The organism is Marinicella sediminis (genome assembly GCF_002000055.1).
Lineage (GTDB): Bacteria > Pseudomonadota > Gammaproteobacteria > Xanthomonadales > Marinicellaceae > Marinicella > Marinicella sediminis.
Genome location: NZ_MVBD01000013.1, coordinates 1 through 102,012, shown reverse-complemented (window position 1 = coordinate 102,012; position 102,012 = coordinate 1). Strand labels below are relative to the sequence as shown.

The window sequence follows — 102,012 nt, the reverse complement described above, 5'->3', positions numbered from 1 at the left end:
GGCGAATGCAATTTGTTCTTCTGTAAACTTCGATTTCTTCATGACAAAACCTCTTTTCTTTGGTTAATTTTGCCAGATTTTTCTAATTTATAGTGGTACTGTTTTTAGGGGAAAGGTCAGAATCCCACGAGAAAGTGGTTGAATTGCTGTCTCAAAATGATATGGCCTATTTGGCGGTGGCAGTTGAGGTCCATCGAAGCGTAACCAAGAGAATTGATTCTTCTGAGGGCAGGCAAGATCTGAGCCTAGATGAAGCCTTAATGATTGCAGGTTTACATGAGCGTGCGCCAACCGCAACCCATTATGTATTTGAGGTCAAAGAAGTGTTGCAAGGAAATGTGCGAGATTCTGTGATCGTCAGTATTGAGGAGAGGGAGTTATCATTTCCTTGCAGTAGAGATAATGATTTTGATGGTCATGCTGAATCTGATTTTTGGATTGAAAGTGAAGGCAGGGCGATCATGCAAGGGCATCATGAATCTCATGGCATTACCACATGTTTCGAATTGGGAAAATCATATCTGCTGCTCAATGAACGTCTCTTTGGGACCCAGTCTTACGAGTTGATCGAATCAACGGATGATTTGTGGTACCAGCTGATTAAGCAACAATCCAGTCATGATTAAAACCACATTCACAGATCCATGGACTGACATCAACAACTACCCCGACAGTATGCGACAATACATTCACAAGCAATTGGCAATTGAACTGCACCCTGATCATGAGTTGTACGGGAAACCATTGAAGGTGATTGCCAGAAGAGAAGGTCGTGATGATGTTTTGATGGCTGACCTCAGTTCTGATGAGGTTTATCTGGTTCACCTGACTTATGCAACAAGTCAGCAAACAGGCGCTTTTCCGATCTCCAAACGACTCAATGATGTCCAAACATTTCTGAACCAAGCGAATGATGACTGGTCACTTTAAGGAGCTGGCTCAGCTAAGAAACCTCGGCCTGAACAACCAGTGGGTAATGGCGCCCAGTCCGGCAAACAGGATGCTCAAAAACAGCAGCCAGCCAACGTAGGGCAGCATAAACAACAGCACCACGGTGATGGCGCCAGTGGCAGCGGCGATGGCTCGGGTTTTGAAGCTGTTGGGTTCCGGACGATTTACCAACAACAGCACGCCAACCCCAATCGCATAGGTCCCGACCACATAACCGGTTAGCACAGCGATGAACCAGATCGCCAGATTGATGGGTATCAGCTGCATGCCATATCCGGTGATCATCAGGATGATGGTGGAACCGATGATGACTGACATGGCCAGCACACCCAACAGTATAGACCAGAACGGGCGCTGTAGAATGTGGCGTCGCAAGTCAGCCAGTTTGCGTGGCACAATGGCGGCAAACCAGGCGGCGAAGGCGGTGATGATCAGCACGGCAATGAAAAACTTCAGCAAAGCATTGCGCCAGTCCCAAAAGGTCACATCACCCGTGGCTGCTTCCCACTCTGAGACATCTCGTCTGGTGATTCGCTCTTCTTCGATGACGTTCGTCGGCACTTCAGCAGCGCCCATCACTGATTCAAAAATGGTCAGCTGACCCTCAATCTGGGCGCCTTTGCCAAACGCCAGCTCTTCCGCTTTGATGCTCACATCACCGGTAACTTGTCCATTGACATTGACTTCATCACCGGCCAGCAGGGCATAGCCCCATACGTTTCCGGTTAGGTCGACAATACGGCCTGATGCACGCAGGTCACCGTGTACATCGCCAACGTTTACTTTGATGCCGCTGACGGTGAGGTCACCATTCACTGTGCCTGATTGTGTGACCTGGTAGCCTGACAGATAGGCATCCTGACCGACCGCGCCTTCAGACCGGACCATGCGGCCGAAGACATGCAGTGATCCTGAGATGTCCTGGGTGCTGTGCACCGTGTCGCCAAACATAAACAAGTCATCCACACCGGTGGCGTCCTGAATGGCATGGGTGCCAGAGACAAACCGGTCATTGTTAAAGTCAAGGATGGAGCGGTTGTCATTGGCATATGCTGGCCAGGTGACAAAGAACAGGACAACGACCATTGCGTGCAGATTTGACATGATCAGTACCAATTTCAGTGAGAATTATCATCAGTGTACAAAGAATGATGAGTTTTTATGTTGATTTTTGTCAAGATCCAACGGTGCAATGGGGACATCTGTGACGTATATTAAGTGATCTTCCGATATCACATTCACCCCGCTTGAATCGGACGCTCTGAACAAACCAGCTAATGATGATCTGACTTTGGTCAACTAATTTTATTTCACCTGGACAAATGAGCTAGAATAATTGTTTTGCATGGGATGCTTATTCTGATTGATGACTGAATCATTACCTGTACATTTGCCTTCGCTCCAAGTGCCTGTTGCGTCAGATGATGCCAATTCTGAAGCTGGGATCGCACAGTTGTTGAATGACTGGTCGGTTTGGCTCAGACAGATGGATCCGCATGACTTGCCATTGGTGCAACAGGTCACCGATGCTTTACTGGAATTGGGAATGACTGAACAGCAGGCTTTCTGGGCATTGGATGAAGGTTTGAAACTGCCTTTGGAGCAGCACCTTTCATCTGGATTGACGGCTGATTCAGTGCATGATTTGTTGCAGGAGTTGCAGCAATACATTCGTTCAATCACACCACCCAAAAATAAACGACCTTCACTGATCGAACAATTGAAATTGCTGTTTTCATCGCATCTGTCTCCATGGGATTTGTGGCTGGAACACTTCAGTGATCAACAACAGGACATCAAGGCATTGAGCGCCAGGCTGGAACGTGGGTTGGGTACCCTCAATGGCGAGAACCAGGTCATGGCCAGTCATCAGATGATCATCAGGCAGCACATCAGCCAATTACAAAAAGTTTATGATCTGGCTGTTGCGCTGGGCAAGGGTTTTGGTGAATTGTTGACAGCACTGTCCGCAGATACAGCCGCAGTTTGTAGCCAGATTGAACAGGAGTTTTTACCGGTTATTCAAAAGAGAGTGATTGAATTACAACAGCAATTGTTGATGGCCCGACAAGCAGATTTGACCTTTGATATGCTGATCAAACAAAATCAACACCTCAGTCGCGACATCACTGTGGCCATGAACAACAGCCAGCAGATTTTGGAGGTCACTGCGGGGCTGGTGGTGGCGCGTCGTAGAAACCACCATGGCAAACAACAATCAATGAACCAGCATAGCATACAGTTGGCTGACATCAGAAAAGCCCAGTTGCAAGAGGCTCAAGAGCAAATAAAACGCGCCCTGGAGGACATCGAACAGGTCAAAGAGGACGCCAGACAAAGTCATCAATATTTACTCAAGGAACAATCAATAAGCACCGAAAATCAAGTCTAGGGCGTATATGATACATAGGAAACAAATTTGAGTTGCTGAACAGAGGGACCGCCGACTTGGTTGGTGAGCGATGAGCGAATCATAAAGTCGTGCGCTTGATTAAATGTCATGATCGCCGTGGCCGCATTCACTTTTGTCTTTAACACAAGTGAATGAAGTCCCAAGATCATTCAAATGTGACCTGAGGCGCATGACATATTATGTCAATCTGACATATTATGTCATAACAGCATGGGGCTGTAGAGGAGATCATAACAACATGAACACCAGGGATTTAGCCAGTTATTTGTCACACCACAGAACGCCTGAAGGATACACCTTCGAGTGTCAGCACATTGATGGAGAAGTCCAGGTGTTGCAGGTTGAAATGAATGGCTTTGAAGGTTTTCCGGTTTTTGTCACCAGCACGGCACACCAGATATTGTGTGTTATCTATTTGTGGACTGAAGCGGAGATCATTCCGGAGTTGCGTAAAGACATGCTGGACATGATGCTGGACACCAGCATAGCCATTCCATTGTCTTCATATGCCAGGGTCGGTGATCGTTATGTGTTGTTTGGAGCTTTGTCCGTGGCATCTGATTTTGATCGACTGGTTGAAGAGTTGGTGACGTTGAATGAAAACGCTTTGGATGTGCTGTTTGCCATGGATGATTTTCTGCGATGAACAGGTGACACATGACCAGTAAAAAACAACAATTAGAACAACTGATGACAACATTTTGTGATGAAATTCGTATATCTGTTAAAGGCGATGCCATCATCAATCAACCCATTGTCAGTGATGAGCGGCTGGCAGACATCAGGTCGGTGTTGGTTGAGGCCAGTCAATTGACTTCGCCAACTGGTGATGTTGGGCAAGAAATCAGTGACCTGAAAAAGTTGATGGAACGTACCAAACGTTGTCTGAAAACCGTAGAACGGCAGCAGTTGATGACTGAAGCCACTCAAAACATCCAAAAGGTCACGGCGGTGATCAAAGACAATTATGGCAAGGATGCCAATCGGGTGATGTCTGCCAGGCTGGCGTTTGAGCACAGCAAGCAGCTGCCGACCACAGATTTATCATCACTAGACCAGGATCCGCCAGGCGATGAGTGACAAAAAACGCAACCTGCCTGCCAAATGGGAAGCAGAGAAAAAAGCGGTCAGAGCGACTCAGGTGGCTTTTGATGTCGGCGAACAAATACAGTATGTGATCCGCAAGGAGGCGCTGGATAAAAATGTCAATCCATCGGACCGGATCAGACAGATTCTGGGATTGAAGGTGACCCGGAAGCCAAAAAGATTGCGGTTGTCAGTGTCATTGAGTGATGAGGATCTGACTTTTCTGGCTGAACAATATCAGCTGGAGAAATATGACACCATTGAAGTCAAAAGGCGGGCTGCTGAACAGTTGGTGGCCCACGTCAGAAATATTATTGAGCAGGAGTGATCATGGAATTATTTTTAACCAACATCATCAGTTTTCCAGTGGCGGTTTATACCTTGCTGATGATCATTGTGATGTTTTATTGGTTGCTGGCCCTGATTGGTGCAGTTGACATCGAGCTGTTTGATATAGACATTGATTTTGATATGGATGTGGAAACTGAATTGGATGCACCTGGTCTGGGTGGCGTTGCAGGCATCATGTCAAAACTGGGATTAACAGGCGTTCCGGTGACCGTGGTGATTTCCATTTTGGTGGCTTTTTCATGGCTGATTTGTTACCTGTTGACTTCTTTGGTATTGCCATTGATTCCCTGGAATTGGGCCAGCACTGTGTTGGGTATTGTGGCTCTGGTCGGTAGTTTTTTACTGGCTATTCCCGCCACAGCATTATTGGTAAACCCCATGAAAGGCATGTTTGTGAATCATGATGCGGTGCAAAAATCATCCTTGATTGGTCGGGAGTGCCTGGTGAGAACCGGCAAAGTGACCAGCACATTCGGACAGGCTGAACTGGAAGATGGTGGTGCCGGGATGTTGTTTGATGTCCGGGCTGACGAGGCATATGGCATCCAAAAGGGGGATGTGGTTATTTTGGTCTCATACAACATTGAAGATGACAGTTACCAGGTGACCAAAGCAGGACAAGCATAAGTGACTGGCGGGTATGAAAACATGGCCTGGCCAAACAAATTATTAAAAACAGACAACTCAGGTTGTATTAACGAAAACACTCAATTAAGGAGAGCAAACCTATGAACAGTGATATTTTGATTGCCTTTGCCAGTACAGCGGGGCTGGTGGTCCTTGCCCTGTTTGGCATTGGACTGATTTGGATGAAATTCTACCAGAAGGTAGAGCAAGGCCAGGCAATGATCGTCAATACCATGAAAGACGTGCCTGAAGTAACATTCACGGGGCGGACGGTGCTGCCAATCGTTCATAAAAAAGAATTTATGATCATTTCTTTGAAGACCATTGAAATTGACCGGCGAGGGCATGATGGTTTGATCTGTAAGGATAACATCAGAGCAGACATCAAAGTGACCTTCTTTGTGCGGGTCAACAAGACCAAGGAAGACGTGCTGAAAGTGGCTCAGGCCATCGGATGTGAACGGGCTTCCAAGCAGGCCACCATTGATGAGTTGTTCAGTGCCAAGTTTTCCGAAGCATTGAAAACCGTGGGCAAAAAGCTGGAATTTGAGGAGTTGTATGAAGAGCGGGATCGTTTTCGTGATGCCATCATTGAAGTCATCGGTAAAGACCTGAATGGATACGTGCTGGAAGATGCAGCGATTGATTACCTGGAGCAAACCCCAATTACTTCGCTGGATGCCAATAATATTTTGGATGCACAAGGCATCAGAAAAATCACTGAGTTAACAGCCAAGCAACACATTCTGACCAATGAGTTTGAACGTGAAGAAGAGACCAAGATCAAGAAGCGTGATGTGGAAGCCAGAGAACGGATTCTGGAACTGGAGCGCATTGAGGCTGATGCTGAGGCTCGCCAGCAGCGTGAAATTGCATCGGTCAAAGCCCGTGAGATGGCTGAAAAAGAAAAGATTGAGAATGAAGAGCGATTGAAGTCCGAAGCAGCAAGGATTGCTGCTGATCAGGAGATCATGGTGATGGAAGAAAACAAAAACCGTGAGATCGAAGTGGCTGCCAATAACCGCATGCGGGCAGTGGCCATTGAAGAAGAAAAAGTCACCAAAGTCAGACAACTGGAAGTGGTTGGGCGTGAACGCGAAGTGGCTTTGCAGGAGATTAACAAAGAAAAAGACCTGGAAGTTGAGAAGAAGAACATCGCTGATGTGATTCGTGAACGCATTGCCGTTGAGAAAACGGTGGCTGAGCAAGAGGAACAGATCAACGAATTGCGTGTGGTTGAAGAGGCCAGGCGTAATAAGTCAGCTCAGGTCATTGCGGCTGAAGCTCTGGCAGAAGAATCGCTGATTAAACAGGTCAAAGAAGCCGAAGCTCAGGAAACCAGCGCCAAACACCGGGCCAGTGAGCGCATCACCATGGCCGAGGCAGAACGTGAAGCGGCTTCCAAAGAAGCCGACGCCAAAATCAGGTTGGCCGAGGGTGTTCGTGAAGAGGTTGCTGCCACAGGTCTGGCAGAGGCCAAAGTCATTGAGGCCAAAGCCGCAGCCGAACAGAAGCAAGGTGAAGCAGAAGCTGAGGTCATGGCACAGAAGTTCCGAGCTGAAGCAGTTGGTGCTGAGGAAATTGGTATGGCCAATGTGCGGGTCAAAGAAGCCGATGCCAAAGGTGAAGAACAACAAGCCATGGTGGCAGTGAAAATCAAAGTCGCTGAAGCTCAGGCCATCGAAGAACGATATGCCGCAGAAGCCCGTGGTTTGAAAGACAAGTTTGCTGCTTTGGCGACCATGGATGACAAGGTCCGAGAGCACGAAGAATTCCGCATGGGTCTGGACATGTCTCACCTGGAAAACATGAAAGCCATCGAAGGCAACATCGGTATCGCTGAAACCCAGGCCAAAGTGCTGGCAGAAGCCTTGAAAGAAGCCAACATCGACATCGTTGGTGGCAACGGCGACTTCCTGGAGAAATTCATGAGCTCGCTTGCAGTGGGTAAAGCCGTAGATGGTGCGATTGGTAAAAGCGACATCCTGCAGGCGGCGGTCAGCAAAGTGATGAGCCTGGGATCAGGCACTTCCTTTGACAAGGAAACCGTGACCAAACTGATCAAAAAACTGTCCCGGGATGATGCCGGTGACACCGACAACAGCTGATCGCTGCTGTCCTTATCCGGGCCTGAATGGTTCAGGCCCGGCTTGATCAGAAAACAAGTAAACACCAGGGAGACTCATGGCTGAAGACAACCAAACCATCAATCAGGCAGTGGCCAGCGGCGGTTCCTATGAAGTGATCCGCAAACGTCTGGAAGAGCAGAACAAACAACTGGAAAACCAGATCATTCAACTCAACCAGATGCGCGAGGAGGCGTTTGGTAAAACCATACTGGAAGTGGTTGACCGGGTGCGGGTGCGCACGGAAAACAACTGCACCCCCAGGGACATTGTGCGCATCAATGGCCACCTGTTGTTTGGCTACAATGTGTTCATCGGACTGAAAAAAGAGACCAAAGTGTCCGATGTCTTTGCCTTATATAGCTTGCAGGAAGACGATGGCCAGTTTGAGGTCAAAGAGGAGCCCCTCAAAGGCACCTTCCTGGACGATCCCTTGTTTGTTAAACAGTTTCTGGAGCTGTACAGTTACTACAAAAAAGCCGAGCTGATTCAGCTGCGGGTGGTCAACCAGAAGTTGATGGCGGCTTTTCAGATTGGTGAAAAGATCGGTGATATCCGGGTGTTTCGCTGGGGCATAGACAGCCAGGGACAGGTCAGCTACATCGATGATCGAGGTGAACGGGACATCGAATTACCACCGCCTTTTGACTTCGAATGGCACAAAGCCAGCAGGGAACACTTTGTTCAGGGCAGGCATCCACATGTGTCTATTCTGGATGAAGTGTTTGTCGAAACTGTGGGTGGTGATCTGACGATCAAAATCGAAGACAACACCGAGGATGGTGAAGGCATCTACCGGGAGGCCGTGGATGAGCCCAATCAATCATTGGAAGACGCTGATATTTACTATGCCAAAGTGGAAGCCCTGATATTGCTGAAAATCTTGCCATACAAGGAAGAAGTTTGGCGGTATTTTGTGTTCAATACCCGCACCCACGAGGTGCTGAGGGTGGATGAAATCGGCCATGCCTGTGTGCAACTACCGAATGACCACGGCATCATCTTTCCCGGTGGTTATTACCTGCATACCGGAGAATCCAAGGTGTTTGCTGAGGATGTCGAAGGGCTGCGTTTCAAACGCCGCTGGAATTCGCCCAATGGTGAAGATGTCTTGTATGTGTTTTATGAACGGCATGAAGGTCGCTTCGCATTGTACTCATACAATATGATCCGCAAGGAATTACAAAGCCCTATTTTTGGTCATGGGTATTCTTTGTTTGAAGATGGCAGGATGATCATTTTTCGTTCCGAATCCACTGAGCCAACCCGCATCCATCCCATGCAAATCTGGCAAACGCCATACACCAGCGAGGAATACAGTGCGGCTCAACCAGCCGATGAATCGGAGCTGGCTACCATCGGTAATGCCGAGTTGGTACAGGGCATATCAGAGCTGTACAGCATCTCTAAACTGATCAGTGATCAACAACCCAGTGTGGTGGTTTATGAAGAGTTGATCAAAAACATTCAACGGGTACAGGATGGTTATTACTGGTTGGAAAACGAATCATTGGGCGGTTTCTCAACCCGGTTAAAGCAAATTGGTGAGACCTCTGAACTGGTGCTGGATGAGTTTGAAAAGGTCAAATCAATCAATCAGCAGTCGGCCAAAGCACTGAAGCAGGCGGGTGAAGAACTGAAGGGACTGCTTCGCGGGATTCAGATTTCCAACTGGGATACGCCCGAACCATTTGTGGATGGTTTGTTGCAACTTAAGCGGCACAAAGGACATTTGTTGTCATTGAGGGAATACCGTTATATTGACCTGGCCGCGCTGGATCGAATGGGACAGCAGGTTGATGAAGAAATTGTGACTCTGGGTCAAAAAACCACGCAATTCCTGTCTGAACAATCAGCCATGGGTCACTATGAGCAGGTGGTTGAAAGCGTGCATGACAAGATTGGCTTGTTGAAAACCGCCAAAGACCTCAAGCCACTGTTGGAAGAACTGGACGAAATGAGTCTGGGGCTGGATGCCCTGTCCGAAGTGATCAATGGCCTGGACATTGATGACACCTTACAAAAAACCGCCATCCTGGAAGCGGTGTCAAGGATATACAGCCGCATCAACCAAACCAAGGCCCACGCCAAACTGACGCTGAAAGAACTGTCTGCGACCGAGTCGGTGGCTGAATTCGCGGCGCAACTGGCGGTGCTGTCACAAAGCATCACCAGTGGGGTGGCCCTGGCCGAAACCCCTGATGGTTGTGATGAACAACTGGCCCGCCTGATGGTGCAGCTGGAAGAACTGGAAAGCAACTTCAGTGACAACGACGAATTTCTCGATGAAATCCTCAACAAACGTGAAGAACTGCACGAAACCTTTGAGAACAAAAAACAAAGCCTGATCGATCAACGCCAGCGTAAAGCACAAAATGTCCAGTCAGCCGCCAGTCGGGTGTTGCAAAGCATTGAGCGCCGGTCACTGAAATTCACCGAGACCGATCAGCTGAACACCTACTTTTCATCCGATCCGATGATTCACAAAGTGGCTGAACTGGTCATTGAATTGCGCGATCTGGATGACAACGTCAAAGCCGATGATGTCGAATCAAGACTGAAAGCGGTCAAAGAACAGGCCATCCGCTCACTGCGCGATAAAAAAGACATCTTTGAAGACGGTGGCCAGGCGATCAAACTGGGTAAACACCGGTTTTCGGTCAACACCCAACCCCTGGACCTGACCATCATCCCCAAGGATGACCGATTGGTGTTTCACCTGTCGGGCACCGATTATTATGAAGCCGCTGAACACGATGAATTGAACCGTTATCAGGATTACTGGCAACAGGCCATCAGTTCTGAGAATCACCAGGTCTATCGTGCCGAGTACCTGGCTTATGTGCTGTTTCAGGAAGGGCTGCAGGGCAAAAATGGCCACAGCCTGAATGCCATGCAGGACTTGTCAACCGCAGAATTGGAACAACTGGTCAGGGAGTATGCCAGCCCGCGTTATCAGGAGGGCTATGAGAAAGGTGTACATGATCACGATGCCAGCCGCATCCTGCGACAATTACTCGAAGCCCATGCCAAAGCACCGCTGATGATGTATGGGCCCACAGCACGAGCGCTGGCTTCCTGGTACTGGTTGCAACTGACTGATGAAGCACAGAAACAGCATTTCACCGAACAAGCCATGACCGCGGCCAAGATCGCGGCGGCCTTTGGCAGCCGGGACATGTGTGTGGATTTGTATGAGCTGTTCCAGGTTGAGATGCAGACCTATTATGAAACCCAAGGCATGACATTCACCGCAGCTCAATTGCTGTTGGCTGCTGAATTTTTGCTGGAATACCTGATCCACAGTGAGGCCAGTGAACGTCTGCAAATCTCGGTGCAGGCCAAAAAGCTGGTTGATCAACTGAATAACCAGCTGGAGTCTTTGGGCGAGCATAAAAACTTCCGCGCCCGGCTGAAAAAGCTCAAAGGTCAGACCAAAGCCCAATGGCAGTTAACGGCTTATTGGCTCAAGGGTCTGATTGCTCAAAATAATGAGTCAGCCATGTCACGTTGTGTGGATGAAGCCATTGTTTATCTGTTGATCGATGATGCCAAACGCTATGATCCATCAGCGGTGTCTCTGCATTGTGAAGCCGCTGGGTTGCTCGGTGATCATGGCAACATCGATGACCGCACTTTGCGGTTTGAATTTGATGAATTCATGGAGCGGCTGAGTCATTTTGCCGAAGCCGTCAAACCCGAATTTCATGCCTTCAGAACCATCAAGCAACAACTGATGGAACGTCAGCGGGCGGGCATGGCACTGGAATCATTCAAAGCCAGACCTTTGTCTTCCTTTGTGCGTAATAAACTGATCAATGAATCCTACCTGCCGATCATTGGAAATAACCTGGCCAAACAAATGGGCACCCTGGGGGCCAACAAGCGCAGTGACCTGATGGGCTTGCTGTTGCTGATTTCGCCACCGGGTTACGGTAAAACCACCCTGATGGAATACACCGCCAACCGCCTGGGCCTGAACTTCATGAAGATCAACTGTCCTTCACTTGGGCATGATGTGAAGTCGCTGGATCCGGCCAATGCGCCCAATGCCACGGCCCGACAGGAGTTGGATAAACTCAACCTGGCTCTGGAGATGGGCAACAATGTGATGTTGTATCTGGATGACATCCAACACACCCACCCGGAGTTTCTGCAAAAGTTCATCTCTTTGTGTGACGGCACCCGGAAAATCGAAGGGGTGTTCAAGGGCACCAGTAAAACCTATGACCTGAGGGGCAAGAAGTTTTGTGTGATCATGGCCGGTAACCCCTACACCGAATCCGGTGAAGTTTTTAAGATTCCGGACATGTTAGCCAACCGGGCTGATGTGTATAACCTGGGAGACGTACTCAGTGGTCAGGACGATGTATTTGCCATGAGCTACATTGAAAACTCGCTGACTTCTAACCCGGTGCTGGCACCCCTGGCATTGCGTGATCTGAATGACCTGTATTTACTGATGGACATGGCTCATGGTAAGGATGTGGCGCAGGCCGATTTGAGCCATACTTATGCGGCCAGTGAAATCAACGAAATCACCACGGTACTAAAAAGCTTGTTCAGGATTCAGGATGTGATTCTCAAGGTCAATCAGGAATACATCCGTTCTGCAGCCATGGATGACCGTTACCGGGAAGAGCCGCCATTTAAATTACAAGGCAGTTACCGCAACATGAACAAACTGGCGGAGAAGGTGGTGGCCATCATGGACGAAAATGAGCTGGAACAGTTGTTGGATGATCATTACGCCGGCGAGGCTCAGTTATTGACCACTGGTGCCGAAGAAAACCTATTGAAACTCAAAGAGCTGCGAGGGGTATTGACCTCTGAGGAAGCGGAGCGTTGGGAGGACATCAGAAAAGAATTCCGGATCAGAAACGCACTGGCTGGCGATGATGCCGATGGCGCCACTAAGATTGCCAGCCAGATCGCTGGCCTGAAACAATCAATGGGTGATTGGGGGGCAGTCATGCAATCGGGTCTTGATGAACAACGTGCAGCAGAACAACGAAGTCTGTTGGCCATGACTGAACAATTGACGACAGCCATTGGCCAATTAAACCTCCAGGTCAGCGTCACCAATGAGCCCTTGCCAGGCCTTGATGACGCCCTGGCTTCATTGTCCGAAACCATGGAAACATCATTCATTCCGGTGATCATGACAATGAACAAGAAGTTGGGCATCAACTCAGAGGTGTTGGAGAAAGTCACCGAGCTCAGTGAAAAGATACAACGCCTGAGTCAGCGTAAGTCATCCAGAACAGTCACACAAAGCAGTGCCGGTGGTACAACATCAACCCAAAAGACATCCGCCAAAAAAGTCAGCAAAAAGAAAGTGACGAAAAAGAAATCCCCGGGTTCAGATTGATGCAGTTTGAAGGCTCTTCAGAATGACCACCTGAAGCCACTGTAATATGCCCGGCCTTCACCGCTGTAAAAAAAATTGCCATCGGTACCACCGGCATCGGGAATGGGCAAAGTGGTGGTGATGTAGGACCGGTCAGCAAGGTTCTTGGCATCGATGAAAAATTCAAAACCACCTGGGGTGGTGTATGCAATGCTGAGGCCGGTCAACAGGTAACGGTCAGCGCGGAAGCTGTTGGCCAAATCCACATACCATGCAGTCGGTACCCATTCGATGTGAGGAGTGATGGTCCAGCCGGTGGGATGCTGATAGACCAATTGGCTCAGCAGGTAATGCTCTGGTATACCGGGAATGCGGTTGTTGCCGAATGTCGGGTCATCATTCAGCCTGAAACGGTTGTACAGGTATAGGGTTTTCAGACTGAGTTGGTCACTGTTTGCCAACAAGTCTTCTGTGAGTTGCCAATTCAGATAAGCTTCTAAACCCCAATGAACCGAATCATCTGCATTGGTGGTCCGGGTGGCTCCATCGGGAAAACGGAAGCGGATGAATTCATCCTGTAACTGACTGTAATAGACACTCAGATCCCAGTTGAAGCGACCTGAGAAACCCCGGCTGCCCAGTTCAAACGTGTCAGCGGTCTGTGCCTTGACGGGGATGTTGACGCCCGGTTGGTTGCCATTGTTGAGTTCGGCAAAACTGGGTGGTTCAAAACTGCGGCTGAGGTTGGTATACCATTGGATGTTGGCGGTCGGTTGGAACAGCAATCCAAAGCGAGGATTGAATTGATGATAATTGCGGTCAATGCCGATGCTTTCAGGAAATCGTTCATCAATGTTTCTGCTGGCATAGCTGCCCTGAAGCCCCAGCTGTAAGGTCAGTTCTGGTCTGAGCCATGTCGTTGAATACTGGTAAAACAAAGTGTGGGTCTGCGCCTGTTGTTCACGATACAAGCGTTCTGCGCCTGGTAATCCGCCTTCGTTTTCACGTCGCCGCTCATCCTGATTGCCCCATTGGCTGAACAAGCTCAGTTGGTGGTTATTGTGCTGCCAGTCGAAACGAATTCCAGCGTCATCTGAATCCCTGTTGATGTAAGTGAATACCGGATTATCCAGTCGTCTGGCAGAGAAATAAACCATGGCGTTCAATTGGGTTTCATTGTGCCATTGGCGTTCATGTTGCCAGGCCAGGCGGGTCAATGTCAGGTCGCGATGAAAATTGCCATTGATGTTGAAGCCTCTGGATTGTCTGGGATCCTCAAACAACAAGGCTTTGGATAAACTGCTGGGCAAGGCCGCATGGCTGTTCAGATGGAACAGGCTGAACCGGTGTTGGGCATCGGTTTCGGTGTTGTGCAGATACTGCAAATCCAGGCGATTGGAACGTTGTTCATTTTGTTCCCTGAAACCAGTCTGGTTGAAGTGGCTCAGACGCAGACGGAAGGCGTCATCCAAGGATTCACTGAAGATATCGCTCATGCTCAGCATCAGCTGTCTGGTTGAGTAAGCGCCATAACTCAGTTGCAGTTCTGTGGGATCGGTGGGGTTGGGCAGGGTGGTGCCAAAGTTAATCACGCCACCCAGGGTGCTGCCTCCAAGGGCCATGCCGTTGGCACCCCGGAAACTGGTCACAAAATCAGTCAGCAAGGGGTCAATGGCCTGAAAATCAAAAGAGCCATCGGCGGTATTCAGTGGTACTCCGTCTTGCAAAAGCAGTAAGCCCCCGCCCTGAAACTGACGACCCAATCCGGAACCCCTGATGGATAACCGGGCCGATTCTGCGCCATTTCTTTGTTGGACATATACACCCGGAACCTCATCCAGCAAGTCTTTGACGTTGATTGCCCGTTGTTGCAGCCACTCAGAATCTGTGGTCATGTGACTGCTGCCAGACCACCGTCGCACTTCGGCAGCCTTTTGTTGTAATGGTTCAGGGATGAGGTCCTGATCTTCACTCACCACCATGATGGGTTGTTCGTCGGTGGTTTGATCCTCATCGGTGTCTTCAGGTTGGGCATGGCCCACTGTGCTGATCATTGCGATGATCAGCACGGCAGTGTTATGTGTCATTGTTTACTCTTTGGGGGAGATTTTCAGAATGGTTCCGTTGTCGCTGTCAGTGGCCACGTAAATGTGTCCGTCAGGACCTTGTTCGATGGCGCGTATCCGGGCTTTTTGGTCCAGCAACAGACGTTCTTCACTGATCACCCTGAGGTTGTCATCCAGTTCAATCCGGTTCAGGTGCATCAGTTTTAATGCGCCAGTGAAGACATGACCCTGCCACTCAGGGAAGGCTTTGCCTGAGTAAATCAACATGCCTGAAGTGGCAATTGAAGGGTCCCAGTAATGCACGGGTTGCTCCATACCTGGCATGGCTGTTTTATCGGTAATAGGTGTGCCATTGTAGTTGATGCCATAGGTGATCACCGGCCAGCCATAATTATTACCGGGCTTAATGAGGTTGATTTCGTCACCGCCTTTGGGGCCATGCTCATTGGCCCACAATTCGCCGGTTTCCGGATGCAGGAAAGCACCCTGAACATTGCGGTGTCCGTAACTGTAAATGTCGGGCAGGGCGCCAACTTTATTGATGTATGGGTTGTCTTTGGCTGGCTTGCCATTGGTGTCTATGCGCACAATCTTGCCAAAATGGGTGTCCAGGTCCTGAACCCACTCTTTGGCGTAGTTTCTGTCGCCGGTGGTAACAAACAAATGTCCGGTGCGGTCAAACACCAGCCTCGAACCGAAATGATAGCCACCTCGCGCAGCTTGTCTTTGTTCCCAGATGGTGGTGGCATCAGTGAAAGCATGATCAACCAGCCTGGCTTTGCCCACAGCTGTTTTGGCCTGATCTTCACCGGCATCTTTGGCGAATGAAAAATACACCCATTGGTTCTGGCTGAACGCCGGATCCAATACCACATCAAGCAATCCTCCCTGACCCGCATGCTTGACCGGCAGGTCTAACTTAATGGGATCAGACACTTCACCTTGCAGTCCGACCAGACGCAGGGTGCCGGCTTTTTCAGTGACCAACAAGCGCCCATCCGGTAAAAAGGTCATTCCCCAGGGTTTGTGTAAGCCTTCGGCATATGTGGTGACTTGAATGGTTGTGGTGAGATCACCATGGTGTTTGGCACTGGCTGAGCTGATGAGCCCACATGTCAAAGTGATCAGCAAGAGAATAATAGGCATTGTCTGTTTCCGGCTACAAAATCTTTATTGTAATTTAATCCTGTGGAATTGGCGTGTAAATCCGCTTGATACATGACAATTCGGTCATTGGTTTTGTTAAAAGATCATAAGCTGACAAACTGTTGTGGTGGATAATGCTTCAAAAATTACTGAATTTGTTGATATTCTGAAATAAAAATGATTATATATCGTTCACATTTCATACCCATTTAACACAAAAAGAGGAGTTCTGTCTCAATGCTTAAATTTATCCCCATCACATTCATCCTGACGTTGGTCAGTTTTGCGGTCGCTGCTGACGACGGCAGGGTCAACTATGTTGTCAAGTTTCATGACGACGGTTTGTTGTCCTATCAGGGTGGTATCAATAACCTGGCAGCCACGGCGCCGGCCAAACTGAAAGCCAGTGCCAGCGGTGGTTTTGCTGCACGTTCAGCTCCTGTGCTGGCCTACGGTGACTATTTGAAACAAGTCAAGGCAGAGCGCATGACTGAGATCAATCAGGCTTTGAGCCGATCCACCAAACCGATCTACCATTACAAGGCCCTTTATCATGGTGTCATGCTTTCATTAAGTACAGCTGAAGCCAGCCAATTGCGTGCTTTACCCAATGTCAAAAGCGTGACTGCTGAACCCGTTTATGAACTGGATACAGAGCGAGGTCCCCGTTGGATCAATGCCGATGATGTGTGGTCCGGTACTTCTGTACCTCATACCAATCTGCCTCATAAAGGTGAGGGCATTGTGGTTGGTGTCATTGATACGGGTGTGAATTCAGATCATCCTTCTTTTGCTGCTGTTGGTCCTGTGGATGGTTATGTACATACCAATCCATACGGTGACGGTAACTATGTTGGCCACTGTGTGGGTGGTGACAATGACGGTATTGCCCCTCCGTTTGGTGAAATTACCTGTAACAGCAAACTGATTGGTGCCTGGGGATTTGAGAACGATGGCACGGCTCCTGAAGATGGAGGCGGGCACGGTTCACATACTGCCAGTACCGCAGTTGGTAATGTTTGGGACGGTCCCTTTTTCGATCCAGGTACAGGCCAGAACATTGCTTTGGATCAGATCTCAGGTGTTGCACCGCATGCCAATCTGATTGCATATGATGTTTGTGGTGCTACCAATTGTGCAACTGTTTCTGCCGGTATTGACCGTGCCATTCAGGACGGTGTTGATGTGATCAACTACTCTATTTCTGGTGGTAACAACCCTTGGTTTGATGCCGACCGTATGTTTTTGGATGCTGTTGACGCAGGTATCTTTGTTGCCGCCAGTGCCGGTAATACCAGAGCCAATAACACCAACCCCATCGCTGATGTGAGTCACATCGGCCCATGGGTAACCACTGTCGCGGCCAGTACACATGACCGCGATGGTACCCGGCAATTAACCAATTTCACTGGTGGTGACACCGCGATCACTCCAACATTAGTGGGTCAAAGTAACACCTCTGGATACGGTCCTGCACCGATTGTTTATGCCGGTGACTTTTCTAATGGTGATCCTGATCCGGAACAATGTCTGAATCCGTTCCCTGCAGGCACCTGGACCAATGGTGAGATTGTGGTCTGTGATCGTGGCGCCATTGCCCGGGTACAGAAAGGTGCGAATGTGGCAGCTGGTGGAGCGGCTGGATTTGTATTGGCCAACGTCGATCCTGCGGCGAACACGCTGGTGGCAGACTTTCACGTGATTCCTGCGGTTCAATTGAGAATTGTCAATGGCAACAAAGTGAAAACCTGGTTGAGTACCGGTTCCAATCACATGGCCAGTATCGTCAACAACACCAATGGTGGCAATCCTGCGGTTGGTGACGTCCTTGCTGGATTCAGTCTGCGTGGTCCAAATTTGTCATTTGATGTGACCAAACCCAGCATCACTGCCCCAGGCGTCAGTGTGGTGGCTGCTGTGAATGACGACGTTTCAACCCCTGGTGGGGTTGGCGAAGTGGGTTTCCTCAGTGGTACTTCAATGTCAGGCCCTCACGTGGCCGGTGCCGGAGCCTTGATGAAGGATGTTCACCCAAGCTGGACCGTACCTGAAATTAAATCTGCCATGATGATGACTGCAGACCTGACTGGTCGTAAGGAAGACAATTCCACTGACGTAGATCATGATGACGTTGGAACCGGTCGTGTCGATATGGCTTTGGCGCCATTGGCAGGTATGGTGATGAACGAAACATTTGCCAACTTCCTGGCAGCTGACCCGAATTCAGGTGGTGACCCCAAAACCTTGAATCTGCCAAGTGCGAGAAACTCAACCTGTGGTGCTTCTTGTTCCTGGACCCGTACCCTGACGCCCAAACTGGCTGCTGATACCACTTGGACTGTAACCACTGAAACCGATGATCCTGCCTGGAACATCACGGTCACACCAAGTAACTTCAGTACCCTCAATGCGGATTTGATTTTCGTCAATGATCTGGATGGCGGAACCTTTGTACCAGCCACTGATCAAGTGATCACCATTGAAGCCAATGGCACCATTCCGACCACTGCCGATGGCATGTCGTTTGGTCGGGTGATCATCAGTGATGACAATAACCTGTCGCCAGATTTGGTCATCACGGTATCTGTTAACCAGTCATTGCCGTATGGTGGTACTCCACCTTCTGACTGATCAGAGTGTTTTAATCAGATCAAAGCCCGAATCCATTGATTCGGGCTTTTTTTTTGCCGGTCTTTTGCTGTGCGCGTGGATAAAAACGGTTAAAATTGATGGTTGGCTCATCACACTCACAAAGGATTTAAATTATGAACAACCAATACCGTAAAAACCTACCTGGTACTGATCTTGAGTACTTTGATGCCCAGGCTGCTGTTGAAGCCATTCAGGAAGGTGCCTATGCTGAATTGCCATATACTTCCAAAGTCCTGGCTGAAAACCTGGTGCGACGCTGTCCGCCTGAACAGCTGGAAGACTCATTGCGACAAATCATCGAACGACGCAAGGACCTGGATTTTCCCTGGTTTCCGGCGCGGGTGGTGTGTCATGACATTTTGGGCCAAACCGCTTTTGTAGACCTGGCAGGGTTGCGGGATGCGATTGCTGAAAAAGGAGGTGATCCTTCACAAATCAACCCAGTGGTGCCCACTCAGTTAATTGTTGATCACTCACTGGCTGTGGAACATGCCGGCTTTGAAAAAGACGCCTTTGAAAAGAACCGGGCCATTGAAGACCGCCGTAACAAAGACCGTTTTCGTTTTATCAACTGGTGTAAAAATGCGTTTAAAAACGTCAATGTCGTGCCCCCTGGAAATGGCATCATGCATCAGATCAATCTGGAACGTATGTCACCAGTGGTACAAATACAAGATGGTGTGGCCTTTCCGGATACCCTGGTTGGCACCGACAGTCACACCCCAATGGTAGATGCCCTGGGAGTGATTTCAGTTGGTGTTGGTGGCCTGGAAGCAGAGAGTGTGATGCTGGGACGCGCATCATATATGCGCCTGCCTGACATCATAGGTGTGGAATTGACAGGCAAGGCCGGACCGGGCATCACCAGTACTGACATAGTACTGGCTTTGACAGAATTTTTACGAAACGAAAAAGTGGTGTCCAGTTACCTGGAATTCTATGGCACGGGTGCCGATGCCATGACCCTGGGTGAGCGGGCCACTATTTCTAACATGACACCTGAATTTGGTGCCACTGCAGCCATGTTCTACATTGATCTGCAAACCACTGATTACCTGCGCCTGACCGGTCGCGATGATGAGCAGGTTAAGCTGGTTGAGCAGTATGCCAGACACACCGGGTTATGGGCGGATCAAATGACCTGTGCCAAATATGAGCGGGTGTTGACATTTGATATGTCGCAAGTTGAGCGAAACATCGCCGGCCCATCTAATCCGCATGCCCGGGTGGCAGTAAAGGAACTCGCAGCCAAAGGTATATCAGGCGATTATCACAGTGAAAATGGGCTGATGCCCGATGGGGCCTGTATCATTGCGGCAATCACCAGCTGCACCAACACCTCTAACCCAAGAAACATGATTGCAGCTGGCTTACTGGCACGTAATGCCAATCGCCTGGGCCTGACCCGAAAGCCATGGGTTAAAACCTCGCTGGCTCCTGGCTCTAAGGCGGTGACCCTGTACCTTGAGGAAGCTGAATTGTTGCCTGAATTGGAAGACCTGGGTTTTGGTGTGGTTGGTTATGCATGTACCTCGTGTAATGGCATGTCTGGCGCCCTGAAACCGGAGATCAAACAAGAGCTCATTGAACGTAAGTTGTATGCCACTGCAGTGCTTTCTGGCAACCGTAATTTCGACGGCCGGATCCATCCATATGCCAGTGAAGCGTTCCTGGCATCGCCACCCCTGGTGGTGGCATACGCGATAGCCGGTTCCATCCGTTTTGATATTGAAAAAGACGTTTTGGGCATCGATCAGGATGGGAATGAAGTAAGACTCAAAGACATCTGGCCCAGCGATGAAGAGGTTAACCAGGTCATTGCTGACAGCGTTAAACCGGAGCATTTCACCCAGGTCTATGAGCCAATGTTCAATATCCAGGACATCATCAGCAAACACACCCCCCCTTTGTACGACTGGGACACCAGGTCCACTTACATCCAGCGACCACCTTACTGGGAAGGTGCATTGGCCAAGGAGCGAACCATGCGGGGAATGCGGCCTCTGGCCGTGTTGGGTGATAACATCACCACCGATCACCTGTCACCTTCCAATGCCATCCAGGCATCCAGTGCAGCAGGTGAGTACCTCGCCAAAATGGGTTTGCCCGAAGAAGATTTCAATTCATATGCCACTCACCGGGGTGATCACCTGACGGCTCAGCGAGCCACTTTTGCCAACCCGAAACTGCTCAATGAAATGGTGTTGGATGAACAAGGCAACATCATACAGGGGTCGCTTGCCAGGCTGGAACCGGAAGGTGAGGTGATGCGCATGTGGGAAACCATCGAAGCATATATGGAGCGCAGCCAACCGTTGATCATCATCGCTGGTGCAGATTATGGACAAGGTTCATCGCGAGATTGGGCAGCCAAAGGCGTGCGCCTGGCCGGTGTGGAAGTCATCGTCGCCGAAGGTTTTGAGCGCATCCATCGAACCAATTTGATCGGTATGGGGGTTTTGCCACTGGAATTCACCAATGATGAAACCCGAAAATCATATGCCATTGACGGGAGCGAAACTTTTGATGTACAGGGAGACATTTCACCGGGAGCTATGATGTCTGTGGTGATGACACGGGGCAATGGTGAACAACTGACCATAGCGGTTAAATCACGCCTTGATACGGCAGAAGAAGTGTCCATTTATGAAGCTGGAGGAGTTTTACAGCGATTTGCCAATGATTTTCTCAGTGCCAATGGCTGATCTGATTGACTTGAAACCTCGCTCCTGGCGGGGTATCAGGGCATCATGAATGAACTCAATATAAAAACAACAATAAAAACAGCTATAAGAGGTGGGATGAATGAATAAGTGGATGATCAGTTGTTTGCTGATGTGGATGGCGGTATACAGCCATGCTGACCCGACAGACCGGTGGCTGATTAAAGTCAAATATCAGGACCAGCATCAACTGAAACAATTGGCTGAGGCATTTGACCATTTCCAGCTTGAACACAAGGACCAGGTGGTCAAACTGGAAGTCAGCGGCACCGAACTGAGCTGGTTGAAAAACCAGCAATTTGAAGTGCAAACTGATGTCGCTGGAAGTGCCCGTCTGCAACGTGCACTGACGACCAATCAGCGCCAGCAGAATAGTCCGTCAGGTGGGGGGATTGCTGGCTTTGCTTGTTACCGGACAGTGGAAGAAACATTTGCCACAGCCACTTCGTTGGTCAATGAGCATCCGGATTTGGCCAGTTGGATTGACGTGGGGGATTCGTGGGTGAAGACACAGGATGTGGCCTTGGGCTATGATCTTCAGATATTGCGCATCAGTAACCAGCACATCACCGGTACCAAACCTCCGTTACTGGTCACCAGTGGTGTCCATGCCCGCGAGTATGCCAATGCAGAGTTGGTAACCCGATTTGCTGAATGGTTGCTGGGTGAATACGGTCAGGATGCGGATGCCACCTGGTTGGTGGATCACCATGACATACACCTGTTGTTACAGGCCAATCCAGATGGTCGAAAAATGGCTGAAACCGGGCTTTCCTGGCGTAAAAATGCCAACAATAACTTTTGTCCTAACAGCAACAGCCGGGGCATTGATCTGAACCGAAATTTTTCTTTTCAGTGGGGGTGTTGTGGTGGTTCAACCACCAATGCCTGTGATCAGACATTTCGGGGGCCAGCTGCAGCATCTGAGCCGGAAACCATCGGCATGCAGAACTACATGGATCAGCTGTTCATTGATTACCGGGACGATGACCTGACTGATTTGGCGCCAACAGACACCACAGGTGTGTTTTTGGATATTCACAGTTTTGGTGAAGTGATTCTTTCTTCCTGGGGATTTACAAATACGCCTCCTCCCAATGGTGATGGCATCTTGTCACTGGCCCGTAAAATGGCTTTTCACAATGGTTATCGCCCTCAGTTGGGGAGCCTGGGAACTGTGGATGGCGCCACCAAAGATTATGCATACGGGCGGTTTGGTGTTCCGGGGTACACCTTGGAACTGGGCACGGCATTTTTTGAGGATTGTGGATTTTTTGAACAGTCCATCGTGCCACAAAATCTACCGGCATTGATTTATGCTGCCAAAGCTTCCCGTCAGCCTTACCGCATTGCATTGGGCCCTGATGTGACCAATTTGTCGCCGTTTATGACCCCATTTACCGCTGGTGATTTGGTTCAGTTGCATGCCATCGCTGATGATCAGCGATACCTGACTGGTGGTGGTACAGAACCGTCACAGAACGTCAGTGAAGCGCAGTATTCAGTGGCCACACCGCCCTGGGATAACAGTGCTTCAGTGGTTGCCATGGCGCCCGCAGATGGCGCATTTGACGCTCCTCAGGAACCCATTGAAGGCAGTGTTGACACCCAAGGCTTTGCTGCAGGTCAGCACTTAATCTACGTGCGCGCCAAAGATGCTGATGGTCATTGGGGAGCGGTCAGCGCTGTGTTCCTGGATGTCATTGATCCCTTGACAGCACCCCTGATTAACGGAACGGTGACTGACCGTTCAACCGGAGCACCACTGGCTGGTGTAACGGTTTATTTGAATGACTATCAGGTCATCACCGACCCATTGGGTGAGTACCAGTTGCAATTGCCACCAGGGACGTATGATCTGATGGTTGATATACCAGGGTATTTACCCGTACAAATCAGTGCTGTGGAGGTGGCCAATGGTGATTCCAGCCAGCAGGATTTCAGCTTGATTCCATTGGTCTCAGTGTATGCGTTTGATGGAGAGTCGGGTATACAGGACTGGCAGCCTGGCGGTCAATGGGTGTTGTCAACCGAAGCCGCTCACAGCCCAACGCATGCCTGGACTGACAGTGAAAGTGGCGATTATGACAACAGCACAGATCAATCATTGACTTCAGCTGCCATCGACTTTTCACAAGTCAGCAATGCCAGCTTGTCATTCAGGCATCAGTATGATTTTGAAAGTAATTTTGATTATGGACGGGTGGAAATTTCCATTGATAATCAAAGCTGGACTCAATTGCAGGCTTTCAGTGGAGCCAGTCCTGCGGGTGTTTGGTCTGAAGCCATTTTTGACCTGCAAGATTACTCATCTGCAGCAACTGTTTATATCCGCTTCCGGGTAACCAGTGACAGCAGTGTCACGCGTGATGGCTGGCACATCGATGATGTGAATATATCCGCACCTTTAACTATACTGCCTGATTTAATATTTGCTGATTCTTTTGACAGCCCCTGATAATGACACCAAAACAACAACCATGACAATACATCAACCACAAATACAGGTGCCAGCCACCTACATGCGGGGAGGCACTTCAAAAGGGGTGTTTTTTAACCTCAATGATCTGCCTGAGGCTGCTCAGAAGCCAGGTCCGGTGCGTGACCAATTATTACTCAGGGTGATCGGCAGTCCTGACCCCTATGGCAAACAGACTGATGGAATGGGAGGCGCCACCTCCAGCACTTCCAAAACAGTCATATTGTCAAAAAGTAATCATGCAGATCATGATGTGGATTACCTGTTTGGCCAGGTCGCGATTGACAAGGCCTTTGTTGACTGGAGTGGCAACTGTGGCAACCTGACGGCAGCTGTGGGCGCATTTGCTATTCGCAGTGGTCTGGTAGACGAATCCAGAATACCTGAGGACGGGGTAGCTGTGGTTAGAATCTGGCAGGTTAACATTGAAAAAACCATCGTGGCTCATGTGCCCATCACTGCCGGTGAAGTTCAGGAAACCGGAGATTTTGAGTTGGATGGTGTGACTTTTCCGGCAGCTGAAGTAAAGATTGAATTTGTTGATCCGGTGGGGGATGCAGCAATGTTTCCTACCGGCCAGTTGATTGATCAACTGGAGGTGCCGGGAATAGGTACATTTCAAGCCACCCTGATCAATGCTGGCATTCCAACGATTTTCCTCAATGCTTCAGACCTGGGTTATCAGGGTACAGAGCTGCAAGGTGACATCAATGGTGATGGGGATGCGTTGAGCAGGTTTGAAACCATCCGGGCTCATGGAGCCATCAAAATGGGCCTTATTCATTCAGTGGAAGAGGCTGCAAGCCGTCAGCACACACCCAAGGTGGCAATCGTTGCGCCTGCCAAAGCTTATCAGTCTTCCAGTGGCAAGCCTGTTTCAGAGGTGGATATTGATTTGAATGTCCGGGCCATGTCGATGGGGCTGTTGCACCATGCCATGATGGGTACGGCCGCCGTGGCGATTGCCACTGCCTCAGCCATTCCCGGCACATTGGTCAATCTGGCAGCGGGTGGCGGTAACCGCACAGCCGTGCGTTTTGGGCATCCCTCAGGTACCCTTAAAGTCGGGGCTGAAGTGACGCAGATTAAAGGTCAGTGGACAGCGGCTAAAGTCATCATGAGTCGCAGTGCCCGGATATTGATGGATGGTCGTGTTCATGTACCGGCTGTGGTACTGCAACCTCAGCAGTAAGGGTCTGCCCAGAAATGTGATGCACCAGTCTCTCAGATTTTCAATCTGTCTTACAGGCCGGAGGATCAGAGTTGGTTGAGTGGAATTCTTAAATACCGAATGCCATTGTCATCAGGTTCGCCCAGATCGCCCAAACGCATGTTGGCCTGAATCGAGGGCAGGATGAGCTTAGGCACCGATAATTGCCCATCACGTTGCAGCCGCCTTTCGACAAAGGTTGCCAGACTGGTTTGTGCATTAAGCATGCGATTATTCTCTTTGTGTTCTTTGAGCAGCATTTGATTGCAGGGTGCAGCATCCTCATCGGGATAATCGTGGCATAAAAACACCCTGGTGCGATCGGGTAAGGCATACAGTCGTTGAATGGAGTCATACAAACTTTGAGCACTGCCACCGGGAAAATCAACCCGTGCGGTACCTGATTGTGGGGCAAAGAGGGTGTCACCAACGAACACGGCATCTCTGATGAGGTAACTGGCGCAGGCTGGTGTGTGTCCTGGTGTGAGCATGACCTTGGCGTTCAGTTGACCAATTTGAAAAACATCACCGTCATCAAATAACTGATCAAACTGGGAAGCATCTGCAGGCGTATTTGCGGCGGTATTGAACACCGGAATCCACATGGGCAGCACTTGTTTGATGCCGCTGCCAATGGCAGTCCGACCACCGATTCTAGGTTTGAGGTAATGGGTGGCGGTGATGTGATCAGCATGGATATGGGTTTCCAAAAGCCACAGGTTTGTCAGTTGCTGATCATCAATGTAGCGGATGATTTCATCCGCTGATTCAGTGCTGATCTTGCCGGCATCCTGATCGTAATTCAGGACTGAGTCTATAACCGCGCACACCTGATTCGTGAGGTCAGCCACCACGTAGGAAAAAGTGCCGGTTGCCCGGTCGAAAAATGATTCAATGTGCCAGTCAGTCATTGCTTGGTTGTGGATCAAATTGTTTCAACAGGTCATAATCAATGATGATGTCTTCTTCTTTTATGGTGAAGTCACCGGTAGGCATTTCTTTGATGTATCTTTTGAGGGCAGTGATGCCAACCGGAAAAGCCAGTCGGTCCCAGGGAATGTCCTCTGGAGCAAACAACCTGGCATCGGATGTTTCTGCTCCGGCGCCATACTCATCATGTGCCAGTTCACCTCGAAAATAAACATGAACCTGGTTGCGCTGGATGATGTTATAAACGCCGAATAAAGTCACGTTTTTTAATTCGGCCAATACTTCTTCTTTTACCTCCCGCACAGCTCCTGAACGGGTGGCTTCGCCATTCTCCATGAATCCGGCGGGCACATTCCAAAATCCTTTGCGTGGTTCGATGGTGCGTTTACCCAAAAGAATTTTACCACCATGCTCTACAATACAGGCGTTGACGATTTTGGGATTTTCATACTGAATGTGAAAGCAGCGCTGACAGATGGCCCTGGGTTTGTCGTCACCATGGGGCACCTGGTATTTGACCTCATGGCCACATTGATTACAGAATTTAATAAGCATGTGCTTATTGTAGCATTAACCCCAATACTTCATGGAGTCGACAATGCGCAGATAAGACTCATATCGATCAGATCGAATGCTCCCTTTTTTAACGGCTTGCATGATGGCACAGCTGGGCTCGTGGATGTGTGTGCAATTACTGAATTTACATTGTCCCAACAGCGGTTGAAACTCCCTGAAGCCTGCTGCTATTTCATGGGCAGACATCACCCAAAGGCCATATTCCCAAACCCCGGGAGAATCAATGATGTAGGCATCAAGCGCGGCATCATGGTACATTTGTGTGACACTGGTGGTGTGCGCACCTTTGCCGGTTTTTACCGATAGCTTACCGGTTTTCAGCTCAACACCAGGTAGCATTACCCTGGTAATGGACGATTTGCCGACTCCTGACTGCCCCACAATGACCGTGGTTTTACCCGTCAGTAAGGGTTTGATGGCATCAATTGAAGCCTGGTCATGCTTGGATGTTTTAAACACCTGATAACCCAGTTGTTCATACTGGTTGATCTGGTTGATGAAAATGCGTTCATCCAGGTCATGTTTATTGAAAACCAGCAGGGGCTCTATGTCTTCGGCTTCGGCCGCGACCAGATAACGGTTAAGGATGTCCCTGGTGGGGAAAGGTTCGACGGCCATGACAATCATGATCTGATCGATGTTGGCAGCAATGTGCTGTTTTCTGCCCCGGTTGTCGGCCCGGCAGAAACTGTTCATTCGGGGCAGAATTTGTTCAATGCGGTGATCTGAAGCGGTTGATTCAATCGCCACTTTGTCGCCACAAATGGGTTTGAGTTTTCTGGGAAAAAAAGCATGCATGGGCTCATGATCATCACACGCCAGCAAACTGGCTGTGGTTTTTTGTGTAGATGTGACGCGACAAATTCTTGACATGCCGACATGGTAACTGAATTGAATGATTAATCCAACAAACGGTTTTTAATCAGGTAAAATAGCCAGTCCATTTTTGCGGAACAATCAATGAGCGACAAAAACAATTTAATCTGGATCGATCTGGAAATGACGGGCCTCAATCCAGCCAAAGATCACATCATTGAAATTGCCACCATCGTCACAGACCAGGAATTGAATGTGGTTGCCGAAGGCCCAAGCCTGGCGGTTCATCAGGAAGAAAAGATTCTGTTGGCGATGGATGAATGGAACACAGAACATCATTCACAGTCTGGGTTATGGGACCGGGTTCTGGCTTCAGATATATCAGCCCGGGAAGCCGAACAATTGACCATCGAGTTTTTACAGGAACATGTACCGATACACTCGTCACCCATGTGTGGCAACAGCATCTGTCAGGACCGTCGATTTCTGGCTAAATGGATGCCTAAGCTGGAAAACTATTTTCATTACCGGCAAATTGATGTCAGCTCAATCAAAGAGTTGATAAGGCGATGGAATCCACAGCTTTTGGACGGCTTCAGTAAAACCGGTCAACACCTGGCCTTGGCTGACATTCAGGAATCAATCAAAGAGTTGCGTTACTATCGTCAATTCATGGGTGAAATTGCAGGACAAAAAAAACCACCTGCATAACAGGTGGTTTTAACGTGTTTGGTGTCTGGCCTGTTGATTATGATGGCAAGTGAGTGGCCAGTACGGTCTTCAGTGCCTTTTCAGTCACTGGTTTGACCAGGTATTCTTTCGCCCCCTGTCTCAGTCCCCACACACGATCGGTTTCCAGTTTCTTGGTTGTTACAATGATGATGGGTATGTGTGCAGTGCGTTCGTCTTTGCTGATTTTACGCGTGGCCTGGAAACCATTTAAATCAGGCATCACCACATCCATCAAAATCAAATCGGGTAACTGTTCCCGGGCGATTTGAATTCCCTCTTTGCCATCTTCAGTGAGGATGGTCTCATGACCCAGCTTCTCAACAATTTTTTGCATGCCGTAAAGTTGCGAAGGTGAATCATCAATGATCAATATTCTTGCCATAAGTTTTACTTCGTTTTAACCTTTGATTATCATAATGAATCTTGAGCATAAATGCAAAAAAATGTGGTCCGGACGCACACACTTGCTCATCTGTTCACAACTTCGGGCCTGTTTTAATTCCCGCAACCAAAAATTGTCAACTTTGCAGTGTTCCGCTCAGGCCAGACCGATTTCACGCAATCGTTGATTCAAAAAGTCACGGGCAGTGATGTCTGGGTACTTGGCACCTGTTCCATGACAGGATGGAATACAACTGAGTACGGCATCTGGGTGAGGGTGACAGAAAAATGGCATTGAGTATCGGTCTGATGTGTCATCTGATGGATTCACCACACGGTGGGTGGTGGCTGGTATTACTTCATTGGTGATCCGTGACAACATGTCACCGGAGTCGACGACAATTTGTCCCGGAGTGGATTCTACAGCCAACCATTGACCATCCCGGTCAAGCAGTTCCAGGCCACTGTCTGTGGCTCCAACCAGTAGAGTGATCAGGTTGATGTCTTCATGAGCGGCAGCCCGCACAGAGCCGGGTAACTCAAACTCAGTCATTGGTGGATAATGAATGGCCCTCAGGATGGAGTTGCCATCCCTGGTCAGCTTCTCAAAATAATCCTTGGGTACATCAAGAGCCGTAGCCAGAGAGCGGAACATCACCAATGCCGTTTGGTCCAGCTGCTCATACAACGCATAGGTTTTGCGTTTGAAATCAGCAATTTCTTCTGGCCACAGGTTGGCAGGATATTCTTCGGCCAGGTGATGTCCTGCCGGCACTTCTCGTCCTACATGCCAGAATTCTTTCAAATCCGGATTCTCACTGTTTTTGGCGTGTTCCTGTAAACGAGGAACATAGCCACGTTTACCTCCGTCGTGGATGTTGTATCGTTGTTTGCTGGCCAAAGGCAGCTTGAAAAAAGATTTGAATACCTGATAACAGTCATCCACCAGATTAAAATCAAACTGGTAAGGATTGAGGACAATGAAGCCATAATCGACCAGTCCGGCGTAAAACTGATCAACGAATCGTTGTTTTTCAAGTTCGGTCCCGGCCAGATAGTCTTCGAGGTTGAGTTCCGGGACTTTGCGAATGGTTGGATTGTTCATGGGGATTACTGTTCCAGAATGAGTTGAATGTTGGTGTTGGTTTTCGGGCTGATCACCGATGTCGACTTCAAGTCGTCTGCAGCCGGTGTGGCGCTGCCATTGAGGCTGAGTTTGGCGCTGAATGAAAGCTGTTCAAACGAGCTGAGTTTGCGTTCCGGATTCAAGCTGTTGCGATCAGTCAGGGTAACCAGAATGGGCCAGTTAAAAGGTGTATTGACCGGCACCGCGGCCACTGGCATGGGCGGACCGTTGACTTCACGGGCGTAAATAAACAAACGTGATTGTGGACTCAGTGGCATGTCTTTCACGGCAGCTGATGCATCTACCAGAACATCAAACAGAGGTTGGCTGTTGTTGTTTTCTGGCTGTGGGTCAATGGGTGGCTTATTCTGAGCGGCCCTGGCTTGATTGATTTGCTTGGTGATGGTGTCACGGACATTGGGGCTGCCGACCATTGGCAGCAAGGTGGCCCATAATTCTTCGGCGGCTTCAAATTGCTGTTTTTCAAAGTGGATGATGCCTTGTAACCACATGGCTTTTTGATTCAGTGGTTGCAGGCGCAGGGCTTTGGCGATCAAGGCTTCTGGCTCACCCAGGAAACTGCCGGTTCTGTTGCGAAAGGCGATGGCTTCTGCCAGCTCTGTGTGCACATTGGCGTTGTCAGGCGCCAGGGCAATGGCCTGTTGATAAGCCGCAACTGCTTTGTCAAATTCCTGCATTCGCATCATACTGCGACCATAAAGTAATTGTCCTTCCAGGTCATTGGGGTCTTCTGCCAGTTTGGTTTCCAATTGACGGATGGCGGTTTCCAGATCGGGTGCGGATTCATTGGCTTCATTGATGGAAATCCGTTCTTCAATGGGGATTTCCTGAAACCAGACATAATCGATGATCAGTGTAGCCGGGATGATCAGCAATGCCATCCATAACGTGACTTTGGCGGTGTTGTTGCTTTGTTCGTTGAGCTGGTTCAAGGCGTTCAGGTATGTGTGCTGTTCATCACCACCTTGTTGAATTTTCTTCAGCAACCATCGTTTTTCATCAGCTTGTCCCTGTCGGCCAAACCAGAATGCAAATAACAACAGGGTCAGTGCGCAGACCAGCAGATAAACCATCAATTCATTCATCTTTGGCACCCCTGATTTTGATGAACAGGATCACCCCGCCCAGTAAGAAAACCACCAAAGGAGAAAACCACAGAAATGCCGTACTGGCATTCATTGGAGGGTCGTAGTTCACAAAATCACCATAGCGTTCTATCATGTAATTTTTGATGGATTCTGCATCCTGTCCACTGCGGACAAATTCAGCTACCTGGTCTTTGAGGTCCTTGGCCAGGCCGGCATCAGAATCTGCCAGGTTTTGGTTTTGACACACCAAACAGCGCAACTCCTTGGTCAGTTGCTGATACAGCGCTTCTTGTTCAGGGGTATCGAATTCGTAGACTTCTATGGCTTGAACAGCGGTGCTGAGCAGCAGTAATATGACGAGCTTTTTCATTATGGTCTTAATTGTTCAATGCGGGGCATCAATTGTTCTCTGATGTTTTCTTCAGTCAACACCCCGGTTATTTTGTGCACTATGATGCCCTGAGCATCAATGAGAAACGTTTCAGGCGCGCCGTATACGCCGAGGTTGATGGCGGTGTCGCCTTCATAATCAACCAGTATTTCATGATAGGGGTTGCCCCACTTCCGTAGCCATCGATCGGCATCAACCGCTTCGTCTTTCCAATTCAGTCCCACCACTTTGATGGTGCCGGATTGGGCCAGTGCAGTCACCAAAGGGTGTTCATACTGACAGCTGGGACACCAACTACCAAACACATTCAGTAGCCAGGGCTGACCACGAAAATCCTGTTCAGTCAGCACCTGATTGCTGTACAGCGTTGGGTGCTTAAATGGCGGTACAGGTTTGCCAATCAGGGGCGAAGGCAGGTCTTCAGAATGGGTGCTCAAATTGACATACAACAAGCCAATAAGGGCGGCAAAAATGCTCAATGGCAACAAGGCGATGAGGGCTTTCTTCATGACAGTTTCAGTCGCTCCTGCATGACCTGGTCGACCTGCTGTTGTTCCAATCGCTGACTGCGTTTGCTGAACAAGGCAATCACTGCTCCGGCCATCATCATCAGACCGCCAAACCACATCCAGCGGATAAATGGTTTGATGTAAATGCGCACGGCCCAGTCACCCTGATCATTGACAGCTTCGCCCAATGACACATAAATGTCTTTGGTGAAGCCCGGATAGATGTCTGCCTCGGTCATGGGTTGTTGTTGTTTGGGATAAAAACGTTTTTGAGGATTCAGTTCAACAATGGGCCGTCCGTTTTGGCTGACCTGAATGGAACCTTGCTGAGCCTGGTAGTTTTCAATTTTGACCTGACTCACACCATTAAAGGTGAAATCATAGCCAGCCACTTGTGTGGTTTGACCGGGTTTGAGCAGAATGTCTTTCTCTACGTCTTTATGTTCAGTCATTGACATGCCAAATAAGAACACCGCAACACCCAGATGAGCGACAGACATGCCGACAAACCCGGCATTCATGCGCCCAGGGAATTTCAAAATCTGGCCCACTGATGATGAAGCGATCCAGAAGCCGCCAAAGATACCTGCTGTGGCCCGCAGATTCAATCCATCAAACAAGAAGTATGCGCCAACAGTGAGCGCCGTGGCAATGAAAAAGTGTGGTAGCAGTGCTTTGATCGCTGCGCCCATCTTGTCTTTGTGCCATTTAAGCTGAGCGCCCAGGGGTAACAACACGGCCATGGGGATCATCAACAGGAAAAACATCAGACCAAAATAGGGTGAACCCACAGATATTTTCTTGCCCATGGCTTCAAAAATCATGGGAAACAGGGTGCCCAGCAGAATGGTGAATGTAGACGTAATGAAAATCAGTGAATTGGCCAACAGCATGGTTTCCCGGGATTCCAGGTTTATGGCGTCCCTGGAACGCAATTGATTGACGCGCAGGGCATACAATGTCAGTGCACCTCCGGCGTATATGCCAAGCAATACCAGAATGAAAACCCCTCGAAACGGATCAGCGGCAAAAGAATGCACCGATGTGATGCTGCCTGAACGTACCAGGAATGTTCCCAGTACACAGAGGCTGAAGGCAATGATGGCCAACAGGACCGTCCAGCCCCGGAAAGCGTTTTTACGCTCGCTGACTGCCTGCACATGGATCAATGCGGTACCAGCCAGCCAGGGCAAGAATGAGGCGTTTTCTACCGGGTCCCAAAACCACCAGCCACCCCAGCCCAATTCGTAGTAAGCCCACCAGCTGCCCAAAATAATGCCGACAGTCAAAAATGCCCAGGCCAGGTTGGTCCAGCGACGTGACCAGCGGATCCATTTTTCATCAATTTGCCCTCCGATCAGTGCGGCCACAGCCAGGGCGAAGGCCACAGACAGTCCCACATAACCAAAATACAACAGAGGCGGGTGAATGATCATGCCGAAATCCTGCAACAAAGGATTCAGGTCGCGGCCATCCAACGGTGCCGGATTGGTGATTTCAAATGGGTTGGAAGCAAACAGTACGAAAGCCAAAAAACCTGTGGCGATGATACCCAATACAGACAAGACCCTGGAAACCTGGCTGAGACTCAGTGAACGGCTGTACCTGGCCACGGCGGCAATCCACAACGCCTGTACAGTGACCCACATCAGTACAGAGCCCTCATGAGCCCCCCAGGTTGCGGTTATGCGGTAACGCAAGGGTAATTCGAGGCTGGAATGTTGCCAGACATAGGTCACCGAAAAATCCTGCATAACGAATAAGCTCACCAGGATCACAAAGGTGGTCAGCACCAGGACAAACAACAGATAGGACAATGGTCTGCCCGTTTTCATCAATTGTTCGTTGTTTTTAAAGTAACCCACCATGGGCAAGACCATCAGCACAGCTGAGGTGCACAAGGCGAGCACCAGGAGAAATTGTCCGGTATTGGCCAGCATAATTATTCAATGCCTCCCTGCTCATACTTTGCGTTTTGCGTCTTGGCTTTTTCCAAAGCATCAGCCACCTCTGGTGGCATGTAGTTTTCATCGTGTTTGGCCAGTACTTCCTCGGCGACAAACAAGTCTTTGTTGACCATTTGGCCTATGGTCACCACACCCTGACCTTCCCGGAACAGGTCAGGCAAAATACCTTCAAACTGGACAGTCACATCCTGAGCAAAATCGGTCACTATGAATTCCACTTTGAGGGTGTCTGGAATGCGTTGCATGCTGTTTTCCTTGACCATGCCGCCCAATCTGAAGTTGCGGTTCTCCGGGTATTGGCCGGCACTGACTTCAGTGGGACTTTTAAAGAACATGATGTTTTCTTTGAATGCGGTGAGGAAAATAGCCACCGCTATGGATACCCCGAGGGCAACCATAAGGATCAGCAACAACCTTTTCTTGCGGGTAGGGGTCATGATTGTTTTCTCCGGTTTTTGGCTTTGATTTGTCGTTTGATGTGTTTGGCTCTGTTTCTGACGCTGACATAATCAGCCAACATGGCCACTGCGAACACCCCAATGGATGTCCACACGTAAAAATCGTATTTACCCATGTCAAACCATTCCATCATGATGACACTCCGGGTTTATGGCGGGCTTGCCCGTCAATGGCTTTGCTTACCCATTGTTTGTGTTGTTCGGTTTTTAACAGGTAACTTTGTGCCCGGCTCAACATGGAATACAGGAAATAAAACTTTGTGGCCAGGGCCATCACCAGCAAGGGCCTGAGCATGTCCCAGTCCTGGATGCCGTTAGAACCCCCCATCAGCGAGACAGAAGAACCCTGGTGAATACTGGTCCACCAGTAAACTGAGTAGCGGATGATGGGCAAATTGACCAAACCGATGATGGCCACCAAAGCAGCCAGTCTGGCTGCTTTGCGAGGGTCTTCGTCATAGGCGGCGTAAATACCCATAACCCCAATGTACAGAAACAGCAGGATCAGTTCTGATGTCATGCGTGCATCCCAGTCCCAGTATGTTCCCCACATGGGTTTACCCCAAAGCATACCGGTGAGCAGCGTCACAGCAGTGAACAAGGCTCCAATGGGGGCGCTGGCCATCATCACAGCTTCAGCGACTTTCATACGCCAGACGAAAGTCATGATGCCAGCCACTCCCACAATGGCATAGATGAACATGCTCATCCAGGCGGCCGGTACGTGAACAAATATGATGCGGTATGAATCACCCTGTTGATAATCTTCGGGAGCAAAAAACAAGCCATCGATCAAACCATAGAGGGTTAATCCCAGAGCGAGCACCAACAACGGAGTCAGCCAGTGACTGGTGATGCGGTAAAAACTGGGCGGGGAACCCATTTCGTGATAAAACTTAATGATTCGGTTCATTGATTTATTCCAGGTTAATCTTGATGGCTGCAGCCGCTGCCAGCGGTGCCAGTGTCAGGCACAAAACAGCACAACCGGATAATAGCATTAAATGCCCATAAGCTGAATTGCCGAGGGTGGTTTCCAACACCGCACCGGCACCAAAAATCAGCACTGGGGCCAACAATGGCATCACCAAAACACTCAACAGCATACCGCCGTTTTTGATGTTCATGATCAAAGCAGAGCCAATGGTTCCTAACAGACTGAATATGGGGGTGGCGATCAATAATGAAAGCATCAGAATACCATTGGCCTGTTCAGGTAAGTGCAACAGCATCCCGGTTACCGGAGCAAACAGGATCACTGGTATCCCTGTGGTCAGCCAGTGGGCCAATGCTTTGCTGAGTACGGCCAAAGGCAGGTTCATGCCTGACAATACGTAGACTCCGAGACTGCCATCTTCAAAATCATCCTTGAAAATGTTTTCCAGGGTGATCAGGGTGCTGAGTAAAGCCAGAATCCAGACCACAGCCGGTGCAATTTTGGCCAGGGTTTGAGCACCCGCCCCAAGGCCCAGGGGAAACATGGTGACGATCAGTAACTGAAACACCAGCGGCTGATAAATGTTTGATTTCTTTCGCCAGCTGACCAGCACATCCCGTTTGACCAATGCCTGAAACCTCATGAGCTCACCTCAGCAGCTGATGGTTGCAATGTGATGTGGTGATCCGCCAGGGCATGGATTTTTTTCTGGTCATGAGCGGTTAACAACACCGCGCCACCTTGTTTTAGGTGCCGTTCAATCATTGCGTAAAGCCAGTCACAACCACCATGGTCCAGGTTGACGAATGGTTCGTCGAGTAACCAGAAGGTTTTGTTGAGCATCAGCAGACGACTGAGTGCCAGGCGTTTTTTCTGGCCGGCCGAAAGGTCGTTGGCAAATTGGTATTCATAGCCCGCCAGTCCAGCCTCTTCAAGCAGAAGTTCCAGTTGATGTTGAGTCACTGAAGTGGCGTTGATGGAAGCCACAAACTGCAAATTTTCCAGGCAAGTGAGGTTGGCTTTGTTACCCAGCTTATGTCCCAGGTAATGACTGTTTTGTAACCAGACATGCTGCTCTGCTGATTGAGCAAAACGGGCTTCACCACGGCGCAACAGGCTCAGCCCGGCCAAGGCTTCCAGCAAGGTGGTTTTACCTGAACCATTGGCGCCGGCAATCACGGCCAGCTGCCCGGGCTGCAGAATAAAGGAAACCGGTGCAAACAACAACTCTCCGGAGCGCTGGCACTGGGCATTTTTAATCTGTAAAGAAGCTGAGGTCAATGGTCGGAAGATGGGCTGTTTTGCTGTGTGCTGATTTTAATTTCTCAGCCAGGAAAAGTAAAGAAAAGCCCCCTCATTTGGGCACCAGAAGGGGGATTAATGAACAAAAGTTTGATCCAGAGCAAAGCAATGCCATTGGTGGCCTCAAAGATCGCACTCTGCGTGGGCTGGGTGACCGTTGGTAAGCAAAATGATGCCGTTGGTCTGAAAGGCAACCACAGAAGCCATTGGCAGCCGTTATTGGGACTGTTTTTCATTTATGATTACCTGCGATCATAACAGCAAAAACACACTGAGGGACACACATGAACACCGCAGAGATTCACACATCGGGGGATGATGAACAAAGAAAGCAACTGATGACCAACATCAAAGTGTTGCAAAGGGAACTGGTAAAAACCAGTATGAAGCCCAGCAAAGACGCTTTGCAATATGCTCAGCTACTCAGTGCCATTCATACCGAACGTGCCAAGTTAAAAGCGCTCAATGCCAGGGCACCCGTCAGCGGCTGATCATTGTGTCACATGCGGTCATTCGCCTGATTTAAAATCAACTCAAACACTTGTCTTGCAGGTGCTCAAAAAACCATATGAGGCACCTGCAAGGCAGACACCCACACCCTTTAATTTCAGTTTGATGAAGGACTGAATCGCTTCCACGTCGGAGAGCTGATCATCAGCTCGACCCGTCGACTTGGTTAGGCAGATCATGCAGATATGGCGGTTTGACGAAGTCAAGAAGCCATAATGGAATGATCGATAAGCCGTGAGCGATAGCGAATCAGAGCGTCGGGCGCTTGATCACACGACATGATCACCGAGGCCTCGATCTCTGTTCCAGACGAGACCCTAACTCCTCCATCCATAGAGTCGGCTTTCACTTTTGTCAGGAACAAAAGTGAATGAAGTCCCAAGATCATTCCCTTGATAAAATATATACCCAAAAAAACAAAAATGTTGGCTAAATTTGACTGCTCATGGCATACTGAAACGGATTGATCTGAACCACCCCGGGGCCACATTGAATCAACACAACAAAGCATCATTTTATTTGGGTGACTGGTGCGTCATTCCAGATCAGTGCCGGTTACAAAACAGTCAGGACATCAAGCATTTACAGCCAAAATTGATGGAGGTTTTGCTGTATCTGGCTGACCATCCTTCGCAAGTCATCAGCATGGATGAATTGATCAGTGCCTGTTGGCTGGGCATGCCTATCAGCGATAATCCAATTCATAAAACCATCGCTGAGTTGCGCAAAGCTTTGGGTGATTCAACTGAACAGCCAAAGTACATCAAAACCATCCCCAGAAAAGGTTACATGTTGATTGCCAAAGTGTCACACAAAAACAACTTTGATGGTGACACAGAACCCTTCTGGCAGGAAGGCATTCCCTTTTTGGGTAATCAGCCGATGCTGCAAAAACACGCAGAGATCTTTTTTGCCCGTGAGACGGCACTGGCTGATGTGACCCAGATGATTGCCCGGCTCAACCGGGCAGACCGGGCATTGATCCAGCTCAGCGGCTCTTCAGGATGTGGCAAAACATCATTCATTCAGGCTGGTGTGATACCGAAATTGCTCAACCCATATAAACCATTCAAAATCAGTTTTACCCAGGCGTTGTGTTGGGATTTGGCCATTCACTCAGGCACTGAAACTTTGCGCTCTTCATTGCAACAACAAGCCTTTTTTTCAGACGTCTTTGGTGCTGAGCAATTGCCTCAGGATGACGCTGAAAAGCCACGCACAGTTCAGGCAGATGAGGAGCAGCTGACCGGCAGCGAACAACGGCTCATCGTATTCATTGATCAGATTGAACATTGGATGTTTGATCCGCGTACCGAAGATGGGTCACCATCCCGGATTGATGACTTGATGCAGTTGATTGATACTTTGTACCGCTCAGGGAAATGTCTGCTGGTGTTAAGTGCCCGTGATGAAGCCAGTCAGGAACTGACCCAACGACTGGAACGGGTATGCCATGATGGACAGTTGTTGCCATACAGACTGCCCGAGATGTCCGGCAGTGAGAAAATGCAGTGGTTAAAAAAGACCTTTCAGGCAGCCGGTCTGTTTTTTGCTGTCAATGCAGCCAGACAAACAACCTTGCTGGACCAGATCAGTCAATTGGTGAATCGTTATCACCTCAGCCTGAGTACATTGCAGGTGCTGTTTCAAAGGTTGTGTGAGGGACACAACAGCAGTGAATTGTCATTCAAGGATTACCAGGACATGGGTGGGATTGAGGGCATCATGGGCACCCATCATGAACACGTGTTTAAACAGTTGACACCTGAACAACAGGCACAGGTTTCCAGTCAATTTCCCGCATTGATTGGTTTTGAATCGATTGAGCACCAACGACCGGTATTGAAGTATCCTGACTGGGTGGTGATACAAAGAGAAGTGGATCAGTCGATTTTGACCCGGCTGCTTGATTTGCGGATTTTGAAGAGCAATCTGCGGGGCGCGCAAATTCAACTCAGTTTCAATGAAAAAAACATGGTTTACCTGTGGCCCAGACTGGGCGATTGGATCGAAGCTCATCAAAACCTACTGATCAAACAGGTTGAACTTAAGCTGATGGCCATTCGTTGGGTGAATGCCGGGAAACATCCGGCGGCTTGTTTAAATGTGCCAGATTTTCAGAGGTTGGTGACAACCCCACCTGTCCCAACCAGTGACCAGTCCGATTCTGTGCAAGAGTTCATCGCTCACTCCAAAACCCACATCAGGCGCCATCAAGCCAGTAAACTGTCTGCCATCATGCTGGGTGTTGCCTGTGCCCTGGGGATGGTTTGGTTTTGGTATCAGGAGCAAAAAACTGAACATCAATGGCAACAAACCCAGGCCCAGTTAATGGGGCTCAGCACCGTATTGACAGAACAAATCAGTCCACAGTTAAAGCAGGCAGGAGCCCTGGAACTGATGCAACGAATCAATCAGGAGGTGATCGGGGTCTATGCCAGTCAACAAAACGCATTGACTGCCAAGCAGTGGGCACAATACATGGCCACTTATAACCAACTGGGAACATTGAGTGTTAATCAGCGGGAAGACGAACAGGCCGCTGATTTCTTTACTGCTGGTATCGCATTGGCCGGACAGTCTGCCATCATTGATCATCCTGGTGTATTGAATCAAAAAATGCTCAGCCATTACTGGCTCGGACACCTGGCATTCAATCATCAGGAATTCAGTGTGGCCAACACCCATTGGCAAGCCTATTTGGCGTTGGCCAGACAATTGCGGGATCTCGAGCCTGATCAGGATCAATGGGTTCTGGAACATTCCTATGCATTGAATAACCTGGGCAGTCTTGCTGAAAAGTCAGATCAATTGGACAGTGCTGAACGCTATTTTTCACAATCCATCGCCTTAAAAACGGCATTGCTCAGCCGCAAACCGGATGATCAGTTGTTGATTGCCGATCTGGCTGACAGCTGGTCCTGGCAGGGTAATGTGCTGCGCAAAAAAGGGGCGCTGGGCGAGGCGCTGAAGGCCTATGAGGATTCCAGGGTTTTGACGGCCAGTTTGGTTGATGATGCATCAGCCAGACAAATGAAACTGCACCGGGAGTCCCTGGCACTGCATCGCATGGCCAGCGTGACTTTTGATCTGGGATTCATTGATCAGGCACAAACATTGGCAACTGAAGCCATTGGCAAAAGTCAGCAGCTGAATTTACTGGCGCCTGAACAACATAACCACAAAAAAGAATTGCTTGGCCTGCACTTATTGAATGCCACCATAGACCGCCATGCCGGCGATCCCGATGCGGCTTTGCAGCACATTCAGCAAGCCAGCCAGTTGATTGAATTTTTTAAACTGAATTTACGTATGTCGCCGAGAATCTCAGCAATGAAAATGCGGCTCAAACTGGAACAGGCCTTGCTGTTTTATGACCATGAGCAACCTGAATCTGCATTGCAAGCCATTGAAGAGGGTATGCAATTATGGAATGATCAGGCAGTGGCAGCGCAACGTTCTGCACAATTGGCTTATGTGATGCTGTGTCTGAATCAATTAAAAATACTGGACCAGGTTGAGCAGACTGTCAGACAAGTGGGCAGCCGGATTCAGCTGGATCATGCCTGGGCTCAAATTACGGCCATGCTTGAGGACAACCCGCAAAGTCAGCAATTGATGGCCATTTATCTGGCACTCAGCCATGCACGCAAGGGGGACATCAGTCATCACGAATTTGTTCGCTTGCTGAAGGACTCTGAATACCGGAACCCGGAATTCTATCAACCCCTGATTGAAGAACAACTAATCACATTTCACTAAAAAGAGGCTTATATGAACATTCAACTAACCGTTGCCTATGTGGCATTTGGTGGCAACACCGGACAAGGAGCGTATTTTTATAGTTATTCACCGGACATCATCCAGGTAACTGAAAAAGACACCAAAATGAATTTTGTGCTTTCAGATGCCACCGATGAACGGTTCATCATTAACCAACTGGTGAGCACCGATGCCAACCAGCAATTTGAACCAGCTTTACTGGAACAGGGCAAACGTTCCATCAGGGTGATGAACAAAAACACCCACAGTCAGTTGACCATGGTTTCTGTGTTGGTCCAGGACACCACCACAGGTGCATACATCAGTTGTGACCCACAAGTGTTGAACGTTCCGGATGAGTGACCACTGCGGGCTGATATAATGCGTCCATGAATCAATCATTTAACCACGTGGTGGTGCTCACCGGAGCAGGCATATCTGCAGAAAGCGGGCTGTCTACCTTTCGCGACAACAATGGATTATGGGACAACCACCGCATTGAAGAGGTGGCCACGCCTGAGGCTTTTGATCGGGATCCTCATTTGGTGCATCGGTTTTATAACATGAGACGGGCAGCACTGAAAACAGTTTACCCCAATGCAGCCCATCAAATACTGGCTGACATTGAGACAGATTTTGAATCATTTTTGCTGGTGACTCAAAATGTGGATGATCTTCACGAACGTGCCGGCAGCAAGCAATTGATACACATGCATGGTGAGTTACTGAAACAACGTTGTATACAATGCCATCAGGTCAGTGCCACAGATGAAGACCTCACTGTCGAATCGGTGTGTCAGTCTTGTCAGCGAGCGGGCACACTCAGGCCGCACATTGTGTGGTTTGGTGAAATGCCGTTGTTGATGGATGAGATCATGCAGTCCCTGTTGCGTTGTGATTTGTTTGTTTCCATTGGTACCTCGGGTACCGTTTATCCGGCAGCCGGTTTCGTCGAGCTCGCCAATCAGGCAGGTGCACACACGGTTGAATTGAATCTTGAACCTGGAGATCAGGCCAACGCCTTTCAAACCTCACTTCATGGCCGGGCCAGTGAAGTGGTCAGTCAGTTTTTTGATAACCTTTAAGTACATCCTGCCACTGTGAGCGCAAAGTATTGATGGCGTGTTCGTGTCGGCGCCATTTGTTTGGATCAGGTGGTGTCAGGGTGCTTCTTGACAGCACCATATCAACCTCAGGCTGATGGTTCAGACCGGGTTGGATAAACTGCAATAAAGCCAGGATCGCTTGTTCCGGTGATTGCCTCAAGGCCTCGTAACTGATGTCACAATGACTGTCAGCAGGCAGTTTGGCGAGATCCTGCTGAATGGTTTGATTACTTCTTATCCACTGGAAACAGGCTATTTCAGCCAACTCATGGCCAATCAGATCTTGCCAGCCAGAAGGCAACAGAAAACACCAGGCCGGTAAATGCCAGCCTGGTAAATTGGGATAGGTCACAAACCTGCCGGTTTGCAGGCCCACCTGCCAGGCTTCAATCAGGCTGGCGATGGCAGGTTGCGGCTGACGGTGCATGTAGATGAATCGCGCCTGGGGAAACAGTTGGCGCAAAAATTGAATGTTCAGCGCATTGCGTGGGGTTTTTTCCACCATCAGTGGTTGAGCAGGAGCATCAACAGCAGGGTCCAGATAGCGTTGACCCCGATGGTTTTGTAGTAAAAACAACATCGCCGATCTGATCAGCCGGATGGTTTTCGCATCGGCATGGGATTGATCCAGTGCACCGGATTCCTGATTGGTGTTATTAAACCTGAGGTGAGGGAACAGGTTGAAAATCACATGGGTTTCAAAACCAATGCTCCAGATGTCCTGTTGTTTACACAACTGTTCAAACAACAAGGTACTGCCTGACCGTGGTGCAGATACGATGATGTGTATGTGTTTGAAACACGCCGCCAGTTGCTCATCACTGAGGTGAGCCGTGGCGTGGCTGGCCATCTGCAGCATTTGTTGGGGATTCATTGGGGAAAACAATAACAGGGCACCTGCAATCGGTCGGTTGCCATACAGGCCTGCGGTGTGCACAGTTCGCCGGGATGGGTCTTGTCAGCACAACAACAAGGTTCTCCGGGAATGACAAAATCTACGATCAAGTGCACCCGGTCGACTGGACTGTTGTTGTGTACGGAATGCATGCGCCGATTATTGATCTCCACCACTTCTCCAACTGGAATATGAACGGTCTCATCACCAACGGTGAAATCCACATCTTCGTGGGTGATGATCGGGATATGGATGCGGTGGGAATGAGCCAGAGAAAAGTTTTTGTCCTGATGGGCTTCAATGATTCCACCGGCTTTGAGTTTAATGATGTTGGCCCTGATGAAGTAACCCAGCCCGTATTGACTGATCAATGATTGATTGGCTGCTTGTTGCTCATAATACTGAGCAATGTAACTCAGTATGGGCTGGATAATCGGACCAAATACGTCCAGTGCCGGATGTTTGGTGGGATTCATGTGACGAAAATCGGGGTCATGTACCAGGTTAATGGTTTCAGTGTGTTCGTGAACGTCATAGCGTTGTTGCCGGGTCACATCCAGTGACCAGTGTTTGCTGGTTAAGTGTTCGACCAGTTGTATCACCGGTGACACATCGGCATCACACAAGTGTTTGAAATTACCACCAAAATTCATTGTTTTTTGATTGTCAGCGTGAAGATGAATGATTGATTATAATGAATCCGATGGTCACCAATCAATGAAACTTGTGCATACATGGGTAACTGTCAGTGATCATTGAGGATTCAGTTGCTGGATGCCATTGTATTTATTCCTGATAGAAGAGTAGATGAAGCCATGCGGTTGGATAAAAGACACCGTCAACCCAGTCATTGCGTTCAAATCATCGCTTGGGTTCAATTATTTTTACCGGGGAGTGAATTTTTTTCTGACAATTTCGAATACTGAATATAAGCATCTTAAAAATGCCGGTTCATTGATCGCACACACAATTATGTCCGGCTTGAGCCCAGAGTCACCGGAATTGAATGGAATTGTTTTTAGCCCCCCTTTTTGAAATTTCCAGCCGGTGGCTCGATCTGATTGACCAGGTTGCTGGGATTGGCTTGATGAAGCCAATTTTTATATTGACCAGGTTAACCTGAATCAGTGATGATAAATAACCCGGTAAAAACAGTGCAAAAAGCCAATGATCACCGACATCGCCAAATGGAAAAAAGTCAAACCCATCTTTGAATCATTGTTTGATTACCCGCTACCGGTTGCACTGAAAAAGCTGCATGCCATGACGGACCTTTCCGAAGAGGAGCAATCTGCCGTTCGCCGGCTGTTGTTCGGGGTTCACACGAAAGACACGCTTATGGACACCAATGCTCAGGACTTGTTCAAACAACACCTTCAACAGGGCAATGACCTGTCAGGAGAACAGCTGGGTGAATACCATTTGTTGAAACTCATCTCCCGGGGAGGCATGTCATCAATTTACCTGGCAGAGCGAACGGATGGTTCGATCCAGAAAAAAGTGGCGATCAAAGTGATGGCAGGCTGGCAGGTGTCAGATGCCAGCAAAGAATTGTTTAACCACGAACAAACCATCCTCTCCAGGTTGCGGCATCCCAACATCATCACCATGCACCACGGTGGAGTCAGTGATGATGGATTGTTTTACATGGTGATGGATTATGTGGCCAATGGGGTTCCATTTGATCAGTATGTGAAACAACAAGGGCTGTCTCAGCGGGAAATTATTCTGTTGTGTCTAAAGGTGGCCAGAGCCATCAGTTATGCTCATGGCAATCTGGTGATACACCGTGACCTGAAAGCCAGTAACATCCTGATCGACGACAATCATCATGTGGTGGTGGTTGATTTTGGTATTGCTTCTTCTGAACATCAGCACGAGGATGCTGGCCTGAGGGTTTACACGCCGGAAATTGCTTCACCCGAACAGATCCTTGGGCAGGATATCTCTGTGGTAACCGATGTGTTTTCACTGGCAGCCACCACCCTGACACAATTGTTGCAAACCCCTGCATTGCCCAATATTGACCCGCAGAATTATGATCCTCAGGTTGATCGTGACCACATTGATCAATTGTTGCAAGAAGCTTCAATGTCCCATGAACTGAAACTTATTTTCCGTCAGGCATTGGCGATTGACCCTGCAGACCGCTATGAGTCCATGGATCATTTTGCTGAAGATCTGGACTACTGGCTGCACAACAAACCGATTTCATTGCTCAGTGATTCCAGAACTTATTTGGTCAAAAAGCTGGTCAGCCGCAACCGACTGGTGACAGCCTTTGCCGCGCTGGCACTGCTGGTGTTACTGGTCAGCCTGGTGATGGTCAGCAATTTCGCCCACAACGCATATCAGGCAGCCAACAGGGCTGATGCTTCGCTGGCATTTGTGACCAATATCCTGAATCAGGCTGATCCGTTCATGGCCAGAAACGGCCAGGTGACCATCAAAGAAGTCCTGGATGCAAATCATGACATTCCGTTGGAGCAAGTCAATGGAGACCTTACCCTGAAAGAAGAGCTGCATCGGAAACTGGGTGAAATATACATCAAACTGGGGCTACTGGATGAAGCGTTGGTTCAGTTTGAACAAGCCGTTGCCATGCAGCAATCACTGTACCCCGAAACCGATCAGCTGACCCTCAAAACCCGAAATGTACTGGCCAGTATTTACCTGGCACTGGGCCGGGTAGATGCAGCCATTGTGACTTCAGATGCGGTGTTGTCAGCTCATCAGGCAGCCGGACTGCAAGATGACAATGTGGTGGCTGAGGCGAAGATGAATCTGTTGCAGGCATATGGCAGCTTCGCTGGTCGGAACATTCATGATCAGGCTCGGTTTGAGCAATTGTTGCCAGAGTTGATTGATGCCGCAGATGAACAGTTACTCACCGACATTGATGTCAAAGTCAATGTGATGTCGAGGTTAGCCATTGAAGTTCAGAAAACGCAGGATTATGATCGTGCTGAACGGTATTTCACTGAATCACTGGCATTGCTGGAGGAAACCGAAGGCAAACTGAATTTTGATTATCAGTTGATTTTTCATGATTATGCCATTGCCAAAATTCGCCAGAAACAGCATCAACAAGCAGAAGACATGCTGTTGCAAATCATCGCGGACATCGGAGCCATTGATCCGCTCAATTCACTGCTGGGCAGAACCTGGGAAACCTATTCGTCGTTGCTGCTCAGAACAGATCGTCCGCAACAGGCGATCAAGGCTCTGGATCAGGCCACCCGGATTTTCGAAGAATCTGATAATCACAATGGCTTGTATTATGCGCTGTCTAAACGGGCCATGTATCATTTTGAGTTATTCAATTACCTGCCTGGGCTGATGGATCAATTGAGGTTCATTCCTGATCTGCTGAAGTCTGCCGGCCCCGGCAGTCCCGTTGTCACCGCCAGCCTTGGTCATCTGATGATGATGCTCCATGCCGCTGATGAAAACGATCTGGCCAATCAGGTGATGGTGGCGTTACAGGCTGATGTTGGTCTGATGGAGAGTCAGCAAGCCAACCTGATGGCCTATCTGGCATACGGAGCCATCAGTAACTGGGTGGATGGCGGAATTGATCAGGCGCTCACAACACAGGCCTACCTGCATGAATACAATAAAAAACCGGACGCCTCGCTTTATCAGTTGCTTGATTACCTGGTCAGCGGTGACGAACTACACAGTTTTACTGTGGCACAATACTTCAGTGAAGAAGACATCAAACACAGCTTCATCAACCGGGTCAGGTTACTGCAAAGACTCAATCAGTCTGACAGCAGTGAAACGGTGAATGATCAGCAACTGGATCAGTTGTGTGTTGTGGACCGGGCATTCGTTCGTTTTCGTCAGATTGAAATGAAGCAACTGTTTTTGACAGCTTGTGAACAGGCTTACCAACGAGCTGGTCGCAGCAGTCCGGATGAGTTGCTCAGGACCCAGGGGCAATTGGCCGATGCAGTGGCAGCATTCAACCATCAGTCCCGGCAGGATATCAGGCAGCAAACACGCGCCATTCTGGCGTCCCTGTCAGCAAATGGCAGGCCTCCTGATGCGGTGCATTAAGGGTTGTCATCTGTTTGATTCTGTCCTTCTTCAATCAAGTTGATGAGGTAAGATTTGGCCATGGTCCAGCGTTTGAATACAGTGCTTTTGGGCTGTCCCTTGATGTCAGCGATTTCATCAAAAGTAAATCCCCCAAAAAATTTCAACTCGGTGATGCTGGCCAGTTCTTCATCGATCTGCTCAAGTTGTTCCAGCAAGCGATCAAGTTCAAGTAATTTAAAATCCAGGTCATCCTGCTGAATGAGTTGGGTGACTTTCAATTCGGTGTGGATGCCTTCGTTTTTCTGATTGTGAGCCTGTCTGACCAGGTCGACCAGATAAAACCGCATGCACCGGGCAGACAAGGAATAAAAGTGATTCCGGTTTTTAATGGACAGGCTTTTTGAGTTATTGAGTTTCAGGTAACACTCATGCACCAACTGGGTGGCACTGATGCTTTCATTGGGGTTGAGCTTATTCAGTTGAATACTGGCCAGTTGTTTGACTTTGTCGTACAGCAGATCGAATAAATCATTGAGTACCTTTTGATCTTCCAGGTTGGCCTGATTGATGAACTGGGTCACGTTGTCGAGGTTGATCTGCATTTTGGCGAAAGGTAAATGAATCATTGTAAACAAATTCAGGCAGAATCGCTCAGTTTCTGCCTGTTGTTGTGATGGCTTGCACCCGGAATGTGACGCACACATCATTTTGTTGTGGTCATATTCCCTGGCCCAAGTGTGATTCCCATGTACAATAACGAAAGGTTAAAAAAGCGTGAATGATGTTACACAAAGATTTGAATAAACAAGTGGTTGATGCGTTGCGTTCGTGTGTGTTGTTTTCTGCCATGGATGAGCATCAGTTTGCCAGGGTGCTGAGTATGTCAGAATTGATCCAAAAGCAAGCCGATCAGATGATTTTTCAACAGGGAATGGACTTGACGCACATTTATTATGTTTATGACGGGGCTGTAAAGCTGGGCAGAGGTACCCTCAAAGGTGATGAAAAAATCATTGATGTGGTATTTGCCGGTAATACCTTCGCAGAAGGGGTGTTGTTTGCCGGTGCACCCAAATATCCGGTCACTGCAACGGCACTGAAAGCCTCGGTGATTGTCGGCATACAGGCAAAACCCTTCTTGCAATTACTGAAAAGTTCCGCTGACTTGTGTATCAATATGCTTGGCCACCTTTCGGTCAGGCTGCACTGGATGGTCAATGAACTGGACAAACAAACCCTGCACAACGCTTCATTCAGGGTGATTGATTATTTTTTGTCACAGGTTTCAGCAGACATCACAGCCTCATACCAACTCAAACTGGCGGTGCCCAAAAGGGACATCGCTTCTCGGTTGTCCATCAAGCCTGAAACCTTCTCCCGCGCCTTGAAAGCCCTGGAGAAAAGGTCATTGATTGAGGTTAAAGAGAAAAAAATCATTCTTAACCACGTGGCTCAATTACGTTCACTGCTGGAGACCGAGGCGTTATAGACAAGTCATAAAAAAGCGCTGCCCCCCGGAGGAAGTGCAGCGCTTTCGCTTTGCTGTTTATTGACGGTTGACCTGACCCCTCCCGTCCCTGGGTCATTCAGGTCAAATGTCCGTCTTAATAAACATCTTCAACGGTGTTGTGAACATTGAACTTACCGGTTGGGGTAATCAATCGCTCGTCTTTGATGACGTGTTTCAGTTGACGGGTCTTGTCATCCACCACCACAATGGCTGAGGTTTGATCTTTGCCATTCCAGACTGAAAACCACACTTCATCTCCCTGCATGTTGTATTCTGGCTGTACCACGCGCTTGGCACCTTCGCCAAGATCAGCCCATTCGGCGATCGGTAGCACTTCAAAACCAGCATCCAGGTCTTTGACATTGAACACAGCGACACTTTGTGAAATCGCCGGATCAGGGTTCAAGGGTGAGTCCACCCACAGGTTTTTGGATTTGGGGTGAGATTTAACAAACAGTGATCCACCACCTTGTCCGTGCAATGTTCGGACCACCTGCCATGGGTTTTTACCTTTGGCGTCGGTACTCAGGAAGGTGATTTTATCATTACCCAGGGCACTGGTGATCCAGACGGGGCCGAAGTCAGGGTCGTCCACGTTGGCTCCCCGGCCAGGATGTGGAATTTTGTCAACATCAGTCAGCGAAACCAGTTTACGGTCTTTGGAATCAATCACCGCAATCTTGTCTGATTGGTTGGCCGCTGTCAGGAAGTAGCGTTTGCTGCGGTCCCAGCCGCCGTCATGCAGGAACCGTGCGGCGTTGATGGTGGTAACGGTCAGGTTCTCGATGTCTGAGTAATTTACCAGCAGGATTTTTCCAGTTTCCTTGATGTTGACAATGAATTCAGGATGTTGATGTGAGGCCACAATCGCAGCCACCCGTGGTTCAGGATGGTATTCTTGTGTGTCCACTGTCATGCCCCTGGTGGAAACGATGCGCTTGGGTTCCAGGGTGTCACCATCCATGATGGTGTATTGGGGAGGCCAATATGAACCAGCGATGGCATATTTGTCTTCATAGCCTTTGTATTTAGACGTCTCAACGGACCTCGCTTCCAGGCCCACTTTGATGGTTGCAACAATTTGTGGCGGATTCATGAACAAATCAATCATGTCCACTTTGGCATCGCGACCGATGGTATAGATGTAACGACTTGAAGCTGAGGTTCTGGAAATGTGTACGGCATACCCGGTTTTCAGGATGCTGAAGATTTCTTTGGTATCGCCATCAATGATTGCCACTTCACCAGAATCCCGCAGGGTCACGGAGAAGAAGTTTTCATAATTGCGTTTATGTTGTGGCTTGTCCGGGCGATCTTCAGGAGCGACCAGTACCTTCCAGCTGTTTTTCATCTCAACCATTCCCCATTGTGGCGGAGTGGGTGGTTCATGCTGCAGGAAGCGGGCCAGGGTGTCGATTTCTGCCTCTGTAAAATCTCCGGAAGTACCCCAGTTAGGCATACCAGCTGGCGAACCATAGGTGATCAGGGTTTTCAGGTAATCGGTGCCTTTTTCCCGGGTGATGTCGGTGGTCAATGGTTTACCTGTGGCGCCTTTACGCAACACCCCGTGGCAACCTGCACAGCGTTCAAAATATATTTTGGTGGCAAAGGCAAATTGTTCTTTGGTCATATCAGGACCGTCTGAATCAATCATCTGTACAGTGATTTCGGGATCGATGGCTGACTTGGTGCCTTTGTAACTGGCTTCAGATGAAGAACTGACCGGATGATCGGCAGCGGCACCTGAGGGCACAGCAGCAGCATCATTTCTCAATGCGGCGACTTCTGCCGATGAGACCTGAAAGCCTTCATTGCCCCAGCTGTTCATCACATAAGTCACCACGTTGGCCACTTGTTCATCGTTGAGGTAACTCAGGTTTGGCATGACGGCATTGTAAGTCTTGCCATTGACGGTGATTTCGCCAGACAAACCGCCGATCACGGTTTTGATGGCCCGGTTTTTATCTGCCAGCATATAATCAGATGCGGCCAGCGGAGGGAAGGCACCTGCCAGACCCTGGCCATTGGCCTGATGACAAGCGGTGCAATAGGTTTGATACAGTTTTTCCCCGGCCTGCATCTGGCTGTACAGATCGGTGCTGCCGGCCTGCATTTCGGCTTTGTGTTCTGCCAGGGGGTCTTTGTCAGCTGGCTGATCGGCGGCACAGGCGCTGATACCGGTCATCAGACCGACAATGAGGCCTGCATTCAACAGACTGCGCTTATACATTTTCATGGTTAACTCCTATGATTGATGATCATGTTTGGGGCCGGGTCATACAAGACCCTGAGGCCACTTTGTTCACTATAATTGGCGGCTTGTGGTTTGTAATTGATATAGGTCAATTCGGTTTTTGAGTGGTGAGTCATCATCCATCACCACTCATGAACATAACTGATACGGGCATGCCTTGAGGCCTGCGCCAGGGCCTCGATCAAGGCTTCGTTGTTGTCAAAATTTCTGACCTGTTGCCACAACCAGTATTTCTGGTCGGTCAGATTGAATACCCCAACGGACAGGTGGCCGTTGGGCGTGAGTTGATGGCCGATGGTGAGGTCAAAAGTGACATAGCCTGGGGCGTTGAACAATTCATCATCCGGATCATCTTGCCGATTCTGGGCCTGGCTGAACACACCATAGAGATTTACCAGCCACTTTTTCTTGCTGGACTGCCATTGCAAGAGGCCGGTGGCCTTGGGTGGTGAAAGGTGATTCAATGGCTGATCAGAAACATCGTCCTGGCCCCGGGTCCAGGCCAGTGACCAGTCTGTCCGCCATTGGTCATTGATCTGCCAGTGAAGGTCCAGTTCAGCACCGTAAATGGTGGCATCTTGCACATTGCGGGATTGAAAAATCAGGGCATCGGTGTCCGGGTCACGACCAATCAGGTCCCGACTGATGATCAGGTCACGGTATGTGTTATGGAACACATTGAATTCAACTTGGTGCTGGTTTCCGGCGAATCGAAATCCGGCTTCAAAGCCATTTGAGTGTTCAGATTTGAGTTCAGGATTGGGAATGGCCCGGTAATTGAATAAGGCCAGATTAAAGCCTATGTTGACATCATCGTAAGGTGGAGCCCTGAAGCCACGCACATATTGGGCATACAGATTTATTTCATCACTGAGGTCATACAACACCCCCAGTTTGGGTGAAAAATCGGCTTCACTGATGCTCACAACAGTGGCGTCGCCGGCGCCATTATCAAAAACCGCATCGCGATCCGGAGACAGCTTATAGTGGTCAAACCGCACAGCGGGAACCAGGGTCAAGCGACTGTCGGCAAAACTGATTTCATCATGTATGAAGATTCCCAGTTCTCTGACATCGGTGCGTGGAAAATCCCGCAGGGGAAATTGTTCACCCAACAGATTCTGAGTGGTCAGTCCGGTGAGCAGGTTCGTCTCTTCCGCATTTCTGCTCTCTTCCACAGCAGAAAGGGTGTACTCAACACCATATATCAGCTGGTGTTGTGTGTTGTTGCTGTACCAGGAACGGGTGAAATTCAATTCCAGACCATCGCGGCTGCTGTCAAAGTCAAACCGGCGGTACTGAAACAAAGGTGTTCCCCGCCGGGATGAACGGTTTTCAAAGGTGTCCTGAACGAACCGGGTGTTGGCATGATACAACAGCACATGTCCTTCGTCAGCCCATTGGCCATTGACCAGAAAGTCGATGTTCAGATGGATTTTGTGATCCTTTGACTGATCATCTCCTGACAAGGCAGTGGTGCGACTGAAGCGACCCTGACCAATGAAAGAATTGATCTGCGTGTGCTGATCTTTTTGATTGGCATGCAACCCCAGGCTCAATGTGGTCCCTCCCGATAACTCTGTGTTCCATTTAGCAAACAATGATTGAGCATCCCAGTCGGCGGTGTCTTTGGTCAGATTTGACAATTCATTGATCACGCCCTTGCCATCACGTTGAGTGGCTGACAATAACAGGCCTTGCTGATCACCATCCCATGCCGAACTGAGGGTGATGAATCTGCCATGTCGTTTGCCATCAAAGCCCAGGCGCAGGCGGGTCCAGTTGTCATCTTCATGGCCGGCCAGCAACACATCAGGATCCCAGGTGTTGATGGTCACAACGCCACCCAGAGCATCTGACCCATAAAGCGTTGAGGCGGGGCCTTTGAGGATTTCTATGTTTTGGATCAGGTCAATTTCAGGAAATCCGGCAGTGGCCAATGAGTAAGAACCCAGTTCAAAGGCTTTGGCATTGGGTATGCCATCTATTTCAATGGCCACCCGGTTGCCACCGATCCCGCGAATATTGATGCCTGAGGTGCCGAACCGAGTACCGCCATCTTCCAGGTGGATGTTGGCTTCATACTTGATTGCACCAGCCATGTCCTGAGCCATTGATTCTTCGAGCTGACTGGCCTGGATGACGGAGACGTCTCCGACCACCTCCTGAATGGGTCTGGCTTGTTTATAAGCAACCACTACCAGGTTGTCCAGGTCAGTGGTTTGCTGCGATTGATCGTTGGCCTGACTGATATTCAGCGACAGGCCACAGAGCGCCAACAGGGCGCCAATGGTTGGTTTTGGTTTCATACTTTATGCTCTTTTCTCAAAGGATGTGAGCAGTTTATGAACCGCTGGGCTTGGGGTCATTGATCTGGATCAAGTGGGCTGCTGTGCGTCACCAAAAGCAATGAATATTGATCTGGGTCAAACTATTGGGTCAGTTGCACAAACAGTCTGGGCAATTTTCGGGGTAAGTCCAGGGCATTGTTCAGGTGAATGAAACCCTGGTTACCAAACAGGTAGGGCAGGTAATCGGCAGCCTGGTAATCAATCGACACACAAAAAGGAGTCAGCCCCTGTTGCCTGGCTTCGGTGATCGCCTGACGGGTATCTTCCAAACCATAGCGACCTTCATAGATATCCAGGTCATTGGGTTTGCCATCGGTCAGGATAAGCAACAATTTCTGGTTGTTGTTTTGGGTGTTTAACTGCCTGGTGGCATACCTGATGGCAGCACCCATGCGGGTATAATAGGCAGGTCTGATTGCCTGTATCTGTTCTTCACAACGTTGATCAAATGGCTGCTCAAACGATTTGATGGGGTAATAGCGGACGTGATTGCGCTTTCTTGAAGTAAAACCGGCAATTGCAAAACGTTCATCAGCTGCCGATAATCCTGCACTCAGCAGGAACAAAGATTCTTTGATGACATCGATGACTTTCTTGTCATTGTTGACATGGGCATCAGTAGACAGCGACAGATCCGTGAGGATTAAGGTGGCCAGATCTCGGTTCACCGGCGCCCGGCGCCGGAATAGATTGGCATCGGTGGCTTGCTGTTGTTGGCTGGAGCGGTGTTCCAACACCGCATGAAAATCAATTTCATCACCATCGGCTTGCTTGTTCTGCCAATAACTGATCGGTTTAAGGGCTTCAAATTGTCGCCTGAGGCGGTTAGCCTGTGGTTTTAATTCTGTCGGCCAATGGTGGGTTTCAGTCAGTCTGAGTGCCATCAGTTGTAAGGCGCAGTGGTCCTTTTGCAGCCGTTGTTTGCGGTGATCCCATTCCGGTAACAAAATGCCTTCTGATAACTGCACATCATCGTAATCACTGCCAGGCAAATCCAGATCCAGTTTGATTGTGTGTCCCGCTTCTCCCTGATTGATGCTGAGGTGATCCAGGTCTTCAGCCACCCGCATCACATCTTCATCCCCGCTGTCATCTTCAGAGCGCTCCAGATTGATGAACTCAGACCAGGAGAACAAGCTTTCCAGTCGGAATGACATAAAGCCGCCTTCTTCCTCCTGGGTATCTGTGTGTTCTGCCTGGTGTCTTTTGTGACTGGCTGTGTGTACCTGATCAGCCGAATGTTGAGGTGTGTGACCGGCTTGATCTTGCCGGCCCTTGGTGGCCAGGGCCTGGTCGGTTGACTGTAGCCACATGATGACCGGTTGGCTCAGTTGTGCGGTTTCCCCCTTTCGTGTATGGTTGCCATGAGGATCTGTCAATACCAGTCTGAGCAGGCGTTCGGTGTGTTGCCACTGATGGGGTAAAGAGCTCAGGGCTGGTCGGTTGTTCAGTTCGGCCTGGCTGAGGGAGGTATAAATGTTTGTCAATCCCGGCCACCGTGCCAGGACCTGCCGGGTCAGGTATTGATTGTGTTCAATGAGGTGTTTGGCATGTGGAGATTGATTCAAGCTGGCCAGAGCAGCCAACCAAAAATACAAGGATTGATTCAATGCCCGGGTGGGATGGCATTCGAGCACTTCCGGCAGGTACAGGTGGTCTCTGCTGAAATGTGCCAGTTCTGCTTTTTTGCCAGTCCCGGCGATTATGTGTAACCAGTTGCGGTGTGCCTGAACCACTTTGGCTGATGTGTGACCCAAGCTCACCCCGGCATCACCACCCAATGCCCGGAAATAAACCGCCAGTTGTGTCTGTACGTCTTCCAGTCTGATGGCTGCCTGAGGATATCGGCGCTGGGTCTTACCAGTGATGAAATGGTGCCACTTTTCGCCAACCCATTCTTCCATGTTATTGCTCGAAACAACTCGGGGGTATTTGTGCCTTACGGCCAAAATCCCGTTGTGATTTATCCAGCGCGCAATCACCATCCAACATGTTAAGTAAGCCAGGCTGATGAAGGTTCAATTGAACCTGAGTACAGGCATCCACACAAGCGGTGCATTGGGTGCAGGTGAACATGTTGCGTTTGATGGTTCGTGGTTTGAGTCGCATCGGACAGGCATGTTCGCAGGATTTGTCACAACTGGCACAGGCTTTTGCCCGGCTGCCATTGAAACCCACCACCAGGGCCCGTTTGTTAGCCATCCATGCCAATGATTGGAAAACCCCAACAGCACAGGCATAACGGCAAAACAAATGTCGGGCGAAAGTAAATTCGATCATGAAAACACCACTGACCACACTGAGAAACAGCATTTGATGGCGGGTCAGTTGTCCATTGATCAGGTTGTGATAAACCTCATCAGGTGGCAACAAATAGGTGATGGCAATCAATGCCCAGGCAAATGCAAACAACATGATGGCCATGAATGTTGGCAACCACCAAAATGGATGCTGACGGTAATGTGTGCCATCCATCTGCTGTTGCGGTATTGTTTTACGGTCCCACAGGCTGAGCTTGCCGGTGGCTCTTTTCATCAGTTGATTGATGCTTTCCACGGCCAGAAAATGAGGGCACAGCCAGCCACAATAAAGCCGTCCCCAGCGCCAGGCAATGAATAAAAACACCACCACTGTCAATAACAAAGGCAGAAGGGCAACCCACAGCAGTCGCCAGATCAGTTGAACTGTTGAGGCATTTTGTAAGGCCGTCAGGTTGAGTTTCCAGTCCTGACCAAAGAGAATGAAATGGCCCAGGTTAAGGTCCAGTCTGAACCAGTCCAGCAGTGGTGTGATGATGAACAGAAGTAAAAACCCCAATTGCCAAAAACGTCTTTGACTGACGCATGCTTTTGGGTTGTGCCGTATCATCGGCCTGTCCGGAATCTGCGGCCTAACAAGGGAGCGTAATACACCTGACCAGCGTTGCTTTTGATCAATCCCATTAAACCTGGGATGAGAAAAACCGGTACCACCACAATGAAGTACAGCTCAAAAGTAATCAGCGCAAAAGTACTTTTATATTGCGCCACAGTGATGATCAGCAGATGAGCAAACACAAACAGTGTTGTTGACAGGGAGCCGGCAATGAATGATTGATTGATGGCCACATAGGTTTTGTGATCGTCACTGTGTCGATGCCGCAGCCAGTAAACCAGTAACAGCATCCATATGAGCACAGGAAACAACAGGTTTAATAACATCAGCCCATATGAAATAACTCCAATTGGGTGAACTTGGTTATACTCGGAGTGATTCATGGGCAGGTTTTTCAGGGTTCACCATCGACGGGAAATTTGGCTGCCACCACCTGCATCAATGCTGCAACGGTCTCGGCATCATCTGTCAGTGGTTCAACCAGGGCTGCCCGACAGGCACCTGCTCTGGATAATCCCTGGGTGATCAATTGGGCGGTGTAGATCAATAACCGGGTTGATACTGAATCTTCCAGGTCATGGTCTTTGAGTTTCCGCAGGTGATGGGCCAGATTGACCAAATCTGTGGCCAGGCACATATCACAGCCACTTTCATGGCTCACCACTTTGACTTCGGCAGCTGGTTCAGGATAATCAAAGCGCAGTGCCACAAAGCGTTGTCTGGTGGAGGGTTTCATGCCTTTGAGCAGGTTTTGATAGCCCGGGTTGTATGAGACCACCAGCATAAAACCAGGTGCTGCACTGAGCAGTTCGCCGGTACGGTCAATGGGCAACATCCGTCGGTTATCGGTCAGTGGGTGGATCACCACGGTGGTGTCCTTGCGGGCTTCCACCACTTCATCAAGGTAGCATATGGCGCCTTCTCTTACAGCCCGTGTCAGTGGGCCATCCTGCCAGTAAGTGCCATCTTTACCGATCAGGTGTCGGCCGATCAGGTCAGCCGCACTCAAGTCATCATGACAGGCTATGGTGTACAACGGTCGTCCCAGTTGCGCTGCCATGTGCTCGATGAAACGGGTTTTACCACAGCCGGTGGGGCCTTTCAGCAACACCGGCAAGTGCTGTTCAAAGGCATGGGTAAACAGTTGAACTTCCTGTCCCTGGGGTTGGTAGAACAGGTTGTTTTGTTGTTCAATGGGATGAATGTTTTCCATGGTTTTCTCCGATTACCATCAGCGCAACCCTAGGCTGCGCTGATGTGAGTTGGTTTAATCGACGGCTGGTGCTTTCATTTCAGTCGCCACAGCAGGCAATTCTTCACCTTTCACGAAGAAACTGACCAGGTAGACGATCAGGCCAATCAGGAAGACCACGCCTGCCACTTCCCGCATCCAATAGAAAAACTCCATTTTTTCCTGCACCACCATGAAGGGCAGTGGCGCATCACTCATGCGTTGCAGGTAGACTTGTAAGATGCCCGCTGCGGTGAGGAACAAGGTGATGAACACCATGGAGACGGTCATCATCCAAAATGACCACATCTCAACCACCTGGGCCTTGTTGGAATTGGCTACCCGGCCTCGCATTTTGGGCATGGCGTAGGAGATGATGCACAACACCACCATCACATAAGCGCCGTAAAAAGCCATGTGGCCGTGAGCAGCGGTGATCTGGGTGCCATGGGTGTAGTAGTTGACCGGAGCTAAAGTATGAAGAAAACCCCAGACACCTGCACCCAAAAACGCCATCACACCGGTGCCCAATGCCCACAAAGTGGCTGCTTTATTGGGGTGGTCTCGCCGACGTTTGTTGACCATGTTGAAGGCAAACAAAGTCATCATGAAGAACGGAATGGGTTCCAGTGCAGAAAACACCGATCCAAACCACAACCAATAATGAGGTGTGCCAATCCAGAAATAATGGTGACCGGTACCAATGATGCCAGTGATCAGCGCCATGGCGATGATCAGGTACAGCCATTTTTCAATCACTTCCCGGTCGACACCTGTGGTTTTAATCAAGACAAAGGCCAGTAAAGAACCCAAAATCAGTTCCCACACGCCTTCAACCCACAAGTGAACAACCCACCACCAATAGTATTTGTCCAATACCAGGTTTTCAGGATTCACAAATGAAAACAGCCACAAGACCACCAAGCCAAGTAAACCAGTGAGTAGCACCATGTTGATCACGGTTTTGCGCCCGGACAGGACCGTGACAGCGATGTTGTAAAGAAAGCCAGTGCAGACCACTGCAATGCCAATTTTGCCAATGGTTGGTTGTTCAAGGAATTCCCGACCCATGGTCGGCAGGAATGAGTTGCCTGTGAGTTCTGCCAACCGGGCATATGGGATCAGCAAATAACTCAGGATGATGAGGGCGCCGGCACCGAGGAAAATCCAAAATAACCATTTGGCCAGTTTGACTGAGTGAATTTCACGCTGAGATTCCTCGGGCACCAGGTAATAAGATGCCCCCATGAAGCCGAACAACAACCAGACGATGAGTAAATTGGTGTGTACCATGCGGGCCACATTGAAAGGAATGGTTGGGAACAGGAAGTCGCCAATGACGTACTGTAAGCCCAGAATCACGCCAAACAGGATCTGCCCGACAAACAGGCCAATGGCGGCGATGAAATAGAGTTTTGCAACGGCTTGAGATTGGTATTTCATGTCATGTCTCCTTTAACCTTGAATGTTCGGTGGCCAATCCTGGGTATCGATGCCATCGGTGTATTTGAGGAATTCCGCAATCGCATCCAGCTCTTCTTCAGTGAAGTTGAATTGTGGCATGCTGCGGCGACCCGGGATGCCGCCTGGTGGACGACTTTTGATGAAGGCCTTGATTGCTTCGGTGCTGTTGCCATAACGGGAATAAACATTCCCCAGTTCAGGCGCAAAGTACGCGCCTTCACCCAACAGGGTATGGCAACCGATGCAATTATTTTCCTCCCACAAACGCTTGCCATGTGACACCTGTTCAGTGATGGCCCCACTGTTGTCTGTTTTTGGCAGCTTTCTGTGTGTGTCCATAGTCAAGCCCAGAAACAGTAAGACGAAGAACAGCGAGCCTCCGTAGTAGATGTTCCTGGCCATGCTTTTGGTGAATGCTTCTTTCATAATGACCTCGTTAATTGGATGTTGATCCAGCGACACTGGCCGGTCCGGCCGTGTTGTTCAGGATGAGTCCATGATAGTGAGCCTGGTGGTCATCCGCCTTGATGTAAGTCAACCGGTTTCAGGTTTTTAACGGTGGTTCTGAACAGCTCATAAAAAGGGCTGTGATGGAATTCACCACAGCCCGGCAGGGTACAAACCGATCGGTTCGTTTAAAAGTTCGCGCTGAGCATGATCCAGTATTTGTGGGTATCGGCTTTGATGTCTTCTGCATCGTATTGGGCGGCTTTGAGCAAAGCAGTGACATTGCTGGTGAGTTTTTTTGCCACCGCAAAATCCAGCTCCTGACCGAAATCACCAGACCCGCTGTCGGCCGAAAAATCATGATAAATGACTTGCCACTTGAAGCCTTCGATGTCGCCTTTGGCGCCGATAAATGTATCTTTCAGTCCGGCATTGGGAGTGGTCAGAAACTGATCGGCCCAGCCATTGAACGCATGCAGGGTGGCTAGGGGGGTACGGAACGCGGTACCGTCGCGCGTATCATCACCTTCCAACACCTCATAACCCCCAAAGAAGGTCAGGTGTTCCAGGACCAGGCCCACATCCAGCCGCAGGTAATTGGCGTCATAGTTGACCGGATTGTTGTGGGCATCAGACTGCGAGGCAAATTCAGCCCCAAAGATCATTTTATGTTCCCCAACCTGCCAATGGGTTTTAAACGCCGCACCCAGGGTGGCCGTGGAAAATGCGGCGGTATCTTGGTTGTCGATGTTGTAATAGTAAGCCGTCAGTTGATGCCGGTCCTGCCAGGTATTGGACCAGTTGGCCAGAAAGGTCTGGTTGTCATGATCTCCTGCGGCCACATCATCACCAAATATTCGATTCACATTTTCGATGTAAGAAGTGAACAACTGACTGCCTGCCAGTTCAGATGACAGTGAAATGGCGTCATAAGTTTGTTCATTCTGCCGCCAGCCCACGCCACCAACAAAGCGTTGATTGTCCAGCAGAATCCGCTGGCGGCCCAATTTAATGCTGTGGTTTTCATTGAATGCATAATTGAACCAGGCCTGGTTGATTTCTGTGCCGGTTGGGTCCGCCACCACCGGATAATGTCCATTGTTTGGTGTGTTACCGGCACCGGCGTTGTAATTGTCACCAAATACTTCCATCACATTGTCTGCCTCAATAAAAAAGCTGAAGCCCTGATATGGGGCGGTCAGGTAATTCAAACGTGATCTGAGGGTGGAGGCATTGGCATCACGGCTGAAGCCATCCTGGTCAACCAGTTCAAAGCGGTACCTGAAGGATAAACTGGCATCGCCTTCTGTGAGGGCGGCAGACAACGAGTCAGCTCCCATAGCGGGCAATGTCAGGGCACACAAGCACATGAGGGATGGCACATGTGGTTTGGTATTTTTCATCTCAGCTCTCCAATGGAAGGTATGTTGGTCATGATAATCAGTTGAAAGTTAAAGACATTGATCTACATCAATTGGCTGTGGTCACTGGTCAGGAGGCTGGACCGCCATGGTGACCATTGATCTGGTGAAAAATGTCAATGACAAAGAACGCATCTGTCGATAAGATGGCGTTTTTTAATGTGGAATTAAGATGAGATATTTATGTGTTGTTTGGGGCTTGCTGTTCAGTGCTGTCTTATGGTCAGCAGATTTTGCCGTTGAGTTGGACGCCGAAGCCCTGGAAGGTGCGTGGTTGATCACCAGTATGGCCGGGATGGAAGATGACGAAGGTGACCTGTGGGAATTTGAAAAAGGTTTGTTTTATCAAAACCTGGGCGGTCGTCGCATCGCCCCTGATAAATACACGGTCATGGGTAAAAAAGTCGACCTGGACGGTTACCACTTCACAGTCATCGAGTTTGACGGCAAATACATGAAAGCGGATATGGCCGGTTTTGTCTATGAACTGACCAAACAATAGCAGCTCAGCCGAAATGATCAGTTACATTTAGTTACAAAATGGTAATGGCTGAATGAACTGGCTATACTGAGTGTTTTTTAACTGTTGATCAGTGATGCGTGTTTGGTTGATCAGTTTGTTGTTGATGCCCCTGTTTCAGGTGGGTGCCGGTGAAGCAGATGTGACCCGGCAGCTCAGTCGTTCCTGGGATTTCGGCATTGGCATCGGCTATGGTGAACAAAGTAACCCTTTCATTGCCGCAGATGATGTGCCAGGACTCGTGACCCTTGATCTGGCCATTTATGGTGACAGGTTTTTCTTTGACAATGGTGAGTTGGGTTACACGCTGATGGATCGACCAGATTTCGGGGTCAACCTGCTGGCCACCTACAGCAGCGAACGCATCTATTATTCCTACTTCAATGAATTGGGCCTGTTCAGGAACTCAGGTCTGGGTTTTCGTCCTGGTTCAGATGAAGTGGTGGTGGTTCCAGCTGAGCAATTACCGGCTGCCGGAGTCAGTACCGGTCCTCCAGGACAATTCGGTATTTTGGAATTGCCGGATCGGAGTTTTGCCCTCAATTTGGGGGTGGAGTTATTGTGGAACTGGTCATGGGGCCAGTTACAATGGCAGGTGCTACAGGATGTGTCCGGGGCCCATCAGGGTCTGGAAACCGATCTGACCTTCAGCAAAAGCTGGCATTCAGGTCGCTGGGCGTTTAAACCCAGTGTTGGCATCAGCTGGCAGTCTGCCAAACTGGTCGACTACTACTATGGAGTGAACAACCGCGACCAGTTGTTTGAACTGGTCTATGCAGGTGAGGCCACCACCCATGTTACCGTGGGGATGTTGGTCAGTTACCGGATCAACAACCGCCTCAGTTATGTCACCCGCTTCAGTCACACCCAACTGGGTTCAGCGGTGCGCAACAGCCCGTTGATTGATGCCGATCATACCCAGGCTTATTTTTCCGGTCTGTTTTACCGCTTTTAATGATGCTGACATGTCCCCGAACAAATTGGAAACTCATTTGCTGTCTGCTGATCAGTGGGGTGTTGTGGCAGCCACTCTTGTGGGCTCAACAACCGGATACAGCAGACCAGGGAGTTAAGCTGATCATCAAGCCACACATTTGTGTCGCCCCCCGGGGTGAATCCAGCTGCATTTCCTGGATCGATGTGTTCTGGGAAAGCGATCAAGCCACTGATTTGTGTCTGTACGTCAGTGAACAGGATCAGTCTCTGAAGTGTTGGCAACAACAACTGGCCGGTTCCCACCGTCACCATGTGACCCTGATCAATAACCTGGATTTTTGGCTGGCCTCCATTCAGAACAACACCCTGTTGGCCAGATCTACCGTAAAATTTGCCGCCTTGCAACCACACCGCAAACACAACCGCCGTCGCAATGCATTGCCCTGGAGTTTTCAAAACCCATGACGGCCATTCCTCATCTGTTGATAGTGGAAGATGACCAGCGCCTGGCTGGGTTGGTTAAAACGTATTTCGAGCGAGCCGGTTTCCTCACCAACTGGGTAGAGCTTGGCCAGCAAGCCATTGATTTTTGTCGTGACCAGCAGACTGATTTGATCATCCTTGATTTGATGTTACCTGACATGGATGGCATCACTGTGTTGCGTCAGATTCGTCAGCAATACCGTGGTAAAATTCTGATGTTAACAGCCTCTGGCAGTGATGTTGATCAGGTGATGGGACTGGAATCCGGGGCTGATGACTATGTGATCAAACCGGCAGAACCCAGGGTGTTGCTGGCCCGGGTGAATTCCTTACTCAAACGACGGGCCATTGATCAACTACAAGATGACCAAATGCTGGTGTTCGGCAACATGACGATCAACAACCATGCCAAAACCGTGGAGCTGTCAGGTCATCCGATTAACCTCACCACCCATGAGTTTGAACTGTTGTTTTTACTCGCCCGGAATGCCGGCAAGGTACTGACCCGGGATCAAATCTATGCCAGCTTGCGAGGGCTGGATTATGATGGAGCCGACCGGGCAGTGGACATCAAAATTTCCCGCTTGCGGAAAAAACTGGGTGATGATGCCACCGAGCCGCAACGCATCAAAACCATCTGGGGTAAGGGTTATCTGTTTGTGCCCACTGCCTGGTCCGGCTGATGACCCGAAACCAACAAGCCAATCAGTTCTCCAACCGCCTGTTCACCCGGTTTTATGTGGTGCTGGTGTTGTTGTTGTTGTTTTTGGGTTCTGGGCTGCAATATGTGCTGAACCGCATGGATGAGGCGCAGCTGATCCGTGACATCAAACTGGTACATCAACCGTTATTTGCCAGTATTTCTCAGGTGTTGTCAGTGCATGAGCCCGCACAATGGGACCAGCTGTTGAATGACATTCAGCAGCGTACCGAAACCGGCTTGTGGTTGATGTCATTGGCCGATTTTACCGCCGACAGGGATACCCTCGAACAACTCAGTAATGGTGACATGCTGGCTTTGTTTGATGTGGATGATCAACTGACCCTTTATCAGCGGTTGGATGGCAGTGAACAGGTGCTGGGCATCACGCCGCAAACCAGGCTCAGTCAGGAGCAAAGGTTGTGGGTTTTGCCGGTGTTTTATTCACTGTTGGCATTGGGCTTGTATGTGCTGATCAGGCCTTTTGCCAGGCAATTGCTACAACTCAAACAGGCCGCTGCAGACCTGGGGCAGGGTGATTTTACTGCCCGGGTTGAGGTACCAGCCAGTACCACGCTGGCACCCATCGCCGATGCCTTCAATACCATGATCCGGGAAATCGAACAATTGATGCTGACTCAGCGTGATCTGGTGAACGCGGTGTCCCATGAGCTCAGAACCCCACTGGCGCGCCTGAAGTTTGCCTTTGAGGCGCTGGAAACTCAGACCGGCACCGAGCCACTGACTGATACGGTGGCAGCCATGCGCACGGATGTCAGGGAACTGGAAACCCTGATTGATGAGATGTTGCGCTATGCTGAAGTGAATCAAACCGATGCCTTTGAGAAACAGCCGCTGAACATCCGTGACTGGTTGACTGAGCTGACCAGCCAACACGCCACAGATCAGCTTGAGGTGCGGTTGGGTTTGGATGCCTCCATCAGCGCCGGTCAGGTGATTTTGTGTGATGAAATTCAGCTCAGCAGGGCGCTGTCCAATGTGTTGCGCAATGCCCTCAGCTTTGCCAGGGAACAGTGTCAGCTCAGCGCACTCATACAGGATGGTCAACTGTTGGTGGATGTGGCAGATGATGGTCTGGGCCTGGATGCCTTGCATGCCCAACGGCTGTTTGAACCGTTTTACACCGTCAAAAACCAGCACCGCAAAGCCGGCTACGGCCTGGGCTTGTCCATCGCCAGGAAGATTGCCCACAAACACCACGGTGAGCTGAGCGTGGTCAAGGGCACCATGTCAGGTGCCTGCTTCCGCTTCACACTGCCGCTGGTCTGACTGATACATTTGGTTACATTTTCAAACAAAGCCTAAACAGCAATCGGACTGCTGCCTGTCTATACTGGTTAATACACACACTTTTAATCGGTTATCACAGGAGCTTCATGATGATCAAATCCCCCCACAAGCTGGTGGTTATCCTGGCCTTATTCAATGTCTTGATGGTCTGTGCAGAAACCACTGAGCACATCATTTCCGTTCAGGGCGTCGGTGAAGTGGCCCTGGAGAACACCGAAGGCCGGATCCAAACCAGTGTCACCACACTGGATCCGGATGCCGACGCTGCACTGAACCGCAACTCAATGCTGGTGGCCAACATCATCAGTGAACTCAATGGTGTGGGCATCGACACCGCCGACATCAGCACCAGTCGCTTTGACTTCCATCCCCAATATGACTGGAATGATGGTCAGCAGATTTTTCAGGGTTACAGCGTGACCAATGGTTTAAATATAGTGGTCAGAGAAGTTTCAACAATAGGTGCCATACTGAATCTATTGGTGGACTCAGGTGCCACCCGCATCAATTCAGTGGGTTTTGGCGCTTCATCACTGACTGAGGTCCGCACCCAGGCCCTGCAACGGGCCAGCGAAGATGCCAGAAGCAAAGCCAGCATCCTGGCCGCTGCCAATGGTGTGAACCTGGGTTCGGTGATTCAGGTCAAACTGGTGTCTGCCAATGCCCTGCATGAAGCGGCTGTTGGTGATGTCTCACTGTCCAGTGGCCCAGCACCCATTGTGCCGGGAACCAACACCTATCGGGAAACCGTCCTCATCACTTATCAATTGAGCGAGTAAACGTCCACAACCCAAAAAAGAAAAACGTCACCTCTCTCTTCTTTAGGGCAATCTTACATTGCCCTTTTTTTTATCAGCATTCAATGATGTTAACAGCCAGCCCACCCCGGGAAGTCTCTTTGTAGTGTTCCTTCATGTCATCCCCGGTTTCTTTCATGGTTTTGATGACCTTGTCCAAAGACACGGTGTGGGTGCCGTCGTTGCGGTCGGCCATGCGTACGGCATTGATGGATTTGATGGAACCCATGGCATTGCGTTCAATGCAAGGGATTTGCACCAGTCCGCCAATCGGATCACAGGTCAAACCCAGGTTGTGTTCCATGGCAATTTCTGCGGCATTTTCAATCTCATCAGGGGTCAGCTCAAAAGCTGCTGCCAGACCCGCCGCTGCCATCGAGGAAGCCACGCCAACTTCACCCTGACAGCCGACTTCGGCACCGGAGATGGAGGCTTTGGTTTTGTATAGAATACCCACTGCAGCAGCGGTCATCAGGAAATTTCTGATGCCTTGCTGGTTGCTGCCGGGAACAAATTCTTTGTAGTAATGCAAGACCGCAGGAATGATGCCGGCAGCGCCATTGGTGGGGGCGGTTACCACCCGTCCACCGGCGGCGTTTTCTTCACTGACGGCCAGGGCATACATATTCACCCAATCAAGGATGGTCAGTGGATCTGCCAGGTCTTTTTCAGAGCGCTTGTCCAGGTCTTTGAATATCTTTGGCGCCCGTCTGGCGACTTTCAAACCACCGGGTAAAACCCCATCAGATTGAATGCCCCGTTGTACGCAAGAAGCCATGGCTTCCCAGATCTCATCAAGCTGCTCATCAATTTCACCACGTGTGCGCCAGCTGGATTCATTGGCATACATGATCTCAGCAATGGTCATTTGGTGTTCATGGCACAATTCGATCAACTCATCCCCGGAAGTGAAGTGGTAAGGAAGTTTGGAGTCGTCTTCCATGATGTGTTGTTTGGCCATATGGGTGTGGGCCAGGATAAAGCCACCACCGACTGAATAATAGGCTTTACGCAGCAGTTCATTGCCATCGGCGTCCAGCGCGGTGAATTGCATGCCGTTGGAGTGCAGGGGCAGTTTTTTGCGTTTGTGCCAAACCAGGTGTTTTTTGTTATTGAACACCAGGGTCAGTTCTTCATTGGCCTTGATCAGCTGGGTTTGTTCAACGGCATCAAGCATGCCAGGGATCTGATCAGGGTCGACGGTGTCCGGTTCCTCGCCCAACAGCCCCAGTATGATGGCTTTATCGGTGCCATGCCCCCGACCGGTGTGACTGAGCGAGCCATACAGTTCGGTAACCACACTGTGGGTGCGGTCCTGCAGGTTGTGAGACATGACCTGAGCGATGAACATGTTGGCCGCCCGCATGGGTCCTACGGTGTGTGAACTGGATGGTCCAATGCCGATTTTAAAGAGGTCAAAAACGCTGACTGCCATGATAAACTACACGCATGAAAAAACTGAAATTATACAGCAGAATCGAATGCCCGTTGTGTGAGTATGCCGAAGAGTTATTGCAAGCTGGTGAGGTCCCATACGAAGTGGTAGATATCGATGATGATGAAGCATTGATCCAACAATACCACGTCAGAATACCGGTTTTGTCGAATGGTGAAACCGAGCTTAATTGGCCGTTTGATGCACAGTCAGCAAAGGAGCTGCTCAATGGCTAAAGCCAAAACCCAGTTTGTCTGTAACCAGTGCGGCAACACCAGCAGCAAGTGGTCAGGTCAGTGTGGGGCCTGTAAAGAGTGGAACTGCATCGATGAAATCAAAATCCAGGCCACCACCAACACCAGTGGTAAGGTCAACCGATACGCCAATTATTCCGGTGACAATGCGATCCAAAAGCTGGGTAAAATCAGCACCAAGCAACAACAGCGCACATCCTCCAACATCAAAGAATTGGACCGGGTGCTGGGTGGCGGCATTGTCCCTGGCTCGGTGATCTTGCTGGGTGGTGACCCAGGCATTGGTAAATCCACCCTGATGCTCCAGGTTTCGGCACAAATTGGTGAAGTCATTACTCCATTGTATGTCACCGGTGAGGAGTCCCTGTCACAAATCGCCATGCGCGCCAATCGCCTGGGTCTGCAGGCCGATGACTTGGATTGTATGGCCGAAACCTCAGTGGAAGCCATCATTGCCACCACCTTGCAGAAAAAGCCTGATCTGGTGGTGATCGATTCGATTCAAACTTTATTCAGTGAACAATTAACGGCCATCCCGGGTTCAGTCTCGCAAGTCAAAGAGGCTGCAGCGCAATTGGTCAGGATGGCCAAACAAAGTAAAATCACCGTTATTCTGGTCGGTCACGTGACCAAAGATGGTGCCATTGCCGGGCCGCGGATGCTCGAACACATGGTGGATACGGTGTTGTATTTCGAATCGGACGGCAACAGCCGTTATCGGGTCTTGCGTGCATTGAAAAACCGCTTTGGTGCAGTCAATGAAATCGGCGTGTTTGCGATGACTGAAACCGGGGTGAAAGAAGTCGAGAATCCTTCAGCGATCTTCCTCAGCGAGCGACAGGCCGATAAAGCCGGTTCTGTGGTGATGTGTACCCGCGAAGGGACCCGGCCATTACTGGTCGAAATTCAGGCCCTGGTCGATCAAAGCCCGCTGGGTAACCCCAGACGATTGTCTGTCGGCCTGGAACACAACCGCCTGGCGATGTTGCTGGCGGTGCTGCACCGCATGTGTCAGCTGGCCATTCATGACCACGACGTGTTCCTCAATGCCGTGGGTGGCATGAAAATCACCGAAACAGCCGCTGATCTGGCGATCATCATGGCCATCATCTCCAGCTTCAAGAACCGCTATTTACCAGCCGGCACCATCGTCTTTGGAGAGGTGGGCCTGACCGGTGAAGTCCGCCCGGTGCATAATGGCGAAGACCGCCTCAAAGAAGCCGCCAACCACGGCTTCAAAACCGCCATCATCCCCAAGGGCAACGCCGGCAAATGGGTACAAAACCTCAACATCAAAATCATCACCGTCGAGCAGGTCAGTGAAGTGGTGGATTTGGTGTGATTGTGGGATTTAGGTAAAAGACGCTGATGTGAAGTTTTTCAAGCGTAAACCCATTGAATATTGGGAAAAGCATGAGTCAAAACTCAGAAAAAACACCATGTTAAATCTGTGGTTTGCTCTGATATTGATACCTGTTTACGTGATTTTGTGGCATTTTCAAATCATAATGTTTTTGGTCACGCTGACAATCACTGGACATATATTCCTGGAAATTATTTTTGGCTTTCTGGCATTGAAAGAAATTCAGGTGCGAAAGAAAAGGCTGTATGATGAAAAAGAGAAATGACTGGCCATCAGCGATTGATCCATTCTTTTCATTCTGACATGGGCACATGATGTTGTTTATCCACACACTGTCCAATAGAATTACAAGAAAAATACAGGACAAGGAATTACAAGGACAGGCATTAGCTAATCCCTGAAATGGGGTCTTTTGAAAGCCGACTCATGGTGAATAAGAATTGCCATTTGAATTCTGTTTGAGCTCTGGGGTATTTTCTGGAAAGCGCAGTTGGCATGTCAACGGAACCGAAACCCTTGGCCAGGTCCTGTTGGTGTTGTATCCGATTGGTTTTGATGAGTTTTTGATAAACTGGGATCAACTTAATTGGCAAAGGTACTGTTCTGTCTGACAGGGATTTACTGTCCCAAATAATGATTCGGTTGTATGCAAAATCGATGTCCTTGACACGCAATTTGTGTACTTCAGACAGGCGCAGCCCACAGCCATAAATGGTTTGTAGTATCCACAAGTAGATACCATCATTCATTTGGTCGAATATTTGGTTCACTTCATCGGTATTCAACACCACAGGTATCCGAACACGTTGTTTGGCTCTGAGGGCATTGATTTGCTCACCTTCTAAAGAAATTTCCAGCACCCGATGATATAAAAACAAAAGGGCATTGAACGCTTGATTTTGCGTGCTTGCAGCCACGTTCCTCTGCGAAGCCAAATGGCTTAAAAACGCTTCAATTTCTATTTTACCCATGTTTTCAGGGTGTTTTTTGTTGTGATATAAAATGTACCTCTTGACCCATGAAACGTAGTTGATTTCTGTTTTTCTGCTGTACTGCAAAACCCTTAATTTGGCGGCCACACGATCCAATAACTTCATTTTTTGCACATTTAACCAGTAATAGACATAAATTAACGCATTCATGCACATCTATCTGTCCAATTACTGATAATGGAGCAGTCAATAAATTACTTCAAAGTCAGAAATCAATGACTTACAATCAGTCTATTGAATAAAGTGTGCACGAATTTACGCCAATATCTTGATAGATGGCACTGATGCACCATTAATAAATTGTTAGGGCTACAGATGGCAGGTTCTCGAAAAATTCGCGCGGCAATGAAGAAACTGTTTGAACCGTTCCTTGCAAATGAAGGGTTCACTGGGAAGTACCCACATTTTCAGAGAAAGGAAATGGGTGATATTCAGCTTCTTTCAGTGATCTACGATAAATGGGGAGGTGGCTTTGTTTTGGAGTTTGCGCACCATCCTGCTGGCACACTTCACACCTCATGGGGCACAGTTGTACCAGAAGAGGAAATTGATATTGCTTACACATCACCAAGCATCAGAGCTCGACTAGTTCGGACTGAGCGAGGTCAAGGATGTTATGAAGACTTTTTTCGCTATGAAAAGATTTCAGATAATAGGGAGGAATGCGAAGCCTTGGTAAACCGTGTAGTTATGCTATTTCCCCAAGTTAATGAGTGGTTGAGAAAAGGCTATGTTGGTCCAAACATATCATCGTTCTCGCCCTAACAAGGCGCTGCTGTCGGACAAATTTTCCGCTGCGCTCCAAATTTGCCGCAGAGCGCGGCGTTATGCTTCATGGAGATTAAATGGCAATCTGGCAAGTACCAATTGAATTTATTCCTTATAGCTGGGCTGAGGAAAATAGTTTCAATACAGAACTTTTGTATGATGAGGATGGATATGATTGCACACCTGCGTGGGAAAACTGCCAGCCCTCTAAGGAATATAGGCGTATATTTAGCTCAATACTTCCTCAAGCAGATTCATGGGATGAGGAGTTGGAACTTTGGGGTGAAAGCCCAGTTCATGATATTAGAGTATGGCGGGAAAACGGACTGATTGAGTGTATGGGATTTAGATTGGATCTAAGAGAAGATATAAGAGATTTAGTTAAACAGTTTATCGAAGCGGCTAATGAGCTCAATTGCTATCTATTTATCCCTGGCTTAAAAGTTATCTGTAAGCCAGATTTCGTTGCGCTAATTCAATATATACGGCAGTCGAATGCAGCGAAATTTGTAAGTGATCCTCATGGCTATCTTAGTGAAATTAACAAAAAGCATAACAAATAAAGCCAGCTTCGCCCCTGCGGGGCTGGACCTCCGTTTCGGCGCTTCGCGCCTACACTACGGCCGCTGCTTTAGGCGTTATATTAAAGAATTGTGAATCGTATTCTGATAATCCATATAATAGCAAATAAATACCATGTTGAAGAAATGGATTCATGGTTATACGGCCCCTGTGATCAAGTTTTTAAAATTGCTCAAGATTTTAATGATAAAGAATGGAATTGTTTCATTTAGTCGACTCAAATCGATAAACCGGATATGTGGAGAGTTTTTCTTGCCCATAGCTTTGTTGATGGTGGATATTTCGGTAAAGCCCAAGAGTTTATTATTGAGCAAGCGCTAAACTGCAAAAGAGTAACAGAAGCAGATTTAATTATTCAGTATATGGATAATTTTGATTGGAGTAGTGTCCATTCTTATTACAGGAGTCGCATGTTGAATAAGGCCAAAGATCTTATGAAAGTATATCCATCTAGATACAGAGACATAGTGAATGCAATCGAACAGTAGACTGTATAACAAGGAATTAAAGGGTCAGACCCCCTTAATTGTCACTGTCTACTGAATCTGGTGTCGTTCTATTCAAAACCATCGCTAAAAATAAAGTCGTGATTGACGCGGTAGGCGACGATCACAGCACTGACATTGTCTGAACTTTGAAAAGGCGGCCAGGCATTGATGGCTAAATCATGTTTGTTGTCATTGTCAAAATCGCTGCTGGTTTGGGCATAGCCAAATCTGCGATTCGCTCTGCGACCTCCGGGCACAGATAAATTACTTTCAGAAATGCTGTATTCATCATTGAATTGGAGTCCACCTGATGAACCATGAACCACATAAACCGCACCAGCATTAGTGGCATCGTCAAAGTCCTCGGAAGGTGCACCAATGGATAAATCATAGTGATTATCGTTATTCAGCCTGCCTGATGCCAGTGAAAATCCAAACAAGTCGCCAGCTTCAGATAATCCCAGAAAGCCTGGCTCATCTTGGGAAATGAACAAACTACCAGTTGAAACGAGCCCTTCATCAGCTTCGCCGTAAATGATTTGTACAGCACCAGCATCTTCTTCAGATCCTATGTCCTCATAAGGTATACCAATGGCTAAATCATCGACACCATCAAAATTGAAATCCGCAACCTCCAAACTGTAACCAAACTGATCGTCAACTTCAGCTACGCCACCGATTCCGGATGTGTTTTGGTTCCACAACTGATTACCGGTTGCACCTAAACCATCACTGCCACCATAAATAACGTTGACACTACCAGCATTATCTAGTCCATCTACCACATCACCTGGTACGCCTATGGCCAAATCATATTTGCCATCGTCATCGAAATCACCGACTGCCAAAGACCAGCCAAATTGATCACCTGATGAGACGGTGCCATCGATAAACAAAGATGCTTGAGTCCATAATTGATCATCACCTGGATCAAGGATGCCATCATTGCCACCCATAGAAATACAAAGAAATACAAGGACAGGCATTAGTTAAAGAAACCAGCTTGAGTGATCAATCTGGTTTTTTCATGGAACAGTACCGATTCGACAGGGTAAAGGGGCGATTATAAGTCCGGAAATCTGGTATGTGATGATATAGGCTGAAATGGCCTGATTTAAAATGAGCAGGACGGTGGCAGATAGAATCTGCTGACAAGCTATAGTGGATGGTTGGCTATTCCAGGACTGGTTTCAGCCTATGAGCAGCTGCAAATTTTTTGCCTACTTTCTTACAGAACTGTTTGAGCTGATCAACAGTGCCGACTGCTGAAAACCCGACTGACTTAAACCCCTTAAGTTCTTCGAGCCAGGTGCCTGGCTCGAGGTTCAGTCTGTCAAGGATTGGAGGCAGGTTTTCAGGAATGTATCCGCGTTTGGTTTCTAAAACTGCTCTGCCAGAATAGTCAACCAAGTCCAGGTATCCAGATAGCGAGAATGGTAGGCCATTCTCAACGTTTCCAAAACTGATCAATCTGGTGTTTTGATCTTTGATTCTTTCCTGTATTGATGTGTAGTCTGATTGCTCGGGAGTTTTACACATCGCGGCACGAATGGGATTTAAATCAACGTAAGCCATACAGGTAAGTAAAGCACGTTCATCAAGCAATGCCTGGCTCTTGAAGCGCGATTCCCAGAAATGTCCTGTGCAACCATCTTCGATATTGGCCCGCCTGGCAATGTATTCATTCAAGCACTTCATGAACCAACTGATGGATCTCAGTCGCTTTCGATAGATATCTGCTTTTTGAATCACGAAATCGAGTTGTGGTTTGCTTAAATGTTCACCTCGAATGTACGACTCACAAGGGCCTGGTAAATCGAATAAACCTGCCCAGGTCATGAGCACTCTTTTGTCTGACCAATCAGCATTGTTGTTGATCTTGAGGACGATGTGAAAATGATTGCTCATCACTGCATAGGCGCAAATGTCTATACTGAACAATTTAGCCAGGAACTTCATGCGTTCAACAACCCATTGACGCCGGTGCTCAAACGTTCTGCCTGAGGCATGATCATTGCCACAAAGGAAGGCTCTGCGGACGCATCTGGAAACAATGTGGTAATAGGGTGTCTCAGAGACACAAATCTGGTATTTCCTTGCCAATCCCATGGTTTTCTCCATTCAAAACCATGATTTTCACAAAATCAGTTGTAACCAGCTGTGGCAAATGTATGAATTGTCTGTATGATATTTCTTATGAAGTGCCTGTCCTTAATATTTTATATTTTTCATTATGAAGTGCCTGTCCTTAATATTTTTCAATATTTTACTTAATATTTTAATATTGATATTGCATCAGCAGGGCATTATGGAATGCAAGTAGCATGTCGATTCCTAACCTTCGATATCGGAAAATTATTGAAATATGAGCGATGAGAATTTTCGGCAAATGATTGAAGCCGGGAACTTGCAGGGATTGAAAGGTGCTCTGGCCTCCTGTCCTGAATTAGCCAATCAGAGCGTCGTATGGTCTCTCAACCAGAAAAATGAATCCGATCCACTGCATTATGTCTGTGACTGCGTATTCAATAATTGGCTGGACGACGCCCGGGCAGCCGAGATTGTAGCGTTGCTCATCGAGAACGGCGCGCTTATCGAAGGGACGGAAGGAAGAGAGAGTCCGTTAATAGCGGCCACCTCACTAGGTACTGAGACAGTAGCAAAGTTGCTAATTGATTCTGGAGCCAACCTGGAAGCGACTGCGGTCTTTGGAGCGCGTCCATTGCATTGGGCGGCATTAATGGGCCTGACGTCGACAGTTGAACTGTTGATTCAATGCGGAGCCGAACTTGAAGTAAAGTGTATGGAGTTTGGAGCGACACCTCTCTATTGGGCAGTATTTGGTTTTGGGCCGCATGGCCCAAATAAAAAAACAGATACTGTTGGATCAGCGAAAGTGTTGCTCGACGCCGGCGCAAGCGTGGACACCACTAACAATCAGGGAATATCTGCAATTAAGTGCTCGCAGCAGGCTGACTCGAATGAGATGTACGAGCTCTTGATCCGGTACGCCAATGAGTCATGAATGTTCCGCATAACAAGTACATGCAGCCGGGTCAAAATGTTCGCTTCGCCCTCATTTTGACCACTGATGCGAGGTGTGATCAAGTGATTTTGGCCACGGTTTTAGATTCACGCCAGAACTGTCGTTCTGATTCGCTGGGTGTCAGATCATCATTGCATTGGTTGCATTGGAGGTTCGAAATCCACGATATAACAGTGCGTTATGGTGAAAATTTAATCCAAATTTGGAGGAGGGGTTTGTCAGTAAAAGCAGGTAGGTGCCAGCAGTTAACAAGTCAATTCCCGCTGGCCTGATAAAGCTGTCACCTTTTTTCTGCAAATAATGTCATCAACGTCACCAACCGAGTTTTTTTAAACGCAGAGAATGAATAACTTGATATTTGAATATTATGTTCCTGTGGCTACCGTGTTAATCCTTGGGGGATTGATTCTGGCCGCCTTAGGCATGCTTGTATATGCTGATAAACATAAGGTAAAGCATTCGGTCGCTCTGGCGTCTGTTTATATCTCAGTGGTGGCACTGGGCATGTCCGAAGACATCAAACATTTAAGTATATTGGGACTTATTCACGCCCTTACGGCATTTTGTATCGTTTATTGTGCCATCAGGTTCTTTAAGTCCAAGGTTGCCTGCTTGTTACTCATTCCATGTCTTTTTACGTGCATAGTCATCATATTCAATTCACTCAACCAGAAGATGGGGTTAGAATTATTTGGACGGTGGATTGGATAGCTGGGATAATTGGCCACAACCAGATACTGGTGATGACGCCACCTGCTGATGTCCTGGCTCATCATGAACATGAATGGTCTGTTTTTTTTATGACCCAACAATATGTTTTTATTCACTGAAATCGTCAAAAAAAGCGATTGATTGACAAGGGAAAACAATGAAATTTCTAACTTCTGTGTTACTCATAATTCTGCTGACCGCTACCAACGCACTGGCAGAACCACCCAGGAAAGTGCTCATCGTGGTATCGAATATGGTGGATATGGGAGATCCGGAAAAACATGATGCCAGAAATAATTTATGGGAATATGCTCCGCCTTATCATGTTTTTGTGAGCCATGGCTTTGAAGTTGACTTTGTATCACCTCAAGGCGGAGAAGTTGAATTTATGATGGACCCTTTAGGCATCAGTAGTTACACCATCAAATACGAAGGTTTCTTAGAAAAAGCCAACAGTTCATTCATCCCTTCTCAAATTGACCCTGATGACTATTGGGGGGTATTCATTGGTGGTGGATACGGGGTCATGTTTGATGTTGCAGATGATCAATCCATCCAATCCATTATCAGTCGTGTGTATGAGTCAGGTGGTGTTGTCGGTGTGGGTGGTCATGGTGCTGCAGGTATTGCAAATGTGACGTTATCCAATGGGGAGTTTATGGTAAAAGGGAAAAAAATAGCTGGATTTCCCAACGCCACTGAACAATCCAAGCCATGGGCAAAACAAGGCACGCTGTTGCCTTTTCTGATTGAAACACAATTGAATAAAAATGGGGCGATGGCCCAGAATAAGGAAACACTGAAAGATAAAACTGCAGTGATCGCGGATCAACGTATTGTCTCAACAATGTTTTTGCCTTCAGCAGCTCTGGTTGCCAAAGAAATGATCATTCTCAAGCAACAGTAGTGCGACATCACAAACGCTTCAAGCAAAAACAATCAGTGGGCTGTTTTCACTGCATTCATTGTATGTGCTGACTCTGTTTGTTGGTTTGAGCAGTCGTGATCATTGGGCATCAGTGCATAAAAACCAAGTGGAATACTAGGCGGTGTTTATTGGCTTGAGTAAACACCAAACCAGGTCAGTCTGCGGATGCATCGCAGCATTAATTACAGCGTTTGGGCGCTGAGGAGTAGCAAATGATATTTACCATCGTCGCACTGTTAATTGCTGGGGGCCACTCAGCAATTCCTGCCACTCAATCGCCATACACGGGAGAGGAAGCGAACCTGATAAAATCTCTGAATCCTGTTGAGATCAATGGATTAATGCAAGGCAAGGGTATGGGCTTTGCGAAAGTGGCAGAGCTCAATCATTATCCTGGCCCACGACATGTGCTTGATATGGCCGATCAATTGCAACTTTCCAGTCAGCAAATTGCCCAAACAAATCGCATATTCGACAACATGCGCGAGCATGCAGTTGTTCTCGGTGAACAGCTTGTCAGTTATGAGACAAAACTGGATTCACTTTTTGCTTCTGGTCAAGTGGCTGCGGCAGAACTTGATTCTTTGCTGCTGTTAATTGGAAAAACAAGGGCGCAATTGCGGGGTGCTCATCTGCACGCGCATCTGGAAATGAAAAAGGTTCTGAATCATCATCAAATAATGATGTATGACACGCTCAGGGGCTACTCAAACGGAAGCCACCAAGATGGGCATGCTCATTGAGTCAGTACATAGGAGCTGCTACATAACAGCAGCAACTGTTCATTGGCCTGCTGCGCATGAAGTCGCTGAGCAGGCGTGTTTTGATGCTGATTTTTTTATTTGATGTCTGTTTCATGAAGAGGTGATCGATGAGTGTTCAAAAAACTATTGGTTTTATAATTTCGGGCTTTATGGCTGTGTCATTGAGCTCTGTATGTCTGGCAAATGAAAATTCACACAGTCCATTGGAGCGATCAAATCTTAAAAAGGCCATCTACTGCATGGAAGTGCTGGAAAGCAGGAACGATTTGCAACCATCACAAAGGATTGAGATTTTGCGTAACGAGTGTTATTCCGAGCATTTTGTTGAACATTCGCCGCACATAAGCGGTGGACGTGAAGGGTTGTTCAAGCTGTTTCTGGGACGATACAAAGCGTATCCAAAGCTTTCGATGTCGATAAAGCGAAGCGCATCTGAAGGAGATCTGGTTTGGTTACACCTTCATGTAAAGCGCACCCCGGATTCTCGTGGTGCTGCGCTGATGCATATTTTCCGAATGAAAGACGGGCTGATTGTGGAGCATTGGGGGGTGGGTCAGCCAGTTCCTGAAGATCCCAAAAACAAAACCCCGATGTTCTGATTGATTTTCTGAAGCGGGGTTTATGAAGTGGCCATCAATCTGATGGTTTTTTCATTGCTCTTATCGTGGCTCATCGCGGTGGGGCCAGCGCACAATCAACAGCTGAGCCTGAATCGACAACGAGGTAAGCAGTACACAGGTGGCGAATGCTGTCGTCATTCTCACTTTCACAAAACATCAGCCACTTGTAACCATCCGCATTGTCAGGCGGTTTGTTGGTGTTCAAGATTAATGAGATGACAATGCTCCCCCCAAAGACAGCATGATGACGTTAACCGTTTTCTTGGTTTCAGTGGTGGATTTCCATGGTTTGGGTTATTGGCTGATTTACCGGATGGGACAAGCCACGCCACGCCATTGATGCGCTCAGTGAGCGCAGCCACTTTTTTGACATGCCTGGTCAGAAAACGAAAGCCCTCAACGCTGGGGTGGCGCTGGCCAGCGTAGAGGTGCCAATGGGGCAGTTATTTGGTGCTTTGTATGATGATTTATATGATGATTTATATGATGATTTCTATGATGATTTATATGATGCTGAATTGCTCTTGAGTAAAAAGGCCGGTTACAACAAAGCCAACAGGCATGAATGTTGTTGACTTCGGAGCAGCTTCAGCGTTTCCAGGCATAACTGAATTTTGCAAACACACTTTTGTCGGTTTTGACAAAATTGTCGAGGTCATCGAATTCGGTGCCGGCATCTGAATAGCCCAGAAACAACAGGGTTCTGGGGTTCACCTTATAAGAATAAATCAATTGCGTGGCCATGTTCTCGCTGTTCAGGTTGAAATCTTCTGGTTCATTGTACAAGGACAGGTCGCGGTTGATGTCGGTGTGAATCAGGGCCAGTCGCAAGCGTTGGCGGATGTTGAATTGGTAGGACAAGCGGATGTCAGTCTGGTTGGCTGTGAAAATGTTACCAGCATCCACCGACAGGTTACGGTAATTGTGATTGATGCGGATATTGAAATGCTTACCCCAGTCGGCATTCACATAGATCCCACCACGGGTGGAATCTGCCAACCGGTTGTTGCTGAAATCAACCGCATGGCCGAGGTTGATGAATACCCCAAAGCCCAGGCCAGATATGGGCCGCATGTCAAAATCAAAGAACCGAAAATTTTCGCGGTATAACTGATCTTCCCAGAACCGGTCGCGGACACCCAAACCCACGCGATAGAATGATTGTAAAGGACCATTGATACCAAAACTGCCTTCAAATTCTTTCTCCAGAACAGTGCCTTGCTGATCATGGGTGATGTCCCAGTCAGAGTAGACATCCATGCGATTCCACCAGTTGTCTTCTTCACCAATCCAGGCGTAACCGCCACCAATAACGGAGCGCCTGGTACCTACCTGGCCGATGAAGCCGGAATCAGCGCGAAAACCATCGTCTTTATTTTGGTGAAAGGCATTGAAACGCCAGTTGCGGCCATTGTGCCGGTATTGTGCGAGGTATGACTGGCCATCAAAACTGCCGGTTTGTTGGTCAAATTCTTCAGCGATGTCATCGGGGTACTCAGTGGAAGAGTCGGCCAATTGGATGCGGATTTCATCGGTACTGGTGGGTTTGAAGTTCAGATCAGCAGACAGCAGGGTGTTGCTGTATCTCACGCCATCACGGCGGGTGATGGTGGCACCAAAAGTTGAAGCATATTGGCCGAAATCCTTGCGATAACGACCCACCAGGTTGTCTGAATCCTGTTCTAAGGTGGTGAAATCTGATCCCAGCGTGCCGGGGATCAGTAGATTGGTCAGGGTGTCTTTGGCATAAAAGAAGCCATAGGCATGATCGCCTTTTTTGCCCACCAGTCGCAGACCGTAATCAGGGTCTGCGATGTTGCGGGTATAAACCAGATTCATGTTGGAATCGAAGTAATCGGCATTTTCCAGGAAAAATGAACGCCGCTCCGGGAAAAACAGAGCAAAGTTTTGATTGACGTTCAATTGTGCTGAATCTGATTCCACTTGTGAAAAATCTGGGTTGATGGTGGCGTTCAGGGTGAGGTTGGAATTGATCCCCCAGTTGATGTCAATGCCGGCATCCACTTGGGTATCTGACGGTCCAAACCCGGCATCTTCAGCATCACGGCTTTTGGCAGCAAGTCCAGTGAGGGTGGGGGTGATTTCCAGATCCATGCCACGATCGGCATTGGTGAACCCCCTGACTTTTTCAGTCTGGCACAAGAAGCAATCATTGTCGCGGGCCACCACGACGTTGCGGTACTGGCGCCGGTCATCTCTGGGGTGCGTTCTTTGCACATACAGTCCCCATGTTTTTTCGCCCACGGTATCTGGCATTTGAATTTCGTTGTATGGAATTTCCATTTCCACCACATAACCAAATTCGGTGATCTGGCCGGCTGAATTCCAGATGGCATCCCAGGAATCATCTTCGCTGTTGCTGGTGATGATGAGGTCCATCTGTGCCCCCAATGGGTTGGAGAAAAACTCCAGGGCCCGTCGTTCATCGTTGTAAGTGTCGAGAATGACCCCAACAAAATCATCGTTGTACGAGGCGTCACGGTCACGAAGGAAAGCGCGGATTTTTTCCGGTTCAGGATCTTCTGCCCTGAAACCAATGACCAGGGTGTTGCCGGTATCGATCAGGAAGGCTTCGGTCTTCACTTGAGCCGGTAGGTTTTCACCGGGTGAATTTTCGTACAACAGGGGAATCATCAAGGCGTTCTGCCAGGCGGTTTCGTCCATCACACCATCGATGTTGAATGTTGCTGTGGTCAATGGTACGTGTTTTTCTGGTGATTGCGCGCTGACAGTTACTGCCACCAATAGCAGGCCTAAAAATCTGAGCATGTTACCCCTACGAAGTTCGTCCTAATTGAAAATGGATTGTAATTGAGGGGTATAAACGCATCCAATCCCCCAAAGGTAACGGATTTTTTTCAGTATTTGTGAATGGCTGTCAGAAGCCGGTTCTCAGGTCCCGGATTCAGGGACAATCGTCCTGGCAATAAAGCTCGTGTAACAGGTGGATGATGCGGACTGCTTTGCTGTCGGTCAGTGAATAAAAGATGGTTTGTGCTTCTCTTCTTATTTTAACCAGGTTGGCATCCCTCAATTGCGCCAGGTGTTGTGAGAGGGCTGACTGAGACAATTGTGGCAGGGTCTCGTTCAGTTCTGAAACCGACATCTCTTGTTCATGCAACAGACACAGGATCAGTAACCTTTTCTGATTCGAAATCAGTTTAAGCAATTCTGAGGCAGAGCCAGAATGGGTGATCATGTCGTCCATTGATGGTGTCATGTGAGGTGGTCAGTAATGAAAAACCATGCTATTGTGCCTGAAATCTGTTTTTGACACAACCATTTGAATATTAGAATAAACTAATATATAATGCCAACAATTAATTAGACATTGAGCCAATGAATCAAAAAACCACAGACTTTGTACTGGATCATCCCCGCCTGATTTTTCTGGTGGTGTTGCTGCTAACCTTGGCCACAGCGGCCCTGATTCCACTGATACAAATAGACACCGATCCTGAGAACATGTTACCTGAGTCTCAGTCTGAAAGGGTATTCCATAATACCGTGAAACAACGCTTCAATTTGCATGACATGATTGTGGTTGGTGCGGTTAATGGTTCAGCTCAGGGGATTTATAACCCTGAATCTCTGCAGGCACTGTTGTCGGTTGCCAATCAGATTGAACAGATTAAGGGCGTGATTGACTATGATCTGATGGCATTGTCACATGTCGATAACATTGTGCAGGAAGGACCTGGAACGATCCGGTTTGAATGGTTGATGAAAAAACCACCGCAAGATCAGGAAAGCGCCGATTTGTTGGCCTCTTATGTGGATCGTCTGCCGTTGCTGAATAACACCCTGGTTTCTGCTGATCACAAAGCCACCAGTATTTATGTGCCCATTGCCGATAAAAATGAGTCGCACCGGATTTCTCAGGATATTCAACGCATCATTGACAGTGTCAAATCGCCGGATGATTATCACATCACCGGATTGCCGGTGGCAGAAGACACCTTTGGCTATCAGATGTTTGTGCAGATGGGGATTTCGGCGCCCCTGGCCGGGCTGATGATTTTTTTGCTGATGTGGTACTTCTTTAAAAACCTGAAATTCATTGCAGCGCCAATGATCGTTGCCATGTCAACCGTCATCGTGGTCATGGGGGCCATGATAGGTATGGGCTATACCGTGCACATCATGAGTTCTATGATTGCCATTTTCCTGATGCCAATCGCGGTGGTGGATTCGATTCACATCATGTCAGAATTTGTAGAAAAGTATCAGCCCGGCGCCAATCGCAGATCGGTGATCAAAGAAGTCATCGCTGATTTATTCAAACCCATGCTGTTCACCAGTATCACCTCATCAGTGGGTTTTTTCTCGTTGATGCTGACCCCGATTCCGCCGGTACAGGTGTTCGGTGCTTTTGTGGGTTTTGGCATCATTCTGGCATTTGTGCTGACCATCGTCTTTATCCCGGCATACCTGATTGTACTTAAAGAATCATCTTTGAGCTCACTACAGGACATACATCACAGTCGTTCCAGGTTGTCCGGCGCCATCAAAAAACTGGGCCAGTTCAGTGTCGCCAATTCATGGGCGGTGACGGCTTTCTTTGTGGTGGTCATGGCCATCAGTGTGTGGGGCATTATGAAGATTCAGATCAATGACAATCCGGTCCGCTGGTTTAAACAGGACCATCCAATCCGGGTGGCCGATCAGGTTTTGAATGAACATTTTGCCGGCACCTATGATGCCTATCTGGTGCTCAGCAGCAATCAGCAGGATGTTCAAACTGATTTTGAACAACAACTGACCGCTGTTCAGAGTGACAGGCTCAGTCAATGGTCTGCCGGTGCGGACCCATCATTGGGCTTCAAAGAACAGCTGGATGACTGGATGAACCGGGCAGAGGATGAATTGTTTGATGCCACCAGTGATGAGCAGATCAGTCAGCTGGAAGATTTGATCGGGCAGCTGGAAGTGGCCCAGCAACAGCTGGCTTATTTCAAATCGCCGAGCGGATTACAGCAATTGATAGATTTACAACAGGCATTGGCTGACTCAGGCTTGGTGGGTAAATCCAATTCCCTGGCTGATGTGGTCAGAACCGTTAACCGGGAATTGCAGGGTGGGGATGCTGAGCAGTTCCGCCTGCCAGCCACCCAGGCGGGTGTGGCACAAACCTTGTTGCAGTATCAGTCATCACACCGGCCGCATGATCTGTGGCATTTTGTGACTCAGGATTACAGTGAAACAGTGATTTGGGTACAACTGACCAGCGGTGATAACCAGGACATGACAGCAGTGGTTGACTATCTGGATGAACACATCGCCAATGAACCGGTACTGGCTGAGCTGGACATCAACTGGGCCGGTAAAACATTCCTCAATAAAGTCTGGCAGGAAGAAATGGTGGCCGGAATGGGCATGAGTCTGCTCAGCGCTTTTGTGGTGGTTTTTGTGATGATGGTGTTGTTGTTCAGAAGCCTGCTGTTTGGTTTGTTGGCCATGTTGCCATTGACCCTGACCATCTCATTTATTTATGGTCTGATCGGTTGGTTGGGTAAGGATTATGACATGCCCATTGCCGTGCTGTCGGCACTGACCTTGGGTTTGTCAGTTGATTTTGCGATTCATTTTATTCAGCGGGCCAGAGACTTGTTTGCCGAACATCAGGACTTTGCTGTTACCATGAAACTGATGTTTGCCGAGCCGGCTGCGGCGATCAGTAAAAATGCGGTGGTCATTGCCATTGGCTTTACACCGCTGTTATTTGCGCCATTGGTGCCATACATCACCGTGGGTTTCTTTTTGGCCACCATCATGGCGGTCTCAGCGCTGGTCACCCTGATGATGTTGCCGGCCATGCTGAAAATTTTAAACAAGTGGACTTTGAGGTGAAACGATGAAAACAATATTGATGATTTTGATGTTTGTGTCTGCCATGTCGAATGCCGCATCCGGTACTGATGTGGCGATGATCATAGAACGGGCCAATCTGGCTTCATTTTATGCAGGAGACGATGGTCGCAGTGATGCGCGGATGATCATTGTGGATGCCAAGGATAACAAACAAATGCGCCAGTTTGTGATTTTGCGTAAAGATTTGGAAGATGGCGGTGATCAGCGGTTTCTGGTGGTTTTCAGCCGTCCTTCTGATGTCAAAAATACGGTCTTTCTGGTGCACAAGAAAGTGGCTGAAGAAGATGACCGTTGGTTGTATCTGCCGGCATTGGACCTGGAGAAAAGGATTTCAGCCAGTGACAACCGCACCAGTTTTGTGGGTTCGGATTTCTTCTATGAAGATGTTTCTGGTCGAAACACTGGCTATGATGAGCATCAACTGGTCAAAGAAGATGAACAGTACTTTTACCTGACCAGCACTCCTAAAGACCCAGACAGCGTCGAGTTTGCTGAATACAGCATGCACATTGATAAGGCCACGTTTTTACCGATGTTGATCGAATACCGCGATCAGCAGGGTGATGTTTACCGCCGGGTAGAGGTGGTAGAAGTGGCAGATGTGCAGGGACATGCCACAGTGATGAAGTCCAAAGTGTCCAATCTGAAGACCGGTGGCTATACTTTGCTTGAATTCAGGAGACCTGCTTATGACCTGGGCATGGAAGATGATGTGTTCACCATTCGTTCGCTGCGAAACCCGCCTAAAAACTGGCTGAATGCCCAATGATCAGGACCGGTTTATGGTTGATGCTGTGGTTGGCCCAACCTGTCTGGGGGCAGTCATCAACAGCTGAAGATGATTGGGATGATGACTGGGGCGATGACTGGGGGGAGGCCTCTCCGGTTTCGCATTCCGGATTTCTGGAGTGGGCACAAGCCCATCGGATATCCACTGATGACATATTCTCTGATCAACGGGTACTGAGTGAGGGTCGTTGGCATCACGCCTTTGATTATGAGCATGAGGACTTTGATTTTAATTGGAGCCATGATGTCTACCTGGATGATGTGTTGGGTGGTTTGCAGTTGGATCTACGGGAATTGAATTTTCAATTTTCTTTGTTTGGTCAGACCGATGTGGTATTGGGCAGACAAATCACCACCTGGGGAACCGGTGACCTGTTGTTCATCAACGATCAGTTTCCCAAGGACTGGCAATCATTTTTTGCCGGGCGGGATGACAATTACCTCAAAGCCCCGGCAGATGCCATACGCATCACCAGCTACTTTGAGGCGCTGAACATCGACTGGGTGCTGACCCCCACTGCTGAACCCGACCGATTCATCAATGGAGAACGTTTTTCTCTGTTTTTTCCACTGGCCGGTTCTCAGGTGGGTGGTCGTGAAGTGATCAATCCGGTGAACCCCAGACAGCCTGAGTATGCGGTGCGTTTGTTTAAAAACATCCAGGGTCATCAGTTGGCCCTGTATGGTTACCATGGCATTGAGAAGTCCCCCAATGGCATCAATGCCGCCGGTGAGCCTTTTTTTCCTCGTAAAAATGTCTGGGGTGCCAGCTGGCAATCCACTGTGGGCGCTGGTCTGGTTAACCTTGAATTGGGCAGGCATGTGGCCCTGGATGACTCTACAGGCAACCAGCCATTGATTGCCAATGGTCAATGGCGGCTGTTGCTCGGCTATGAGCGGGAATTGGTTAAAAACCTCAACTGGGGCATGCAATATTACCTGGAAAAAACCACAGATTATCAACAATTAATGGACCATTCCCTGGCCCCTGAATTTGAACCAGCAGAAAACCGGCACGTCATGACCAGTCGGTTCACTTATCGGGCCATGCAGGAGAAGCTCACCTGGTCCCTGTTTGTGTTCTATTCGCCCACTGATGATGACAGTTATTGGCGACCATCTGTGAATTACCGACACAATGATCAGTGGCAAATGACCCTGGGGGGCAGTGTGTTTACCGGTCAGCAAGCCAATACTTTTTTTGGCCAGTTTGAAGACGCCAGCCAGGCCTATGTTCGTCTCAGGTTTCAATACTGAACAGTTTGGGGGATTTATTGTTATCAAAAAAAGATAAGGGGAGTCATTGATTCAATCGATGACCCCTGTGCTCCCCAACTGCCTGAAGCTTTACTGGAACAGGCGGCTGTAACCATCAGAAGCGATGATTTGTTCTTACCTTATTAGCGTCTGAGGCTGGCACAGTTATAAGCCAGTTTGTACAGCCTGGAACGCCATTATCCGGAAATTACCAGCAACCTCAACCAATTCAGATCAGATCGCTGAAAGCAGAGGAGGGGCTCAGAATAACCCGATTCAACAATTCAGGCTGTGGAGCTGGCACACAACGATTGATTGTCTCAGAACAGGCTGTCAAAAAAAAACCAACCGGTTCAGGTTGGTCTTTTGTCCTTGCTTAACTCATCACAGGTCTCAGGGTCATGTCACTGGTGTTCTGATCCATGTCATCATGCCAGGTATCCACCATCGACGGGTAAACTCACTCCAGTGATGTATTTGGCTGCTTCGGAAGCCAGGAACAGATAGGCTGGTGCGATTTCTTCAGGTTGTGCCACCCGACCCAGGGGAATTTGTGGCAGGATCATTTTCAGCATGGCTTCATTCTGAGTCAGGGCTGACGCAAATTTGGTGTCGGTCAGGCCTGGCAGAATGGCGTTCACGCGGATACCAAATGGTGCGCATTCTTTGGCAAAGCTTTCGGTCATGGAAATGATGGCGGCTTTGGATGCCGAATACAACGATTGATTGTAGCCTGTGGTACGGCCGTTGACCGAAGAGGTATTAAGGATCACGCCACTGCCTTGTTTACGCATCTGCTGACCGGCCAGTTGACTCATGTGAAAATACCCTTCAATGTTGACTTCAATGGTTTTCATAATGGCTTCAAAGCCCATATCCAGCACATTGCCAAAATAGGGGTTGGCTGCGGCGTTGTTAATCATCACGTCAAGTTGGCCAAATTGCTCAACAGTCCGGGCAATCAGTTGCTCGCGGGATTCACGGTCGCCATTGTGGCAGGTGATGGCGGCGGCTTTACCGCCTTGTTCATTGATGGCGTTGGCCACAGCATCCACCCCTTCCTGGGATCTGGAGCTGACGATGACCTGGGCGCCTTCGGCGGCAAACTGGTGGGCGATGGCCTCGCCGATTCCTCGGCTGGCTCCGGTAATCAGAACAACTTGGTCTTTGAATTGGCTCATGTTTTCTCTCGGTAAATGGGTTAAGGCTCAGGCAATCTGGCCGAGTGCCTGTTGCAGGATCAGATCTCTGACCTGACCCAATGGCTTAAAGGCCGGATTATCGGTCTGGCCTTGTTCATATCGATAGTAAATTTGCTGCAGGATGACGGCAAGTCTGAACAGGCCGTAAACATAATAATAGTGGTAATCATCAATCTGCAGACCGCTGTGTTCGGCATAAGCCTGAACCAGCTCATCTCTGGTCAGCATGCCATCCAGGTAGGTAGGCATCATGCTGATGGCTTTGAGGTGCTCATTATCACCGGCTTCAAACCAGTAAGCCAATGAACAACCCAGGTCCATCAAAGGATCTCCGATGGTGGTCATTTCCCAATCCAGGACGCCGATGATCCGGGTGTTGTCCTGCGGGTCAAAAACCACATTGTCAAACTTGTAATCATTGTGAATCAGGGTGTAGGTCCGCTTGTCTGCCGGCTGATGCTTTTGTAGCCAACTGATCACTGGTGGAGCCAGGTCTTGTTCCGGTGCCACCCGCAGGTAGCGGTGAATCCAACCTGAAATCTGTCGTTCTATGTAGCCCGGACCCTTGTTAAACCGCTGGAGTTGCCCGGTGGGCGCCTGGTGCAGACGACTTTGTACATTCACCAATTCCTGGCACAGCAAGCTGAGGTCAGTGCCCTGGTATATGTCAGGCAGTTGTTGGCGAATGATGATGCCATTGATTGGTTTCATCAGGTAAAAATCCCGGTCAAAAACCGCTTCGTCCTGACACATCAACACCACTTCAGGGCACAAGGGAAAAGCCGGGTGAAGTTGGGACAGCAGATCATACTCCCTTTTCATGTCATGGGCGCCTTTGGCTTTGGTGCCGGGAGGTGAAGTGCGCATGATCCATTCCTGCTTCTCATCTTTCACAGAATAGGTGAGGTTGGAGGCCCCGCCAGTGAAAGCGGTGAATGTAAAAGGACCGGTGGATTGCAGCTGTGTGGACAGGTATTGGCTGATGTTTTGTTGTTGTTCCGGGGTCATTACTTTACCTGTATCAGTTGATAGACGCTGAGCAACAGGTTGGCCACATACTGATCAGCATTGATGTTTTTTTGTTGGTATTTCCAGGATTTCAGATACCATTCCTGTAACATGACTTTGAGCATGGCGGAAACAAAATCCGGGTTGGTGCATTGGCTCAGACCTTGTTGATTGGCATCCACAATGCGCTGGTGGATGGCGTTTTCCATGAACCGTTCAGATGCAATGATGGTTTCCATCAGGTCCTTGTCCAAACTTTTGCATTCCATGAACACGAAGTAAAACCATTTTTTTAAGCGTTCACTGAGGAAAACGTGTCTGGCCAACAGCTCGTTCAACTCGAAAACCGGGTCCTGATGGCGGTATTGACGAATCTTTAGACAAGTTTCAGCCATTTGAATCATGGCTGCATGAATCATTTCCGCGATCTGATTTTTATTGGAAAAATATTTATACAAACCGCCCATGCTGATACCAGATTCCTGGCTGAGGTCGCGTAAGGTCATGGCTTGAAAGCCCTTGGTTTGTGATAATTTAAAAACGCATTCAATAATGGTTTGAAATTTTTTGGTGGCGATCTTGCGGTTTTTCAGATTCAGCTTTTCATGATAAAGATCAAACAGGCAGGACCATTCGTCTTCCACCAGGGCTTCAAACTCTTGCAGGAAGGTTTCGTAACTCAGATTCATTGATGTTTTTTCAGCAGACTTTTTGCCAGTGATAATTTGTGTACTTCATCCGGGCCATCATAGATTCTAGCCGCGCGCTCTTCCCGGTAAAAGAAGGCCACGATGCTGTCATCAGTCATCCCCAGAGCTCCCATGGACTGCAGTGCATTGTCCACCACCAATTGTAACATGCCAGCACATTCGAATTTAATCATTGAAATGTGGTGTTTGGCGGCTTCAAAACCGGCACTGTCAATGATGTCAGCCGTTTCCAGAACCAATGCCCTTGAGGCGTTTAAGGCGGCATAGGACTCTGCCACTTTGGCTTGCATCAGTGGCTGATCTGCCAGGGTGCTGGTGGGGGTGATTTGCCGTGAGTTGATGTGTTTGCACATCAGTTCAAAACAACGGTTGGCGATGCCAATCCAGCGCATGCAGTGCTGAATGCGGCCGGGCCCGAGTCTCTGCTGTGCCATTTTAAATCCTGCACCACGCTGTCCAATCAAGTGGCTGGCTGGCACCCGGCAGTTGGTGAATTCAACTTCGCTGTGCGAGTAGTATCCGCTGCCAGCATGGCCCATGACCGGAATGTTTCGCAGGTTCTGGTAGCCTGGGTTGTCCAGCGGGACGATGATCATGCTGGCTCTTTGGTGTTTTGGCGCTTGTGGATCTGTAACTGCCATGACAATGGTGAAAGCGGCTCCATCTGCTGCAGTCGTAAACCATTTACGACCATTGATCACCCAATGGTCATCGATCAGTTCAGCTGTGCTGTCCAGTAGCGTGGGGTTGGAGCCTGCGGTGTGTGGTTCAGTCATGGCAAAACAACTGCGGATCTCACCACTTGCCAAAGGCAACAGAAATGCTTGTTTGATGAAGTCATTGGCATACATGTGTAACAACTCAGCATTGCCAGCATCTGGTGCCTGACAGCCAAAACAATAATGTCCCAGTGGGGATTGACCAGTGACTTCAGAAATCAGTCCCAATTGTTTAATGGACAGTGACATGCCACCCACATCGGCAGGCAGGTTAGGTCCCCACAACCCCTGTGCTTTGACATGTGTCCTGATTTGGTTCATGGCATTGAATAACCGGGACCATTGCTGTTGGAGTAACAACGGTTCCAGTGGCATCACCTGCTGATGCATGATGGAATGGATGCGTTCAATGATTGACTCGAAGTCTGTGTGGGTCATGTGGTTACTCTGGTGAAATTATTTTGATCGATTATAACAAAAAAACGAGCGAATGTTCGCTTTTTTCTGTTATCATGACCCCATGAATAAACGAGTGATTGTCATCACTGGCGCTGCCAGTGGATTGGGGTTGGCACTGGCGCAAAAAGCCGCTGAACGCGGATTTGATGTGGCAGTGGCTGATGTGCAACAGGAGGCTGGTGAACTGGCAGCCCGGGAACTGGTAAGTCGTGGTGTTGATGCCCGGTTTTTTCACTGCGATGTGTCGCAGACAGATGCCTTATTGACTTTAAAAAACCAGGTGATTGAACACTTCGGACAGGTCGATGTGCTGGTCAATAACGCTGGTGTGGGGTCGCAAGGTATGTTGACCGACACCACCGAGGAAGAATGGCAGCGACAGTGGCAAATCAATGTCATGGGTGTGGTCAGGGGCTGTCAGGCTTTCATTCCTCAATTGAAGAAACAGTCCGGATCTGCCGTGGTCAATGTGGCTTCATTTGCAGCCCTTGCCCTGGCACCAGGCATGGCATCGTATAACGTGGCCAAAGCCGGCGTATTGGCGCTCAGCGAAACCCTCAGAGGTGAGCTGGCAGCTGATGGGGTCCATGTGGCAGTGGCTTGTCCGGCGTTTTTTAAAACCAATCTGGTGGATTCCATGCAGGAGTCTGATGATCAGATTAAGCAACAAATCAACCGCTGGATGGAACGTTCGAAATACACAGCAGAAGATGTGGCAACCATGATTCTCGACGCGGTTAAACAAAAACAATTCATGGTCTTGTGTGACCAGCAAACCCGCTGGCAATACCGGATTGCCCGTTGGTTTCCGAATTACTTTTACAAGCAAAAACTCAAAATGATGAAGAGGATGTTCCGATGAATGACAAACAACAGTCCTGGATGATTTATGGGGCCACAGGTTACTCAGGCAAATTGATTGTCGAGCGCGCAGTCAAAGCTGGCTTGGCCCCAGTTCTGGCCGGCCGAAGTGAACAAAAAGTCAAAGCCCTTGCTGAACAACATGGCCTGGATTACCGGGTTTTTGACATCCATGCGCTGGCCAAATCTGATGCTTTGATCAGCAACATTGCGCTGGTATTGAATTGTGCCGGACCATTTTCACAAACCGCGGAAGTGATGATGCAGGCCTGTCTCAAACAACAGGCACATTACCTGGACATCACTGGGGAAATTGCCGTTTTTGAAATGGCCGCCAGTCTGAACCAGGCAGCCAAAGAACGTGGCGTGGTATTGTGTCCGGGGGTTGGTTTTGATGTGATACCTACCGATTGTGTGGCCGCGCGGTTGAAAGCCATGATGCCGGATGCCACTCACCTGGCATTGGGTTTTGATTCGCGTTCTGGGTTTTCACCTGGCACTGCCAAAACCTCAGTGGAGGCGTTGCCGCAGGGCGGAAAGGTCAGAAAAGGTGGACAGATTGTCACGGTACCGCTGGCTGCAAAAACCCGTAAAATCGATTTTGGTGCGGGTGAAAAACTGGCCATGACCATTCCCTGGGGTGATGTGTCTACGGCTTATCACAACACCGGCATACCCAACATCGAAGTGTACATTCCTGCCTCACCAGGGATGGTTAAGCAATTGAAAAGAATGAATTGGTTCAAACCCCTTCTGGGGCTTGGTCTGGTGCAAAATTTCCTCAAAAAGCGGGTCGATAAAAAAGTCAGAGGACCCGATCAGGCCACCCGGGAAAAACTCACCACCCACGTTTGGGGAGAGGTCACCAACGCCGCCGGTGAGCGACAGACTTATCGCATCCAGGTGGCTAACGGGTATGAGGTGACGGCCGACGGTTCTCTGTTGGTCGCTCAGGCGCTCATGGGCAAGCATGCCGGTGCCTCTGGATATCACACACCAAGTACCTTAATGGGTGCCGGTTTGGTTGAACAGCTACCAGGAACTGTCCTTAGCCCATAAAGCGACGGTGAACCATTGTTGTTGATGATGATTGCCGGTTATCAGGATAAAAATTGTTTGGACAATTCGTCCAGGAATGTCCTTTGTTTTTCGTCCAGAAAAGGGGCGATCATTTGCAGGATATGAAAGATGCCGTGTGACAATTTCTTTTGCTCATCGAAGTTGTCATCAAAAATGGCCACCGAGTAGTTCAGCCAGAATGTTGAGGTCAGGGCAATTTGGTCTGCCAGGTTAGCGGTGGTGCGCTGGTCGGCACTGAGGGTGCCTTCCTGACGCAATTGTTCAAGAATCAACAGGGCTTTTTCAGACTTCAGTGCGAGGATGTGTCTGAAATGTCTTTTCAGAAATTCGATGCGATTCATCAGCTGAATCAGGTTCCGGTAAAGGAACCGGTATTCAACAATCACATCAAATACCATGTTCAGGTACAGCCACATGTCCTTCATGGAGGCGTGGTTAAAGTCCGGAGCGTCCAACACTTCCTTGATTTGCTTCTCGTATTGCAGAAAAATTTGCCAAATGATGTCGTCCTTGCTCTTGTAGTGGTAATACAGGTTGCCGGGGCTGATGTCCATTTCATCGGCAATGTGGTTGGTGGTTACATTTGGTTCGCCCTCTTCATTGAACAGTCTGAGGGCAGTGGTCAGTATGCGTTCTTTGGTTTTCACTCAGTCGCTCAGCTTGGCTACTAAGTCAACGTATTGCTGTTGGGCGGCTTCTGCTGAGGTGCCTTTGAGTTGTTCCCAGGCCTCGTATTTGGCAGCGCCGACAAAATCAAAAAAGCCAGGTTTATCACCCTGAACATCACCGGTAGAACCTTGTTTATACAGTGCATAGAGTTTCAGTAAAGTCGCGTCGTCTGGGCGATTGGTTAATTTTTTTACGTCTTTCTGAGCATTCTCAAATGCATCATTTAATTCAGTCATGGTATGATTATCAAAAATTGAATAACCATCATTTGACACGATTTTAAATCTACGGTCAATCAAATAACGGGAGAAAATTAATGGCATATTTCATCACGGGTGCAACAGGCTTTGTTGGTCGTCACTTGCTGGAAAAACTATTTGCGAGAACCGGGCACATATATCTGTTGGTACGCTCAGGTTCCAAAACCAAGCTGAAGAAAATGCTTGAGGACATGGATGCCCCGATGAAGCGCATTGACCTGGTGACAGGTGACCTGACCAAAAACAGTCTGGGGGTGACCAAGAAAAACCGTGAACTGATGACCGGTAAAATCAAACACTTTTATCACCTGGCTGCTATTTATGACATGAGTGCCGGATTGGATGAACAGATGGCTGCCAATGTCGATGGTACTTCTCATGCCATTCATCTGGCGGAAGCCATCAAAGCCAAATGTTTTCACCACGTGTCTTCCATCGCCGCGGCGGGTATGTATCCCGGCGTCTTCAGGGAGGACATGTTTGAAGAAGCCGAAGGTCTGGATCATCCTTATTTTAAAACCAAGCACGAATCTGAAGCTGTGGTCAGACACACCTGCCAGATTCCATTCCGGATTTACCGCCCGGGTATGGTTTTGGGTCACTCCAAAACCGGGCAGATTGACAAAATTGATGGCCCATACTATTTCTTTAAACTGATTCAGAAACTGCGCAATACGTTCCCCAAATGGATGCCAATGATGGGTATTGAAGGCGGACGTCTGAACATGGTGCCGGTCGATTATGTGGTGGATGTGCTGGATCACATTTCCCATAAAAAGGGTCTGGACGGTGGTTGTTTCCACATCACTGACCCAAATCCAAGACGCATTGGTTCGGTTTTGAATGTCTTTGCAGATGCGGCTCATGCCCCACAAATGAATATGCGGGTTGATGCCCGGATTTTTAATTTCATTCCTGGCGCGGTCAAGCAAGGCTTGATGATGTTGTCTCCGGTGAAACGCATCAGGGCTCAAATTTTCAATGACCTGGGCATTCCTCCTGGGGTGCTGAAGTTCATTAATTACCCCACACGGTTTGATGACCGTGAGACCCAAAAGGCACTGAAAGGCTCTGGTATAAAACTGCCGAAGCTGAAAAAATATGCCTGGCGTTTATGGGATTACTGGGAACGCAACCTGGATCCTGACTTATTCATTGACCGCTCATTGTCCGGTCGCGTGAAGGACAAACGGGTTATGGTTACCGGAGCCTCGTCGGGCATCGGCCTGGCTGTGGCGGAGATGTTGGCTGATGCAGGCGCTCACCTGATTGTGGTTGCCAGGGGTGAAGAAAAACTCAATGAAACAGCCAAAGCCCTGAAGAAACGCGGCGCCAAAGTCAGTGCCTACACCGCCGACCTGTCTGATGAAAAATCAGCCAAAACCCTGGTAGATGTGGTGCTCAAAGACCTGGGCGGCGTGGATTATCTGATCAACAATGCAGGCCGTTCGATTCGTCGTTCCATTGCTTTGTCCTATGACCGTTTTCATGACTTTCAGCGGACCATGGATCTGAATTATTTTGGTTCTTTGAGGCTGATCATGGGTTTCCTGCCAGGAATGGCTGAGCGGCGGCATGGACAGGTGATCAATATTTCATCAATTGGGGTGCTGACCAATGCGCCAAGGTTCTCAGCTTATGTGGCATCCAAGGCAGCCCTGGACGCCTTTTCCAGATGTGCCGCATCGGAATACAATGATCACAACGTGGCATTCACCACCATCAACATGCCTCTGGTCCGTACACCAATGATTGCCCCCACTAAAATGTATAACAATGTGCCAACCATTTCACCCGAAGAAGCGGCCTTGTTCATCAAAGACGCCATCATTCGCCGACCGCAACGCATCGCCACCCGATTGGGTATCTTTGCGCAAGTGATGCATGCTGTTGCTCCCAAGTCCATGGAAGTAATGATGAACACCGCTTTCAATATGTTTCCGGATTCATCGGCGGCACGTGGAGAGTCGAGCAGTACCCCCAGAGAAGTCTCGCCTGAGCAAATGGCATTTGCCAGCCTGATGCGTGGTGTGCATTGGTAAGCAGACACTGAAACATTGGAACCACGTGGGTGTTACCCGTGGTTCCGCAACCTTGTCCGGTCAGCCGGATTGCCGGGTATCCCCTGGTATCAGGCTTGTGGATCAATTTATTTACAGAAAATTTATGAATCAGCCGTTACAATACGGCAAAATTAATCTGGAGCATGCATGTTTGAAATAGTCAGCAGTGGTGGCGTGGTGATGATTTTCCTGTTGATTCTGATGGCGTTGGCCATGATGATCGTTGGAGAGCGTTTTTGGTCATTGCGCGACAAGGAAATCATTCCCGGTCAATTACCAGAACAAGTCATCGAATGGTCGAGGAAAAAGAACCTGGATCACAAACACATTGATCAACTGGCGGAAAATTCACCTTTGGGCTATCTGATGGCTGCCGCATTGCGCAAAAGGGATGACCCCAGAGAAGAAATCATTGAATCAGTTGAGGATGCCGGCAGGCACATTTCACATCAACTGGAAAAACCCCTTAACTGGCTGAGTGCCATTGGTGAGGTTTCACCATTGTTGGGTTTGTTAGGAACGGTGATTGGGATGATGAAGGTATTTGCTAACATCATGGAATTCGGAGTTGGTAACGCCAATCAGCTGGCAGGTGGTATTTCACAGGCGCTGACCACCACGGCAGCGGGTCTGATTGTGGCCATTCCGGCGGTGCTGTTCTACCGGCATTTTAAAAATAAAATTGCCGATCAGACCATCGTAATGGAACAACAAGTGATGCAACTGATTGATGCGATCAGTAAAAAATAAGCGCCATGAAGATATCCAACCCAGAAAATGATCAACGCAAGCTCAATCTGACGCCATTGATTGATGTGGTGTTCTTGTTGTTGATTTTCTTTATGGTCAGTACAACCTTTGAAAAACAAGCCAAACTGAAAATAGAACTGCCCGAAGCCAGCCAGCAACCAACCACCACCACGGCAGAGGAACTGATTATTTCCATCAGTGAGAAAGGGGTGTTTTTTGTCAACAACAACGAGTTGGTGAACGCCCAGACCAAAACCCTGCGTAACGCCTTACAAAAAATAACCGGTGATGAGCGGGACATGCCAGTGATCATTCGGGCTGATGCCAATGTGGCTCATAAACATGTGGTTATGGCCATGGATGTGCTGGGCGGCATGGGATTTGAAAAAGTTGCTATGGCAACCACTCAAACCAAAGATTCACAGTGACTGCTGAGCACAATCAGTTGACCTACCTGGGTTTGCTGCGCCACGTCAAACCGTATCGCCTGGTGTTTGTCATTGCGATTCTGGGTGCTGTGATTGATGCGGCCATGAAAGGCTTGTTCACCTGGATGCTGTCACCCATTTTGGAAAATGGATTTGCTGAGCAGGACACGGTATGGGTGAAGTACATACCGTTGTTTGTGATTGGTGTTTTTCTGATCAGAAGTGTGGGAAACTTTGCTGCATCATACGGCTTCACCTGGGTGGGACGCAAAGTCATCAATGATCTGCGCAGAAAAGTCTTTAATCAATACCTGGTGTTGCCCCAACGTTTCTATGACGCCCATTCATCTGGTGGTCTGATATCAAGAATCATTTATGACATTGAGCAAATGGCCAATGGTGTATCAAAGAACTTTGTCATCATCATCCGCGAAATGTTGGGGATTGTGTTTTATCTTGGGGTGATGTTTTACTACTCCTGGGAACTGGCGCTGGTGGCGTTTGTGGTGTTTCCGGTTATTGCGCTGATCATCAGATTGATCAACAAAAGATTTCGTCGCATTGGTCACGGTATACAGCAATCCATTGCGGAAACCACCCAGACCGTTGAGGAAGTGGTCAAAGGGCATAAAATTGTTAAAATATTCAAAGGGCAGGATAAGGAGCAGCGAAAATTCGCGCTGAACATTCGCAAAAACAGGCAGTTGCAGGTGAAAATAGTCGCCACGCAGGAGGTGATGTCTTCCATCAACCTGATGCTGGTGGCCATTGCGCTTTCAGTGATCATGTATATTGCGGCCAGTTCAGGTATGGGACCTTATGATTTCATGTCATTCATGACCGCCATGTTGCTGTTAATGCCAACCATCAAAAACCTCTCCAATGTGTTTTCTACCATTCAAACCACCATGGCAGCAGCTGACAGTGTGATGTCGGTGCTGCAACAGGAGCCGGAAAAAGACACGGGGTCCGATCGCCTGGATGCCGACCAGATTGAATTGTCATTTCAGCATGTGGATTTTTCCTACAGTGAGGAGGTGCAGGCCCTCAGAGACATCAGCTTGTCGATCAGTAAAGGCCAAAGCGTGGCTTTTGTGGGTGCTTCAGGAGGAGGTAAAACCACTTTGGTGAATCTGGTTCCCAGATTTTACGATGTCACTGGTGGTGAAATCAGACTCAATGGCCGGAACATTCAGGATTTTACATTGGACAGCCTCCGGGAGCACATTTCTATGGTCAGTCAGGAGGTGGTGTTGTTCAATGACACGGTACGAAACAACATTGCTTATGGTCAACAGACTGATTGTGATGATGAGGCCATCATCAAAGCTGCTGAGCAAGCCAATGCATTGGCATTCATTGAAGCGTTGCCCCAGGGATTTGACACCGAACTGGGTGACAACGGAACCCGGTTGTCAGGTGGTCAGCGGCAGCGCATTGCGATTGCCAGGGCCATTTTGAAAGATGCGCCGCTATTGATTCTTGATGAGGCCACCTCAGCCCTGGACACTGAGTCTGAAAAACACATCCAGGAAGCGTTGCAACGGTTGATGAAAAACCGCACCACGCTGGTTATTGCACACCGGTTATCCACCATTGAACACGTCGATCAGGTGGTGGTACTCAACCATGGGCAGGTTGCTCAGGTGGGAACCCATGCTGAATTGCTGGCAGTGCCAGGTATTTACGCACAACTTCAGCAAAGCCAGATGCTGGTCAGACAAGGAGTTGCCGACCGTCATGAATGAAGCCAAAATCCGTCAACGCTGGTACGGTGGTGGTCACGTGGGCTGGTTTGCCAGACTGGTCAGTAAGTTATTTGCTTCGCTGGTGGCCTTCAGGCGTACTTTGTTTGGCTGGAAAATACTCAAGACCCATCAACTGAAAGTCCCGGTTGTGGTGGTGGGAAACATCACTGCAGGTGGTGGTGGTAAAACCCCTTTTGTGATTTGGCTGGCGCTTCATTTACAATCTCAGGGCTTCAAGCCCGGCATTGTTTCGCGTGGATACGGTGGTAAACGCAAAGTCGAGCCGATGTTTGTCACGCCCAACGCCAACCCAGTGGCTTCAGGTGATGAAGCCTTATTGATGGCGCAAAAAACCAAACTGCCAGTGGTTGTTGGGAAAAACCGGGTTAAGGCAGCACAAACCCTAATTAAGCAATATCACTGTAATGTGATCATCAGTGACGATGGTCTGCAGCATTATGCATTGGGCAGGGATGTTGAGTTTGTGATGCTGGATGCCAACTGGAAAACCGGCAATGGACAAATGATACCCGCCGGCCCCTTGCGGGAACCCATTGAGCGGTTGCAGCTGGTCGACCTGGTGATCCATAAAGGAGCGGTTGAAGAGGGGTGTTTCTATGACTATAAAATTGATGGCATTTATCAGCTAAACCACCCTGGTGTGGTCAGACCACTGGCGGAATTTCGCAGTCAGAAAATCCTTGCCATGGCAGGCATTGCCAACCCCGAAAGTTTTTTCAGGCTGTTGTCATCGGCTGGTTTTGCCATTGTTAAAAAACCATTGCCAGACCATCATGAGATTCAAGCCTCTGATTTTCCTGAGGCCAGTGAAATGCCGGTTATCATCACAGAAAAAGACGCGGTTAAATGTCAGGATCTGGACTTGCCGCATGTATGGGTGGTTAAGCTGGGCGTGGATGTTCCAACACCGACCCTGGAAGCCTTGAACAAAGCGCTTGAGGAAAAATTATCATGAGTGATTTTCAATTCGTGGTGTGTGTACCGGCCCGCTATGCCTCGTCTCGGTTACCAGGCAAGCCCCTGATCAAGTTGAAAGGCAAAGAACTGATTTTGTGGGCTGTTGAGTCTGCCCAATCGCTGGGCGCCAGTCAGGTGGTTGTGGCCACAGATGATGCGCGTATTGAGTCTTTGGTGGCAGGTGCTGGTCATCAGGTGGTAATGACCAGTGCGACACATCAGTCAGGTACCGATCGCATTGCAGAATGTGCACATTTGATGGGCTGGTCCGATGACACCTGGGTGCTCAATTACCAGGGTGATGAACCGCAGATACCTGTGGATAATGTCAGGCAGGTTATTGACATGGTTCAACAACACCCAGAGGCCAGCATCGGAACGTTGTATCAGGAGATCACCCGCATTGAACAAGTGATGGACCCCAATTGTGTGAAGTTGGTGACCGACCATACGGGAAGGGCGCTGTATTTCAGCCGGGCACCGATTCCATATTCGCAGGCCACGTTTGGTGAACCACCATCCATGCCGCCTGAAACCAGCTACAAACACCACATTGGTCTGTACATGTATAAGGTTTCATTTCTGAAAAAATTTGCCGCATTGCCTCCCAGTGAAATGGAGCTGCTGGAATCGTTGGAACAATTGCGTGCGCTGGCCCATGGTGAGGTGATTGTTGCAGCCAGGGCTACTCAAGTTATGCCCAGAGGCATTGATACGGCTGAGGATGTGGCGGCTTTCGAGCGACAAGCAGACTGAATACCTGTTCCAGCACTGTTTGGCTGCTTACTGGTTGCCGTGTTGACGCTGTGGTGCTTTTTGACTTAATGGTTGTATATTGGGGCGGTCTTCAATAAAATTTCCTGCTTGTTTTGTCAGATCAGCTAATTATGTTAACCACCCAACAAATCAGAGCGAAATTTCTGTCTTATTTTGCCGAACAACAACATCAGACAGTGAAAAGCAGTTCGCTGATTCCTGGAAATGATCCCACACTGTTGTTTGTCAATGCCGGCATGGTGCAATTCAAAGATGTGTTTTTAGGTGCCGAAAAGCGGGCTTATACAAGAGCCGCATCATCGCAGCGATGCGTCCGTGCAGGTGGCAAACACAACGACCTTGATCAGGTTGGATACACCGCACGGCACCACACTTTTTTTGAAATGTTGGGTAATTTCAGTTTTGGTGATTACTTTAAGCGCGAAGCCATTCAGTTTGCCTGGGATTTTTTAATCAAGGAATTGGGTTTGCCGAAAGAAAAATTATGGGTCACAGTCTTTGAAGAAGATGATGAAGCTGAACAAATATGGCGGGATGAGATTGGCTTTCCGGCAGAAAAAATTTCCCGGATTGGCGCCAAGGATAACTTCTGGCAAATGGGTGACACAGGCCCTTGCGGACCGTGCACAGAGATTTTTTATGATCATGGTGAGGACATCGCTGGAGGGCCTCCCGGGACACCTGAAGAAGATGGTGATCGGTTCATTGAAATCTGGAACCTGGTATTCATGCAGTATGACAAACAGGCTGATGGGTCATTGCTTCCCTTACCCAGCCCTTGTGTGGATACGGGTATGGGACTTGAGCGGATTGCTTCCATCATGCAAGGTAAGCACAATAACTATGACATCGACCTGTTCCAGCACCTGATCAAAAAAGCAGCCAGTCTGACTGGGACCAAAGATCTGCAGGACCCTTCATTGAAAGTGATTGCAGACCACATCAGAACCTGTGCATTTTTGATCGCAGATGGGGTGTTGCCCTCCAATGAAGGGCGGGGCTATGTGTTGCGAAGGATCATTCGCAGGGCTGCCAGGCATGGACATAAACTGGGTGCGCAAGGGGTTTTCTTTGCTGACATGTTGGGTGCATTGGTGGATGTCATGGGTGAGGATTACCCGGAACTGGTTGCACATCAATCAACCATAGCCAAAGCGCTGAAGCAGGAAGAACTTAAATTTGCTGAAACCCTTGAAGTGGGTATGCAGGAATATCAGAAAGCCACCGGAAAACTACCCAAAGGTGAGCAAATTCCAGGTGAGTTGGCTTTTAAATTATATGACACCTTTGGTTTTCCTTTGGATTTGACCCAAGATGTTGCCCGTGAAGATGGCCGGGTGGTTGATGTGGCTGCTTTTGATGCCAGTATGGCTGCTCAGAAAGACCGATCAAGATCCAATAAACAGTTTGCTCAAGCCAACCAAATATCTGCTGATGTGGTGCAATCACTCGAGCCCACCAGGTTCCTTGGCTATGACCGGTGTGCCACAGAAGCAAGGGTTGTCATGATATTACTTGATGGGCAACCGGTAGCACATATGGAAGCAGGGCAAACGGGTCACCTGATTCTCGATCAGACGCCTTTTTATGCTGAATCAGGCGGTCAAGTGGGTGATCAGGGAGTGATCAGCCGGGGTGGTTTTAAAGCCCGGGTGACAGACACTCAAAAAGCGGCAGGACAATTTCATTTACATGCCGTAACCATTGAACAGGGCGCGGTCAATGTCAAGCAAACCGTAGACGCTGAAATTGATCGGGTGTATCGGCAAAAGGTTATCCTCAACCATTCAGCCACTCATTTGTTACACAAAGTTCTGCGTGATGAATTGGGTGAGCATGTGCAACAAAAAGGTTCATTGGTTAATGCAGAAAAATTGCGTTTTGACTTTTCACACAATCAACCCATAGGCCAACAGACATTGGCTGCTATAGAGGCTCAGGTAAATGCTGTGATCAGGGCCAATCACCAGGCAAAAGACCAGCTGATGAGCTATGACCAGGCCATTGCGTCAGGTGCCATGGCCTTATTTGGGGAAAAGTATGGTGACGAAGTACGGGTCATGGATTTTGGCGGTTATTCAATTGAGCTGTGTGGTGGCACGCATGTGCATGCGACAGGTGACATTGGGTTGTTCAAAATCACCCAGGAAACTTCTGTGGCTTCTGGAATCAGAAGGATCGAGGCAGTGACCGGGGAGGCTGCATATCAGTTGATCAGCCAACAGGAAGCCTTACTGCAACGTTTGAGCGTGCTGATGAATACCCCGGTTGATCAAATTGAAAGCAATACCTTGGCGTTGATAGAGCAAAATAAGGCTGCACAAAAACAACTGGAAGAGTACAATAAGGCACAAGCCAGTGCCTCTGTGGGCGATGTCTTTAATGATGTGAAAGAAGTGGATGGCATTCATTATTTAACACGCGTTTTTGACGACACAGATGTTACTGTACTGCGTGACTCCATAGATGGGTTCAAAAGTAAATACGAATCTGGCGTGGTGGTTTTTGGCAACATTGTCGAAGAAAAAGCACAGGTTTTGGTTGGTGTGACCAAAAAATTGACCAAAACTGTGAAGGCTGGTGATGTGATCAAAGACATATTGTCTCAAGTTAATGGCAGGGGCGGCGGTAGGCCGGATTTTGCACAGGGCGGAGGCAGCGCCACCATGACCCAGCTTGAGCAAGTGATCAGTCAGGTTTTAACTGATCTGGAGCGTAATATATCAAATTAAGACTTCTCATTTTGCAGGAAATATAGTCTAATTTGTCAACACAATGACTCACATAATTCAAACTAAATGAGTCAATCATTGGAACAGGTTTTCCCCGAAGCCTGCGCTAACAAAAAGGAGAAAGTTAAATGTTAATTTTGACGAGAAGGGTCGGTGAAACATTGATGATTGGTGACGATGTCACGGTAACCGTATTGGGTATCAAAGGCAATCAGGTGAGGATTGGAATCAATGCTCCCAAAGAAATCGCTGTGCATCGTGAGGAAATTTACGAACGCATCAAAAACGAACAAAGTGTGGATGTGGACGCTGCTCCGGCAGATGATTCTGCAGCAGCAGATGTAGATGACAACGTTGGTAATCAATAAATCGCCGAAAAGCAGTTGCATTCTGCAGATATTAAATTAAAATATCCGCCCCTTGAACATGAAGTTCTGTCAGCATAATTACCCACAAGTAATCAGCCAAGCAGAAGCTTGATTCAAAGAACAGCCAGCCAGCACCTTGTGCCGCTGACTGAATAGGTTTGTAGAAAGACAAACCCTAAAAAAACTTTCAACCATGAATATGGAGAGTTGGCCGAGTGGCTGACTCAGGTGTCAGGAACACCTGAGCCCCGCGAAGCGGACCCTTTAGGGTGAAGGGCAGG

General features: G+C 48.8%; 90 protein-coding genes. 49 read left to right on the top strand and 41 right to left on the bottom strand.

What is annotated here, in order from left to right; genetic code table 11:
• Positions 1–134: 134 nt before the first annotated feature.
• Both B0475_RS15410 and B0475_RS15405 read left to right on the top strand, forming a co-directional pair.
• Entirely contained in the window at positions 135–626 is a 492-nt protein-coding gene (locus tag B0475_RS15410; RefSeq protein ID WP_077412778.1) for a hypothetical protein, read from the top strand.
• Positions 619–930 (top strand): hypothetical protein, encoded by a 312-nt coding sequence (locus B0475_RS15405; protein WP_077412777.1) that lies wholly within the window; start codon positions 619–621, stop codon positions 928–930. The genes B0475_RS15410 and B0475_RS15405 overlap by 8 nt, the downstream gene beginning before the upstream one ends.
• Positions 931–939: 9 nt before the next feature.
• On the opposite strand, the gene B0475_RS15400 is transcribed toward B0475_RS15405, so the two are convergent.
• A complete protein-coding gene (locus B0475_RS15400; RefSeq protein WP_157893010.1) occupies positions 940–2,055 on the bottom strand; it encodes a bactofilin family protein in 1,116 nt (371 codons plus the stop codon).
• 262 nt (positions 2,056–2,317) lie between these two features.
• On the opposite strand from B0475_RS15400, the gene B0475_RS15395 reads away from it, so the two are divergent.
• The 7 genes from B0475_RS15395 (at position 2,318) to B0475_RS15365 (ending at position 12,925) form a co-directional block, all read left to right on the top strand.
• On the top strand, positions 2,318–3,343 hold the full coding sequence (locus tag B0475_RS15395; protein WP_077412775.1) for a hypothetical protein: 1,026 nt from the start codon (positions 2,318–2,320) through the stop codon (positions 3,341–3,343).
• A 259-nt stretch (positions 3,344–3,602) separates the two neighbouring features.
• Entirely contained in the window at positions 3,603–4,010 is a 408-nt protein-coding gene (locus tag B0475_RS15390) for a YjfI family protein (protein WP_157893009.1), read from the top strand.
• A gap of 11 nt (positions 4,011–4,021) precedes the next feature.
• The gene (locus B0475_RS15385) at positions 4,022–4,444 is read left to right on the top strand and encodes a hypothetical protein (protein WP_077412773.1); all 423 of its coding nucleotides are present in this window, start codon (positions 4,022–4,024) and stop codon (positions 4,442–4,444) included.
• Entirely contained in the window at positions 4,437–4,778 is a 342-nt protein-coding gene (locus tag B0475_RS15380; protein ID WP_077412772.1) for a hypothetical protein, read from the top strand. The genes B0475_RS15385 and B0475_RS15380 overlap by 8 nt, the downstream gene beginning before the upstream one ends.
• 2 nt (positions 4,779–4,780) lie before the next feature.
• Positions 4,781–5,428: an OB-fold-containig protein gene (locus tag B0475_RS15375; protein ID WP_077412771.1), complete on the top strand. Its 648-nt coding sequence runs from the start codon at positions 4,781–4,783 to the stop codon at positions 5,426–5,428.
• Between the two features lie 101 nt (positions 5,429–5,529).
• Positions 5,530–7,536 (top strand): flotillin family protein, encoded by a 2,007-nt coding sequence (locus B0475_RS15370; protein WP_077412770.1) that lies wholly within the window; start codon positions 5,530–5,532, stop codon positions 7,534–7,536.
• A 76-nt stretch (positions 7,537–7,612) separates the two neighbouring features.
• The gene (locus B0475_RS15365) at positions 7,613–12,925 is read left to right on the top strand and encodes a DNA repair ATPase (RefSeq protein ID WP_077412769.1); all 5,313 of its coding nucleotides are present in this window, start codon (positions 7,613–7,615) and stop codon (positions 12,923–12,925) included.
• Between the two features lie 17 nt (positions 12,926–12,942).
• Here B0475_RS15365 and B0475_RS15360 read toward each other — a convergent pair whose 3' ends face one another.
• Both B0475_RS15360 and B0475_RS15355 read right to left on the bottom strand, forming a co-directional pair.
• Positions 12,943–14,991, bottom strand: a complete 2,049-nt coding sequence (locus B0475_RS15360; protein WP_077412768.1) for a TonB-dependent receptor family protein — start codon at positions 14,989–14,991, stop codon at positions 12,943–12,945.
• Positions 14,992–14,994: 3 nt separating this feature from the next.
• The gene (locus B0475_RS15355) at positions 14,995–16,116 is read right to left on the bottom strand and encodes a PQQ-dependent sugar dehydrogenase (RefSeq protein WP_077412767.1); all 1,122 of its coding nucleotides are present in this window, start codon (positions 16,114–16,116) and stop codon (positions 14,995–14,997) included.
• 237 nt (positions 16,117–16,353) lie between these two features.
• Between B0475_RS15355 and B0475_RS15350 the strand changes: the two genes are divergently transcribed.
• From B0475_RS15350 to prpF, 4 genes are all read left to right on the top strand, one after another.
• A complete protein-coding gene (locus B0475_RS15350) occupies positions 16,354–18,747 on the top strand; it encodes a S8 family serine peptidase (protein WP_077412766.1) in 2,394 nt (797 codons plus the stop codon).
• 134 nt (positions 18,748–18,881) lie between these two features.
• Positions 18,882–21,473: a Fe/S-dependent 2-methylisocitrate dehydratase AcnD gene (gene acnD, locus B0475_RS15345; RefSeq protein WP_077412765.1), complete on the top strand. Its 2,592-nt coding sequence runs from the start codon at positions 18,882–18,884 to the stop codon at positions 21,471–21,473.
• Between the two features lie 100 nt (positions 21,474–21,573).
• Positions 21,574–23,949, top strand: a complete 2,376-nt coding sequence (locus tag B0475_RS15340) for a M14 family zinc carboxypeptidase (protein ID WP_077412764.1) — start codon at positions 21,574–21,576, stop codon at positions 23,947–23,949.
• 22 nt (positions 23,950–23,971) lie between these two features.
• A complete protein-coding gene (gene prpF / locus B0475_RS15335; protein WP_077412786.1) occupies positions 23,972–25,162 on the top strand; it encodes a 2-methylaconitate cis-trans isomerase PrpF in 1,191 nt (396 codons plus the stop codon).
• Between the two features lie 65 nt (positions 25,163–25,227).
• Here the strand turns inward: prpF and B0475_RS15330 are convergent, their stop codons facing one another.
• The 3 genes from B0475_RS15330 to rsgA are packed head-to-tail and all read right to left on the bottom strand — an operon-like array spanning position 25,228 to position 27,559.
• Positions 25,228–26,091, bottom strand: a complete 864-nt coding sequence (locus B0475_RS15330; RefSeq protein ID WP_077412763.1) for an MBL fold metallo-hydrolase — start codon at positions 26,089–26,091, stop codon at positions 25,228–25,230.
• Positions 26,084–26,665: an NUDIX hydrolase gene (locus B0475_RS15325; protein WP_077412785.1), complete on the bottom strand. Its 582-nt coding sequence runs from the start codon at positions 26,663–26,665 to the stop codon at positions 26,084–26,086. Before B0475_RS15325 ends, B0475_RS15330 begins: the two co-directional genes overlap by 8 nt.
• A 15-nt stretch (positions 26,666–26,680) precedes the next feature.
• Positions 26,681–27,559 carry a ribosome small subunit-dependent GTPase A gene (gene rsgA, locus B0475_RS15320; protein ID WP_077412762.1) on the bottom strand — a complete coding sequence of 293 codons (879 nt, stop codon included), beginning with the start codon at positions 27,557–27,559 and terminating at the stop codon, positions 26,681–26,683.
• Positions 27,560–27,646: 87 nt separating this feature from the next.
• On the opposite strand from rsgA, the gene orn reads away from it, so the two are divergent.
• Positions 27,647–28,213, top strand: a complete 567-nt coding sequence (gene orn, locus B0475_RS15315; protein ID WP_077412761.1) for an oligoribonuclease — start codon at positions 27,647–27,649, stop codon at positions 28,211–28,213.
• Positions 28,214–28,250: 37 nt separating this feature from the next.
• Here the strand turns inward: orn and B0475_RS15310 are convergent, their stop codons facing one another.
• The 11 genes from B0475_RS15310 to ccmA form a co-directional block, all read right to left on the bottom strand.
• Positions 28,251–28,616 (bottom strand): response regulator, encoded by a 366-nt coding sequence (locus B0475_RS15310; RefSeq protein ID WP_077412760.1) that lies wholly within the window; start codon positions 28,614–28,616, stop codon positions 28,251–28,253.
• Positions 28,617–28,772: 156 nt separating this feature from the next.
• A complete protein-coding gene (locus B0475_RS15305; RefSeq protein ID WP_077412759.1) occupies positions 28,773–29,720 on the bottom strand; it encodes an isopenicillin N synthase family dioxygenase in 948 nt (315 codons plus the stop codon).
• Positions 29,721–29,725: 5 nt separating this feature from the next.
• A complete protein-coding gene (locus tag B0475_RS15300; RefSeq protein ID WP_077412758.1) occupies positions 29,726–30,847 on the bottom strand; it encodes a tetratricopeptide repeat protein in 1,122 nt (373 codons plus the stop codon).
• A complete protein-coding gene (locus B0475_RS15295; RefSeq protein ID WP_077412757.1) occupies positions 30,840–31,220 on the bottom strand; it encodes a cytochrome c-type biogenesis protein in 381 nt (126 codons plus the stop codon). Before B0475_RS15295 ends, B0475_RS15300 begins: the two co-directional genes overlap by 8 nt.
• On the bottom strand, positions 31,220–31,750 hold the full coding sequence (locus B0475_RS15290; protein ID WP_077412756.1) for a DsbE family thiol:disulfide interchange protein: 531 nt from the start codon (positions 31,748–31,750) through the stop codon (positions 31,220–31,222). Before B0475_RS15290 ends, B0475_RS15295 begins: the two co-directional genes overlap by 1 nt.
• Entirely contained in the window at positions 31,747–33,690 is a 1,944-nt protein-coding gene (locus B0475_RS15285; RefSeq protein ID WP_077412755.1) for a heme lyase CcmF/NrfE family subunit, read from the bottom strand. The genes B0475_RS15290 and B0475_RS15285 overlap by 4 nt, the downstream gene beginning before the upstream one ends.
• 2 nt (positions 33,691–33,692) lie before the next feature.
• Positions 33,693–34,154, bottom strand: coding sequence for a cytochrome c maturation protein CcmE (ccmE, locus tag B0475_RS15280; RefSeq protein WP_077412754.1), 462 nt, complete (start codon positions 34,152–34,154; stop codon positions 33,693–33,695).
• Complete coding sequence (gene ccmD, locus B0475_RS15275; RefSeq protein ID WP_077412753.1) at positions 34,151–34,309, bottom strand: heme exporter protein CcmD; 159 nt, start codon at positions 34,307–34,309, stop codon at positions 34,151–34,153. The genes ccmE and ccmD overlap by 4 nt, the downstream gene beginning before the upstream one ends.
• Positions 34,306–35,088 carry a heme ABC transporter permease CcmC gene (ccmC, locus tag B0475_RS15270; protein ID WP_077412752.1) on the bottom strand — a complete coding sequence of 261 codons (783 nt, stop codon included), beginning with the start codon at positions 35,086–35,088 and terminating at the stop codon, positions 34,306–34,308. Before ccmC ends, ccmD begins: the two co-directional genes overlap by 4 nt.
• A 4-nt stretch (positions 35,089–35,092) precedes the next feature.
• Positions 35,093–35,755, bottom strand: coding sequence for a heme exporter protein CcmB (ccmB, locus tag B0475_RS15265; RefSeq protein WP_077412751.1), 663 nt, complete (start codon positions 35,753–35,755; stop codon positions 35,093–35,095).
• Positions 35,752–36,393, bottom strand: coding sequence for a heme ABC exporter ATP-binding protein CcmA (gene ccmA, locus B0475_RS15260; RefSeq protein WP_157893008.1), 642 nt, complete (start codon positions 36,391–36,393; stop codon positions 35,752–35,754). The genes ccmB and ccmA overlap by 4 nt, the downstream gene beginning before the upstream one ends.
• 99 nt (positions 36,394–36,492) lie before the next feature.
• Between ccmA and B0475_RS15255 the strand changes: the two genes are divergently transcribed.
• From B0475_RS15255 to cobB, 5 genes are all read left to right on the top strand, one after another.
• Positions 36,493–36,672, top strand: coding sequence for a hypothetical protein (locus tag B0475_RS15255; RefSeq protein ID WP_077412749.1), 180 nt, complete (start codon positions 36,493–36,495; stop codon positions 36,670–36,672).
• A 26-nt stretch (positions 36,673–36,698) separates the two neighbouring features.
• On the top strand, positions 36,699–36,905 hold the full coding sequence (locus B0475_RS15250) for a hypothetical protein (protein WP_077412748.1): 207 nt from the start codon (positions 36,699–36,701) through the stop codon (positions 36,903–36,905).
• Positions 36,906–37,359: 454 nt separating this feature from the next.
• Complete coding sequence (locus B0475_RS15240; protein WP_077412746.1) at positions 37,360–40,686, top strand: nSTAND1 domain-containing NTPase; 3,327 nt, start codon at positions 37,360–37,362, stop codon at positions 40,684–40,686.
• Between the two features lie 12 nt (positions 40,687–40,698).
• The gene (locus B0475_RS15235) at positions 40,699–41,049 is read left to right on the top strand and encodes a hypothetical protein (protein WP_077412745.1); all 351 of its coding nucleotides are present in this window, start codon (positions 40,699–40,701) and stop codon (positions 41,047–41,049) included.
• Positions 41,050–41,075: 26 nt separating this feature from the next.
• Positions 41,076–41,771, top strand: a complete 696-nt coding sequence (gene cobB, locus B0475_RS15230) for a Sir2 family NAD+-dependent deacetylase (protein ID WP_077412744.1) — start codon at positions 41,076–41,078, stop codon at positions 41,769–41,771.
• Here the strand turns inward: cobB and B0475_RS15225 are convergent.
• Together B0475_RS15225 and B0475_RS15220 are read right to left on the bottom strand one after the other, a co-directional pair.
• Entirely contained in the window at positions 41,746–42,666 is a 921-nt protein-coding gene (locus B0475_RS15225) for a sulfotransferase family protein (protein WP_077412743.1), read from the bottom strand. The two genes, cobB and B0475_RS15225, sit on opposite strands and share 26 nt — an antisense overlap.
• On the bottom strand, positions 42,663–43,340 hold the full coding sequence (locus B0475_RS15220; RefSeq protein ID WP_077412742.1) for an aspartyl/asparaginyl beta-hydroxylase domain-containing protein: 678 nt from the start codon (positions 43,338–43,340) through the stop codon (positions 42,663–42,665). Before B0475_RS15220 ends, B0475_RS15225 begins: the two co-directional genes overlap by 4 nt.
• A gap of 514 nt (positions 43,341–43,854) precedes the next feature.
• On the opposite strand from B0475_RS15220, the gene B0475_RS15215 reads away from it, so the two are divergent.
• Positions 43,855–46,749 (top strand): serine/threonine-protein kinase, encoded by a 2,895-nt coding sequence (locus B0475_RS15215; RefSeq protein WP_077412741.1) that lies wholly within the window; start codon positions 43,855–43,857, stop codon positions 46,747–46,749.
• On the opposite strand, the gene B0475_RS15210 is transcribed toward B0475_RS15215, so the two are convergent.
• Complete coding sequence (locus tag B0475_RS15210) at positions 46,746–47,357, bottom strand: ECF-type sigma factor (RefSeq protein ID WP_198538331.1); 612 nt, start codon at positions 47,355–47,357, stop codon at positions 46,746–46,748. The two genes, B0475_RS15215 and B0475_RS15210, sit on opposite strands and share 4 nt — an antisense overlap.
• A gap of 152 nt (positions 47,358–47,509) precedes the next feature.
• On the opposite strand from B0475_RS15210, the gene B0475_RS15205 reads away from it, so the two are divergent.
• Entirely contained in the window at positions 47,510–48,220 is a 711-nt protein-coding gene (locus B0475_RS15205; protein WP_077412739.1) for a Crp/Fnr family transcriptional regulator, read from the top strand.
• Positions 48,221–48,335: 115 nt separating this feature from the next.
• Here B0475_RS15205 and B0475_RS15200 read toward each other — a convergent pair whose 3' ends face one another.
• The 9 genes from B0475_RS15200 to B0475_RS15160 form a co-directional block, all read right to left on the bottom strand.
• The gene (locus B0475_RS15200) at positions 48,336–50,477 is read right to left on the bottom strand and encodes a cytochrome D1 domain-containing protein (RefSeq protein WP_269799130.1); all 2,142 of its coding nucleotides are present in this window, start codon (positions 50,475–50,477) and stop codon (positions 48,336–48,338) included.
• Between the two features lie 140 nt (positions 50,478–50,617).
• Positions 50,618–52,804, bottom strand: coding sequence for a TonB-dependent receptor plug domain-containing protein (locus tag B0475_RS15195; RefSeq protein ID WP_077412738.1), 2,187 nt, complete (start codon positions 52,802–52,804; stop codon positions 50,618–50,620).
• A 122-nt stretch (positions 52,805–52,926) separates the two neighbouring features.
• Positions 52,927–54,750: a nitric oxide reductase activation protein NorD gene (locus tag B0475_RS15190; RefSeq protein ID WP_157893005.1), complete on the bottom strand. Its 1,824-nt coding sequence runs from the start codon at positions 54,748–54,750 to the stop codon at positions 52,927–52,929.
• Position 54,751: 1 nt separating this feature from the next.
• Positions 54,752–55,714, bottom strand: a complete 963-nt coding sequence (locus B0475_RS15185) for a 4Fe-4S binding protein (protein WP_077412736.1) — start codon at positions 55,712–55,714, stop codon at positions 54,752–54,754.
• Positions 55,711–56,046 (bottom strand): hypothetical protein, encoded by a 336-nt coding sequence (locus B0475_RS15180; protein WP_077412735.1) that lies wholly within the window; start codon positions 56,044–56,046, stop codon positions 55,711–55,713. Before B0475_RS15180 ends, B0475_RS15185 begins: the two co-directional genes overlap by 4 nt.
• Before the next feature lie 68 nt (positions 56,047–56,114).
• Entirely contained in the window at positions 56,115–56,933 is an 819-nt protein-coding gene (locus B0475_RS15175; protein ID WP_077412734.1) for a CbbQ/NirQ/NorQ/GpvN family protein, read from the bottom strand.
• Positions 56,934–56,987: 54 nt separating this feature from the next.
• On the bottom strand, positions 56,988–58,394 hold the full coding sequence (locus B0475_RS15170) for a cbb3-type cytochrome c oxidase subunit I (protein ID WP_077412733.1): 1,407 nt from the start codon (positions 58,392–58,394) through the stop codon (positions 56,988–56,990).
• A gap of 12 nt (positions 58,395–58,406) precedes the next feature.
• The gene (locus tag B0475_RS15165; protein ID WP_077412732.1) at positions 58,407–58,841 is read right to left on the bottom strand and encodes a c-type cytochrome; all 435 of its coding nucleotides are present in this window, start codon (positions 58,839–58,841) and stop codon (positions 58,407–58,409) included.
• 209 nt (positions 58,842–59,050) lie between these two features.
• The gene (locus B0475_RS15160) at positions 59,051–60,265 is read right to left on the bottom strand and encodes an alginate export family protein (protein ID WP_077412731.1); all 1,215 of its coding nucleotides are present in this window, start codon (positions 60,263–60,265) and stop codon (positions 59,051–59,053) included.
• Positions 60,266–60,455: 190 nt separating this feature from the next.
• Between B0475_RS15160 and B0475_RS15155 the strand changes: the two genes are divergently transcribed.
• The 6 genes from B0475_RS15155 (at position 60,456) to B0475_RS15130 (ending at position 65,012) form a co-directional block, all read left to right on the top strand.
• Entirely contained in the window at positions 60,456–60,785 is a 330-nt protein-coding gene (locus tag B0475_RS15155) for a hypothetical protein (protein WP_077412730.1), read from the top strand.
• A gap of 94 nt (positions 60,786–60,879) precedes the next feature.
• Positions 60,880–61,758 carry a MipA/OmpV family protein gene (locus tag B0475_RS15150; protein WP_077412729.1) on the top strand — a complete coding sequence of 293 codons (879 nt, stop codon included), beginning with the start codon at positions 60,880–60,882 and terminating at the stop codon, positions 61,756–61,758.
• 77 nt (positions 61,759–61,835) lie between these two features.
• A complete protein-coding gene (locus B0475_RS15145) occupies positions 61,836–62,204 on the top strand; it encodes a DUF3019 domain-containing protein (protein ID WP_198538330.1) in 369 nt (122 codons plus the stop codon).
• Entirely contained in the window at positions 62,201–62,905 is a 705-nt protein-coding gene (locus B0475_RS15140; protein WP_109862412.1) for a response regulator transcription factor, read from the top strand. The genes B0475_RS15145 and B0475_RS15140 overlap by 4 nt, the downstream gene beginning before the upstream one ends.
• Complete coding sequence (locus tag B0475_RS15135) at positions 62,905–64,212, top strand: HAMP domain-containing histidine kinase (RefSeq protein ID WP_077412727.1); 1,308 nt, start codon at positions 62,905–62,907, stop codon at positions 64,210–64,212. The genes B0475_RS15140 and B0475_RS15135 overlap by 1 nt, the downstream gene beginning before the upstream one ends.
• A 107-nt stretch (positions 64,213–64,319) precedes the next feature.
• The gene (locus B0475_RS15130; protein WP_077412726.1) at positions 64,320–65,012 is read left to right on the top strand and encodes an SIMPL domain-containing protein; all 693 of its coding nucleotides are present in this window, start codon (positions 64,320–64,322) and stop codon (positions 65,010–65,012) included.
• A gap of 73 nt (positions 65,013–65,085) precedes the next feature.
• Here the strand turns inward: B0475_RS15130 and B0475_RS15125 are convergent, their stop codons facing one another.
• The gene (locus B0475_RS15125) at positions 65,086–66,465 is read right to left on the bottom strand and encodes an L-serine ammonia-lyase (protein WP_077412725.1); all 1,380 of its coding nucleotides are present in this window, start codon (positions 66,463–66,465) and stop codon (positions 65,086–65,088) included.
• Positions 66,466–66,479: 14 nt separating this feature from the next.
• Here B0475_RS15125 and B0475_RS15120 point away from each other — a divergent pair, with 14 nt between their 5' ends.
• Together B0475_RS15120 and radA are read left to right on the top strand one after the other, a co-directional pair.
• On the top strand, positions 66,480–66,701 hold the full coding sequence (locus tag B0475_RS15120; protein ID WP_077412724.1) for a glutaredoxin family protein: 222 nt from the start codon (positions 66,480–66,482) through the stop codon (positions 66,699–66,701).
• On the top strand, positions 66,694–68,061 hold the full coding sequence (radA, locus tag B0475_RS15115; protein ID WP_077412723.1) for a DNA repair protein RadA: 1,368 nt from the start codon (positions 66,694–66,696) through the stop codon (positions 68,059–68,061). The genes B0475_RS15120 and radA overlap by 8 nt, the downstream gene beginning before the upstream one ends.
• 407 nt (positions 68,062–68,468) lie before the next feature.
• Here the strand turns inward: radA and B0475_RS15105 are convergent, their stop codons facing one another.
• A complete protein-coding gene (locus tag B0475_RS15105) occupies positions 68,469–69,224 on the bottom strand; it encodes an integron integrase (protein ID WP_157893003.1) in 756 nt (251 codons plus the stop codon).
• Between the two features lie 165 nt (positions 69,225–69,389).
• On the opposite strand from B0475_RS15105, the gene B0475_RS15100 reads away from it, so the two are divergent.
• Positions 69,390–69,839: a DUF4304 domain-containing protein gene (locus B0475_RS15100; protein ID WP_077412720.1), complete on the top strand. Its 450-nt coding sequence runs from the start codon at positions 69,390–69,392 to the stop codon at positions 69,837–69,839.
• Positions 69,840–69,919: 80 nt separating this feature from the next.
• Entirely contained in the window at positions 69,920–70,405 is a 486-nt protein-coding gene (locus B0475_RS17730; RefSeq protein ID WP_157893002.1) for a hypothetical protein, read from the top strand.
• Between the two features lie 575 nt (positions 70,406–70,980).
• On the opposite strand, the gene B0475_RS15080 is transcribed toward B0475_RS17730, so the two are convergent.
• Together B0475_RS15080 and B0475_RS15075 are read right to left on the bottom strand one after the other, a co-directional pair.
• Positions 70,981–71,868: an FG-GAP repeat protein gene (locus B0475_RS15080; protein ID WP_198538329.1), complete on the bottom strand. Its 888-nt coding sequence runs from the start codon at positions 71,866–71,868 to the stop codon at positions 70,981–70,983.
• Between the two features lie 217 nt (positions 71,869–72,085).
• Complete coding sequence (locus tag B0475_RS15075) at positions 72,086–73,033, bottom strand: transposase (protein ID WP_232781899.1); 948 nt, start codon at positions 73,031–73,033, stop codon at positions 72,086–72,088.
• A gap of 244 nt (positions 73,034–73,277) precedes the next feature.
• Between B0475_RS15075 and B0475_RS15070 the strand changes: the two genes are divergently transcribed.
• From B0475_RS15070 to B0475_RS15045, 5 genes are all read left to right on the top strand, one after another.
• Entirely contained in the window at positions 73,278–73,937 is a 660-nt protein-coding gene (locus tag B0475_RS15070) for an ankyrin repeat domain-containing protein (protein ID WP_077412715.1), read from the top strand.
• 964 nt (positions 73,938–74,901) lie between these two features.
• Complete coding sequence (locus tag B0475_RS15060; RefSeq protein ID WP_198538328.1) at positions 74,902–75,576, top strand: type 1 glutamine amidotransferase domain-containing protein; 675 nt, start codon at positions 74,902–74,904, stop codon at positions 75,574–75,576.
• Between the two features lie 233 nt (positions 75,577–75,809).
• On the top strand, positions 75,810–76,340 hold the full coding sequence (locus B0475_RS15055; RefSeq protein ID WP_077412712.1) for a hypothetical protein: 531 nt from the start codon (positions 75,810–75,812) through the stop codon (positions 76,338–76,340).
• A gap of 128 nt (positions 76,341–76,468) precedes the next feature.
• Entirely contained in the window at positions 76,469–76,960 is a 492-nt protein-coding gene (locus B0475_RS15050) for a nuclear transport factor 2 family protein (RefSeq protein WP_077412711.1), read from the top strand.
• A 392-nt stretch (positions 76,961–77,352) separates the two neighbouring features.
• Positions 77,353–77,556: a hypothetical protein gene (locus tag B0475_RS15045; RefSeq protein ID WP_077412710.1), complete on the top strand. Its 204-nt coding sequence runs from the start codon at positions 77,353–77,355 to the stop codon at positions 77,554–77,556.
• 13 nt (positions 77,557–77,569) lie between these two features.
• Here the strand turns inward: B0475_RS15045 and B0475_RS15040 are convergent, their stop codons facing one another.
• Both B0475_RS15040 and B0475_RS15035 read right to left on the bottom strand, forming a co-directional pair.
• Entirely contained in the window at positions 77,570–79,771 is a 2,202-nt protein-coding gene (locus B0475_RS15040) for a carbohydrate binding family 9 domain-containing protein (RefSeq protein WP_077412709.1), read from the bottom strand.
• A 136-nt stretch (positions 79,772–79,907) separates the two neighbouring features.
• Positions 79,908–80,222, bottom strand: a complete 315-nt coding sequence (locus B0475_RS15035) for an ArsR/SmtB family transcription factor (RefSeq protein WP_198538327.1) — start codon at positions 80,220–80,222, stop codon at positions 79,908–79,910.
• Between the two features lie 119 nt (positions 80,223–80,341).
• Between B0475_RS15035 and B0475_RS15030 the strand changes: the two genes are divergently transcribed.
• The 3 genes from B0475_RS15030 to B0475_RS15020 are packed head-to-tail and all read left to right on the top strand — an operon-like array spanning position 80,342 to position 84,919.
• Complete coding sequence (locus B0475_RS15030) at positions 80,342–82,852, top strand: efflux RND transporter permease subunit (RefSeq protein WP_077412708.1); 2,511 nt, start codon at positions 80,342–80,344, stop codon at positions 82,850–82,852.
• Positions 82,853–82,856: 4 nt separating this feature from the next.
• Positions 82,857–83,642 carry an outer membrane lipoprotein-sorting protein gene (locus tag B0475_RS15025; protein ID WP_077412707.1) on the top strand — a complete coding sequence of 262 codons (786 nt, stop codon included), beginning with the start codon at positions 82,857–82,859 and terminating at the stop codon, positions 83,640–83,642.
• On the top strand, positions 83,639–84,919 hold the full coding sequence (locus tag B0475_RS15020; protein WP_077412706.1) for a hypothetical protein: 1,281 nt from the start codon (positions 83,639–83,641) through the stop codon (positions 84,917–84,919). The genes B0475_RS15025 and B0475_RS15020 overlap by 4 nt, the downstream gene beginning before the upstream one ends.
• Before the next feature lie 428 nt (positions 84,920–85,347).
• On the opposite strand, the gene B0475_RS15015 is transcribed toward B0475_RS15020, so the two are convergent.
• Genes B0475_RS15015 through B0475_RS15000 form a run of 4 tightly spaced genes read right to left on the bottom strand, consistent with a single transcriptional unit; the run spans position 85,348 to position 88,996 of the window.
• Positions 85,348–86,100, bottom strand: a complete 753-nt coding sequence (locus B0475_RS15015) for a glucose 1-dehydrogenase (protein ID WP_077412705.1) — start codon at positions 86,098–86,100, stop codon at positions 85,348–85,350.
• Between the two features lie 27 nt (positions 86,101–86,127).
• Entirely contained in the window at positions 86,128–87,129 is a 1,002-nt protein-coding gene (locus tag B0475_RS15010; protein ID WP_077412704.1) for a phosphotransferase family protein, read from the bottom strand.
• Positions 87,129–87,818, bottom strand: coding sequence for a TetR/AcrR family transcriptional regulator (locus tag B0475_RS15005; protein WP_077412703.1), 690 nt, complete (start codon positions 87,816–87,818; stop codon positions 87,129–87,131). The genes B0475_RS15010 and B0475_RS15005 overlap by 1 nt, the downstream gene beginning before the upstream one ends.
• Positions 87,815–88,996, bottom strand: a complete 1,182-nt coding sequence (locus B0475_RS15000) for an acyl-CoA dehydrogenase family protein (RefSeq protein ID WP_077412702.1) — start codon at positions 88,994–88,996, stop codon at positions 87,815–87,817. Before B0475_RS15000 ends, B0475_RS15005 begins: the two co-directional genes overlap by 4 nt.
• Positions 88,997–89,078: 82 nt before the next feature.
• Between B0475_RS15000 and B0475_RS14995 the strand changes: the two genes are divergently transcribed.
• Both B0475_RS14995 and B0475_RS14990 read left to right on the top strand, forming a co-directional pair.
• Positions 89,079–89,879 carry an SDR family oxidoreductase gene (locus tag B0475_RS14995; RefSeq protein ID WP_157893000.1) on the top strand — a complete coding sequence of 267 codons (801 nt, stop codon included), beginning with the start codon at positions 89,079–89,081 and terminating at the stop codon, positions 89,877–89,879.
• Positions 89,876–90,937: a saccharopine dehydrogenase family protein gene (locus tag B0475_RS14990; RefSeq protein WP_077412700.1), complete on the top strand. Its 1,062-nt coding sequence runs from the start codon at positions 89,876–89,878 to the stop codon at positions 90,935–90,937. The genes B0475_RS14995 and B0475_RS14990 overlap by 4 nt, the downstream gene beginning before the upstream one ends.
• 41 nt (positions 90,938–90,978) lie before the next feature.
• Here the strand turns inward: B0475_RS14990 and B0475_RS14985 are convergent, their stop codons facing one another.
• Positions 90,979–91,605, bottom strand: coding sequence for a TetR/AcrR family transcriptional regulator (locus tag B0475_RS14985; protein WP_077412699.1), 627 nt, complete (start codon positions 91,603–91,605; stop codon positions 90,979–90,981).
• Positions 91,606–91,863, bottom strand: a complete 258-nt coding sequence (locus B0475_RS14980; protein ID WP_077412780.1) for an acyl-CoA-binding protein — start codon at positions 91,861–91,863, stop codon at positions 91,606–91,608. It lies immediately after the preceding gene.
• A gap of 80 nt (positions 91,864–91,943) precedes the next feature.
• Here B0475_RS14980 and B0475_RS14975 point away from each other — a divergent pair, with 80 nt between their 5' ends.
• The 8 genes from B0475_RS14975 to csrA all read left to right on the top strand — a co-directional run bounded on the left by B0475_RS14975 (position 91,944) and on the right by csrA (position 101,731).
• Positions 91,944–93,929, top strand: coding sequence for an SDR family oxidoreductase (locus B0475_RS14975; protein WP_077412698.1), 1,986 nt, complete (start codon positions 91,944–91,946; stop codon positions 93,927–93,929).
• 168 nt (positions 93,930–94,097) lie between these two features.
• Positions 94,098–94,700 (top strand): MotA/TolQ/ExbB proton channel family protein, encoded by a 603-nt coding sequence (locus tag B0475_RS14970; protein WP_077412697.1) that lies wholly within the window; start codon positions 94,098–94,100, stop codon positions 94,698–94,700.
• A gap of 5 nt (positions 94,701–94,705) precedes the next feature.
• Positions 94,706–95,128 (top strand): ExbD/TolR family protein, encoded by a 423-nt coding sequence (locus B0475_RS14965; RefSeq protein WP_077412696.1) that lies wholly within the window; start codon positions 94,706–94,708, stop codon positions 95,126–95,128.
• Positions 95,125–96,876 carry a lipid A export permease/ATP-binding protein MsbA gene (gene msbA, locus B0475_RS14960; RefSeq protein WP_077412695.1) on the top strand — a complete coding sequence of 584 codons (1,752 nt, stop codon included), beginning with the start codon at positions 95,125–95,127 and terminating at the stop codon, positions 96,874–96,876. Before B0475_RS14965 ends, msbA begins: the two co-directional genes overlap by 4 nt.
• Positions 96,869–97,852: a tetraacyldisaccharide 4'-kinase gene (gene lpxK, locus B0475_RS14955; RefSeq protein ID WP_157892999.1), complete on the top strand. Its 984-nt coding sequence runs from the start codon at positions 96,869–96,871 to the stop codon at positions 97,850–97,852. Before msbA ends, lpxK begins: the two co-directional genes overlap by 8 nt.
• Positions 97,849–98,610, top strand: coding sequence for a 3-deoxy-manno-octulosonate cytidylyltransferase (gene kdsB, locus B0475_RS14950; protein ID WP_077412693.1), 762 nt, complete (start codon positions 97,849–97,851; stop codon positions 98,608–98,610). Before lpxK ends, kdsB begins: the two co-directional genes overlap by 4 nt.
• 131 nt (positions 98,611–98,741) lie before the next feature.
• Complete coding sequence (alaS, locus tag B0475_RS14945; protein WP_109862411.1) at positions 98,742–101,363, top strand: alanine--tRNA ligase; 2,622 nt, start codon at positions 98,742–98,744, stop codon at positions 101,361–101,363.
• Between the two features lie 128 nt (positions 101,364–101,491).
• Complete coding sequence (csrA, locus tag B0475_RS14940; protein WP_077412692.1) at positions 101,492–101,731, top strand: carbon storage regulator CsrA; 240 nt, start codon at positions 101,492–101,494, stop codon at positions 101,729–101,731.
• The last annotated feature ends 281 nt before the right edge of the window (positions 101,732–102,012 follow it).

Bases quoted from the DNA above. Each gene is read 5' to 3' on its own strand.
- B0475_RS15405 (WP_077412777.1), top strand. From the start codon at position 619: ATGATTAAAACCACATTCACAGATCCATGGACTGACATCAACAACTAC.
- B0475_RS15400 (WP_157893010.1), bottom strand. From the start codon at position 2,055: ATGTCAAATCTGCACGCAATGGTCGTTGTCCTGTTCTTTGTCACCTGG.
- B0475_RS15395 (WP_077412775.1), top strand. From the start codon at position 2,318: ATGACTGAATCATTACCTGTACATTTGCCTTCGCTCCAAGTGCCTGTT.
- B0475_RS15390 (WP_157893009.1), top strand. From the start codon at position 3,603: ATGAACACCAGGGATTTAGCCAGTTATTTGTCACACCACAGAACGCCT.
- B0475_RS15385 (WP_077412773.1), top strand. From the start codon at position 4,022: ATGACCAGTAAAAAACAACAATTAGAACAACTGATGACAACATTTTGT.
- B0475_RS15380 (WP_077412772.1), top strand. From the start codon at position 4,437: ATGAGTGACAAAAAACGCAACCTGCCTGCCAAATGGGAAGCAGAGAAA.
- B0475_RS15375 (WP_077412771.1), top strand. From the start codon at position 4,781: ATGGAATTATTTTTAACCAACATCATCAGTTTTCCAGTGGCGGTTTAT.
- B0475_RS15370 (WP_077412770.1), top strand. From the start codon at position 5,530: ATGAACAGTGATATTTTGATTGCCTTTGCCAGTACAGCGGGGCTGGTG.
- B0475_RS15365 (WP_077412769.1), top strand. From the start codon at position 7,613: ATGGCTGAAGACAACCAAACCATCAATCAGGCAGTGGCCAGCGGCGGT.
- B0475_RS15360 (WP_077412768.1), bottom strand. From the start codon at position 14,991: ATGACACATAACACTGCCGTGCTGATCATCGCAATGATCAGCACAGTG.
- B0475_RS15355 (WP_077412767.1), bottom strand. From the start codon at position 16,116: ATGCCTATTATTCTCTTGCTGATCACTTTGACATGTGGGCTCATCAGC.
- B0475_RS15350 (WP_077412766.1), top strand. From the start codon at position 16,354: ATGCTTAAATTTATCCCCATCACATTCATCCTGACGTTGGTCAGTTTT.
- acnD (WP_077412765.1), top strand. From the start codon at position 18,882: ATGAACAACCAATACCGTAAAAACCTACCTGGTACTGATCTTGAGTAC.
- B0475_RS15340 (WP_077412764.1), top strand. From the start codon at position 21,574: ATGAATAAGTGGATGATCAGTTGTTTGCTGATGTGGATGGCGGTATAC.
- prpF (WP_077412786.1), top strand. From the start codon at position 23,972: ATGACAATACATCAACCACAAATACAGGTGCCAGCCACCTACATGCGG.
- B0475_RS15330 (WP_077412763.1), bottom strand. From the start codon at position 26,091: ATGACTGACTGGCACATTGAATCATTTTTCGACCGGGCAACCGGCACT.
- B0475_RS15325 (WP_077412785.1), bottom strand. From the start codon at position 26,665: ATGCTTATTAAATTCTGTAATCAATGTGGCCATGAGGTCAAATACCAG.
- rsgA (WP_077412762.1), bottom strand. From the start codon at position 27,559: ATGTCAAGAATTTGTCGCGTCACATCTACACAAAAAACCACAGCCAGT.
- orn (WP_077412761.1), top strand. From the start codon at position 27,647: ATGAGCGACAAAAACAATTTAATCTGGATCGATCTGGAAATGACGGGC.
- B0475_RS15310 (WP_077412760.1), bottom strand. From the start codon at position 28,616: ATGGCAAGAATATTGATCATTGATGATTCACCTTCGCAACTTTACGGC.
- B0475_RS15305 (WP_077412759.1), bottom strand. From the start codon at position 29,720: ATGAACAATCCAACCATTCGCAAAGTCCCGGAACTCAACCTCGAAGAC.
- B0475_RS15300 (WP_077412758.1), bottom strand. From the start codon at position 30,847: ATGAATGAATTGATGGTTTATCTGCTGGTCTGCGCACTGACCCTGTTG.
- B0475_RS15295 (WP_077412757.1), bottom strand. From the start codon at position 31,220: ATGAAAAAGCTCGTCATATTACTGCTGCTCAGCACCGCTGTTCAAGCC.
- B0475_RS15290 (WP_077412756.1), bottom strand. From the start codon at position 31,750: ATGAAGAAAGCCCTCATCGCCTTGTTGCCATTGAGCATTTTTGCCGCC.
- B0475_RS15285 (WP_077412755.1), bottom strand. From the start codon at position 33,690: ATGCTGGCCAATACCGGACAATTTCTCCTGGTGCTCGCCTTGTGCACC.
- ccmE (WP_077412754.1), bottom strand. From the start codon at position 34,154: ATGACCCCTACCCGCAAGAAAAGGTTGTTGCTGATCCTTATGGTTGCC.
- ccmD (WP_077412753.1), bottom strand. From the start codon at position 34,309: ATGATGGAATGGTTTGACATGGGTAAATACGATTTTTACGTGTGGACA.
- ccmC (WP_077412752.1), bottom strand. From the start codon at position 35,088: ATGAACCGAATCATTAAGTTTTATCACGAAATGGGTTCCCCGCCCAGT.
- ccmB (WP_077412751.1), bottom strand. From the start codon at position 35,755: ATGAGGTTTCAGGCATTGGTCAAACGGGATGTGCTGGTCAGCTGGCGA.
- B0475_RS15255 (WP_077412749.1), top strand. From the start codon at position 36,493: ATGAACAAAAGTTTGATCCAGAGCAAAGCAATGCCATTGGTGGCCTCA.
- B0475_RS15250 (WP_077412748.1), top strand. From the start codon at position 36,699: ATGAACACCGCAGAGATTCACACATCGGGGGATGATGAACAAAGAAAG.
- B0475_RS15235 (WP_077412745.1), top strand. From the start codon at position 40,699: ATGAACATTCAACTAACCGTTGCCTATGTGGCATTTGGTGGCAACACC.
- cobB (WP_077412744.1), top strand. From the start codon at position 41,076: ATGAATCAATCATTTAACCACGTGGTGGTGCTCACCGGAGCAGGCATA.
- B0475_RS15225 (WP_077412743.1), bottom strand. From the start codon at position 42,666: ATGAATCCCCAACAAATGCTGCAGATGGCCAGCCACGCCACGGCTCAC.
- B0475_RS15220 (WP_077412742.1), bottom strand. From the start codon at position 43,340: ATGAATTTTGGTGGTAATTTCAAACACTTGTGTGATGCCGATGTGTCA.
- B0475_RS15215 (WP_077412741.1), top strand. From the start codon at position 43,855: ATGATCACCGACATCGCCAAATGGAAAAAAGTCAAACCCATCTTTGAA.
- B0475_RS15210 (WP_198538331.1), bottom strand. From the start codon at position 47,357: ATGATTCATTTACCTTTCGCCAAAATGCAGATCAACCTCGACAACGTG.
- B0475_RS15205 (WP_077412739.1), top strand. From the start codon at position 47,510: ATGATGTTACACAAAGATTTGAATAAACAAGTGGTTGATGCGTTGCGT.
- B0475_RS15200 (WP_269799130.1), bottom strand. From the start codon at position 50,477: ATGAAAATGTATAAGCGCAGTCTGTTGAATGCAGGCCTCATTGTCGGT.
- B0475_RS15195 (WP_077412738.1), bottom strand. From the start codon at position 52,804: ATGAAACCAAAACCAACCATTGGCGCCCTGTTGGCGCTCTGTGGCCTG.
- B0475_RS15190 (WP_157893005.1), bottom strand. From the start codon at position 54,750: ATGGAAGAATGGGTTGGCGAAAAGTGGCACCATTTCATCACTGGTAAG.
- B0475_RS15185 (WP_077412736.1), bottom strand. From the start codon at position 55,714: ATGATACGGCACAACCCAAAAGCATGCGTCAGTCAAAGACGTTTTTGG.
- B0475_RS15180 (WP_077412735.1), bottom strand. From the start codon at position 56,046: ATGTTATTAAACCTGTTGTTTCCTGTGCTCATATGGATGCTGTTACTG.
- B0475_RS15175 (WP_077412734.1), bottom strand. From the start codon at position 56,933: ATGGAAAACATTCATCCCATTGAACAACAAAACAACCTGTTCTACCAA.
- B0475_RS15170 (WP_077412733.1), bottom strand. From the start codon at position 58,394: ATGAAATACCAATCTCAAGCCGTTGCAAAACTCTATTTCATCGCCGCC.
- B0475_RS15165 (WP_077412732.1), bottom strand. From the start codon at position 58,841: ATGAAAGAAGCATTCACCAAAAGCATGGCCAGGAACATCTACTACGGA.
- B0475_RS15160 (WP_077412731.1), bottom strand. From the start codon at position 60,265: ATGAAAAATACCAAACCACATGTGCCATCCCTCATGTGCTTGTGTGCC.
- B0475_RS15155 (WP_077412730.1), top strand. From the start codon at position 60,456: ATGAGATATTTATGTGTTGTTTGGGGCTTGCTGTTCAGTGCTGTCTTA.
- B0475_RS15150 (WP_077412729.1), top strand. From the start codon at position 60,880: ATGCGTGTTTGGTTGATCAGTTTGTTGTTGATGCCCCTGTTTCAGGTG.
- B0475_RS15140 (WP_109862412.1), top strand. From the start codon at position 62,201: ATGACGGCCATTCCTCATCTGTTGATAGTGGAAGATGACCAGCGCCTG.
- B0475_RS15135 (WP_077412727.1), top strand. From the start codon at position 62,905: ATGACCCGAAACCAACAAGCCAATCAGTTCTCCAACCGCCTGTTCACC.
- B0475_RS15130 (WP_077412726.1), top strand. From the start codon at position 64,320: ATGATGATCAAATCCCCCCACAAGCTGGTGGTTATCCTGGCCTTATTC.
- B0475_RS15125 (WP_077412725.1), bottom strand. From the start codon at position 66,465: ATGGCAGTCAGCGTTTTTGACCTCTTTAAAATCGGCATTGGACCATCC.
- B0475_RS15120 (WP_077412724.1), top strand. From the start codon at position 66,480: ATGAAAAAACTGAAATTATACAGCAGAATCGAATGCCCGTTGTGTGAG.
- radA (WP_077412723.1), top strand. From the start codon at position 66,694: ATGGCTAAAGCCAAAACCCAGTTTGTCTGTAACCAGTGCGGCAACACC.
- B0475_RS15105 (WP_157893003.1), bottom strand. From the start codon at position 69,224: ATGAATGCGTTAATTTATGTCTATTACTGGTTAAATGTGCAAAAAATG.
- B0475_RS15100 (WP_077412720.1), top strand. From the start codon at position 69,390: ATGGCAGGTTCTCGAAAAATTCGCGCGGCAATGAAGAAACTGTTTGAA.
- B0475_RS17730 (WP_157893002.1), top strand. From the start codon at position 69,920: ATGGCAATCTGGCAAGTACCAATTGAATTTATTCCTTATAGCTGGGCT.
- B0475_RS15080 (WP_198538329.1), bottom strand. From the start codon at position 71,868: ATGGGTGGCAATGATGGCATCCTTGATCCAGGTGATGATCAATTATGG.
- B0475_RS15075 (WP_232781899.1), bottom strand. From the start codon at position 73,033: ATGGAGAAAACCATGGGATTGGCAAGGAAATACCAGATTTGTGTCTCT.
- B0475_RS15070 (WP_077412715.1), top strand. From the start codon at position 73,278: ATGAGCGATGAGAATTTTCGGCAAATGATTGAAGCCGGGAACTTGCAG.
- B0475_RS15055 (WP_077412712.1), top strand. From the start codon at position 75,810: ATGATATTTACCATCGTCGCACTGTTAATTGCTGGGGGCCACTCAGCA.
- B0475_RS15050 (WP_077412711.1), top strand. From the start codon at position 76,469: ATGAGTGTTCAAAAAACTATTGGTTTTATAATTTCGGGCTTTATGGCT.
- B0475_RS15045 (WP_077412710.1), top strand. From the start codon at position 77,353: ATGCCTGGTCAGAAAACGAAAGCCCTCAACGCTGGGGTGGCGCTGGCC.
- B0475_RS15040 (WP_077412709.1), bottom strand. From the start codon at position 79,771: ATGCTCAGATTTTTAGGCCTGCTATTGGTGGCAGTAACTGTCAGCGCG.
- B0475_RS15035 (WP_198538327.1), bottom strand. From the start codon at position 80,222: ATGACACCATCAATGGACGACATGATCACCCATTCTGGCTCTGCCTCA.
- B0475_RS15030 (WP_077412708.1), top strand. From the start codon at position 80,342: ATGAATCAAAAAACCACAGACTTTGTACTGGATCATCCCCGCCTGATT.
- B0475_RS15025 (WP_077412707.1), top strand. From the start codon at position 82,857: ATGAAAACAATATTGATGATTTTGATGTTTGTGTCTGCCATGTCGAAT.
- B0475_RS15020 (WP_077412706.1), top strand. From the start codon at position 83,639: ATGATCAGGACCGGTTTATGGTTGATGCTGTGGTTGGCCCAACCTGTC.
- B0475_RS15015 (WP_077412705.1), bottom strand. From the start codon at position 86,100: ATGAGCCAATTCAAAGACCAAGTTGTTCTGATTACCGGAGCCAGCCGA.
- B0475_RS15010 (WP_077412704.1), bottom strand. From the start codon at position 87,129: ATGACCCCGGAACAACAACAAAACATCAGCCAATACCTGTCCACACAG.
- B0475_RS15005 (WP_077412703.1), bottom strand. From the start codon at position 87,818: ATGAATCTGAGTTACGAAACCTTCCTGCAAGAGTTTGAAGCCCTGGTG.
- B0475_RS15000 (WP_077412702.1), bottom strand. From the start codon at position 88,996: ATGACCCACACAGACTTCGAGTCAATCATTGAACGCATCCATTCCATC.
- B0475_RS14995 (WP_157893000.1), top strand. From the start codon at position 89,079: ATGAATAAACGAGTGATTGTCATCACTGGCGCTGCCAGTGGATTGGGG.
- B0475_RS14990 (WP_077412700.1), top strand. From the start codon at position 89,876: ATGAATGACAAACAACAGTCCTGGATGATTTATGGGGCCACAGGTTAC.
- B0475_RS14980 (WP_077412780.1), bottom strand. From the start codon at position 91,863: ATGACTGAATTAAATGATGCATTTGAGAATGCTCAGAAAGACGTAAAA.
- B0475_RS14975 (WP_077412698.1), top strand. From the start codon at position 91,944: ATGGCATATTTCATCACGGGTGCAACAGGCTTTGTTGGTCGTCACTTG.
- B0475_RS14970 (WP_077412697.1), top strand. From the start codon at position 94,098: ATGTTTGAAATAGTCAGCAGTGGTGGCGTGGTGATGATTTTCCTGTTG.
- B0475_RS14965 (WP_077412696.1), top strand. From the start codon at position 94,706: ATGAAGATATCCAACCCAGAAAATGATCAACGCAAGCTCAATCTGACG.
- lpxK (WP_157892999.1), top strand. From the start codon at position 96,869: ATGAATGAAGCCAAAATCCGTCAACGCTGGTACGGTGGTGGTCACGTG.
- kdsB (WP_077412693.1), top strand. From the start codon at position 97,849: ATGAGTGATTTTCAATTCGTGGTGTGTGTACCGGCCCGCTATGCCTCG.
- alaS (WP_109862411.1), top strand. From the start codon at position 98,742: ATGTTAACCACCCAACAAATCAGAGCGAAATTTCTGTCTTATTTTGCC.
- csrA (WP_077412692.1), top strand. From the start codon at position 101,492: ATGTTAATTTTGACGAGAAGGGTCGGTGAAACATTGATGATTGGTGAC.